106 protein-coding genes, 1 other RNA gene and 2 pseudogenes (2 of these 109 cut by a window edge) are annotated in these 115,343 nt (G+C 32.2%); 48 read left to right on the top strand and 61 right to left on the bottom strand.

Annotation, left to right across the window (positions count from 1 at the left end; translation table 11 throughout):
* On the top strand, positions 1–983 hold the 3' portion of the coding sequence (locus AAFU52_RS21515) for an aldehyde dehydrogenase family protein (protein ID WP_438423498.1). Its footprint begins 541 nt before the window's first position; only the last 983 of its 1,524 coding nucleotides appear in the window; its start codon lies off the left edge, out of view; the stop codon is at positions 981–983.
* A 3-nt stretch (positions 984–986) separates the two neighbouring features.
* Positions 987–1,370 (top strand): DUF779 domain-containing protein, encoded by a 384-nt coding sequence (locus AAFU52_RS21510; protein WP_438423497.1) that lies wholly within the window; start codon positions 987–989, stop codon positions 1,368–1,370.
* A 105-nt stretch (positions 1,371–1,475) separates the two neighbouring features.
* Here AAFU52_RS21510 and AAFU52_RS21505 read toward each other — a convergent pair whose 3' ends face one another.
* From AAFU52_RS21505 to AAFU52_RS21495, 3 genes are all read right to left on the bottom strand, one after another.
* Positions 1,476–2,126 carry a class I SAM-dependent methyltransferase gene (locus tag AAFU52_RS21505; protein ID WP_438423496.1) on the bottom strand — a complete coding sequence of 217 codons (651 nt, stop codon included), beginning with the start codon at positions 2,124–2,126 and terminating at the stop codon, positions 1,476–1,478.
* A 100-nt stretch (positions 2,127–2,226) separates the two neighbouring features.
* Positions 2,227–2,622, bottom strand: a complete 396-nt coding sequence (locus AAFU52_RS21500; protein ID WP_438423495.1) for a cupin domain-containing protein — start codon at positions 2,620–2,622, stop codon at positions 2,227–2,229.
* Between the two features lie 24 nt (positions 2,623–2,646).
* Positions 2,647–3,492, bottom strand: coding sequence for a sterol desaturase family protein (locus tag AAFU52_RS21495; RefSeq protein WP_438423494.1), 846 nt, complete (start codon positions 3,490–3,492; stop codon positions 2,647–2,649).
* 166 nt (positions 3,493–3,658) lie between these two features.
* On the opposite strand from AAFU52_RS21495, the gene AAFU52_RS21490 reads away from it, so the two are divergent.
* Positions 3,659–4,084: an SRPBCC family protein gene (locus AAFU52_RS21490; protein WP_438423493.1), complete on the top strand. Its 426-nt coding sequence runs from the start codon at positions 3,659–3,661 to the stop codon at positions 4,082–4,084.
* Positions 4,074–4,397 carry an ArsR/SmtB family transcription factor gene (locus AAFU52_RS21485; protein ID WP_024770101.1) on the top strand — a complete coding sequence of 108 codons (324 nt, stop codon included), beginning with the start codon at positions 4,074–4,076 and terminating at the stop codon, positions 4,395–4,397. Before AAFU52_RS21490 ends, AAFU52_RS21485 begins: the two co-directional genes overlap by 11 nt.
* A 13-nt stretch (positions 4,398–4,410) precedes the next feature.
* On the opposite strand, the gene AAFU52_RS21480 is transcribed toward AAFU52_RS21485, so the two are convergent.
* Positions 4,411–4,821, bottom strand: coding sequence for a hypothetical protein (locus AAFU52_RS21480; RefSeq protein ID WP_438423492.1), 411 nt, complete (start codon positions 4,819–4,821; stop codon positions 4,411–4,413).
* A 340-nt stretch (positions 4,822–5,161) separates the two neighbouring features.
* Between AAFU52_RS21480 and AAFU52_RS21475 the strand changes: the two genes are divergently transcribed.
* A complete protein-coding gene (locus AAFU52_RS21475; protein ID WP_024770099.1) occupies positions 5,162–5,590 on the top strand; it encodes a hypothetical protein in 429 nt (142 codons plus the stop codon).
* 254 nt (positions 5,591–5,844) lie between these two features.
* The gene (locus tag AAFU52_RS21470) at positions 5,845–7,017 is read left to right on the top strand and encodes a M12 family metallopeptidase (protein ID WP_024770098.1); all 1,173 of its coding nucleotides are present in this window, start codon (positions 5,845–5,847) and stop codon (positions 7,015–7,017) included.
* A gap of 85 nt (positions 7,018–7,102) precedes the next feature.
* Here AAFU52_RS21470 and AAFU52_RS21465 read toward each other — a convergent pair whose 3' ends face one another.
* The 3 genes from AAFU52_RS21465 to AAFU52_RS21455 form a co-directional block, all read right to left on the bottom strand.
* Complete coding sequence (locus tag AAFU52_RS21465; protein ID WP_438423491.1) at positions 7,103–7,720, bottom strand: hypothetical protein; 618 nt, start codon at positions 7,718–7,720, stop codon at positions 7,103–7,105.
* 6 nt (positions 7,721–7,726) lie between these two features.
* A complete protein-coding gene (locus AAFU52_RS21460; RefSeq protein ID WP_024770096.1) occupies positions 7,727–8,215 on the bottom strand; it encodes an RNA polymerase sigma factor in 489 nt (162 codons plus the stop codon).
* A gap of 153 nt (positions 8,216–8,368) precedes the next feature.
* A complete protein-coding gene (locus AAFU52_RS21455) occupies positions 8,369–9,031 on the bottom strand; it encodes a hypothetical protein (RefSeq protein WP_152538525.1) in 663 nt (220 codons plus the stop codon).
* A 362-nt stretch (positions 9,032–9,393) separates the two neighbouring features.
* Between AAFU52_RS21455 and AAFU52_RS21450 the strand changes: the two genes are divergently transcribed.
* Positions 9,394–10,653 (top strand): response regulator, encoded by a 1,260-nt coding sequence (locus AAFU52_RS21450; protein WP_438423490.1) that lies wholly within the window; start codon positions 9,394–9,396, stop codon positions 10,651–10,653.
* Here the strand turns inward: AAFU52_RS21450 and AAFU52_RS21445 are convergent, their stop codons facing one another.
* A complete protein-coding gene (locus tag AAFU52_RS21445; protein WP_084050259.1) occupies positions 10,654–11,610 on the bottom strand; it encodes a M23 family metallopeptidase in 957 nt (318 codons plus the stop codon).
* A gap of 338 nt (positions 11,611–11,948) precedes the next feature.
* On the opposite strand from AAFU52_RS21445, the gene AAFU52_RS21440 reads away from it, so the two are divergent.
* Both AAFU52_RS21440 and AAFU52_RS21435 read left to right on the top strand, forming a co-directional pair.
* Positions 11,949–12,782, top strand: a complete 834-nt coding sequence (locus tag AAFU52_RS21440; protein WP_024770092.1) for an OmpA/MotB family protein — start codon at positions 11,949–11,951, stop codon at positions 12,780–12,782.
* A gap of 151 nt (positions 12,783–12,933) precedes the next feature.
* Entirely contained in the window at positions 12,934–13,344 is a 411-nt protein-coding gene (locus AAFU52_RS21435; protein WP_438423489.1) for a hypothetical protein, read from the top strand.
* Positions 13,345–13,391: 47 nt separating this feature from the next.
* On the opposite strand, the gene AAFU52_RS21430 is transcribed toward AAFU52_RS21435, so the two are convergent.
* On the bottom strand, positions 13,392–14,606 hold the full coding sequence (locus tag AAFU52_RS21430) for a class I SAM-dependent rRNA methyltransferase (protein WP_035091454.1): 1,215 nt from the start codon (positions 14,604–14,606) through the stop codon (positions 13,392–13,394).
* A 158-nt stretch (positions 14,607–14,764) separates the two neighbouring features.
* On the opposite strand from AAFU52_RS21430, the gene AAFU52_RS21425 reads away from it, so the two are divergent.
* Positions 14,765–16,285 carry a M20/M25/M40 family metallo-hydrolase gene (locus tag AAFU52_RS21425; protein ID WP_438426651.1) on the top strand — a complete coding sequence of 507 codons (1,521 nt, stop codon included), beginning with the start codon at positions 14,765–14,767 and terminating at the stop codon, positions 16,283–16,285.
* 96 nt (positions 16,286–16,381) lie between these two features.
* Here the strand turns inward: AAFU52_RS21425 and AAFU52_RS21420 are convergent, their stop codons facing one another.
* The gene (locus AAFU52_RS21420; protein ID WP_024770088.1) at positions 16,382–16,573 is read right to left on the bottom strand and encodes a hypothetical protein; all 192 of its coding nucleotides are present in this window, start codon (positions 16,571–16,573) and stop codon (positions 16,382–16,384) included.
* A gap of 538 nt (positions 16,574–17,111) precedes the next feature.
* Here AAFU52_RS21420 and AAFU52_RS21415 point away from each other — a divergent pair.
* From AAFU52_RS21415 to AAFU52_RS21390, 6 genes are all read left to right on the top strand, one after another.
* Positions 17,112–17,423, top strand: coding sequence for an ArsR/SmtB family transcription factor (locus AAFU52_RS21415; RefSeq protein WP_024770087.1), 312 nt, complete (start codon positions 17,112–17,114; stop codon positions 17,421–17,423).
* Positions 17,424–17,472: 49 nt separating this feature from the next.
* Positions 17,473–17,838, top strand: a complete 366-nt coding sequence (locus AAFU52_RS21410) for a cupin domain-containing protein (RefSeq protein ID WP_035091451.1) — start codon at positions 17,473–17,475, stop codon at positions 17,836–17,838.
* A gap of 11 nt (positions 17,839–17,849) precedes the next feature.
* The gene (locus tag AAFU52_RS21405) at positions 17,850–18,449 is read left to right on the top strand and encodes a short chain dehydrogenase (RefSeq protein ID WP_024770085.1); all 600 of its coding nucleotides are present in this window, start codon (positions 17,850–17,852) and stop codon (positions 18,447–18,449) included.
* A 19-nt stretch (positions 18,450–18,468) separates the two neighbouring features.
* On the top strand, positions 18,469–19,254 hold the full coding sequence (locus tag AAFU52_RS21400) for a PhzF family phenazine biosynthesis protein (RefSeq protein ID WP_024770084.1): 786 nt from the start codon (positions 18,469–18,471) through the stop codon (positions 19,252–19,254).
* A gap of 72 nt (positions 19,255–19,326) precedes the next feature.
* Positions 19,327–20,019: an aspartate/glutamate racemase family protein gene (locus tag AAFU52_RS21395; protein WP_024770083.1), complete on the top strand. Its 693-nt coding sequence runs from the start codon at positions 19,327–19,329 to the stop codon at positions 20,017–20,019.
* Between the two features lie 29 nt (positions 20,020–20,048).
* The gene (locus AAFU52_RS21390) at positions 20,049–21,083 is read left to right on the top strand and encodes an NADP-dependent oxidoreductase (RefSeq protein ID WP_438423488.1); all 1,035 of its coding nucleotides are present in this window, start codon (positions 20,049–20,051) and stop codon (positions 21,081–21,083) included.
* A gap of 6 nt (positions 21,084–21,089) precedes the next feature.
* On the opposite strand, the gene AAFU52_RS21385 is transcribed toward AAFU52_RS21390, so the two are convergent.
* Positions 21,090–22,610, bottom strand: a complete 1,521-nt coding sequence (locus AAFU52_RS21385; RefSeq protein WP_438423487.1) for a DEAD/DEAH box helicase — start codon at positions 22,608–22,610, stop codon at positions 21,090–21,092.
* Positions 22,611–22,866: 256 nt separating this feature from the next.
* Between AAFU52_RS21385 and AAFU52_RS21380 the strand changes: the two genes are divergently transcribed.
* From AAFU52_RS21380 to lpdA, 5 genes are all read left to right on the top strand, one after another.
* Positions 22,867–23,736: an alpha/beta fold hydrolase gene (locus AAFU52_RS21380; protein ID WP_024770080.1), complete on the top strand. Its 870-nt coding sequence runs from the start codon at positions 22,867–22,869 to the stop codon at positions 23,734–23,736.
* A 73-nt stretch (positions 23,737–23,809) separates the two neighbouring features.
* On the top strand, positions 23,810–24,304 hold the full coding sequence (msrB, locus tag AAFU52_RS21375; RefSeq protein ID WP_438423486.1) for a peptide-methionine (R)-S-oxide reductase MsrB: 495 nt from the start codon (positions 23,810–23,812) through the stop codon (positions 24,302–24,304).
* Entirely contained in the window at positions 24,297–24,692 is a 396-nt protein-coding gene (gene msrB, locus AAFU52_RS21370) for a peptide-methionine (R)-S-oxide reductase MsrB (RefSeq protein WP_024770078.1), read from the top strand. The genes msrB (AAFU52_RS21375) and msrB (AAFU52_RS21370) overlap by 8 nt, the downstream gene beginning before the upstream one ends.
* 27 nt (positions 24,693–24,719) lie before the next feature.
* Complete coding sequence (locus tag AAFU52_RS21365) at positions 24,720–25,217, top strand: hypothetical protein (protein WP_024770077.1); 498 nt, start codon at positions 24,720–24,722, stop codon at positions 25,215–25,217.
* A 194-nt stretch (positions 25,218–25,411) separates the two neighbouring features.
* Positions 25,412–26,803, top strand: a complete 1,392-nt coding sequence (gene lpdA, locus AAFU52_RS21360) for a dihydrolipoyl dehydrogenase (protein WP_438423485.1) — start codon at positions 25,412–25,414, stop codon at positions 26,801–26,803.
* 95 nt (positions 26,804–26,898) lie between these two features.
* Here the strand turns inward: lpdA and aroQ are convergent, their stop codons facing one another.
* Both aroQ and AAFU52_RS21350 read right to left on the bottom strand, forming a co-directional pair.
* Positions 26,899–27,318, bottom strand: coding sequence for a type II 3-dehydroquinate dehydratase (aroQ, locus tag AAFU52_RS21355; protein ID WP_024770075.1), 420 nt, complete (start codon positions 27,316–27,318; stop codon positions 26,899–26,901).
* A 57-nt stretch (positions 27,319–27,375) separates the two neighbouring features.
* Entirely contained in the window at positions 27,376–28,008 is a 633-nt protein-coding gene (locus AAFU52_RS21350; RefSeq protein WP_438423484.1) for a porin family protein, read from the bottom strand.
* 260 nt (positions 28,009–28,268) lie between these two features.
* On the opposite strand from AAFU52_RS21350, the gene AAFU52_RS21345 reads away from it, so the two are divergent.
* From AAFU52_RS21345 to AAFU52_RS21330, 4 genes and pseudogenes are all read left to right on the top strand, one after another.
* A complete protein-coding gene (locus AAFU52_RS21345) occupies positions 28,269–28,802 on the top strand; it encodes a hypothetical protein (RefSeq protein ID WP_438423483.1) in 534 nt (177 codons plus the stop codon).
* 76 nt (positions 28,803–28,878) lie between these two features.
* Positions 28,879–29,774: pseudogene (gene xerD, locus AAFU52_RS21340) on the top strand (site-specific tyrosine recombinase XerD).
* 1 nt (position 29,775) lies between these two features.
* Entirely contained in the window at positions 29,776–30,732 is a 957-nt protein-coding gene (locus AAFU52_RS21335) for a hypothetical protein (RefSeq protein ID WP_438423482.1), read from the top strand.
* Positions 30,725–31,672: a leucine-rich repeat domain-containing protein gene (locus AAFU52_RS21330; protein ID WP_438423481.1), complete on the top strand. Its 948-nt coding sequence runs from the start codon at positions 30,725–30,727 to the stop codon at positions 31,670–31,672. Before AAFU52_RS21335 ends, AAFU52_RS21330 begins: the two co-directional genes overlap by 8 nt.
* 57 nt (positions 31,673–31,729) lie before the next feature.
* On the opposite strand, the gene AAFU52_RS21325 is transcribed toward AAFU52_RS21330, so the two are convergent.
* Complete coding sequence (locus AAFU52_RS21325) at positions 31,730–32,611, bottom strand: anti-sigma factor (protein WP_438423480.1); 882 nt, start codon at positions 32,609–32,611, stop codon at positions 31,730–31,732.
* Positions 32,612–32,724: 113 nt separating this feature from the next.
* Complete coding sequence (locus AAFU52_RS21320) at positions 32,725–34,260, bottom strand: NAD(P)H-hydrate dehydratase (RefSeq protein WP_438423479.1); 1,536 nt, start codon at positions 34,258–34,260, stop codon at positions 32,725–32,727.
* 468 nt (positions 34,261–34,728) lie between these two features.
* Between AAFU52_RS21320 and thrA the strand changes: the two genes are divergently transcribed.
* The 3 genes from thrA to thrC are packed head-to-tail and all read left to right on the top strand — an operon-like array spanning position 34,729 to position 39,458.
* Positions 34,729–37,176 carry a bifunctional aspartate kinase/homoserine dehydrogenase I gene (gene thrA / locus AAFU52_RS21315; RefSeq protein WP_438423478.1) on the top strand — a complete coding sequence of 816 codons (2,448 nt, stop codon included), beginning with the start codon at positions 34,729–34,731 and terminating at the stop codon, positions 37,174–37,176.
* A gap of 44 nt (positions 37,177–37,220) precedes the next feature.
* Positions 37,221–38,162 (top strand): homoserine kinase, encoded by a 942-nt coding sequence (locus AAFU52_RS21310; RefSeq protein ID WP_438423477.1) that lies wholly within the window; start codon positions 37,221–37,223, stop codon positions 38,160–38,162.
* 6 nt (positions 38,163–38,168) lie between these two features.
* Complete coding sequence (gene thrC, locus AAFU52_RS21305) at positions 38,169–39,458, top strand: threonine synthase (protein WP_438423476.1); 1,290 nt, start codon at positions 38,169–38,171, stop codon at positions 39,456–39,458.
* A 31-nt stretch (positions 39,459–39,489) separates the two neighbouring features.
* On the opposite strand, the gene AAFU52_RS21300 is transcribed toward thrC, so the two are convergent.
* Complete coding sequence (locus AAFU52_RS21300) at positions 39,490–40,374, bottom strand: M28 family metallopeptidase (RefSeq protein ID WP_024770064.1); 885 nt, start codon at positions 40,372–40,374, stop codon at positions 39,490–39,492.
* A 98-nt stretch (positions 40,375–40,472) separates the two neighbouring features.
* Here AAFU52_RS21300 and AAFU52_RS21295 point away from each other — a divergent pair, with 98 nt between their 5' ends.
* Positions 40,473–41,060 (top strand): hypothetical protein, encoded by a 588-nt coding sequence (locus AAFU52_RS21295; RefSeq protein WP_024770063.1) that lies wholly within the window; start codon positions 40,473–40,475, stop codon positions 41,058–41,060.
* A gap of 92 nt (positions 41,061–41,152) precedes the next feature.
* Here the strand turns inward: AAFU52_RS21295 and AAFU52_RS21290 are convergent, their stop codons facing one another.
* From AAFU52_RS21290 to AAFU52_RS21260, 7 genes are all read right to left on the bottom strand, one after another.
* The gene (locus AAFU52_RS21290; RefSeq protein WP_024770062.1) at positions 41,153–41,722 is read right to left on the bottom strand and encodes an NUDIX domain-containing protein; all 570 of its coding nucleotides are present in this window, start codon (positions 41,720–41,722) and stop codon (positions 41,153–41,155) included.
* A 231-nt stretch (positions 41,723–41,953) separates the two neighbouring features.
* Positions 41,954–42,130 (bottom strand): hypothetical protein, encoded by a 177-nt coding sequence (locus tag AAFU52_RS21285; protein ID WP_438423475.1) that lies wholly within the window; start codon positions 42,128–42,130, stop codon positions 41,954–41,956.
* Between the two features lie 343 nt (positions 42,131–42,473).
* Positions 42,474–43,874, bottom strand: a complete 1,401-nt coding sequence (locus AAFU52_RS21280; protein WP_438423474.1) for a RagB/SusD family nutrient uptake outer membrane protein — start codon at positions 43,872–43,874, stop codon at positions 42,474–42,476.
* Between the two features lie 10 nt (positions 43,875–43,884).
* A complete protein-coding gene (locus tag AAFU52_RS21275; protein ID WP_438423473.1) occupies positions 43,885–47,217 on the bottom strand; it encodes a TonB-dependent receptor in 3,333 nt (1,110 codons plus the stop codon).
* 140 nt (positions 47,218–47,357) lie between these two features.
* Positions 47,358–48,332 carry a FecR family protein gene (locus AAFU52_RS21270; protein ID WP_024770058.1) on the bottom strand — a complete coding sequence of 325 codons (975 nt, stop codon included), beginning with the start codon at positions 48,330–48,332 and terminating at the stop codon, positions 47,358–47,360.
* A gap of 68 nt (positions 48,333–48,400) precedes the next feature.
* Positions 48,401–48,973, bottom strand: coding sequence for an RNA polymerase sigma-70 factor (locus tag AAFU52_RS21265; RefSeq protein ID WP_438423472.1), 573 nt, complete (start codon positions 48,971–48,973; stop codon positions 48,401–48,403).
* A gap of 195 nt (positions 48,974–49,168) precedes the next feature.
* A complete protein-coding gene (locus tag AAFU52_RS21260; protein WP_438423471.1) occupies positions 49,169–49,582 on the bottom strand; it encodes a DUF3052 domain-containing protein in 414 nt (137 codons plus the stop codon).
* A gap of 226 nt (positions 49,583–49,808) precedes the next feature.
* Between AAFU52_RS21260 and gcvT the strand changes: the two genes are divergently transcribed.
* The 3 genes from gcvT to AAFU52_RS21245 all read left to right on the top strand — a co-directional run bounded on the left by gcvT (position 49,809) and on the right by AAFU52_RS21245 (position 52,258).
* A complete protein-coding gene (gene gcvT, locus AAFU52_RS21255) occupies positions 49,809–50,891 on the top strand; it encodes a glycine cleavage system aminomethyltransferase GcvT (protein WP_024770055.1) in 1,083 nt (360 codons plus the stop codon).
* Positions 50,892–50,971: 80 nt separating this feature from the next.
* Positions 50,972–51,787 carry a sugar nucleotide-binding protein gene (locus AAFU52_RS21250; protein ID WP_438423470.1) on the top strand — a complete coding sequence of 272 codons (816 nt, stop codon included), beginning with the start codon at positions 50,972–50,974 and terminating at the stop codon, positions 51,785–51,787.
* A gap of 57 nt (positions 51,788–51,844) precedes the next feature.
* The gene (locus tag AAFU52_RS21245; protein WP_035091447.1) at positions 51,845–52,258 is read left to right on the top strand and encodes a thiol-disulfide oxidoreductase DCC family protein; all 414 of its coding nucleotides are present in this window, start codon (positions 51,845–51,847) and stop codon (positions 52,256–52,258) included.
* 25 nt (positions 52,259–52,283) lie between these two features.
* On the opposite strand, the gene AAFU52_RS21240 is transcribed toward AAFU52_RS21245, so the two are convergent.
* Positions 52,284–52,469 (bottom strand): hypothetical protein, encoded by a 186-nt coding sequence (locus AAFU52_RS21240; RefSeq protein WP_024770052.1) that lies wholly within the window; start codon positions 52,467–52,469, stop codon positions 52,284–52,286.
* Between the two features lie 222 nt (positions 52,470–52,691).
* On the opposite strand from AAFU52_RS21240, the gene AAFU52_RS21235 reads away from it, so the two are divergent.
* The gene (locus tag AAFU52_RS21235) at positions 52,692–54,557 is read left to right on the top strand and encodes a mucoidy inhibitor MuiA family protein (RefSeq protein WP_438423469.1); all 1,866 of its coding nucleotides are present in this window, start codon (positions 52,692–52,694) and stop codon (positions 54,555–54,557) included.
* On the opposite strand, the gene AAFU52_RS21230 is transcribed toward AAFU52_RS21235, so the two are convergent.
* Both AAFU52_RS21230 and AAFU52_RS21225 read right to left on the bottom strand, forming a co-directional pair.
* On the bottom strand, positions 54,554–54,967 hold the full coding sequence (locus tag AAFU52_RS21230) for a hypothetical protein (protein WP_152538524.1): 414 nt from the start codon (positions 54,965–54,967) through the stop codon (positions 54,554–54,556). The genes AAFU52_RS21235 and AAFU52_RS21230 overlap by 4 nt on opposite strands.
* A gap of 116 nt (positions 54,968–55,083) precedes the next feature.
* Complete coding sequence (locus tag AAFU52_RS21225) at positions 55,084–56,526, bottom strand: pyridoxal phosphate-dependent decarboxylase family protein (protein ID WP_438423468.1); 1,443 nt, start codon at positions 56,524–56,526, stop codon at positions 55,084–55,086.
* Between the two features lie 259 nt (positions 56,527–56,785).
* On the opposite strand from AAFU52_RS21225, the gene AAFU52_RS21220 reads away from it, so the two are divergent.
* Entirely contained in the window at positions 56,786–57,667 is an 882-nt protein-coding gene (locus AAFU52_RS21220) for a LysR family transcriptional regulator (RefSeq protein WP_024770048.1), read from the top strand.
* 25 nt (positions 57,668–57,692) lie between these two features.
* Here the strand turns inward: AAFU52_RS21220 and AAFU52_RS21215 are convergent, their stop codons facing one another.
* Positions 57,693–59,015 (bottom strand): dicarboxylate/amino acid:cation symporter, encoded by a 1,323-nt coding sequence (locus AAFU52_RS21215; protein WP_024770047.1) that lies wholly within the window; start codon positions 59,013–59,015, stop codon positions 57,693–57,695.
* A 179-nt stretch (positions 59,016–59,194) separates the two neighbouring features.
* Positions 59,195–60,259 carry a chorismate synthase gene (aroC, locus tag AAFU52_RS21210; RefSeq protein ID WP_438423467.1) on the bottom strand — a complete coding sequence of 355 codons (1,065 nt, stop codon included), beginning with the start codon at positions 60,257–60,259 and terminating at the stop codon, positions 59,195–59,197.
* Between the two features lie 283 nt (positions 60,260–60,542).
* On the opposite strand from aroC, the gene AAFU52_RS21205 reads away from it, so the two are divergent.
* Positions 60,543–61,370: a UDP-2,3-diacylglucosamine diphosphatase gene (locus AAFU52_RS21205; RefSeq protein WP_438423466.1), complete on the top strand. Its 828-nt coding sequence runs from the start codon at positions 60,543–60,545 to the stop codon at positions 61,368–61,370.
* Between the two features lie 174 nt (positions 61,371–61,544).
* Here the strand turns inward: AAFU52_RS21205 and AAFU52_RS21200 are convergent, their stop codons facing one another.
* Together AAFU52_RS21200 and AAFU52_RS21195 are read right to left on the bottom strand one after the other, a co-directional pair.
* On the bottom strand, positions 61,545–62,366 hold the full coding sequence (locus tag AAFU52_RS21200) for a tetratricopeptide repeat protein (protein WP_438423465.1): 822 nt from the start codon (positions 62,364–62,366) through the stop codon (positions 61,545–61,547).
* Between the two features lie 14 nt (positions 62,367–62,380).
* A complete protein-coding gene (locus tag AAFU52_RS21195; protein WP_438423464.1) occupies positions 62,381–62,938 on the bottom strand; it encodes an RNA polymerase sigma factor in 558 nt (185 codons plus the stop codon).
* Positions 62,939–63,160: 222 nt separating this feature from the next.
* On the opposite strand from AAFU52_RS21195, the gene AAFU52_RS21190 reads away from it, so the two are divergent.
* Both AAFU52_RS21190 and AAFU52_RS21185 read left to right on the top strand, forming a co-directional pair.
* Positions 63,161–64,414 (top strand): S8 family peptidase, encoded by a 1,254-nt coding sequence (locus AAFU52_RS21190; RefSeq protein WP_024770042.1) that lies wholly within the window; start codon positions 63,161–63,163, stop codon positions 64,412–64,414.
* 396 nt (positions 64,415–64,810) lie between these two features.
* Positions 64,811–67,408, top strand: a complete 2,598-nt coding sequence (locus tag AAFU52_RS21185; protein ID WP_161635279.1) for a CHAT domain-containing protein — start codon at positions 64,811–64,813, stop codon at positions 67,406–67,408.
* Positions 67,409–67,545: 137 nt separating this feature from the next.
* Here the strand turns inward: AAFU52_RS21185 and AAFU52_RS21180 are convergent, their stop codons facing one another.
* On the bottom strand, positions 67,546–68,460 hold the full coding sequence (locus AAFU52_RS21180) for a hypothetical protein (RefSeq protein ID WP_438423463.1): 915 nt from the start codon (positions 68,458–68,460) through the stop codon (positions 67,546–67,548).
* A 228-nt stretch (positions 68,461–68,688) separates the two neighbouring features.
* On the opposite strand from AAFU52_RS21180, the gene AAFU52_RS21175 reads away from it, so the two are divergent.
* The 3 genes from AAFU52_RS21175 (at position 68,689) to AAFU52_RS21165 (ending at position 72,653) form a co-directional block, all read left to right on the top strand.
* Positions 68,689–69,978, top strand: coding sequence for a hypothetical protein (locus AAFU52_RS21175; protein ID WP_438423462.1), 1,290 nt, complete (start codon positions 68,689–68,691; stop codon positions 69,976–69,978).
* 160 nt (positions 69,979–70,138) lie between these two features.
* Positions 70,139–71,902 carry a T9SS type A sorting domain-containing protein gene (locus AAFU52_RS21170; protein ID WP_438423461.1) on the top strand — a complete coding sequence of 588 codons (1,764 nt, stop codon included), beginning with the start codon at positions 70,139–70,141 and terminating at the stop codon, positions 71,900–71,902.
* Between the two features lie 169 nt (positions 71,903–72,071).
* Positions 72,072–72,653 carry a tRNA-(ms[2]io[6]A)-hydroxylase gene (locus AAFU52_RS21165; protein ID WP_024770037.1) on the top strand — a complete coding sequence of 194 codons (582 nt, stop codon included), beginning with the start codon at positions 72,072–72,074 and terminating at the stop codon, positions 72,651–72,653.
* A 64-nt stretch (positions 72,654–72,717) separates the two neighbouring features.
* Here AAFU52_RS21165 and AAFU52_RS21160 read toward each other — a convergent pair whose 3' ends face one another.
* Positions 72,718–75,639 carry an FAD-binding and (Fe-S)-binding domain-containing protein gene (locus tag AAFU52_RS21160; protein ID WP_438423460.1) on the bottom strand — a complete coding sequence of 974 codons (2,922 nt, stop codon included), beginning with the start codon at positions 75,637–75,639 and terminating at the stop codon, positions 72,718–72,720.
* The gene (locus AAFU52_RS21155; RefSeq protein WP_024770035.1) at positions 75,632–76,114 is read right to left on the bottom strand and encodes an Lrp/AsnC family transcriptional regulator; all 483 of its coding nucleotides are present in this window, start codon (positions 76,112–76,114) and stop codon (positions 75,632–75,634) included. The genes AAFU52_RS21160 and AAFU52_RS21155 overlap by 8 nt, the downstream gene beginning before the upstream one ends.
* Positions 76,115–76,277: 163 nt before the next feature.
* Between AAFU52_RS21155 and AAFU52_RS21150 the strand changes: the two genes are divergently transcribed.
* The 3 genes from AAFU52_RS21150 to AAFU52_RS21140 all read left to right on the top strand — a co-directional run bounded on the left by AAFU52_RS21150 (position 76,278) and on the right by AAFU52_RS21140 (position 78,308).
* A complete protein-coding gene (locus AAFU52_RS21150; protein WP_024770034.1) occupies positions 76,278–77,090 on the top strand; it encodes a DUF1338 domain-containing protein in 813 nt (270 codons plus the stop codon).
* 90 nt (positions 77,091–77,180) lie between these two features.
* Complete coding sequence (locus tag AAFU52_RS21145) at positions 77,181–77,675, top strand: hypothetical protein (RefSeq protein WP_024770033.1); 495 nt, start codon at positions 77,181–77,183, stop codon at positions 77,673–77,675.
* A gap of 93 nt (positions 77,676–77,768) precedes the next feature.
* The gene (locus tag AAFU52_RS21140) at positions 77,769–78,308 is read left to right on the top strand and encodes a hypothetical protein (protein WP_024770032.1); all 540 of its coding nucleotides are present in this window, start codon (positions 77,769–77,771) and stop codon (positions 78,306–78,308) included.
* An 84-nt stretch (positions 78,309–78,392) separates the two neighbouring features.
* Here AAFU52_RS21140 and bshA read toward each other — a convergent pair whose 3' ends face one another.
* Positions 78,393–79,520: an N-acetyl-alpha-D-glucosaminyl L-malate synthase BshA gene (bshA, locus tag AAFU52_RS21135; RefSeq protein ID WP_024770031.1), complete on the bottom strand. Its 1,128-nt coding sequence runs from the start codon at positions 79,518–79,520 to the stop codon at positions 78,393–78,395.
* Between the two features lie 67 nt (positions 79,521–79,587).
* Positions 79,588–79,896: RNase P RNA component class A (gene rnpB / locus AAFU52_RS21130), an RNA gene on the bottom strand.
* A gap of 127 nt (positions 79,897–80,023) precedes the next feature.
* Between rnpB and AAFU52_RS21125 the strand changes: the two genes are divergently transcribed.
* The gene (locus AAFU52_RS21125; RefSeq protein WP_024770030.1) at positions 80,024–81,835 is read left to right on the top strand and encodes a DNA polymerase III subunit gamma/tau; all 1,812 of its coding nucleotides are present in this window, start codon (positions 80,024–80,026) and stop codon (positions 81,833–81,835) included.
* A 33-nt stretch (positions 81,836–81,868) separates the two neighbouring features.
* On the opposite strand, the gene AAFU52_RS21120 is transcribed toward AAFU52_RS21125, so the two are convergent.
* Positions 81,869–82,297, bottom strand: coding sequence for a hypothetical protein (locus tag AAFU52_RS21120; protein ID WP_024770029.1), 429 nt, complete (start codon positions 82,295–82,297; stop codon positions 81,869–81,871).
* Between the two features lie 146 nt (positions 82,298–82,443).
* On the opposite strand from AAFU52_RS21120, the gene AAFU52_RS21115 reads away from it, so the two are divergent.
* On the top strand, positions 82,444–83,025 hold the full coding sequence (locus AAFU52_RS21115; RefSeq protein WP_438423459.1) for a tRNA-(ms[2]io[6]A)-hydroxylase: 582 nt from the start codon (positions 82,444–82,446) through the stop codon (positions 83,023–83,025).
* 137 nt (positions 83,026–83,162) lie between these two features.
* On the opposite strand, the gene AAFU52_RS21110 is transcribed toward AAFU52_RS21115, so the two are convergent.
* Positions 83,163–85,250, bottom strand: a complete 2,088-nt coding sequence (locus AAFU52_RS21110; protein WP_438423458.1) for a M12 family metallo-peptidase — start codon at positions 85,248–85,250, stop codon at positions 83,163–83,165.
* 799 nt (positions 85,251–86,049) lie between these two features.
* On the opposite strand from AAFU52_RS21110, the pseudogene miaE reads away from it, so the two are divergent.
* Positions 86,050–86,309 (top strand): annotated as a pseudogene (gene miaE, locus AAFU52_RS21105) (tRNA isopentenyl-2-thiomethyl-A-37 hydroxylase MiaE); the annotation flags it as partial.
* Positions 86,310–86,455: 146 nt separating this feature from the next.
* On the opposite strand, the gene AAFU52_RS21100 reads toward miaE, so the two are convergent.
* The 3 genes from AAFU52_RS21100 to AAFU52_RS21090 all read right to left on the bottom strand — a co-directional run bounded on the left by AAFU52_RS21100 (position 86,456) and on the right by AAFU52_RS21090 (position 91,162).
* Positions 86,456–87,187, bottom strand: coding sequence for a DUF6733 family protein (locus tag AAFU52_RS21100; protein WP_024769344.1), 732 nt, complete (start codon positions 87,185–87,187; stop codon positions 86,456–86,458).
* 30 nt (positions 87,188–87,217) lie between these two features.
* The gene (locus tag AAFU52_RS21095; protein WP_438423457.1) at positions 87,218–88,009 is read right to left on the bottom strand and encodes an enoyl-CoA hydratase; all 792 of its coding nucleotides are present in this window, start codon (positions 88,007–88,009) and stop codon (positions 87,218–87,220) included.
* 129 nt (positions 88,010–88,138) lie between these two features.
* Entirely contained in the window at positions 88,139–91,162 is a 3,024-nt protein-coding gene (locus AAFU52_RS21090) for an amino acid adenylation domain-containing protein (protein WP_438423456.1), read from the bottom strand.
* A 364-nt stretch (positions 91,163–91,526) separates the two neighbouring features.
* On the opposite strand from AAFU52_RS21090, the gene AAFU52_RS21085 reads away from it, so the two are divergent.
* Positions 91,527–92,180 (top strand): Crp/Fnr family transcriptional regulator, encoded by a 654-nt coding sequence (locus AAFU52_RS21085; protein ID WP_438423455.1) that lies wholly within the window; start codon positions 91,527–91,529, stop codon positions 92,178–92,180.
* Positions 92,181–92,198: 18 nt separating this feature from the next.
* Here the strand turns inward: AAFU52_RS21085 and AAFU52_RS21080 are convergent, their stop codons facing one another.
* From AAFU52_RS21080 to AAFU52_RS21065, 4 genes are all read right to left on the bottom strand, one after another.
* A complete protein-coding gene (locus tag AAFU52_RS21080; RefSeq protein WP_024769340.1) occupies positions 92,199–92,759 on the bottom strand; it encodes a porin family protein in 561 nt (186 codons plus the stop codon).
* Between the two features lie 120 nt (positions 92,760–92,879).
* Entirely contained in the window at positions 92,880–93,779 is a 900-nt protein-coding gene (locus AAFU52_RS21075) for a Ppx/GppA phosphatase family protein (RefSeq protein ID WP_438423454.1), read from the bottom strand.
* Between the two features lie 5 nt (positions 93,780–93,784).
* Entirely contained in the window at positions 93,785–95,890 is a 2,106-nt protein-coding gene (gene ppk1, locus AAFU52_RS21070) for a polyphosphate kinase 1 (protein ID WP_438423453.1), read from the bottom strand.
* Positions 95,890–96,375, bottom strand: coding sequence for a SixA phosphatase family protein (locus AAFU52_RS21065; RefSeq protein ID WP_438423452.1), 486 nt, complete (start codon positions 96,373–96,375; stop codon positions 95,890–95,892). Before AAFU52_RS21065 ends, ppk1 begins: the two co-directional genes overlap by 1 nt.
* A 387-nt stretch (positions 96,376–96,762) precedes the next feature.
* Here AAFU52_RS21065 and AAFU52_RS21060 point away from each other — a divergent pair, with 387 nt between their 5' ends.
* Positions 96,763–98,964: an OmpA family protein gene (locus AAFU52_RS21060; RefSeq protein ID WP_438423451.1), complete on the top strand. Its 2,202-nt coding sequence runs from the start codon at positions 96,763–96,765 to the stop codon at positions 98,962–98,964.
* Between the two features lie 6 nt (positions 98,965–98,970).
* Here AAFU52_RS21060 and pdxH read toward each other — a convergent pair whose 3' ends face one another.
* The 17 genes from pdxH to hisB form a co-directional block, all read right to left on the bottom strand.
* A complete protein-coding gene (pdxH, locus tag AAFU52_RS21055; protein WP_438423450.1) occupies positions 98,971–99,615 on the bottom strand; it encodes a pyridoxamine 5'-phosphate oxidase in 645 nt (214 codons plus the stop codon).
* A gap of 74 nt (positions 99,616–99,689) precedes the next feature.
* The gene (locus AAFU52_RS21050; protein WP_024769334.1) at positions 99,690–100,595 is read right to left on the bottom strand and encodes a ribonuclease Z; all 906 of its coding nucleotides are present in this window, start codon (positions 100,593–100,595) and stop codon (positions 99,690–99,692) included.
* A 62-nt stretch (positions 100,596–100,657) separates the two neighbouring features.
* Positions 100,658–101,116: a thioredoxin family protein gene (locus tag AAFU52_RS21045; protein ID WP_438423449.1), complete on the bottom strand. Its 459-nt coding sequence runs from the start codon at positions 101,114–101,116 to the stop codon at positions 100,658–100,660.
* A gap of 50 nt (positions 101,117–101,166) precedes the next feature.
* Positions 101,167–101,499, bottom strand: a complete 333-nt coding sequence (locus tag AAFU52_RS21040) for a hypothetical protein (protein ID WP_024769332.1) — start codon at positions 101,497–101,499, stop codon at positions 101,167–101,169.
* Positions 101,500–101,502: 3 nt separating this feature from the next.
* Positions 101,503–102,432: an aspartate carbamoyltransferase catalytic subunit gene (locus AAFU52_RS21035; RefSeq protein ID WP_024769331.1), complete on the bottom strand. Its 930-nt coding sequence runs from the start codon at positions 102,430–102,432 to the stop codon at positions 101,503–101,505.
* Positions 102,433–102,478: 46 nt separating this feature from the next.
* Positions 102,479–103,018 carry a bifunctional pyr operon transcriptional regulator/uracil phosphoribosyltransferase PyrR gene (gene pyrR / locus AAFU52_RS21030; protein WP_024769330.1) on the bottom strand — a complete coding sequence of 180 codons (540 nt, stop codon included), beginning with the start codon at positions 103,016–103,018 and terminating at the stop codon, positions 102,479–102,481.
* 223 nt (positions 103,019–103,241) lie between these two features.
* Entirely contained in the window at positions 103,242–103,643 is a 402-nt protein-coding gene (locus tag AAFU52_RS21025) for a hypothetical protein (RefSeq protein WP_024769329.1), read from the bottom strand.
* A 374-nt stretch (positions 103,644–104,017) separates the two neighbouring features.
* A complete protein-coding gene (gene rpsA / locus AAFU52_RS21020; protein WP_024769328.1) occupies positions 104,018–105,838 on the bottom strand; it encodes a 30S ribosomal protein S1 in 1,821 nt (606 codons plus the stop codon).
* Positions 105,839–106,011: 173 nt separating this feature from the next.
* A complete protein-coding gene (locus tag AAFU52_RS21015) occupies positions 106,012–108,090 on the bottom strand; it encodes an OmpA family protein (RefSeq protein WP_438423448.1) in 2,079 nt (692 codons plus the stop codon).
* Positions 108,091–109,008 (bottom strand): PorP/SprF family type IX secretion system membrane protein, encoded by a 918-nt coding sequence (locus tag AAFU52_RS21010; RefSeq protein ID WP_024769326.1) that lies wholly within the window; start codon positions 109,006–109,008, stop codon positions 108,091–108,093.
* A 4-nt stretch (positions 109,009–109,012) separates the two neighbouring features.
* Positions 109,013–111,667: a gliding motility-associated C-terminal domain-containing protein gene (locus AAFU52_RS21005; protein ID WP_438423447.1), complete on the bottom strand. Its 2,655-nt coding sequence runs from the start codon at positions 111,665–111,667 to the stop codon at positions 109,013–109,015.
* 293 nt (positions 111,668–111,960) lie between these two features.
* Positions 111,961–112,557: a bifunctional phosphoribosyl-AMP cyclohydrolase/phosphoribosyl-ATP diphosphatase HisIE gene (gene hisIE, locus AAFU52_RS21000; RefSeq protein ID WP_024769324.1), complete on the bottom strand. Its 597-nt coding sequence runs from the start codon at positions 112,555–112,557 to the stop codon at positions 111,961–111,963.
* An 80-nt stretch (positions 112,558–112,637) separates the two neighbouring features.
* Positions 112,638–113,393 (bottom strand): imidazole glycerol phosphate synthase subunit HisF, encoded by a 756-nt coding sequence (gene hisF, locus AAFU52_RS20995; RefSeq protein ID WP_438423446.1) that lies wholly within the window; start codon positions 113,391–113,393, stop codon positions 112,638–112,640.
* Between the two features lie 122 nt (positions 113,394–113,515).
* A complete protein-coding gene (hisA, locus tag AAFU52_RS20990) occupies positions 113,516–114,244 on the bottom strand; it encodes a 1-(5-phosphoribosyl)-5-[(5-phosphoribosylamino)methylideneamino]imidazole-4-carboxamide isomerase (RefSeq protein WP_438423445.1) in 729 nt (242 codons plus the stop codon).
* A 33-nt stretch (positions 114,245–114,277) separates the two neighbouring features.
* Positions 114,278–114,634: a four helix bundle protein gene (locus AAFU52_RS20985; protein WP_438423444.1), complete on the bottom strand. Its 357-nt coding sequence runs from the start codon at positions 114,632–114,634 to the stop codon at positions 114,278–114,280.
* Positions 114,635–114,656: 22 nt separating this feature from the next.
* Positions 114,657–115,238 carry an imidazole glycerol phosphate synthase subunit HisH gene (hisH, locus tag AAFU52_RS20980; RefSeq protein WP_438423443.1) on the bottom strand — a complete coding sequence of 194 codons (582 nt, stop codon included), beginning with the start codon at positions 115,236–115,238 and terminating at the stop codon, positions 114,657–114,659.
* Positions 115,239–115,311: 73 nt separating this feature from the next.
* On the bottom strand, positions 115,312–115,343 hold the 3' end of the coding sequence (hisB, locus tag AAFU52_RS20975; protein ID WP_438423442.1) for a bifunctional histidinol-phosphatase/imidazoleglycerol-phosphate dehydratase HisB. The gene runs 1,105 nt beyond the window's last position; 32 of the gene's 1,137 nt are visible here — the last part of the coding sequence; the start codon falls outside the window, past its right edge — the gene reads right to left on this strand; its stop codon occupies positions 115,312–115,314.

Here is a 115,343-nt window from a genome sequence, read left to right as displayed (position 1 = left end):
TGGCAGCGGGAAACTGTGTTGTTTTAAAACCAGCAGAACAAACCCCTGTAGGAATTATGATCTTAATGGAACTCATCGAAGGTATACTTCCTGCTGGCGTTCTTAATGTAGTAAATGGTTTTGGAGTTGAAGCGGGTAAACCATTAGCATCAAGCCCACGTATTAATAAAGTAGCCTTTACCGGAGAAACTACTACAGGGCAACTCATCATGCAATACGCATCAAAAAACATAACTCCGGTAACCTTAGAACTTGGAGGAAAATCACCAAATATCTTTTTTGAAAGTATTATGGAAGCTGATGATGAGTTTTTTGATAAATCTTTAGAAGGAGCAGTAATGTTCGCACTCAATCAGGGAGAAGTATGTACTTGCCCATCTAGAATTCTGATTCAGGAAAGTATCTATGACCAATTTATAGAACGTGTTATCGAGCGTACAGAGGCTATTAAATTAGGACATCCTTTAGATCCCGAAACTATGATGGGTGCTCAGGCTTCTAATGATCAGTATGAAAAAATACTAAACTACCTTTCTATTGGTAAAGAAGAAGGATGCGAAGTATTAACAGGAGGAGAATCCGCATATATCGAAGGTCTTGAAAATGGTTATTATATACAACCTACACTTCTAAAAGGAAATAACAAAATGCGTGTATTTCAGGAAGAAATCTTTGGTCCTATAGCATGTGTTACTACTTTTAAAGACCAGGCAGAAGCCATTGAGATAGCAAACGATACCCTTTATGGATTAGGTGCCGGAGTATGGACTCGCGATACTCACCAGGCTTATCAGGTTTCTAGAGCAGTACAGGCAGGACGTGTTTGGGTAAATTGCTATCATACCTACCCGGCTCATGCTCCTTTTGGAGGGTATAAAAAATCTGGTATAGGTAGAGAAACACATAAAATGATGCTTAATCACTATCGCCAGACTAAAAATATGCTCATATCATATGATAAAAAAGCAATGGGTTTCTTCTAAAAAATGAATAAAATGATAGCACGTATTAAGATTACCGATGCAGCAAAAGCTGTAATCGATACCCTTACTGCAAAACACGGGGAGTTGATGTTTCATCAAAGCGGAGGATGCTGCGATGGCTCCTCCCCGATGTGTTTTCCGAAGGGAGAATTAATGATTAATGAAACAGACATCTGGCTGGGCAATATCCATGGGTGTAACTTTTATATGTCTGGGGATCAATTTGAATATTGGAAACATACGCAATTAACCATAGATGTTGTACAAGGCAGAGGGTCTAGTTTTTCTCTTGAAATTCCTATGGGAATTCGTTTTGTAATCAAATCACGAATATATACCGAACAAGAAATGGGAGAATTAAGCTCTATTCATATTGGTGAAGTATGAATTTACAACTGATAGGAAGATTACAAGCGTTATAAAACCATAATGAATGTTTTAGATAAATATAAATGTCTCCTAGTGCAAGGATCAAAAACATAACTGATAAAATTAGTTATTTTTGGTTCCTACCAGAACCCAAATCGTTTTATCAGTTTCATTTTTCCATTTTCCAAAATCTTTAATTTCTTTAGAGATCGAAAATCCTGCTTTTTGTAATTCTTTCTTTACATATTTTAAAGACAATGTATGCGCTTCGGTTTGCTCTGCTCTTGATGTATTAAGCATATGTTTTTTTAATTTCTCTATGATAACAATCCTTCCTCCTGGTTTAAGAGCGTTTTTTATATGATCTAGAATTTTCATGTAATCATTCATTTCATGATATGTATCCATTACTACAACTACATCTAGTGCTTTATTTGGTAATTTAGGATTATCGTAATCTCCAACTATAGTTTTTATATTTTCAAGCTTACGATTTTTAATATATTCATCTAATTTCTCAAGTCTATCTTCTCTTACATCTACAGCATATACTTTTCCTGATTCTCCAACTTTTTGAGCCAGATGCATGGTAAGATACCCCTCATGACAACCAACATCAGCAACCGCATTACCTTCCTCTATTTCTGCAAGTTTAAAGATTTTAGGTACATTCATCCACGTATCTCTTTCCTCCCAATCCGTTTTTTTATATTGGGCATAACCAATCTCTACAATCAAAACTAATAAAACCAAAAACTGACCTCGTTGTCGCATATCAAATATTTTTTACAACTGCTTTAGTTTTCAAAATACTTTTAAATTGAATACAGTAGGCTTATTTTATGAAAATTTTGTGCTTTAACCGCATTTAGCATTACTCTACAAACACTCGGTCTTCTCCTTTAAATTCGGGAGTTTGAACAGAAATTACTTTCAATGGTATTTTTGATAAGACTTTTACTGCATGTATAGTTTGTTCTGGTATAGTAACCCAGTCTCCTTTTTGTACTATAATTTCTTTATCATCTAATCGTACACTGGCTTTACCCTCCAACACTAATACCTGCTCGGTATGTTTTATGTGCTTATGCGGTTTTACATCTTTTTTAATCCATATTACAAAAGTTGAAGTATGTGTATCGCTATACACTTTCTTAACTAATATATTGTCATAGTCCTGATCAGGTTTAAAATCTGAAATAGCACTTTTAGTTTGTGCCCAAAGCCCTGTTGAAACGATAACACAACAAATAAAGGGTATAATTTTCATGAGTATATATTTTAGCAAATTAAACTAAGGTTTTTCGGATTCAAACTTTGCACCTGTAGGTGTACGATATCCTGAAAAAGGAAGTTTTAATAATTTACTCACATTTGCATTTGAATCCACATCTGGATATGTATCTACTCCATATATCAAATCTTCATTTTTTATCTTGGAAAAAGTGCCAAAAATCCTATCCCAGATAGAAAAGATATTACCATAATTTGTATCTGTATATGGCAATACATAATGATGATGTACTTTATGCATATCTGGAGAAACTATAATCCAACTTATCATATCATCTATTCTTTTTGGTAAAGAGATGTTGGCATGATTAAATTGGGATAATATTACAGATAGAGATTGATAGAACATGATGATACCTATAGGTGCTCCTACAATAAATACAGCAAGAGTCGTAAACAAAAATCGGATAATACTCTCACCAGGATGATGTCTATTGGCTGTTGTGGTATCTACATGATTATCGGTATGATGAATGAGATGAAACATCCATAATGGTTTTATGATATGTTGAACATAATGTGCCAACCACGCTCCTATAAGATCCAGTAATGCAATACCAAGTATTATTGTAGCCCATAGAGGTAATGCCAACCATTGCAATACACCAAATTGATTAACAACAGTCCAATCGCTAGTTTTTAGTAATATAAAAGCTAATACAAAATTAATAACTATCGTTGTTAGAGTAAAAAATATGTTGGGCCATGCATGCCTAAACTTTTTATAATCAAATTTAAACAAGGGCATCGCATATTCTATACCCCAGAAAAAAGTAATCCCTCCTACCAAAATTAAACTACGATGAGATGATGGTATCGTTTCAAAATAATTAATTATACTTTCCATACACACAAAATATTCCATTTTTAATAATTAGACAATTGTTTTTCTATAAATGTGAGTGATGTAACAGAGGTTTTCACTTTTAAGCAACTAAAAAGTTGCGTATTAAATATATATACTTATATTTGCAACCATATAGTTGCGTATTAACAATAAAAATATAATAAATATGAAAGATGTAATAATCAAAGAGAAGATACTTAATCACCCAATTGATAAAGTATGGAACGCGATAACTAATGCTAAGGAGATTTCAACCTGGTTTTTGGATGCTGATTTTAAAGCCGAAAAAGGGTATCAATACATATTTAACTCTTCTGGAGAAAACTGCTCTCCTATAAAAGGTGAAGTAAAACAAGCAAATCCCTATACTTTAGTATATTCGTGGATTGTAACAGAAGCTCCAATAGAAACAACTGTTAAATGGGTATTAGAAGAAACCGAAGAAGGAACTAAATTATATCTAGAACATTCTGGTATTTCTAGTTACAAAGGAGAAACTGCTGTTGAAATGTTTACTAGTTTTAATGGCGGATGGGATAATTGTATTTCGGGATTAACCGATTACCTTAAACAAATGGTTCATGCAGGATAGAATCACCACAATATTAAAAGCTGTTGCAGATCCTACAAGGCGTGAAATTTTTCACGCTTTGGTGGTAGCAACTACTGCCCTACCTATAACTCAGATATCAAATCAATTTGATATTAGTCGCCAGGGTATTACTAAACATCTAAAAACTCTAGAAGGAGCTGGTTTGATCCATATAGATACCAAAGGAAGGGAGCGTTTTTGTCATGCCAATGCTAACCCATTAAAAGAAGTAAATCAATGGTTAAAGTTTTACGAACAATTCTGGGATGGAGCTCTAGGTGATTTAAGTGATTATTTAGATAATATGTCTTAATATTTTACTGTAATTAAACACTTGAGTCATTTTTTATTTTTTCTCTCACCCATTTAATTGCTTCTTCAATATTTTCAAAAGATACTATACCTTCTTGGTAAAACATATTTTCTATCCTGATACTTGTCTTCTGAGATTCATTGTATGTAACTGCAGCAAAAGCCTTCATATTAGGAAATACATCTTTTATTTTCATATAATCTGTAGCTTCTAACGAATATGAATTTATTCTATGAGAGACATAACCAAAAGGTTGGTCACCAAAGTGTAAATTTGTTAATAGAGATAATGTCTTTGCTTTTTCGTAATCAAAACAAATACCTTCTGCTACCTCAATTACCAGATAATTTTCATAGAAAAAGATCTTGCCCATCTCAAGATCATATTGTTTAATAAGCTTGTCATTCTTTATAGGTTCTGACATATTTAATATTCAGATTTTAGAGTAAAAACCAGATTGTAAACGCTTCAACTTTTTTAACAAGCGTTAAAAATTACTTAGTTTTCCATTTTCCTCTCTAAAAACCTATCAATTCAATATACTTCAACCTACAAAACCAAGTAAATCTATACTAAAAGTACTAATTATTATCGGTATTTTAATGGTTACAAGAATTATATCATTTTATATTTCCTTAACAATTATGCAAGTATTTAATCCATATATAATATCAGAAAAATAGCGTTCGTAAAACTCCTAGATTTGTATTTTGTTGAGTTTCTAACTACATTGTTACAGCAAAACAACTTAATATCAATAGATTATGGAAACAACAACAAAAACACCCGTATGGTTTTGGATTATTAGCGCCTTAGCACTTTTATGGAATATCATGGGTGTAATGGCTTATATTGGTCAAGCTTTTATGACAGATGAAGTATTGGCAACTTTACCAGAAGGAGAACAAAACTTTTATAATAATACACCGGCTTGGGTGACTGCTGCTTTTGCTATAGCAGTATTTGCAGGAACTATAGGTTGCATAGCATTACTCCTTAGAAAAAAATGGGCTTCTCCTCTCCTGCTCCTTTCACTCATTGCTGTTCTTGCACAAGCTACATATAATTTCTTTTTACAGGACTTTGTAGAATTATCGGGTAACCGAGTTATAATGCCAATCATAGTTATAGTCGTCGCTATCTTTTTAGTTTGGTTTTCAAGAAATTCTAAGGCAAAAGGATTGATTTCATAATAAAAAACCTTCATTTTACGATACTATATTATAACCTGAATCAAGATTATTGATTCGGGTTTTTTTATGGATTTATTTTATATAAAAAGTAAAATCATATCATATCGATTTCACTAAACATTTGAGTGGTATCGCCAATTTTAAGAAAGTTTAACGGTTTTTTTAACTCGATCTTAAAGACTAATTCGATATGTCACCAGTTTAAACAATGTGCACAGATTAAACTAAAATCGTAAACTCAAAAATGAAACTTAATGAAAACGAAAACCGTATTAAACCGATTTAAAATTGGAGCCCTGGCAGTTGCATTATCTTTTGCTTCTTGTCAAAAAAATGAAGATTTTGATCAAAATCCAGATTCTATTGAGGGACAAGATCAATTCATCGAAAAGTATTTCTTAGGAGATCGTGTCCTTGTAAAAAAAGAAGATGATGGAACCTATAGTCTACAAGGAACTGATGCCAGATTATTTGAAGATCAGTTGACTGATACAAAAGTTGCTCTTTCTGATAAACTAGAGCCAGATGCTGGAATAAATGCAAAGTTAGGACTTGGTGGAGGTGTTCGTAAATGGACAAATAACACTATAGTTTATGTAATTAAAGGGCTGAGTCAATCTGTGAGAAGTGAACTTCAAAAATCGATGGATGAATGGACTAGCAAAACTAATGTTCGCTTTAAAGAACGTACCAATGAATCAAATTATGTTACCATTAGTAGTAATGGAGATAACTGTAATTGTGGCGTTGCAACTCTTGGAATGAATGGATCAAGAGGATTTATTCGTTTAGGTACCCGTACAACAGCTGTTGTGATTATTCATGAAATCGGACATACCTTAGGATATATTCATGAACAAAATCGTTCGGATAGAGATAATCATATTATCATCAATTTTGACAATATCCAAAATGGAGCTGCTGATCAGTTTTACAAAAGTAATTCTGCTACTTTGATAACCAGAGATTTTGATATTAAATCTACAATGATGTATGGTAGTTATACATTTAGTAAAAATGGAAAACCAACCATAACAGACCTTAACGGAAATGTTTTACCAAGAAGACAAGCTGCAATTTCTGCTCTTGATATTGAAGGGACTAATAAAGCATATCCAAAAGATGGTGATAATCCTCCAGTAGGAACAAACCCATGTGATGGTATTGCAGAATGGGTAAGTGGTCAAAGCTATTCTGTTGGAGATAAGGTAACATACCGTGGATTCTTATACGAAAGAGATTTTACAAGATGGAACCGAATCGCAGAATGTAAAGACTCAACTCCAAGTGCGGATATTTGCGAAGGAGTTAACGAATATAGTAGAAATAATAGCTATACAGCTGGAGATAAAGTAACCTATAACGGATTTTTATACACGTTAGGTACTAATGGAAGATGGAGTAATGACGGACGTTGTGGTTCGTAAACATTTTTTGCCTTAAATTAAAAGTGAAAAAGGGTTGTCGTTAGACAGCCCTTTTTATATTAATAACACATCTATACAAACTTCTTTATGATACATCAATATCTTCAAGCTCCTTAAATAATGCCTCTGCAGAATTTATGTTGTTATTATAACACCTCCCCACCCATCGTACAAAAACAATAAAAAATATGATTGCAACCGGTATAGCAATTGCAAATGGCCAAAGGGATTTGGTTTCAGAAAATAAATCTTTATTATTAAGGATTTTTGATGTAACAGGCATAATAACAAACATTAAAATAAATCCTAGATAAAATCCCATTTTGGTAACAGTTTGAAAGCGTTTCTTACCTTTACTATATTCAAGTAATGTTTCCTTATAATTATTTACTGCAATATTTACTTTTCTCATTTGATAAATCGATTTTAACGATAATACCGGTAAAACTGATAGTATAATTATTGATATTATTCCTGATAATAAGGTATACCAATTATCAAGTTTATTAAGATTGATTAATATCAATATCACTACACCATAGCATATGATAGCGCCTATCATCTCTGGATATGCTATTTTATTTATTTTTTTTCTATATTGTTCCTGCGTCATCATAATGATCATTTTATCCGTTAGCTTCTTTTGTTTCTCTATTTGGTCACTCATCTGAGACCAAACTGTTTGCATTTCCTCCAATTCCATCTTCTCTTATTTTTTTACAATTTGTGTTTTCAATTTTTGTTTAATTCTAGAAATTCTGGTTCCAACATTACTTGGAGACAGGCCGGTTATCACAGCTATTTCTTCATATTTCTTACCTTCCAAAAGCAGTAAAATCAATCCTTTATCTAATTCATTAAGATCATGTATATGTGCATATAATTTTTTCAATCGCTCTTCAAATTCTGTATCATGTTGTTCGGTTTGACGCATTATCACATCATACATTTCTATCTGATTTCCTCTTCGTTTTTCTTTTTTTAATCTTGTTATAGCAGTATTAAGACCTACACGATACATCCAGGTACTAATTTTAGAATCTCCTTTGAAACTATCATATGATTTCCATAACTGGTAAACAATTTCCTGATAGAGATCTTTTTGATCCTCGTAATTATTGGTATAAATGGTGGTTATTTTAAAAATAACTCCTTCATTCTCTTTAATAATTCGAGTAAACTCGTATTCTTTACTCATATATAGGCCTACTTTTCCTAATTAGTATAGGGTGCATTAAAAAAATCACAAAATATTCTATAAATATTTTATGAAATACTGATTATACTTTTAAAATTTACTAAAAACAAGCTATCATAAATACAATGAGTAGCTCTTAAAAAGGTAAGTACTTTAATCTTTTACTACAATCAATGTAGCTTTAACACCAGTGGTAAGATTCCATTCACTACTTGTAAGTAAGTTGCCCTTATCATCATAAAGATGAAACTCTGCGGTATTAGGGCCTGATTCCCCTTGATTTAGGGCTTGTATATCTATTTTATTAAATCCCTTAGCAAGGTCAACCGAGATTCCTTTAAAATCTCCGGAAAGGAATATTTTTGAGACAATAACGGCATCATTAAGGTAAATTCTTACCACATCGCCATCTACAAACTGATGATCTCTATACATCAATCTTACAAATTCTCCATTACTCTTAAAATCACCTAGATACTGATCACTTTTATATTCTTCTTTGATTTCATTATCTTTTTTGAACCACTTTGGAATAGCATCTGTTTTGGGCTTAAAAAAACCATCATTACCAGTCATATCAAAAGTTGGCTTACTACGAGCATACTCAGTTAATGCATCCGGGGTTTTATATAAAGACGAATTACTATTAAAATTAGGATCTAAACCCTTAGACAGGCTATACTTATTTGTACTAAGATCACTTTTAGCATCAATTCGCAAAGAAGTAGAGTTTTCTATTTGAGCATGCATTACCATTCCCATACATAACAAAAAAACTATAAAAAATTTAGCTTTCATTTCTTTTATGCTGCTCATTAATTTTAAGTAAAGATAAATATTATAGCCCTTTAAGACTGTTAATTCATTATAAAATCTTACTTTTTATCAATCATTAACATTAATAAAGACGTTAAAAATCTGTAATAATTACAAGTGTTTGCTCTATTAGTTCTGTCTGTTAGCGATCAACTGATCTTATTTGAGATGTTTTTGTATCAATTTTGAAGAATAATACACTTTGAAATATTATATAATTTAACTAGTAAATAATTGATTTTAAGCTTATCCCCCCTAATAATTTTACGGTAAACCATAAATTATTGGAAATATGTAAAAAAATACCCCAACAAACTTGTAAGATAAACCTTATATTTATTATTTTGTTGTTAAAAATAGGTATGATCTATTATGTTATCGGAGGAGTGCTTCTGACTATGCTCCTTTTTTTGTATCTACAATACAGAAAAGTTTCTAAAAAACTTGATGAAAAGAATATAGAATTAAAGTCTTTAAACAAGGAAACAGTAAAACAGTTTCAATTGCAACAAAATCTTATTTCTATTCTTAGTCAGGAACTCAGAACACCCTTGTATGGAATAATGGGATTGACTAATCTCTTGGAAGAAGAGCATCCTGATCTTAAAAATGATAAAAACCTGAAATCATTAAAATTTTCTGGGGATTATCTTTTTACCCTAATTAATAATGTATTACATGTTAATTTTTTGGATTCTGAAGAGATAACTGTACAAAATATACTATTTGATATAAAAGAAGTTACTCAAAACCTTATACATTCATTTAGTTATGCTACAGAGAATAGTGATAACGTATTACACTTTGAGTTTGATTCTGAAATAGATCATATGATTTATGGAGATCCTGCCATTCTTTCTCAAATACTTATGAATCTGGTAAGTAATGCATTGCGTTTTACTAAAAACGGTAATGTATATTTCTCTGTAATTTTAATTAAGAAAAAAGAAAATATATCTACTATTTCTTTTAAAATTAATCATGATGGAGATGAGCTTTCAAAAGAAGACAAAAAATCTATCTACCAAGAGTTTATTAATGTAGGAAATGCGAAAAAAACATACTTGGGAACAGGGATTAATTCAAAAATAATAAATAGACTTGCTCAGGCATTAAATGCCGAAATTATTATCCAAAATGATTCTCATCTGGGATCTGAGTACGCATTGGTTATTGACTTTAAATCACAAGTTAGTAAAGAGACCATAAATCATAATAGCACTTCTTTTAATAATTCCATAGCTTCAAAATTTAGAGTATTAATTGTGGATGATAATAAATTAAATCTTCTGGTTGCCGATAAAATATTATCAAAAGAAAACTTTGATTGTACCACTATAGATAATGGTTTTGATGCTATAGAATTGGTTAGAGAAAATGAATATGATGTAATTCTTATGGACATTAATATGCCTAAGTTAAATGGAATTGGCACAACAAAGAGAATACGCGAGTTTGATACAAAAACACCAATTATTGCCCTAACTGCAGTAGATGTTACCCAATTAAACAAACAGATTATACAAGCTGGACTAAACGATTATATATTAAAACCGTATAACAAAAATCATTTATTAGAAATGATTCACAGACATATAGACAACCCAATACATACTCACTAATTAGTTAATAATTATTTGCTGTCCAATTTTTAGCACCGAGTTATATTTTAGCGAATTGGTTTTACATATTTCAGAAACTGCCAATCCATGTTTATTGGCTATTCGATGAAGAGTATCTCCTTTACGTACCGTATAAATCTTTTTTTGCTCTTCTTTAATCCGTGCGATATCCTCCATAGTTTTATGAATAACTATTTTACTCATACGAGTAGATCTGTGATATCTGGGTGTCATCCATTTCTTAGTCACAAAAAGAGTATCTGATCGAATTTTCGTATCACTGGCAAATTCGAATAAATATTCTGGATTAATACTTTTACCGTGATATCGTACTTCTAAATGTAAATGACTACCTCTAGCATTTCCTGTTACACCACCTGTGCCAATTGTTTGCCCTTTTTTCACCTCTTCGTTCTCTTTGATCAGCGATTTTGAAAGATGAGCATACACTGTCTCTAATCCATTATGATGCCTAACCACTACAGTATTCCCGTGTCCACCGTGATATCCAACATATCTAATTTTACCGTCTAATATTGATTTTACACTATCTCCAACCTGAAGATCAATATCTATACCTTGATGTGGTCGCCCTCTTCTCCATCCATAACGAGAGGTAACTACCATTTTGCGGTCAACCGGAGGTGAAAAATCTTCATCCTGAAATGCTAACTGAAAAGGAAATGTAAGATCCTCATTCCAATATGGATTAAACTGTTGATTGTCCCATTTTGTAGTATATGCTTCCAGATTTTCTTGTAAAATATCTTCTTCTGGAAGATAGCTACTATTCTTTTTGGGATAAATTGGTAAGCAGATGATCTCACCTTCTACGACTAACTTTTTATGATCAACTGGAATATTTTCTATTTGCACAAAATTTTCCTGTGCAACTAACATTAGGAATGGCGAAAATATCAGGAAGTAAAATACAAGTCTCTTTTTAATTAAAAACATCAATTATCGTTATACTTTTTTAGTAATTAAAGTAGACCTGGGTGTTAGGGTTTATTTTCTACAATATAACTGTAAAAATAATACGTTATTACAATAAGTTAATAATTTATTTTTTAACAAATACTGTTTTTTTGTCGACAATCACCATAGAATTTTGATAATCAACATGTTATTAAATATAAGTTATACAGGGTTTCCGTACGTATTTTACGGGATACTATTTATTCTGAAAACCATTAACACTTTTTAAGAAATTGATATGAAAACATTAGTAATTATCAAAACAATAAATGGTCGTAGTCGTAGTTAGAATAACACTAATTATTAATTAAATAACCATGAAAAGATCATTCACATTTATTGCTTTGTCAGGGGCATTAATCATGACATCGTGTGTGTCAAAGAAGAAGTATGTTGCATTAGAACAAGAATTACAAGACACTCGTAGTACTTTACAAAAGACTGCAGTTGAAAAAGATGAATTGGAAGGCAAATTTGCTAAAATCGAATCCCGAGTAGCAGATTATAATGCTAAGATCAATTCTCTTAAAGACTCTAATGATGAAAAAATGGTAATGGTAGAAGATGTTGCAGCAATATCTAACAACACCAAAGAGAAGATGAAAGAAACATTAGCCAAAGTTGATCAACAAAAACTTCAGGGAGCTACATCTTTAAAAGATTCGATGAATTTGGCGGTATCACATAACTTAAAAAATTCTTTATCCGATGATTTAAAACAAGATGAAGATATCTCTATCGATATTGATAATACCGTAGTAATGATATCTATTTCTGATAAAATGTTATTCAATAGCGGTAGTTATAGAATAAGTAATAAAGCTGATAATATATTAAAAAAATTAGCCGATGTAATTAATTCTGAGCCAAGCATAGAAGTAATGGTAGAAGGTCATACTGATCCAAGAACTATTAGCAATGCAGTTGTTCAAGACAACTGGGACTTAAGTGTAAAAAGAGCAACATCTATTATTAGAAAACTACAATCTAGCTATAATGTTGATCCGGCAAAATTAATTGCCTCTGGAAGAAGTAGTTACAAGCCTCTTGTAGAGAATGATACCGAAGAAAATATGGCAATCAACAGACGTACAAGAATCGTATTACTACCAAATATGGATAAGTTTTTTGCGATGTTGTCTTCTAACTAATTATAATTTTTAAATAACAGCCATGTTATTTATTAAAAACGAGATGGATCAACGTATTCATCTCGTTTTTTATTTTTATCCTATAAAGAATACAGATTAAACCTTTTCATTGTTAGAATGTCTTAGTAACAAATCAAAACATTTTGAAACTATGAAAAATATAACACTACAAAAAATTCCTGCTTCTTTATTCTTACTAATAACTCTGCTAGGAACTAGTAGTTTCACCTCTAATATAAATACTTGGGAACACCTTGGTTCCAGAACAGTAAATTACAGATTAGATAAAGATGTTATTAAGGTAACTGCAAGAGAAGGAGGATTTAAAAAGCTTAAAATCAAGGTTACAGGAGGCTCTTTAAACATGCACAAAATGGTTGTTCAATATGGTAGTGGGAAAAAAGATGTAATCCAATTAAGGCATAATTTTTCTCGTAAAAGCGAAACCAGAATAATAGATCTTAAAGGTGGAAAACGTATAATTAGAGATATCACCTTTTTTTATGATACTAAAAAATTATCTCGAAAAAAAGCAAAGGTTCACGTCTTTGGAAAGCATTAAAGAAAAATAGTATCAGATTTGTTTTATAAAACAAATCTGATACTATTTTAATCAAGTCTATAATATCCACATTTAAGATATGCTCCTTCAGGAAATGAAATGGGATGATCAATATCATGATCAGTCTTTTCTAATAAGCTAAAGCTTCTTCCTGATTTAAGGATATTCTCTTCAGAAATTTTAAAAAAGTCCTCGGCCAAAACTCTGGAAGAACAGGAAGCCAAAATCAAAATTCCATTAGAAGATACTAAATGTGATCCTAATTCTGCTAATCGAGCATAACTAATCATCGCTTTATGAATTTCACTTGCTCTTTTTGCAAATGATGGAGGATCTATAACTACAATATCAAATACAGTTTTATGATCTATTAATTTCTGTAATCCCTCAAACGCATCCGCTACTATAACACTATGTTTTCCCTGATGCACATTTAAAGCAACATTCTCTTTGGCCATACCTAAAGCTTGTTTACTAATATCTAAACTTATTACTTCCTTTGCGCCACCGTTTAATGCATGAACCGAAAATCCACCAGCATAAGAAAACACATCCAAAACAGTTTTACCATAAGCAAGCTCCCCTACTCTTTTTCTATTATGACGGTGGTCAAGAAAATATCCAGTTTTATGACCTTTAATTACATTTGCAGAAAATAGGACTCCATGCTCTTTAAAAACCACAACTTCATTTTCTAGAGCTCCATAGATTATCTGACCATCCTTAAGATCATACACTTCCCCTTTGGACTGTAATAGTCTGCTTAACCTAAGTACAACACAGTTACATCCTGATATAGCAACCAGATGCTCTACTATCCAGTTTAAATAAGGAAACCAAATATGTGAATATAACTTAATAACCAGAACTTGATCATATACATCTGCAATACACCCAGGAAGATGATCATTCTCTCCAAATAGCAATCTATAACTATTTGTATCAGTTTCTAATAAAGGAGTTCGTTTTTTATAGGCCTCAGAAATTTTTTCGACAAACCACTCTTCATTAATCTGTGCTGTTTTCCTAAATTGAATTAATTTAATACGTATAGGAGAATATGGGTCATATAAACCACAAGCCAAAAAAACATTTTTTTTGGTATCATAAACGATCACCAGATCGCCTGCTTCTCCTTCTGTATTTTGCTTTATAATACTATCTTCAAAAACCCAGGGATGCCCTTGTTTTATTATCTTTTCTGCAGCAGGTCTTACCTTAACAGCAAGTCTTTTTGTTTTTATTTCAGGAACAATATTCATCGTATGCAAGGATAGTGATTATTTTGTTTTCCTAAAATGATTACATTAAATGAATTAAGGTTTTGTTAAATAAAAACCATGAAAATATTGATATGTTTAAATTGTGAGAATAAAAACCAATCAATATGAAACGCATACTCACACTTATCGCAATTACAATGTATCTTTCTTGTTTTGTCGCATCGGCTCAGGATAAAGATCCATTAATCGAAAAAATTATTAAAGAAGCAACAGAAAGTTCTCAATTAAAAGAATTGGCACATGAGCTTATGGATGGTATTGGTCCTAGGTTAGTCGGCACTCCACAAATGCAACAAGCGCATAATTGGGCTGTTGCAAAATATAAAACCTGGGGAATTGATGCCAGAAATGAAAAATGGGGAGAATGGCGTGGATGGGAACGAGGAACCACCCACATTGATATGGTATCTCCTTGGGTAAAATCTCTTGAAGGTACACAATTAGCTTGGAGTCCTGGTACTGGTAGTAATGGTGTTGTTGCCGAGTTAATTGTTATTCCCGAAGTAAAAGATTCGATTACTTTTCAGAAATGGTTACCCAATGTAAAAGGTAAAATTGTAATGACATCTATGAATCAACCCACAGGGAGGCCTGACTATAATTGGGAAGAATTTGCTACAGAAGAGTCGTTCAAAAAAATGAAAGAACAAAGAAATCAGCAAACAAAAGCATGGAGAGAAAACATTAAAAAAACCGGATATAATCGTCGAACTCTCGCCCCTGCTTTAGAAAAAGCTGGTGCTGTAGGAATAGCACAAAGTAATTGGTCCAGAGGGTTTGGAGTTAACAAAATATTTAGTGCCCGAACAAAAAAAATACCCACAGTAGATTTGTCATTGGAAGATTACGGAATGTTATATCGCCTTGTAGAACATGGTTCTAAACCAAAAATAAAGATCACATCAGAATCCAAAGAACTAGGAATGATGCCTACATTCAATACGATTGCAGAAATAAAAGGAACCGAAAAACCTGACGAGTATATTATTCTTTCTGCACATTTCGATTCATGGGATGGAGGTACTGGAGCTACAGATAATGGAACAGGAACCATAACCATGATGGAAGCTGCACGTATCCTCAAAAAAATATATCCAAACCCTAAACGTACCATACTTATAGGACTTTGGGGAAGTGAAGAACAAGGTTTGAACGGGTCACGAGCTTTTGTTGAAGATCATCCAAAAATTGTTTCAGGTGTGCAAGCCTTATTTAATCAGGATAACGGTACAGGGCGTGTAGTTCGCTTATCAGGACAAGGATTCCTGCATTCTTATGATTATTTAGGAAAATGGCTAGAAGCAGTTCCCGAAAACATCACTAAGCATATAGAAACTACTTTCCCAGGAACTCCTGGCGGAGGTGGTTCTGATTATGCTTCTTTCGTATCAGCCGGAGCTCCTGCGTTTTCATTAAGTTCACTTAATTGGTCGTACTGGAATTATACTTGGCATACAAATCGTGATACATACGATAAAATTATATTTGATGATGTACTTAATAATGTAATTCTAACTGCAATTCTGGTATATAAAGCTAGTGAAGACCCTAAAAAAACTTCGAGAGAAAAAAGTATATTACCTATAAATAAACGTACCCAGAAACAACGTATCTGGCCAGAATTAAGAAGTCCAAACAGAAAAGGAGGACAAAACTAATTAGTATCAAATTAAGAATATTCAATTAGAATTGATACAAAAAAACGAGACTGTTTAATTACAGTCTCGTTTTTAAAATTGTTTCTTAAGTAATGATCAATACCAGAGGCAGCCTCCAGATCCGCCAATACCAATACAGATACCAGCTTCACAGAATGGACCCCCAGGAGCATTTTCGCAACACATTCTACCTCTTTGTGTACATGCGTAACGTCTTGCTCCAGAGATTTTGCTTTGCTCCTCTTTACTCAGAGCTTTTACGCCATCCAGATTTAAGATAATTTTCATTTGTGTAAATATTTGTGGTTAATGAGTTTCAATATTAATTGATTAGTTTACAGAATATTAATCTTAGTAAAAGTAACACAATTACGCAATATCCGGATACAGAAAAAACTCAAAAAAAGTACTGTTTAATATCAGAATAGTCATAAAAAAAGCATCCATCCCAAGATGTATCAGGATAAACGCTCTTATTTATATTGTTTGAATCAAGAGTTCTTTTAAATATAAAAACTCAATTCTATGATTGGTTTAAAGCAAATAAAACCTTTTTTAAAAGCACCTATCTCAAGAAATATCAAGATACGCGCTCTATAGGTATCGTTAAAACTAATTTGCTTGTCTTCAAGAAACTATTCATTTCTTTACTGCCTACACTTACTAGACGAACATTGCTTTGTTTTGTTACACAACAAAATTGCATTATTTCACAAAACACTGATTATCAAATACATAAATAACAAAAAAGTAACTATTTATTATAAAACAGTCCATAAAAAATATTTGTAACATATTTATAAAATTAAATATGTATATTTGTTACATGAATAATGAAAGAATACTTCAAATAAATAAAGCCATATCTAATGCCACTCGTTTAGATATACTAAAATGGTTAAAAGACCCAGAAGCCAATTTCCCTCCTCATAAAGATCTTGGACATTTTAATGATGGTGTATGTGGTCAGCATATTAAAGATAAATCAGGTTTATCACAACCTACTATATCTCATTATTTAACCGGTATGTATAAAGCTGGTTTATTAATTACCACAAGACATGGAAAATGGACATATTTTAAAAGGAATGAACTTGTAATCAAAGAATTTTTAGAAGCCATAAATAAAGAGCTATAAAAAATTTAGGTAAACATATTTACAAAATTAAATATATAATAATATAAAAATGAAAATAGAAAAAGTAAACATCGACGACAAATTATCTCTCTTTTCTGATCATTGGAACCCTCGAATTGTTGGAGAACTTAATGGACAACATGTAAAATTAGTGAAGTTTAAAGGTGAGTTTGTATGGCATAAACATGATAACGAAGATGAAATGTTTTATGTTGTAAATGGTGAATTCAAAATGGAATTTCGTGATCGGACGGTACTTTTAAAACCTAATGAATTTTTGATCATCCCAAAAGGAACAGAACATAGACCTGTAGCAGATGAAGAAGTTTCTGTAATGCTCTTCGAACCCAATACTACAATCAATACAGGTAATACTCCTGGAAATTTGACACAAGATAAATTAGAAACTATCTAAAAGGAAAGCTTATGAAAATCTTAGTTATTGGTGCTACCGGAACAATAGGTAGTGCGATTTATAACACTCTCAAAAATGAGTATAGTGATGTATTTGGTGCTCATCGAAATAGCAAGTCCTACCCTATTGACATTACAGATAAAGCATCTATAAAAACGCTATTTGAAAAACTACCAAAAATAGATGCAGTAATTAATGCAGCAGGTACAGCTTCGTGGAAACCATTATCAGAATTAACAGAAGATGATTATTATATCGGGATACACAGTAAATTAATGGGACAAGTTAACCTTGTGCATATAGCAAAAGATTATGTAAATGACAATGCCTCAATAACTTTAACAACTGGTATTCTGGCAGAACATTATGAACCCAATGCCGTAGGATTATCACTAGTAAATGGTGCTTTGCATAGTTTTGTTAATGCCGCATCAAAAGAATTAGATCGTGGAATTAGGTTAAATGTTGTTGCTCCTGGTGCTATAGCAGGAGATTTTCCAGAGGATCAAAAATTTGCAGGATACTATCCGGTTCATATTAAAGATGTAGTGGATAGCTACAAACAAATATTTAATAACAATAACACAGGTACTATTTATAAAAAATATTAAAAATAAAACATTTAGGCTCATGAAAATTTCAATGTACCAAATCGATGCTTTTACCAAAACCTTATTTGGAGGTAATCCTGCTGCAATATGTCATTTACCACATTGGCTAGACGACAAAACTTTACAGAACATTGCAGTAGAAAACAATTTAGCAGAAACAGGATATTTTGTAAAAAAGGACGACATCTATGAAATAAGATGGTTTATGCCTCATGCCGAAATTGACTTGTGCGGTCATGCTACACTTGCATCGGCATATGTAATCTTTAACTATATTGATTCTTCTATCAACGAAATTACATTTTCTTCAAAAAGTGGGATTCTAAAAGCCAAAAAAGAAGACAATGGAGCAATTACACTAGATTTTCCTTCCAGACCACCAGAACCTATTGAAATTCCTTCTGAAATATACCAGGCTCTTAATGCAAAACCTATTGCTACTTTTGCTGCTCGTGATTTGGTAATCACGCTTTCATCTGAAGAAGAAATATTAAATGAGAACCCTAAACTCGATTTACTTAAGGATCTACCCTATTTATGTATCATTATCACTGCTGAAGGAAAACATGCTGATTTTGTTTCTCGTGTATTTGATGCAAATGGTATTATTCAGCCCGAAGATCCTGTTACAGGTTCTGCTCATACTTCTCTGGTACCGTTTTGGGCTAAAAAACTAGGAAAAAACAAACTTAAAGCTCAACAATTATCTGCTCGTAGAGGAGAATTAGATTGCAAACTAGATGGAAACCGTGTTTTCCTTAGCGGGCACTCGGTTCCATACTTGATCGGAGAAATTGAAATATAATCCCAGGAATTGTCATTGAAATAAAATCAGAATACTTAAAAAAATGAGTAGTACTCTTTGAAATTTATGCTTATGAAAACTATAGGATTGATTGGAGGAATGAGCTGGGAATCATCAGCTCTCTATTATGAATTGATTAATAAACGTGCAAAAAAACTTCTCGGAGGTTTTCATTCTGCCAAGTGTATTTTGGCTTCGGTTGATTTTTCCGAAATCGAAAACTTACAACGTAAAGATGATTGGGACGGATTAAACAAATTAATGATAAAATCCACAAAACAATTAGAAAACGCTGGAGCAGATTTGATAATTCTATGTACAAACACAATGCATTTATGTAGTGAAGAAATGATTAAAAATACTTCAGTCCCTTTTCTACATATTGCAAGTGCTACGGGTAAAAACATTAAATCTAAAGGATTAAAAAAGTTGGCTCTCCTAGGTACCAAATTTACGATGGAGAGAGATTTTTACAGAAACATCTTAAAAGAGTTTGATATTGAAATAATACTTCCAAATCAAAATGATCGGGAACTTATTCATGAGGTAATATATAAAGAACTGGTACTCGGAAACATTAAAGATAGTTCTAGAGAAGAATTCAAACGAATTATAAAAGCATTAGAGCATGAAGGTGCAGAAGGTGTAATTTTAGGATGTACAGAAATACCGTTATTGATCAAACAAGATGATGTTGATATTCCAGTATTTGATACCACAAAAATTCATGCAGAAAGTGCCGTTGAAATAGCCTTACAATATTAATATAGCCTATTACATCTGATAATAATTATATGACAACATTAAGAAACCGGCAGTGGATCTATACAAAAAGACCAGAAGAGATAGTAGATAATAGTCATTATACCATGAAAGAGGGAACCATTTCTATGTCTTATCTTAAACCTGGTGAAGTACTAATTAAATCAGAATTTTTTAGTATTGATCCATATATGCGTATTCAACAATCCAATAAAAATACTTGGGAAAGCCCCCACCCTTTAAATATTGTTCAAGGCGGAGCGGTAGTTGGCCAAATAATAGCTATAAATGATTCTAATACCTCTCTTAAAATTGGTGATTGGGTATTATCATACACAGGTTGGCAAGAATATGCTATTGCAGAGGTTAATAGTCTTCGGAAATTAGACCCAAACCAAACCTCTGTAACCACTGCATTAGGAGTCTTAGGAATGCCTGCACGTATTGCATATTTTGGATTAATTGAAGCTGGAAAACCTAAAACAGGAGAAACCATTGTCGTGTCAGGTGCCTCTGGAGCAGTTGGACAAATTGTTGTACAGATAGCAAAATTAAAAGGATGTAAAGTGGTAGGTATAGCAGGATCAGATAAAAAAACCAAATATCTACAAGATGAATTGGGGGTAGATGCTATAATTAACTATAAAAAACACCCCTCGGCTATAGAAATGAAAAATGAACTTTCTAGAATATGCCCAGAAGGAATAGATATATATTATGATAATGTAGGAGGCTTTATCACCGATGCTATATTCGAACTAATAAATATTAATGCAAGGATCATAATTTGCGGTCAAATTTCACAATATTCAAGAGGGCTGGACAATCCAGAATTAGGGCCTCGGTTTTTACATAAACTACTATATAAGAGAGCCACAATACAGGGAGTATTAGCAAGAGATTACAACCATAAAATGGATCAAATGCTTAAAGAAATGACTCCATGGGTAATCAGTAAATCATTAAAATATAAAGAAACAATCATTGAAGGGTTTGAAAACCTGCCCAGTGCTCTTAATATGCTTTTCCATGGTAAAAATATGGGGAAATTAATTGTAAAAGTATAATTACCATTAATCATCCATAAATAGCTGATTAATTTTAGCTCTCAATTTTCGCTTATAGTCTTCCTCTAACCAATCTCTATAGTTTTTAGTACTTTTACTAATACAATAAGAATATCTACGTACACGAAATTCTATATCCTGATCTAAAAGTTTACTTAAAATTCGTGCATCAAAAACATCTTCGCTATTTTGTACACACATTATAGCATGTTGTTCTATAGATTTTTCGAGAACCGTTAAGCTTCTATGTCCGTGGCGTTTTGTTTTTGCATATTCTTCTTCGATATCAAACTCAACATTTTCAGATTTTAGAAATTCTTTTCTTAACTCCTCTGGCAATACATATTTAAAATTGCGTTCTATCTCCTCATCCCCAACCAGATTATCATAATAGAAATCTGGTGACCTAAAAATAGATTGCCAATCAATATCAGAATTCCATAACCCAAATCTTGCAGTATTATTTCCTAAATCGATTATTGAAAATTCTGGTTTAACAGGTAATATACGAGATCCCCTACCGATCATCTGAAAATATAAAGTAAGTGATTTTGTTGCCCTGTTAAGAATAATACTTTCTACCGTAGGTTCATCAAATCCAGTAGTAAGAATACTAACAGAAGTAAGAATAGCATCATTTGTTGTTTTAAACCATGCTAATATATCTTCTCTTTCTTGCTTACTATTTGTATTATCGAGGTGACGAATAGGATATCCTGCCCTTTTAAAAGCCTCATATACATAAATAGAGGTATTAATCCCATTGTTAAAAATCAATGTCTTTTTACCTTTTGATCTTTCTTCATAAGCATGTAATAACTTATCCTGCATTAACATATTGGTATACAGGTCTTCTGAAGATTTTACAGTATAGTCACCATTCATTCCTATTTTTAGAGATCCTAATCCAACATCATAGGTATAAATTACAGGCTTAGCCAGGAATCCACTATTAATTAATGAACTGATTGTATCCCCTACAATTAATTCATTATAATTATCCTTCATCGGGAGTTTCATATTTGAACTAAGCGGTGTAGCCGTTACTCCAAGGATAAAACAATTTTTAAAAAATCTAAAAAGCTTTCTAAATGAATTATAGTGAGCTTCATCAATAATCACCATTCCTATATTGTGCAGTTCTAAATGATCATCATTAAGCCTGTTGTTAAGAGTCTCCACCATCGCAACAAAACACATATATTCATTTTGGTCATCGAGCTCCTTAACAGAGCTGTTTATGATTTTATTCTTTACCCCAAACTCGGTTAACATTTTCGAGGTTTGGCCACAGAGTTCAATTCGATGAGTAAGGACAACCACTTTTTTTCTAGTGGACTTTATATACCGTCTTACAATTTCAGAAAAAATAACCGTCTTTCCTCCTCCGGTAGGAAGTTGATACAACAGATTATATTTTTGGGAAAACTCTTTTAGACGACTAAATATCTTATCTATATCCCGCTTCTGATAATCGTAAAGTACTTTTTGTTCTTTTTTATCTACCCCTTTGGGTTGTAATCCCATGTATCTCCTATTAAAAAAATAAACTACAAAATTAAACACTTTTAAAGGTTATATGAAAGAATTAAGGAGATATATTTAATCTATTTATATTTTATTCTTTACTATCTTATTAGAATTCACATAAGTTCTATACATATATAAAAAGTAAACATTTTTTGTTTCTTTACATTTTTCAAAAAATGTTAATTTATCATAATTATATATTTCAAGAACAGTTGTTATTTTAATTTTACCCTTTCAATTAAATATCTATTTAATGGCTAAAGCAGACAAAGACCTAATTCCTGTACAGGCACTTTTAATCCCTAAATCTATAGTATATACTGCAAAAATATTGAATTGGATATCTCCTTTTCTGGCATCTAGATTTGCAGCCAGAATATTTTTAACACCTTTCGGTTATAAAATGCCCGATAGAGAAAAGGTGATGTATGAGAAGAGTAAAAAAGAAAGAATTCTAATAAAAAAAATTAATAGAGAGGTCATCATTTATAATTATGGAAATTCTAATAAAAAAATTCTTCTGGCTCATGGTTGGTCTGGAAGCGGTACACAGCTTTCAAAAATTGCAGATCAATTATTAGAAAACGGATATAGTACTGTAAGCTTTGATGCTCCGGCACATGGCCATGCTCCTGGAAAAAGAAGTATGTTACCCTTTTTTATCGAAACAATAAACCAATTAGAAAAAACTCATGGTCCGTTTAAAGCTGCAATAGGACATTCATTAGGAGGAATGTCATTATTAAGAACTACCCGATTTGGATTACAAATCAAATCCTTGGTCATCATTGGTACCGCCAATAGCATCACTGCAATCACTAAAAATTTTGCAAAGAATCTACAATTAGATCAAAAGGTGGGGCGTTTATTAAAAACATACTTTGATAAAAAGTATGGAGAAGATCTTGATAATTACTCGGGAGCGACTTCTGCCGCAGGAGTAAAAATACCTACTCTTGTAATACATGATAAAAATGATGTTGATGTACATTACAGTGCAGCACATGAAATCGTTAATAATTTAGAGAATGGACAACTGTTAATTACAGAACAACTAGGCCATCGAAAAATTTTAGGAGACCAAGAAGTAATATCCAAAATCATAGAATATATTTTGGAATAGTTATTGATCAGTTATTGTTAGCCAGTTTATACGACTACTTAGGTATAACTTTAATTAAAAATTAGAAAAAACTATGAAACGTTTTATTTTATTATGTATTAGTGTTCTGGCTATTAGTTGCACAGGTACGGCACAAAAAGAAGGTAAAAAGGATAGTAAAGTCTATGCAGTCTCTAAAACCAATGCAGAATGGAAAAAGGTTCTAACCTCAGAACAATACTATATTCTTAGACAAGCAGGAACAGAAAGACCATTCTCTAGCCCTCTAAACAAATTGTATACTCATGGCACATTTCATTGTGCTGCATGTAATACACCATTATACGAAAGTAAATACAAATTTGATAGCGGAACAGGTTGGCCAAGTTTTGATCGTGCAATAGAAGGAAGTATCGATAACGATATAGATCATAAATTAGGATATGCTAGATCCGAGCTACTATGTGGGACATGTGGAGGACATTTGGGCCATGTATTTAGTGACGGTCCCAGAGAAACAACAGGAATGAGACATTGCATTAATGGTGATGCTCTAGTGTTTAAATCTAATGAATCAAAAAATGAGTAAATATCCAATAGAAAAATCTGAAGCCGAATGGAAAGAGAAGCTTACAGAAGAGCAATATAAAATATTAAGACAAAAAGGAACCGAAAGGCCATTTACCGGGGAATACAACATGCATTTTGAAGATGGAGCATATACCTGCATGGCTTGTGATGTACCTCTATTCAAAAGTGTTTCTAAATTTGATTCGGGATGTGGCTGGCCAAGTTTTGATGAATCAATAGAAGGAAGTGTAGAATATATAAAAGATACATCCCACGGTATGATACGCACAGAAATATTATGTGCTAATTGTGGTAGTCATTTAGGCCATGTATTTAATGATGGTCCAACAACTACAGGTCAACGCTATTGTGTAAACTCTATTAGTATAGACTTTAATAAAAAATAAATCGATAATAAATAAAATTTAGAATTCATGAGAAAAATTTTCGCACTACTATGTCTAGCCACATTTATATTTACATCTTGCTCTAGCGATGATGATACAGATTTTGATACTATTGCAAACACCTTTGAAGTAACAGGAACATTTAATACTGCTAATAATTTTCGGATTGAAGCTGTGGTACCTGATAATGTTAATGTATTAGACTCAGATGTTGCGTTAGTTTATATATTAGATCCTGAAAAATCTACAGCTCAAGTTGATGTATGGGAACCACTACCAAGGACTTTTTTCTTTGCTCCTGGAGAATTTGCTCAATTTCAATTCAATTTTATTTTTAACGAAGCACAAAATATTGCGAGTATTGATATATTTATAGAGAGTGATGATCTAAATGCATTGGCCGCTGATATTACAGATAATCAATCTTTCAGGATTGTAGTTATACCTTCAACTTTTGCAAAAAATTCAAAAATAGATTTTTCTGATTTTAATACTGTAAAAAAAGCACTTAAACTGAAATTTTAAAGAAGTACATAATTCAATTATATTTCATATTAAGTACTGATTATAATAAAAAACATTAAAAATTAACACCACGGTTATATAACGTGGTGTTTTTTTGTCCTTTTTAATGAAAATCTTATTCTTAGGGAATACTTAAATCCTTTTTTGGTTAGCCGAATTATCCTTAAATTCGTGACTTCAAAAAATCGACATTTATGAACACATATGATATCATCGTTTTAGGAAGTGGTCCTGGGGGTTATGTAACTGCAATTAGAGCCTCGCAATTAGGGTTTAAAACCGCAGTAATTGAAAAAGAAAGTTTAGGCGGAGTATGCTTAAACTGGGGGTGTATTCCTACAAAAGCACTATTAAAAAGTGCTCAGGTATTCGAATACTTAAAACATGCTTCTGATTATGGACTTACTGTAGATAAATTTGACAAAGATTTTGATGCAGTTGTAAAACGTAGTCGTGGTGTAGCAGAAGGAATGAGCAAAGGAGTTCAGTTTCTTATGAAGAAAAATAAAATTGATGTTCTTGAAGGTTTTGGAAAATTAAAAGCCAGTAATAAAGTAACAGTAACAGATGCTGATGGAAAAGCTACTGATTATGAGGCAAAACATATCATTGTTGCTACAGGAGCCAGATCTAGAGAATTACCTAATTTACCACAAGATGGTAAAAAAGTAATTGGGTATAGAAAAGCAATGACATTAGAATCTCAACCAAAGAAGATGATTGTGGTTGGATCAGGAGCGATTGGAGTTGAATTTGCTCATTTCTATAATGCAATGGGTACAGAAGTTACTATCGTAGAATTTTTACCTAACCTTGTTCCTCTCGAGGATGTAGAAGTATCAAAGCAGTTTGAACGTAACTTCAAAAAAGCAGGAATTAAAGTAATGACTAATTCTTCTGTTGAAAGTGTAGATACAAGTGGTGATGGAGTAAAAGCAACAGTAAAAACTAAAAAAGGAGAAGAAATTCTCGAAGCAGATATTGTATTATCAGCTGTTGGTATTAAAACCAATATAGAAAATATAGGCTTAGAAGAATTAGGTATAGCTATAGATAGAGATAAAATTGTAGTAAATGATTGGTACCAAACCAATATCCCCGGAATTTATGCAATTGGTGATGTTGTTCCTGGTCCTGCCCTAGCCCATGTTGCTTCTGCAGAAGGAATTACATGTGTAGAAAAAATTGCAGGAATGCATGTAGAACCTATCGATTATGGAAATATCCCAGGATGTACATATGCTTCTCCAGAAATTGCTAGTGTCGGAATGACCGAAAAGCAAGCCAAAGAAGCTGGTTACGAATTAAAAGTTGGGAAATTTCCTTTTTCTGCCTCAGGAAAAGCCAGTGCAGCAGGAACTAAAGATGGTTTTGTAAAAGTGATTTTTGATGCAAAATACGGTGAGTGGTTAGGCTGTCATATGATTGGAGCCGGAGTTACCGATATGATTGCTGAGGCTGTATTAGGTAGAAAATTAGAAACTACTGGTCACGAAGTATTAAAAACGATCCACCCTCACCCAACAATGAGTGAAGCTGTAATGGAAGCTGTAGCAGATGCATATGATGAAGTAATTCATTTATAATACAACAGTACATATATTAAAAACGCCTTACTATTAAGATAGTAAGGCGTTTTTATATCAACAATTTTAACTAAAATTGATATTATATATTTGTCTTATTTTGTAGAAAAACTTTGTATTGCCAATATATAACTTTGTAAACCAAAGCCCAGAATAACACCTTCTGCATTAGGTGATATATAAGATTGATGTCTAAACTCTTCTCTACCAAAAGTATTTGATATATGAACTTCTACAACAGGAATTGATATTGCCTTTATAGCATCTCCAATACCAATAGAAGTGTGAGTATAAGCTCCCGCATTAAGGATAACTCCATCATATTGATCATCTGCTTCCTGTAGTTTAGTAATCAACTCCCCTTCTATATTAGATTGATAATAAGACAACTCTAGTGTAGAAAAATCAGATTGTAATTGAGCAAAGAACTCATCAAAAGTTTGATTTCCATACACCTCTGGTTCTCTTTTTCCAAGGAGGTTTAGATTGGGACCATTTATGATTAGTAATTTCACACGTTTATTTTTTTTAGTAATTAACTGACAATAAATCAATTATATATTATATTCTTATTACTCAATATTAGGTTCCTGTCTTCTGTTATTCTTAGTCTTGAACAAATACCCGACGGATAATTGCGCTACAGAATGCTTAAAATCTATATCCAATGTATCAATATCATTAATATTAGTTAACCCCAGATTATATCGTAATTGAAAAAACAAACCAGTCTCTGTCTTATATCCAGCCCCGAATCCCCAACTAAAATCAAAATTATTAAAAGAATCAAAGAATTCATCAGGAGTATCTTCTGCAGATTCTGTTGCATTTGCTAATATAGCCAGTTGCGGCCCTGTCTCTAAGCTAAATTTATTTGTAAAATAAAACTTAGCAATAATAGGCAGTGTCAAATAATTTAAACTAATCTTATTTTCTTCTCCACCATCATCAACTTTATATCCTTGTGCTGTATACAACACTTCTGCCTGCACAAAAAATCGTTGAGATATAGGGAACTCTACTACAGCACCCAAATGCATTCGTACTCTTGCATCTGTGTTTTTTATATCTCCAGTTATATTCGCATAATTAGCTCCAAATTTAAATCCTGCACGAGTATACAATTCTTCACTCTCTTGTTGAGCATATAAAGATGTGATCATCATCATGAGGGTGGAAACAATAAGAAAAAATTTCTTCATCATATATAAATACTATTACTATTCAAAAGTAGTTTTATTTTTTAAAAAACCTGAATCTGTAAACAAAAAAAGCATTATAACATTTCTAAATACCCCTAAGCAATATTATCAATAAGGCTATAAAACTTATGTTCTATTAAAAATCGATGTGTTTTATTCTCTAATTATAATCAAAAATACGTTCAAAAAATATTAAGAACTAATTAACTTTTTGTTCTGGCAAATTAAATAGTTTAGCGGCAAACTTTAAACCAACAGTAATTATGAAAAAAATTGCATTAACTACTTTAGCAGTAGTAAGTTTTGTCTTTGCAAGTGCTCAAAACAATGATCAAACTACTAAAGGAAAATGGTTAATCGAAGCTAATACTAATTTCGGTGCAGCAAGTGCTTCTAATACGAGTATTCAATTTACAAGTTTTTCTGATGATGGAGGATCAGTAATTAATATTGGTGCAGAAGTAGGCTATTTTATAATGGATGATTTAGCTCTAAAAATTGGTTTGGGATATGGATCAATAGACAAAGGTGGTGATTCAGAATCTTTAGATTCCTTTTCTTATAAAATAGGGGCCAAATATTATATTATTGGGAGGATTCCTGTGCAGATCGATTATAATGGTGCAAGTACAGACCAAAACCAAGATCCATCCTATTTTGGTGCTCAGGGAGGTTATGCTTTTTTTCTAGGAGATAAAGTAAGTATTGAACCTGGATTGCGATACAATTTTAGCTTGGATGATCGGTTTCATGCTGATGCCTTCCAATTAAACATAGGGTTTGTATTACATCTATAAAAACATTGATTTATTATTTCAAAACCATCTCAAAGTAAATTGGGATGGTTTTCTTTTATATCATATCTTAGTATTAATGAAATGGGATCACGCAATAAAAGACTACAACCATTATTTAAAAATCGAAAGAGGATTATCTGAAAACTCAATTGTTAATTATACTCTTGATATTCAGAGGTTATTAAAATTTCTCGAGCATCAAGATATAACAACTACTCCCCTTTCTATTGAAAAAGATATACTTCAGCAATTTATTTTTGAAACAGCAAAACTGGTTAATCCCCGTTCACAATCAAGAATTATTTCTGGATTAAAAAGTTTCTTTAATTATCTTGTATTTGAAGACTATAGAGAAACCAACCCTATGGAACTCATAGAATCACCAAAAATAGGAAGAAAACTACCCGATACGTTATCTGTAGAAGAAATAGATCTCATTATTGCTCAAATCGACCTTGGCAAACCAGAAGGAGAACGTAATCGCGCAATTATAGAAACTCTCTATGGATGCGGTTTAAGGGTAAGTGAGCTAATAACCTTAAAAAATCCAGTCTTTTTTTTGATGAAGGGTATATTAGTGTTACCGGGAAAGGCGATAAACAACGCTTTGTACCTATAGGAGAAACTACTCAAAAATATATTGATATTTATACCACCGAAATTCGTAATCATATTGATATTAAAAAAGGACATGAAGACACCTTGTTTTTAAACAGAAGAGGGAGACAACTCACCCGAGCAATGATTTTTACTATCATAAAGCGATTGGTAGAAAAAGCAGGGATCCACAAACAGGTTAGTCCTCACACTTTCAGGCATTCTTTTGCTACTCATCTTTTAGAGAATGGTGCCGATTTAAGAGCTATTCAATTAATGCTAGGTCATGAAAGTATTACAACTACAGAAATATATATGCATATAGATCGAAGCCACTTAAGCGAGGTTATACATAGTTTTCATCCAAGGAGATAATATGAACATAAACCTGAAAAGAATATCTATATTTCTGATACTATTCTTAAGCAGCGCTATAGTACTCGCACAACGATTACATGCAGATGGTGGTATTCTTCTAAAAGCGGAAATTACTATAGGTAATCAAAATCAATGGCTACAACTTGGAGTATTTGGATTCGGAACAATGAATTATGGTGATATTTCTATAGAAAGCGGTTTATCTATCGCATCTTATACGTTTTTAAAACGGCATACTGTCAAAATGCCTGGCTTAGCATATTCCTATGATTTTTTTGCTCTGGGCGGAATAGGAAAAAATAGTAATTTATTAGGATCATCTGTTTCAACGACCAATACCTCAATAATATTTAATCCAACAGGAAAAGGTGGGTTCAAAGGACTCGGGTTTGGGTTTGGCAAAGATTACCTCCCAAAAGAGTTAAAATCGTATGGGTTAAAAAGAGGCGCATTTTTGATGCGATTTAGCAATGCTGATCATAATATCCACCTTGCTTTTTTAAATGATTTCAAAATCGGTTGGTTTAGTGGTTCGGGAACCGATTATGGCGTTACAGGTTCTTTAAATATTGGGTTTACCAAAATACAGAATCCAACAAGAATATATCGATTGGGTTTTGGAGTTGATCTTTTTACTCCAAGACCGGATTACAGTAAATCTCCCAGAAATAAAATAAACTCTGATGATGGTCGCAAAAATGTATGGTTTACATTACCTCCATATACAGATTTATTTTACAGTAACCTTTATAGTTACGGTACGTTTCAGGATGCCAATTATACTATACACGCCAAATTTGGAATCAATAGTCAAAAAGCAGGCACGTATATACAAAACACATTACATGATGGTATTGGATTAAACCCTCGTTTCCCCTGGAAGGTAGAAACAAAAGATAAGATGTTTATAGAAATTAGTGGGGCTTTACTTCTCAAAGAGACTACAGATGAATAATAAATTAAACATATACTATTACTTAGTCTTATTGGTATTATGTAGTGGCTGTAACACCTATACCACGTTTTATAGCAAAACCTATACGGCTAACTCTATCAATGATACTTCTAAAGTATATCGTCTGGATCTTAGTAATCAAAATCTTGAGATTTTACCAAATTATGTGACCAATTATAAAGATCTAAAAATGATAGATCTTAGTAATAACCCGAACCTAAAACTAGATCAAGTATTTAAAAAATTAAATCTATTAGTCAGGCTTGAAGTTTTAAATCTAGATAACATGAATATTTCTACTTTACCCGAATCTATTAAAATGTTATCTCACTTAAAACAAATTTCTATAGCTCATAATCCTAATTTAAACCTAGAACGCACTTTTGATCTTATCTCTGAACTTCCTATTGAATTTATAAATTTAAAAGGAAATAATATAGAAGAACTTCCTGGTAATATCAGCAAACTACATACATTAAAAGATGTAAACTTATCGTATAATAAATTAAAAGGAAAAGAGAGTTATATTCATTTAGGAGCATTACCTCGGCTATATTCTTTATGGTTAGATCATAATGATCTGGATGAATTACCAGTTACAATAGGTTTATTAGATCAGGTACACTTTCTATATATTGATCATAACAATTTAAAAGTACTGCCAAATGAGATGTCTGAAATGAAAAAAACATGGGTTGTACATGCTGGATATAATAAGTTTCGGGAATTACCCGAAGTATTCACCAAAATGCGATCTCTGTTTATGACACATGTTAATAACAATAATATTCAATCGATTCCCGAAGTTTATAGTACACAAAAATACACCTTATCCGGGCTCATTTTAGACAACAATCCCATTAATAAAACAGAAAAAAGAAAAGCTCAAAAGTTATTTAAAGGGTTCTTTCTACTCTCCTTCGAACAGAAAAAACAATAAAAAACTCTTACTACGAGAGTAAGAGTTTTTTATATTAGGTATATCTATTTTAAAATATTAATTCGGTCTCTTCACAATTCCTGAAGGAACAACAGTATTAGACAACATCGTTACAGGGTTTCCAGATCCAGTTGTAATTCCTGCAGTTGCGCTAAGTGGTGATATAAAAAATGGTTTAGGGTCACCATCTGCTATAGGCTCAACTGTAATAAACACTTTTTTGCTTGTTACCGCAGCAGGAAGTGTAATTCCAGTAATAGGAACTTGGGTAGGTAAAACAAGAAAATCTTCTCCAGGAAATGCAGGAACAGTTCCTCCTGAACCTTTAAAGAAATTTCCATCATCAACACCACTAACATTAGAAAAAGTCCCTGTAGATAAAATTTGAGTACCAAAATCCACCCAACCTTCATACTTCCATCCGCTAGCTAGAGCAGGAAGAGATAAACCAGGAGCAGTATCACCATTCATAAACCAAACACCAAACTCATCATTACCATTATCCACGCCTCCAGCATTGTCTGTAGGAGTTGCTAAGAAAAACTGACCTGATGTATTAGAAAGATCAGCAACTACTGGTAGAAAAGTAAGTTGTGCAGAATTACCATTAAAATTACCGGTCAAAATTTTTGTATCAGAAGGTCCATTATCGACATCTCCCACTGGCTCTATAGTTACTATAAACTGAGTTGCACTTGCAAGATCGGATGCAAATACGTCTAAACGAACCACTCCTTCGGGGTTAGTAAATTTTACAGTACTAACAGGTTGTCCATTAACAATAATCCATCCTTGATAAGCAGTTCCTCCTGTAAGAGGCTTTAATCCGATCGTCTCTAATTCTATTGTGGCAACTGCTGGACCGTCATCATCATTAGAGCACGAATTGAATAGCGCTCCAAAAAATAGAACCGCTATAAATAATTTTGTTTTTGTCATCACTTTGCTTTTTAATTATCTTTCAAATGTAATTAGATTACAATAAAATTAACTCCAAAATACTTACAAAATTGTATATGAAAACATATTCTTCCTATGTTAAAATATATTCATTATTTCCCTTGCTGTCCTTCAACATTGGGTGTTTTAAATAATTCTATAAAAGCTGGACCTATATGAGATATGATTTCACCCGCAATCAACCCTTCAAAACCTGTTTTTTGAACGGCTATATCTCCAGAGCTTCCATGTAAATAGACTCCAAAAACTGCAGCATGCAGAGGATCATAACTTTGAGATAGCAAACCAGTAATCATCCCTGTAAGCACGTCACCGCTTCCTGCTGTAGCCATTCCCGGGTTTCCTGTATTATTTACATATAATTGATCTTCATATACAGTGATGGAGTTTGCTCCTTTAATAATTACAATACAATCATATTGTTTTGAAAATGCTTTTGTTTTTTTAATTTTATCAAAATCACCTTTCCATTTACCGACTAATCGTTCTAACTCCTTTGGGTGAGGTGTTAAAATAGTTTTCTTAGGTAGTTTCTCAAGAAGTTCAGTATTTTTTGCCAAAATATTGATCCCATCAGCGTCTATCACAAGAGGAGATTCATTTTCCTTTAAAAATTCTTCAAAGGCATTAACTGTTTTTTCATCGGTGCCAAGACCTATTCCAATCCCTATAGCTGCAGGCTTAAAATCCAAAGTGATTTCTTCTAATTCATCATCACTATCTGCAATAACCATTGCTTCTGGAACAGCCGTCTGCAGCACTTCATACCCACATTCGGGGATATATGCAGTAACTAAGCCAGCTCCTGTCTTTAAGGCAGCTTTAGTTGCCAAAACCATACTTCCTATCTTACCATAGCTCCCTCCTATCATTACAGAATGTCCATAAGTACCTTTATGACTAAACTTATGTCTTGGTCGATATAATGGCAATACTTCATTTTTATTAATCAAGACTCCGACACCCGGGTTTTGCATTAAAAAACTTCGGTCCAACCCAATATCAATCACTTGCAGGTCTTGTGTATACATACCCGTTTCTGGTAAAAAGAAAACAAGCTTTGGTAATTGAAATGTAACTGTAACGTTTGCAAAAATTACTCCTTCAGGATTGTCTGGTGCTTTATCAGAATATAAACCCGAAGGAATATCTATAGAAAGTGTAAAACATCCCGAAGTATTAAGGTGTTTGATTAAAGAAACCACCCAGGGCACCAAAGGTCTGTTAAGTCCAATACCAAAAATGGCATCAATAACTATATCCTCTCGTTTAAGTTGAGGAAAATCCTCTTCGCATTTAAGCTGGATAGGCCAATCTTTACTAATTTCTTTTAATCGATCATAGTTAGATAGAAACTCCTTCGATCTATTATCGCTAAAATTTACGATGTAAGTTTTTACATTATACCCATGTTCTAACAATAATCTCGAAACTACTAGTCCGTCTCCTCCATTATTCCCAATACCACAAAAAACATGGATCATAATTGGAGATCCTTGTAATCTGCTATGAATCAAATTAAAAATTTGTGTTGCAGCACGCTCCATCAATTCTAATGATGTGATCTTAGCAGCTACCATTGTAGCTTCATCTGCCATACGCATTTGTTGCGCAGAAAATATTTTCATCTATCTATATGTATTAATATTTATTCATGTTTTTATCCTAGAGGTTCCTTTAAGAACCTTCAACAAACTGGTAATCCTTCCTCAAAGACCCTAAATACAATTTTAATCGTGCCTGTTTCATACTTTTTCTAAGAATTACATAATGAAACAAGTTATTAATTATTGAATTAGTAAAAATTTAAGGATGCAGTTAATTTAATTTTCTTTAAAAGTAAAAAATTATACATTTGAACACGCAAAGTAAAGCAAACAAATGTTTAGTACCATTTTCTTATTGGCTTTATTATTTACCTTAGGAACGATTATCGTATCTGAGGCTTCTTCTATTACAACAGGTACTATTACTATTATTACCCTTAGGGGTTAGTTCATTTATATATTACCACCGCACCACATACGTAATTCACAAAAAAAGAATTACCAGCAAAGCTTTTATTAATAATTTCAACTTAAAAAATACAATATATCATGAACGTTCTAAAATTTGGAGGTTCTTCTGTCGCTAATGCATCGACCATAGAAAGTGTAATAGAAATCATAAAACAACAATCTCAAAAGCAATCTTTATATGTAGTAGTTTCTGCAATGGGCGGAATTACCGACTTACTGTTACAAGCAGGAGAAGAAGCTTCTGCTAACAATGAAAACTATAAAAACACACTGGCAGAAATAGAGAAAAGGCATTTTGAAGCTGTAAAAACTCTTATCCCTGTAGTATCCCAAAGTGCAATAATTAGTAAGGTGAAAGCCGAACTTAACACTTTGGAATCATTGTGTGAAGGCGTATACTTATTAAGTGAATTATCTCTTAAGACAGCTGCCGTAATTGCAGGTTTTGGAGAGATGCTCTCTTCTTATATTATCACCGAAGCAGCCAAAATAAAAGGCTTAGATATCGTTTTAAAAGATTCTAGAGAACTAATCGTTAAAACAATTAATTCTAAAGTCGTAATTGATTATAAAGAGACCAATACCAGAATCAAAGAATTTGCAAATAATAGTACGCATAAAGTAAGTCTTTTTCCCGGTTTTGTTGCAAGAACAAAGGATGGCGAACCAACTACACTAGGAAGAGGGGGCTCTGATTTTACAGCAGCTATTCTGGCAGCAGCTATTGATGCATGTGAATTACAAATCTGGACAGATGTAAGTGGTTTATATACCGCCAACCCAAAATTAGTAAAACAAGCTAAACCTGTACATCATATTTCATATCAGGAAGCTATGGAACTTTCTCATTTTGGAGCTAAAGTAATCTACCCTCCTACCATACATCCTGTATTAGAAAAGAATATTCCGATAGTTATTAAAAATACTTTTAAACCCAAAGATCAAGGAACTCTTATTACACGAAAGGTAGATGAAAGAAAAAAACCAGTAACCGGGATTAGTCATATTGATAGTATCGCGATCATTTCTCTGGAAGGTAGCGGCATGGTTGGCATTCCTGGATTTTCTAAACGCCTATTCGAAGCGTTATTTTTAGAAAATATAAATGTTATTCTTATTACACAAGCTTCCTCTGAGCATTCTATATGTCTTGCCGTTGAAGCTTCTGAAGCAGAGAAAGCCAAAACCATTTTGGATACTACATTCGAATTCGAGATTTCTAAGTACAAACTAGACCCTGTAAAAATAGAAAATGATGTAGCTATCGTTGCATTGGTTGGTGATAATATGTATCACCATCAGGGGTTAAGTGGTAAAATGTTTAGTACACTAGGTAAAAACAATGTAAATATTAGAGCTATCGCCCAAGGAGCTTCAGAAAAGAATATTTCTGTAGTCATAGCAAAAAAAGACATTAAAAAAGCTCTTAATATATTACATGAACGATTTTTTGAAGTAAAAACTAAACAATTAAACCTATTTATAACTGGTGTAGGAAACGTAGGTAGTAAACTAATCGAACAACTTCAACAACAAAATAAATACCTAAAAGATAAACTACGCCTTAAAATTCGAGTAGTTGGCATGTCAAATTCCAGAAACATGATCTTTAATGAAGATGGAATTGATCTTGATTCCTGGCAAGAAATACTTCCAAAAGGAGAAAAGGCGAATGCAGAATCATTTTTCGCCAAGGCAAAAGAAATGAATCTACGTAATTCTATCTTTGTAGACAATACTGCAAATCCCAATATTGCTAAGATTTATAAACATTACCTGGCAGAAAGTATGGCTGTAGTAACTTGTAACAAAATTGCATGTGCCGATGAATATTCGAATTATGAAGAATTACAAGATCTCTCCAGAAAATTTAATGCTCCGTTTTTATATGAAACCAATGTTGGAGCAGGTTTACCTATAATCGATACTCTTAATAATTTAATTGCCTCTGGAGATAATATTCACAAAATACAAGCTGTATTATCAGGCAGTCTTAATTTTGTATTTAATAATTATACAGAAGAAGTTACTTTTCATGATATTGTAAAACAGGCTCAGCAAGAAGGATACACAGAACCAGATCCAAAGATTGATTTAAGTGGTGTTGATGTGGCTCGAAAAATCCTGATCCTTGCTCGTGAAAGTGAAAAAATTATGGAGCTTGAAAATATCGAGAATGAAGCATTTCTTCCTCAGGAAAGCTTAGAAACCAAAAGTGTAGATGAATTCTTTAATTCGCTAGCCCAAAATGAGGAACATTTTAAGGAAATTCTGGCAGAGGCTAACAAAAAAGAATGTCGATTAAAATATGTCGCGCAATACGAAGCAGAAAATGCTAAAGTAGGATTGCAGCATATACCAGCCGATCATCCCTTTTATAATCTGGAAGGAAGTGATAATATTGTACTTTTTTATACAGATCGATATCCAAAACAACCTTTGATAGTTAAAGGAGCCGGAGCTGGAGCCGAAGTTACTGCTTCTGGTATCTTTGCAGATATCATAAGAATTGGCAAAAGTAAATAATATGAAATCAGCCTGACAATTAAAACGTACTAAAAAAAGAACAGATGAAAAGTGTTAAAATATTTGCTCCCGCAACGGTTGCTAATCTTTCTTGTGGATTTGATGTATTAGGATGTTGCTTGGATAATGTTGGCGATGAAATGATAATTTCAATCACGGCAGATCCTGGCGTAAAAATCACAAAGATTGAAGGAGCTAACCTTCCAATGGAAACTCACAAAAATGTTGCTGGTGTTGCTGTCGAAGCATTTCTTGAAGCATATGGGGAAAATATAGGAGTAGCCATAGAAATTTATAAAAAGATAAAAGCAGGTAGCGGAATTGGAAGTAGTGCCGCTAGTAGTTCTGGTGCTGTTTGGGCGGTAAATTACTTATTGGGTAACCCATTTACCATGCACGAATTGGTAAAATTTGCAATGGAAGGTGAAAAATTAGCCAGTGGTAATGCACATGCAGATAATGTTGCTCCTGCCCTTCTTGGTGGATTTACTTTGGTACGTAGCTATGCACCATTGGATATCATAAAATTACATTCTCCAAAAGATCTGGTGATGACAGTTATTCATCCACAGATTGAAGTAAAAACATCGGATTCCAGATCTGTAATCAAACATAAGGTAACCTTAAAAAAAGCAATTCATCAATGGGGAAATGTTGGTGGATTTGTTGCCGGATTGTTCACAGAAGACTATGATTTAATTGGTAGAAGTTTAGACGATGTGATTATCGAGCCATTGCGATCCATTTTAATTCCTGAATTTAACAATGTTAAAAGTGCTGCTATTGAAAAAGGTGCTTTGGGTTCGGGAATATCTGGTTCTGGGCCTTCTATTTTTGCATTAAGCAAAGGTATGAAGATTGCAAACGACGTAGCAGATATAATAAAAGATATTTATAACAAAACAGGAATTGATTTTGATATACACATCTCAAAAATTAATAGCGAAGGAATTAAGATAATAGAAGAAACTGAATACAGAAAATAAAAAACAATGCAATACTATAGTTTAAATAATAATGCTCCTAAAGTATCTTTTTCTGAAGCTGTCATAAAAGGTTTAGCTCCAGATCGAGGATTATACTTTCCAGAAAACATAACACCGTTACCTAGTTCGTTTTTTGAAAACATCGAACATCTGGACAACATTGAGATTGCCTATCAGGCTATACACCAATTTGTTGGAGATGAAATACCAGAGCCAGAGCTACGAGACATTCTGGCAGATGTTTTAAGTTTTGATTTTCCTGTAATTGAAGTTGAAAATAATATAGGAACATTAGAACTGTTTCATGGTCCTACTATGGCTTTCAAAGATGTAGGAGCACGTTTTATGGCACGATGCCTAGGATATTTTAATAGAAATAACGAAAACCAGGTTACTGTTTTGGTTGCTACTTCTGGGGATACTGGTGGTGCAGTTGCAAATGGTTTTTTAGGAGTAAAAGGTGTAAATGTGGTTATTCTTTACCCAAGTGGAAAAGTAAGCGAAATCCAAGAAAAACAACTAACCACACTTGGGCAAAATATAACAGCTCTAGAAATCAACGGAGTTTTTGATGATTGTCAGGAAATGGTAAAAACTGCATTTCTGGATGCGAGCATTACTGATCATAAACAATTAACCTCTGCAAATTCTATCAATGTGGCTCGGTGGCTCCCACAATTATTTTATTTCTTATTTGCTTACAAACAGGTTAAACATAAGAAAAAAGATATCGTGTTTTCTGTCCCAAGTGGTAATTTTGGTAATATTTGCGCAGGAATTGTTGCTCATAAATTAGGGCTTCCTGTTAAACAATTTATAGCCTCGACCAATATAAATGATACTGTTGTTAGGTATTTAGAAACTTCAGAATACCAACCAAAACCATCAAAAGCTACTATTTCTAATGCAATGGATGTAGGTAATCCAAGTAATTTCATCAGAATACAACAGCTTTTTAATCATAATTTTGCTGAGCTTAAGAATAAATTCTCTGCTTATAGTTTTGATGATAATCAAACCAGAGAGGCTATGAAGATTATATATAACGAAGCAGGATATATTTCTGATCCCCATGGTGCTGTTGGTTATTTAGGTCTTAAGCAACAGGAGCTTACTAATAATGAATATGGTATATTTCTAGAAACTGCTCACCCTGTGAAATTCCTAAATATAGTTGAGGAAACTTTGGACACAACTATAGAAATCCCGAATCAAATCCAAAAAGTAATGGGTAAGGAAAAACATAGTATAACAGTAAATAGTTATGAAAAACTAAAAGAGTTCTTACTTAGGTAAGAACTCTTTTAAAAATATAGTTTTTATTTTTTTAATCTGTAGCTAAAGATTTCATTACTCCATGAACAATATCAGTAGTAGATGCCAGGTATTTAAAATTTACTGTTGTATACTTATCTTCACTCTTACGTACAAAAGGTGAATTATCTGCATTTTTTAATTCTGCAGTAAGCGTCACAGTTTCAAAACCAAAATTGGCAAAAAATCTACTCTCTGGTGTAGCCACTTCTCTCTTATATATAGGCACGGGAGATTCAAGACGATATAATGACTCTAAGCTAAGGCTAGATGCTAGCATTTCTATAGCTCTATCTTCATCATTATCCCACCCCATATAATCAGATCGATGCATGGAATGAATCTTATATTCTTCGTCTTTTAATTTTTTGGTAAACATTCTTGTACCTACCATATTACTTTTCCAGTGGTCAAAAAATACAACCATGAAATTTATTTTCCGTTCCTCTAATTTTGCTAATTTCATTGCGACATAATATGCAATCGCAACACCTGTAGCATTATGAACCGCACCAGGACTGTCCTTAACAGTGTCATAATGGGCTGCTATCACAACATATACATCACTACCATTGGTAGCCGGAATCTCTGCAAAGATATTTGCGCCATTAAATAAATTTCCTTTCTTATCCTTTACATTGTAAGTATGTTTTTCAGGTTTAAGTCCTATATCTTTTAAAGAACTAAATAAAAAATCGGCAGTAGTTTTCCTCTCGGAAGCACTTGATCTGCTTTTTAATTTTTTTCTTCCTCTAATAGGTTCATGGCCAGTGAGTTTGGCAACAATTCCTTTTTGGACATTAATAATCTCTGCTTCTTTTCGATCTTGTTCAGTCTGAGCTGGGGCCATCTGAATTGCGAAAATAAATAATAGTAAAAATTCTCTATAATAATTCATTTTGTAGGTTTTGTATTCTTTTTCCCTTTAACACAAATTTATGAAAAATCTGTAATTAAACAATTTTGTATTTTTATTGCATAAAATAACACTTTAATATGTCTTTTGCAAAAACCATACCTTTTATTATACTAACGTTATTATTTGTTCAATGTGGCAATGATTCCAATACTAAAAATTTATTAAGTGCTTCTGAAAATTGGAGGGGCGAAGTTATTGAATTTCCTTTAGAATTTGCTACTTCCTTACAATATTCGGGTATTGAACATGTACGTTTTGCCCCAGGATGGGGAAAAGAAGGCACTTCTGACTATTTTTCATATGCTTTTTTATGGGATTTAAATGAGAATCCTCAGTTATCTGCTAAAAAACTTGAATCCGAAATGGAAGCATATTTTGATGGTTTAATGCGTTTGGTATCCAAAATGGATTCAGAACAAAAGAATAAAATACCTAAGTCTAAAGCTTTTTTTGAAAAAGTAAATGATTCTGTATATGTAGGAAAAATAATTGCTTATGATGCTTTTACTACAAAAAAAGAAGTGAATCTAAATATTACAGTAAAGTATAGTAAGTGTAAATTAGAAAATAAGCACCTTGTATTGTTTAATTTATCTCCTCAACCCCTCGAACATCAAATCTGGAAGAAATTAAAAAAAGTGACCGTTACTATGAATTGCAAATAACAAGTTCTTTTTCAATTCATAAAGACTCTTTTTGTTTTACTGCTTATTATTGAGCAGTCATTTCGTATACGATATAAGTATTCTAAAATAGTTTAAAGCCGGGTTGTTTTAAACCACTGGAATGCTATAATGGTTTTTGCATCACATATTCTTCCTGATTCTAGTAGATCATCAATTTCTGAAATATGATGCTTACATAGCTCAATATCTTCATCTTCTTCCTGTAATCCTCCCCCAACATATATTTTATCTTTATCAGAAACTTCTGCATAATATAGATACATACGTTCAGAAGAGCCTCCTGGAGTAGCATAAAATGTAGTTATATGCTCTAAACTATTAACTAGATATCCTGTTTCTTCTTTAACCTCACGAATTGCACATGCAACAGGGTCTTCATTTTCTTCTAAACCTCCGGCAGGAATCTCTAAAAGCCAGCCATTACCATTTTTTGTAGTAGGGTAACGAAATTGGTTAATCAATATCAGGTGATCAGTATTTTTTTCATACAATAAAATTGCAACAGAATCTCCTCGATCTACCATTTCTCGAGAATATGTTATGGGAGTATCTTTATGAAAACGATCGTGAGTAACTACTGCTTTTTTTACTTTCAAAAAACCATCGTAGACCAGGTTCTCATTAAGAATTTTATAATCCATCCATTTATAATTTGGCAAGCAAAATATTGTGTTTTGCTGCTAACAAGATATGGATTTAAATGGAAATATAATATCAGTCACTGGTCATTAACCGAATTTTCACTACCTAACAAAAGTAAATTTATACAATTAATGAATTGAGAATAATTTTCATGAAAAAATCTCATTGAATAAATATTCAATGAGATTTAATATCTTATAGTTTTAATTTAGTAAAAACTTATAATAAGATTAGCACTCGTCATATTCCGTGTCTCCTCCACAAATACATCCACATTCTTCGTTCCAAGTGCATCCTCTATTATAACAGATTTCCTTTTCATTTTCATCTCCATAGTCTCCTCCTTTAATTTCTTTTTGTGCAATTTTACTTAATAATGTTCCTAAATTTAAAATGTTTTCCAGCATGGTTTTAAAAGTTTAGATATTGATTTTATTTAAATTCGTTAAAACATTCAAGGTTATCACCTAACATTTAGGTTTTAAATTAAGTTATTTTGAATGTTTATTTGTAAATAACGGTTTTTTTTTGTTAAAATTGTAAATCCAAGATAAGTTAATCGTTGAAAATTATTTGATCAACTAGTACAAAGTATTTTATTTTTTTATTAAGAAATGATTCTTGTTTTTAAAAATAGAAGTTAATCTCCCTATAAATTTAATCATACGTATATAAATGGGCTCGACTAATTTTAATATCAATCGAACCCATTATCAATAACTAACTCAAATCTCGATCCTTCTTTATGTTTTAATATCCCGGATTTTGTTGGTTTGCAATATTTGGATTTACATTAATCTCATCAATAGGTATAGGCATAATTGTCCTATTCTCTGGAGCGGAAATTATAATTGGATCCCCATCTTGTAGAAATTTATTAAATGTCATTCTATATCTGGTAAGATCATATAACCTAAACCCTTCATAGGCTAATTCCTTTCTCCTTTCCAAAATAACCTTATCTATTAGTACCTGTCCTGTTTCTGTGGATACTGCAGCTGTTGGATCAGCCCTTTGTATAATGGCATCCAGAGCTTGCTGAGCATCAATATTTTCATTCAATTGTGCATGTGCCTCGGCTTTAATTAAATATATCTCAGAAAGTCTTAATATTTGTATGTTATCATCTTGAGCTGCTACTTTGGGAAATTTCTCAACCAAATTCACACCATCATCAACCGAGTATAATTCTTTTCTAACATCTGTATTACTTAAGGTATTTACAAAATCATCAGTAGCAAAAGCATCTTTATAAGTAAGGTAGAAATAACCTATAGAACTTGTACCAGAATTATCGGTTTCATTATTTACCAATGTAAATAATGTTTCACTATTATTATCCAAAGTCCAACTTGCAATATATTCTTGATTCTCTAATAGTTTATTTCCGCTATTTTCGATTACCTCTGTAGCTGTATCACTTGCTTTCCTCCAATCTTCCATATGCAAGTATATTCTTGCTAGTAAAGCTTTTGCTGCATAAACATCCATTCTAGAAGGAGACGATTTTGCTTTCATTAAACCTATCGCCTTTAATAAATCGTTTTCAATTTGAATATAAACCTCGGCCGTAGTGCTTCTTCCTGGTTCTTGAATAGTACCTCCATCTCCTAAAGTTGTAAAATTCGGAATGGGCACTCCTAAATGAGATGCATCTGATGTAAAATTATAAGGTTGTGCAAACAATAATTGAAGATTATGAAATGCCAATGCCCTCAACGCATACATTTCTCCTATATACTGCTCTGCATCTTCTTGTTCTGACTCAGGAAAAGATATCGATTCTGCTTTTCTTATAATTATTGAAGTAGAAGCAATAATACGAGTAAGATCCTCCCAAGCAGGGGTTATAAATCTATTATTAGAATTTACCGTATACAAATCAAAATCAAGATATCTGCCCGTATTATCAAAAGCATCAATAAATGCATTGTCAGACAAAATTTCAGGAAGCAACATCAATGTACGATTATACACATCGGTATCTGCAAACAAGCTATAAGAACCGTTTGCTGCTAAATTTAAAGAATTAAGGTCTACAACAGCATCAGAAACCTCTACATTATCGGAAAATTGCTGTTCTAATGTGTCCTCACAAGCACTAAATATCAAAATTAATGTTAAAAGGATATATATTGTTTTATTTTTCATGATGTTTAAATTAAAATGTTAAGTCTACACCCAAAAACAAGGCTCTTGAAATAGGAATCTCTTGATTTAATCTTCCATCGGATCCTGCTTCAGGGTCTCTTTCTAATCGATCATCTTTGATATAAGTGTATAAGTTATTCCCTTTAATATAAATTCTAGCAGTAGAAAGGCCAATAGTTTCAATACTCTTAGCTGGTAATGAATATGCCAGAGTTATATCTCGTAATCGTATAAAAGACCCATCATATATAAATCTACTAGATGGTTTAGACGATTGACCAGTTTGTCTATTACCGTAAACAAAAGCTGGTACGTCTGTAATATCACCTGGTTGTTGCCACCTTCTTTCGTAAGTCCCCCGACTTACATTACCCGTAGAAGATAATCGTCGAGACCCATCACTATTAGTAAACCTGTTCCATGTATCATATACCAAACCACCCCAGGCACTATACAACTGAAAATCCAATGAGATTCCTTTATATGAAAATGTGTTTCTAAAACCAGCAAAAAAATCTGGGGTAGCATTACCAATAATAACTTGCTCGGCATCCCCATATCTATTAGTAGTAGCGTCTGATTCGCCGTTTACAAACCATAACGCTTCTCCATTCTCAGCATCTACACCTGCATATCGAGGTAAATAAAATGTTTCAAAATCTTCTCCAACAGCAGTGATACGAGTTCTTCCAACAATAGGTTCTCCATCACCAGATAATTTAGTTATTTTATTTTTATTTGTAGTCAAATTAAAGCTAGTCGTCCAACTAAACCCATTATTTCCACTTACAATATTACGTGTAGTGATATCAAATTCGATCCCTGTATTTTCCATTGCTCCTATATTTTGCACAATATCTACGTCTCCGTTTGTAGATGAAATAGGTCGTGCTCTAATAAGATCTGTAGTTTCTCTTTTGTACCAATCGAAACTTCCTTGTATCCTATTATTAAATAAAGAATAATCAAGCCCAATATTTAAGGGCTTATTAACCTCCCATTTCAAATTAGGATTTCCTAAATCTGAAAAGAACAAACCTGGACTTCCATTATAATCGTTAATAGAAAAAAGGTCAAATACTGCATATGGATTATCATCAACACTATTAGAATTCTCATTACCAGCAATAGGGTCATTCCCATTTTCCCCATAACTTCCTCTCAATTTAAAGTCATCTACAAAATTTAATGAACTCATAAACTCTTCATTGGCAATATTCCAGCCAATACCAACAGACCAAAAAACACCATACTGGTTATCATCCTTAAATGTAGAACTACCATCACGCCTAAGAGATCCGCTAATCAAATACTTCTCATTATAAGAATATTCTGCGTTAAGGAATACAGAGTTTAATCCACTCTGTCTTCTATTTGTAGAAGCTTCAGTGGGTAAACTACCTGCATTTAGATCTACAAAACCATCAGGTATGTTTTCTACCTGTATATCTGTAAACTTATTTCTGGTTTTTTGTAACTCATACCCTCCAAAAGCAGATACATTATGATTTCTCCAACTCATATTATATCTTAGCATATTCCTAAACAACCAGGTAAATAAAAAATCAGAGTCCTGGTTTCCTCTTCCCGTAGGTCTACCATCTCCATAACTTGCTGGGAGTCGTATATAGTCATCTCTAAATCCTTGATTCATATTTATTGATGATTCAAACGAAAGTTTATCCATTATTTTATATGATAAATCTCCTCCTGCCAAAATTCTATGTATGATATTTCTTCTTGTTTCATTTTCGGCCTGAGCTACGGGGTTATGTGTACTATTAAATCGAAAATTAAAAGTTCCATCTTCGTTATACGGAGAAATATCAGGCCGTATTCGATAGATTGATCTTACAGGATTTGCAAAAGCTCCGCCATCAGGTCTTACATTAGAAATACTCTTATTATACGAAAGATTTGCTTTAAGTGTGATTCTATCGTTTATCCTTTGATCTATTTTGATTCTTGAGTTCATTCTTTCAAACTGAGAACCGATAATAACCCCCTCTTGATTAAAATACCCTCCTGAAAAATAATATTTGGTATTTTCATTTCCTCCTCTTAATGATAAATCGTGTTGCTGATAGAAACCATCTTGGGTTAATAAATTAAACCAATCGGTATTTACATCAGGATTAAAACCTCGATCTGTTAAGTAGGTTAATGCATCATTGTCATTATCTCTAATTCCTGCATTTTGCACTCCTTCTACTAATAATTCTTGCAATTCTGAAGTATTAAGAGGCTTAAAACGATCCGCAACCGTTGGAGAAGATAATCCAGCTTGCGCACTATATGAAACAATCATTTTACCTTGTTCTCCTGATTTTGTTTGTATCACAATGACTCCATTAGCTCCTCTAGTTCCATAAATGGAAGTAGCAGCGGCATCCTTTAAAACAGAAATTGCTTTAATATCTCCTGGATTAAGAGAAGTGATTATAGAAGCGTCTCTTGTCTGGATTCCATCAATAACATATAGAGGAAATGAAGCAGTAAAGGACCCAACACCTCTAATTCTTACATTTGGTGTAGCTCCTGGCTGCCCACTATCTGCGGTTACAAAAACTCCTGGAACATTACCTTGAATACTTTCCTGTATTGCCGCTCTAGGAGTGGCGTTAACAGCTCCTAACTTCACGTTTGTTGCTGAGCCGGTAAGCCTAGATTTTCGTTGAACGGCATACCCTGTTACAACCACTTCCTCCAGATTACTGATATCTTCTTTTAGGGTTATATCAACAGTATTTTTATTTACTATAACCTCCTGAGTTTCAAAACCTACATAAGAAAACACTAGAGCATCACCTTGATTTGCTTCTAATTTATAATTCCCGTCAAAGTCAGTTAATGTTCCTTTATTTGTGCCTTTAATAACCACATTTACTCCAGGTAAAGGGTAACCTTCTTCGCTTAGCACATTACCGCTTACAAAATTTTGCTGCGTTTTTGTTTTATCGCTAATGGTATTTTTATTGGTTTGCTCTATTGATTTTTCTTCCATGTAATCTAATAGATTCTTAAGCGCCAAATCTGATGTTTTTACATTTCTTGGAAATAAAACTATTTGATTTTTATAAATTTTAAAATTTATATTAGTATCATCAAATAGCCCGTACAGTACTTTTTTTACCCGCTCATTAGTGGCTGTAAGAGATACTTTTCTTGAAATGTCAACCAAATTGTTATTATAAAAGAAGCGGAATTCGCTTTTTTGTTCAATCTCTTCAATGGCCATCTGCAATGTAACTTCCTCCAGAGAGATCGATATATTTTGAGAATACGTATTAAATGAAAATAGCTTTGAAATAGTAATACAAATAAGTAAAGAATAAATTTTCATAATTCTTATAAGATGTTTTCTGGATAAGAAAACTCCGGAAAGTTTTTTTTCATAATTTTGTGTGATTTTAATTATTCTAATTCTGAGTCTAATTAAATGATTAATAGAGGAGGATGTTGCCGCATCCTCTTCTCTATTTATTATTCTGAATTTAGCATGACTTTGTTGTTTACATTTTTATAATTAATAGGTGAAGACATTTTGAGGAGTTCTAAAACCTCTTTTAGGGTAAGGTTATCAAACTCTCCTGTATACTTATACTGTAGGAGTGAATCAGATTTAATTACAAACTCTACATTATATTTTCTGTTTAGATCTAATACAACTTGTTTTAATGGAGTTTTATCAAAAATTAATTTGCCTTCTTGCCAGGCAACTATATTTTTAGAATCTACTCTATCCACCTTAATATTACTTTTTTCTTTATCAAAAACTGCCCTCTGGGACGGTTCTAAAACGATGGGTTTTTCTATTTGTTGTTGAAAAACTTCAACTTTTCCTGTCACCAATGTAGTTTCAATTTTTTCGTCTTTTGGATAGGACTTTACATTAAATGATGTCCCCAAAACTCTAATATTTATATGGTCTGTAGTAACTATAAAAGGTTTGGTAACATCCCTCTTTATATCAAAAAATGCTTCTCCTATTAAAGTAACTTTCCTAATACTATCTGTAAATGTATTAGGGTAAGTAAGACTACTATTTGCATTTAATACAATAGTAGAACCATCAGGTAAGACTACTGTTTTGTACCCGCCATGGCTTGTCGTTACATGCTTGGTGGTAGTACTAAAAATTTCTGTAGTATCAACAATCAAATTGTTATCAGGAAAAGATGTGAACATATACCACGATATAAAAGGGACTATTATCGATGCTGCAATAGCTGCATAGTAGTATCTTCTTTTCTTAGATTTCCTTGAAGAAAAACGTTGGTATTGAACATTGACGTCCATATCACTTAACGAATCCAAGGTAGAAGCAACATATTCTGCTTTTAGTAAATTGAATTGTTTTTGATGTTCGCTATCTTTCTTGATCCATTCAATTACTGATTTCTTTTCATCAGGACTGGTATCTCCCTTTATATACTTTATAAGGTCTTTTTCTTGCATTAATTACAGTCTTATATTTATACAGACGTACAAATATGTATTACCCCCCCAATTATTTTTGGTTTTTTTTAAAAAAAAGATAAAAATTCGCGTAGATGTAGCCTCATATGCTTTATAGCTTTAGACATATGATTCTCTACAGTTTTAATTGAAATATCTAATTCATCAGATATTTCTCTATTCTTTAAACCTTCAATCCGGCTTTTTACAAAAACTTTTTTGCATTTTTTAGGAAGTAATTCAATACCCGTCTGTATTCGTTGTTCTAATTCTTTCTCTAGTATAGAAGAAGCATCTTTATCTGCAAGTGCACTATGGTTTATAAATGCTTCAAGTTGTACTATATTATTCGAGCTATTAAGTTTATATTTTTTGGATCGCAAATAATCCAGGCAGGAATTTTTGGTGCTCTTAAATAGGTACCCATTAATATTAGTGGTAATATTTTTTTTGTTTTTCCAGATTTTCACAAATACGTCCTGTACTATCTCTTCTGCTTCTTCTTTATTAGAAACATAGCTTTGAGCTACATATAATAACTTACTATAATAAAGTTCAAAAAGAATTTTGAAGGCGTCTTCATTTCCTTCATTTATATTCTTAATGAAAAAGCTTTGTGTTATTTGCGATTCCTTTTTCACTAGTACAATAATTCATGATAAAGGTAAATATTTTTTTTTAACGATACTACAACAAACAATTAACATTAAAAATTTCATTTTCACAAAACCAGCATCTTTCCTCTGACATATACATATATATACAGGGTTTTTATTGGTTTTTTGTTTTTTCATAAAGGCATTAAAAAATAAGTATAACAAGAAAGTTTTACTCCATTAATTTCTATCCTTGATTCTATATACAAATTTTAGTCCGCTCCAATCTTCATCTATTGCTGCCACTTTAATATCAACTAATCCTATACTAATTAGGTAATTTCTTATAGGATCTCTTTTAAGGTCTGTAGGAATGGATGAGCTACCTTTAGGCCAACTAACCCATAACACTCCGTTCTTTTTTAAAGCAGCTTTATAAATAACCGCTACTTCCTGTAATTCCATAAAAGTGGTACAAAAAATATGAATAAAATCTACACTTCCATTTTTAGACTGCTTTACCTCTTCGATTCCTTTTGGTAAATCTGAAAAAAGAGTGTAATAATGATTTGGTTTTTTATATAGCATTAATATATTATCCTCTTTAATACCTAGTTTTTTAGCTAGAGGTGTACCCGAATATCCTGTTGACATAATTAAAATGCATTTACAATAAATTAATAACACTCTTTAAAGTTACTAAATGCTATGAATTAGAAGAGCTCTTAGAATTATTTTGTACCTTTTATATATTTCAATTTTTAATCATCAATATGATGTCAAACCGATAACTAATTAGGATTATACCAAAAAAGCATTGGATACCTACACAAAGTTTTTTACATTCGGCGTCAATTTGATAACACTAAATCATCTTATTATGCAAAATACTGCTTTGACAGAAATTCATACTGCTTTGGGAGCTAAAATGGTTCCTTTTGCTGGTTATAATATGCCCGTATCTTACGAAGGTGTAAATATAGAACACGAGACAGTACGTAAAAGTGTTGGGGTTTTTGATGTATCTCATATGGGAGAGTTTCTTATTACCGGTCCTAATGCATTAGATCTTATCCAAAAAGTAACTTCTAATGATGCTTCTAAGTTAGTAGACGGAAAAGCACAGTACAGTTATTTACCAAATGATAAAGGAGGAGTTGTTGATGATTTAATTGTATATAGAATTGCTGATCAAAAGTATCTTATGGTTGTTAATGCATCTAATATCAAAAAAGATTGGGATTGGATAAGCAGCCACAATACAATGAACGCTGATATGCGTGATCTATCTGATGAATACTCTTTATTAGCTATTCAAGGACCAAAAGCTGCAGCTGCTATGCAATCATTAACTTCTGTTGATCTTGAAGCAATGAAGTTTTACACTTTTGAAGTATCTGATTTTGCGGGGATAGAACATGTTATTATCTCTGCTACAGGATATACTGGTAGTGGTGGTTTTGAAATCTATTGCAAAAATTCTGAAGTAGAACAAATCTGGAGTAAGGTATTAGAAGCTGGAGCGGATTATGATATTAAGCCTATTGGTCTTGCTGCCAGAGATACATTGAGATTAGAAATGGGATATTGCCTTTATGGCAATGATATTAATGACACTACCTCTCCTATTGAAGCTGGATTAGGGTGGGTTACTAAATTCTCAAAAGATTTTATTAATGCAGAAGCCTTAGCCAAAGAAAAAGAACATGGTGCAGAGCGTAAATTAATTGGTTTTGAGTTAGACGAACGTGGTATTCCTCGTCATGATTATGATATTGTAGACGGAAATGGAAACACTATCGGGATAGTAACTTCTGGTACTATGTCACCTTCTTTAGGAAAAGGAATCGGTCTTGGGTACGTTCCATCGGTTTTTGCTAAACCGGGAAGCAAAATAAATATTCAGGTACGTAAAAACGCAATTCCTGCAACAGTGGTAAAATTGCCTTTCTATAAAGGATAGTTTTACAATAAAAATAGTATAGTTAAGTTTCAAAGTTACAGTAGTAATATTTGGAACTTAATTTTTTTACACAATTAACATTGAAAAGAATTTTAATCATAGGAGCCAGTGGTTTTATAGGAAATGCGCTATATAAAGAGCTTAATTCTTATTTTGATACCTATGGTACATATCATACGGATAATACCTTTTTTGAAAAAAATCAAAAGTTCTTTCAGTATGATATGGAATTGGAAGATATCTCTATTTTACTGGATAATCTTAAACCTACCATTATTATTACTGCCCTTAGAGGTAACTTTAATTCACAATTGGATGCACACCAGCGTATAATACAATGGATTCAAAAACATAAATGTCGACTTGTTTTTATCTCCAGTGCTAATGTATTTGATTCTTTTAGTAACTATCCATCATACGAATATGACAAGACGCTTAGTGATAGCGTTTTTGGGAGATTTAAAATTAAAATTGAAAATACACTATTACGATTGCCTGCTCATAAATACGTAATAGCCCGTGTACCTATGATTTTTGGTTCTACAACTCCAAGAGTACAAGAGCTTAAAACTCTTCACGACCTTAGAGCACCAATAGAAGTTTTTCCTAATGTAATTATTAATGCAACTTCTATATCAAAATTAACACTACAAATACATTATATCATTAATCGCAATAAGAAAGGAATCTTTCACCTCGGAAGTACTGATCTTATTTATCATCTAGATCTAGTTAAAGAAATTTGTGATGCCTTACAATTAGATGATCCTGTTTTCAAGCAAGTTTATGACTCAAATAATGATCGTTATCTTGCTGTTTTACCAAAAGATAATAAACTTCCTAAAAACCTTCAGATTACTACACAACAAGTTATTAATTCTGTAATTGCAAAATGACTCTTAATATATTGATAATTGATTATTAATAATATATATTCTCATTATCTTTGTATTATGATTGAAGATGGAAAAAAGATTATATTATTTGATGGTGTTTGTAACTTGTGCAACACTGCTGTCTTATTTACTATAAAACGGGATAAAAATGATGTATTTCGTTATGCTCCATTACAAAGTGAAATTGGAAAAAGATTAATTGCAGAGAGAAATATTGATCCTACAAAACTGGATTCTATACTATTAATTGATCCAAATATTGCTTACTATTATAAATCAACAGCTGCTTTACATATTGCAAAACAGCTGTCTGGTATATATCCCTTACTTTCGGTTTTTCTTATTTTACCTAGATTCCTTAGAGATTGGATTTATGATATTATTGCCAAAAACAGATACAAATGGTTTGGCAAAAAAGAAACTTGCATGATTCCAACTCCAGAGCTCAATGCTCTTTTTATAGATCAATAGTAATTGAATCATTATCTACATTCCTTCATTTGGTTTCCGGCATATTAACCGAAGAATCATTTGTTCTATGTTTTACCGTATGCTTTGTTTGATGTTTTTTTCTTAGTTCATTTGATTGAGCATCTAACTTATTAATATTATCAATATGTACAATACTAAGACATATTACAGCAAAAGTAATAAGCACTATGGGTAGTAAAAGCCGTTTCATCTTTATGAGTGTTTATGTGATACTTCAAATGTATAGATAAGAACGATACGGCGTAAGGGGATTTTAACTAAGAATGCTCAGGGGGTTTTTCCCCTGCTAAAAATATAACCGAACAGCTTTAAAAAGAAGCGTTACCTAAATCAAAAGGGCAATTCACTCAATTCTGGTTTTTATAAGAAAAGCAACACTATACATTCGCTTTGTAATTAAAACCATACTACTATGAAAACCTATACATTATTATTTTTGTTTTTTTCATTTATAATAGCATTTGGTGCTGAAAAAAAAACCGAAACTACAATAGAAGAAGTAACCGTGTATCTTGAAGGAGCACAAATAAAACGAACAGCCTCTGTGAATCTAACTTCGGGTACGAATGAGATCACATTATCAGATTTATCTCCTAATATCGATGAAAACAGTATTCAAATATCTGGATTAAAGAATACATCCATTCTTGCCATAAATTTCGCAATTAATTATCTGGAAAAGAAAAAAGATTCTGAAGAGTTAGCATCTTTTAAAAAACAACTAAAGTCAATATTACAGCAAAAAAATAATTTTAATAATAATGTATCGGGTCTTCAACAAGAACAAAAACTTTTAAATAACAATCAACGTATTGGAAGTGATGCTACTCCTATTTCCTTAGAAAAAATAAAAGAAATTTCTGCTTATTATCGAGAAAGATCAACAGCAATAGAAAACGAAATATACACACTCACTCAAAAGGTAAATGATCTAAATAATCAAATTCAAGATCTTAAAAATGAAATCAATAAACTTGAAGACCATACCAAAGAAGAACGAGGTGAGATCAAATTGAAACTAGACTCCCCTATTGCCTCTAATTTAATCCTAGAAATACGATATAACGTTACTAATGCTGGATGGTTCCCTCTATATGACATTAAATCAAACAGCACAGAGTCACCACTTAACATAACTTATAAAGCAAATGTATATCAACAAACGGGTACAGATTGGAAAAATGCAAATATCATTCTATCTACCGGAGACCCTAATACTAACAACCTAAAACCAGATCTAAATCCAAAATATTTAAATTTTACGTATCGAGGATATAGAAAAGGATACACCATAAATAAATATTCTTATAAATACAATCCAACTATAAGAAGAGTATCTGGGATCATTACAGATGAACAAGGGATGCCTCTTCCCGGAGCTAATGTAGTAGAAAAGGGAACAACTAATGGAATACAAACAGGTTTTGATGGTAGATACTCCATTAATATACAGGGTGGCCGAGAACTTTTTTTCTCTTATCTCGGGTTTAATAATAAAACGATTCCTATCCATTCTTCATTCATAGATGTAAAATTAGATGAAAGTTTAGAATCAATGGATGAAGTAGTTGTTACTTCTAAATTACGAGGAAAAATTCGTGGTCTTTCTTCCACCGAAAGAAAAGAAGAAAAAAAAGAGTACAACCAAATCGTCGAAACTAAAGAGTCGGGAATAACCAGTACCCGATTTAAAATCAAAAAGAAATACACCATTAATTCTAATGCCGATATTACCGTAATTGCTATTGACAAATTTGACATGAAAGCTGATTATCAATACTATACCGCACCAGAACTTAATGAAAACGTATTTCTTACTGCAAAATTAGGGAACTGGGAACAATTTAATCTCTTAGCAGGAGAAGCGAATATCTATTTTGAAGGTAGTTTTGCTGGTAAAACAAATATTGATCCCCTGGCCACAACAGATAGTTTAACTATTTCATTGGGTGTTGATCCAAATATTGTCGTAAAAAGAGAACAGCTCGATAATTTTAAAAGTAGATCCTTTACAGGAAGTAATAAAATCATAAATCGTGGATACAAAATAAGCATCAAGAATAATAAACAAAGTAAAATCTTTATTACTCTAGAAGATCGCATGCCAATTTCACAGAATAAAGAGATCAAACTTGATAATATAAATTCTGGTAATGCTAAGTATGATATCAAAACCGGTATTATAACGTGGAAACTAGATATTTCTTCTAACCAGAAGGTTGAAAAACAATTTTCTTACCAGGTTAAATACCCAAAAAGCAAGCAGATTAATCTTTAACGTTGAAATGTATAACGAAAACCATCTTTAAACTGCTCGTCAATGATAAACTCATCAGTCGTAATCTCAAAATTGCCTAAGTTTCTGTCATTGACGATCAGTTCCTTATTACCATCTATAGTAACAATCGAAAAAGCATAGGTTCCCGTTGGAAATAAATCTTCGGTAGAGGAACTAGCAGCATTATTATTTGTTACTTCTACTCTTTTTTTAGTATCATCAAAATCCCAAACAATAATTCCTTTTTCAAAATTCTCATTTACACCTGCAAATCCTCCTGTAATGTTTACCAGGTTCCAAATTCCTGTCAATCCAGATGGATTAGGAGCCGGATCAACCGGGTTACCATCATCATCTCCACTACAACCTATCATTGCAAATAAGAACACTATATAAATAAAATGTTTCATCTCAATTATTTTTGGTTACTATCTATATAACAGTAGATGAATTACATTTAGTATCCGTTGCGTTAACAAATGTTAAATATCAAAATATGAAACCATATCATTTTATCACAATCTAATTAAATCAAAGTTTCTGCAATGTGTTCTATTTCGTCCAAAAGAGCTACCAGGTCATCTTTCTGGGTTAATGGATTCATAATTGTAGTTCTTAAATAACGATGTTCTCCTATTGTTGTTTGAACAATATAAAACTTACCAGATTTCACTAACCATTGACGAATAGCATTGTTAAGAGTATTAAGATCTTTATTATCGGTTTTGATATATCTGAAATTAATAATATTAGCTTCTGGCTCTAGGGCTAACTCGAAAGAAGGTCGCTCATTTACCATTTTTGCAAAGATCGAACCCAGGTCATAAAGCCTATTAATATTCTTCTCGAATATTTCTTCTCCATAAGTTTTAAGGATTGTATACACCTTAATAGACATCATTAATTTTGTACATTCAAAAGTTCGTTTCCCCGAATTGTACCATTCTCTGGTATGCTGAGAATCCCAAAGATATTGAGCTTTTTGAGCAAATGTTTGATATGCATTTTCTCCTTTCTTAAAAATTAACGCTGTGTTTAAAGCTGGAGTCATTAACATTTTATGAAAATCTATAACTACAGAATCGGCACGAGATATTCCATTGGTTAGATATTGATATTTTTTTGAGAATACCACTCCTCCTCCATGTGCTCCATCTATATGAAACCACAAGTTATTTAGTTCGGCAAAATCAGCTAATGCTTCCAAATCATCATATGATCCGGTAGCAGTAGAAGAAGCACAACCAATTAGTGCAATCACATGAAATCCATCACATTTAGCTTTATCCAGATACTTATTTAATACACTTGTATCTATTTTAAAATTTTTATCTACAGGCACTTTGATAATCCCATCACTTCCAAAACCAAGAATCCTAGCTGCTCTATCAATACAATAATGCGCTTCTTCGGAAACCAGAATTGCCAATTTTTCTTGATGTCCTTGTTCCCAAACGGCAGATGGGGCCTTGGCTTTACGCGCAGCCAATAATGCAGTGAGGTTTGCCAAAGTACCTCCCGAAGTAAGGAAACCAGAAGTTTCTGCAGTATATCCAATTTTTTTTGCTACTAAATCAGTAACGATTTTTTCAATCGCATTAGCTGCCATTCCCATTTCATATACACCAGTACCATTACTTAATAAATCAGACATCAGTCCAGCCAAAGTTGAAACCAATGCAGGGACTGCAACTTGATGACCAATATATCTTGGATGATGTACCTGGATAGAGTGATCTAAAATGTTTTTAAATACATCTAGTGTTCCCGAATCTGATGCAAAGTCTTGTTTCCAATAGGCTAATTCCTCATCTGGATTACGAAAAGGCAGTACAGGATGTTCTCTATCAGTTTGAACTTTCTCTAAGTGATCCGCTAATAAATCAATAACTTGATGCCCCATTTTTCTAAAATCGGAAGGATCATAAGCTTTCTCTAATATATCTGTTTTTGGTATTGTATTCTGCATATCGTGTATTAGAATTATATCTTTTAGTATTGCACATATAAAAAAGCATTAATCGAAAAAAAGTCAGCCTGCTAAACAAGCTATTAAAGTATCAACTACATCAAAATAATCAACCAGAATACCAGGCTGACGAATTCTGATCGAGAACTCTCCAATATGCGTAATGGATTAAACAAACATTTAAACATTTCAAAATTAGTTATCTACATTTATAATAAAAAATACTTAATTTTGATAGATTAATAACAAAAAGTTATAAATGACTCTTCAGCAAATAAAAAGTGTAGTCGTATTATCAGAGAAGTTAAATTTCACAAGAGCAGCAGAAGAACTAAACATTGTTCAACCGGCCTTAAGTAGGCAAATTAAGCAACTAGAAGACCAGATTGGTGCTATTTTATTTATAAGAGATAAACGTAACGTAAAACTTACTCCTGCCGGACAACATTTTGTAAAGGAAGCAAAAAAACAACTTGCTCAATTAGAAAGGTTAAAAAAACAAACTATAAATATTCACAATGGGCATGCTGGAGAGATTAACATAGGTTTTACTCATTCTATAATGCAAACGATCTTACCCGAAATTTTAAAAACAATTAATTATCAAATACCGGGTATAAAAGCGGTTTTAAAAGAAATGAATAACCGTGATCAATACCTGGCATTACAACAAAACGAATTAGATATTGGTTTTGCTACAAACCCGATGGTTCCTTTTAACTTAAAAAGTAAAGTACTTCGTATTGATAATTTTTTAATATTACTACCAGAAAACCATCCTATTGATAAACATAATTATACAGATTTTTCTGTCTTTTCTAATGAGGAATTCATATTTCCATCGGTAGCAGATGGTCCTAATTATGTTCATATCCTGGAGTCTATCTGTATTGATGCTGGTTTTGCACCAAAAATTGTTCACGAAACTGATTCTGCAAGCACTAGTTTCAGGCTTGTTGAAGCTGGATTAGGAATCTCTTTCGAACCGGTATCTTCATTACAGGGGCATGAGTTTCCAATAAAAATAATTGAATTAAAAAATATAAAACAAAAGGCACAACTAACTATGATGTGGAATCCCGAAAGAGAAACGGAATATCCATTATTATTTGAATTACTTAAAAACTGGGCCGTTAGCTAAATAGAAATAATTTCTTAATTCAAACCTATCCCTGATAATCATCATCCCATTCTTTTACATGAGGTTCACCTAATTTTCCAACTGATTTTGCAACAATCATAGATACAGTAGCATCTCCTGTAACATTAACTGTTGTTCTCAACATATCTAATGGCCTATCTACTGCAAAGATTAGTGCTAGACCTATTGGTAACTTATCAGAAGGGAAACCAATTGCTTCTAATACAATAACCAGCATTACCATCCCTGCTCCAGGAACAGCCGCTGATCCTATTGAAGCCAATAGAGCGGTTAATACAATAGTAATTTGGTTACTAAACGTTAATCCTTCTGGCCAAAGCACTTGCATAATAAATACAGAAGCTACAGCCTGATACAAACTAGTTCCATCCATATTGATAGTTGCACCAACGGGTAATACAAAACTAGATACTTCTTTATCTACACCGATATGTTCTTCTACTCTTTCCATAGTAACAGGAAGTGTAGCTGCACTAGAACTTGTTGAAAACGCTAATAATTGTGCCGGGCTGATTTCTTTTAAGAACCATAATGGAGATTTCTTAGTAATAACAGCAACCAATATGCAATAGAATACAATCATTAAGGCAAGTCCAAATACCACAACACCTGCATATTTTAATAATGCCAACAATATATCAGGATCATCAGAAGTAACTACTACATTAGCTAATAATGCAAAAACAGCATATGGTGCCGTAAGCATAATTAAATCAACCATTTTTAATACTACATCATTAAGACTATCGAAGAATTTCTTGAGAGGTTCTGATTGCGAAGGTTTTATCAATAACATACTGATACCAAGAAAAATTGCAAAGAATATCACCTGCAACATCATCTTGTTATCACTCATAGCTTTAAAAGCATTTTGAGGAACCATATCAACAATAAATTGCAAAGGTCCACTTTCTTTTTGCCTACTTGCTTCAGCTATACGCTCTGATATTTTAGCGTTACCAGCATATTCTGTAGTTAGTTTTTCTATAGTTTCGGGAGTAATCCCATTTCCAGGTTTAAAAGTATTTACCAATAATAAACCAATGGTAATTGCAATTACTGTAGTTAAGATATAAATAACGATAGTTCTTCCTCCTATCAGTTTAAATTTTGAAATATCCTTTAGATCAGAGATTCCTTTGATTAAAGAAGCCAAAATTAACGGAACCGCAATTAGTTTTAATAGATTTACAAATATGGTCCCTAAAGGTGCAATCCAATCTCCTGTAAATCCCTTTCCCCATGAAAGTGTTGTCATCAAAAACCCGAATAAGATACCAAGTATCATTCCGATCATAATTTTCCAATGCAGTGCGATTTTTTTCATGTGAAGAATTTATTTTTTTAAGCCAAAACAGCGTCCAAGATATAAATTTAAAATAATAAAAAGGGACAGAAATTGCGAAATACGAAATAAAAGGTCTGTTTTTTTAGTATATCAGTGTTTTACAGACCCGTAACTTAAATTTATCATCTTGTATTAAAACCAGATTACCTGGTATTAATTTATTTTTTAATTGTTCTATTCATTAACCAATAATCAACAAGTACCAAAGCAGCCATGGCTTCAACGATAGGCACAGCTCTGGGTACAACACAAGGGTCATGTCGTCCTTTTCCCTGCATAGTAACGATATTACCATCTTTATCAATAGTCTCCTGATCCTGCATAATTGTAGCTACTGGTTTAAAGGCCACATTAAAATAGATATCCATCCCATTAGAAATCCCTCCTTGTATACCACCAGATAGATTAGTTTTTGTAGTTCCGTCGGTATTAAAAAGATCATTATGCTGACTTCCTTTTAGTTCTGACCCAGCAAAACCACTTCCATACTCAAACCCTTTAACTGCATTAATTGATAACATAGCTTTCCCTAATTCGGCATGTAGCTTATCAAAAGCCGGTTCTCCTAATCCCACAGGTGCACCAGAAATAACGCAGCTTACAATTCCGCCAACGGTATCTCCTTCTTTTCTAATTTGTTTGATGTAGTGTTCCATTTCCGAAGCTAACTTAGGATCCGGGCATCTTACAATATTACTTTCTGTTAATGACAAATCAAGTTCGGTATGGCTTTTCTCTAATTTAATAGCACCAACACCACTTACATAAGCATTAAATTTTATATCAGACAATACTTGTTTAGCGATTGCTCCTGCTACTACTCTACTTGCTGTTTCACGAGCTGAAGAACGTCCTCCTCCTCTATAATCTCTAATACCATATTTCTGATCATAGGTATAATCTGCATGAGACGGGCGGTAAGAATCTTTTATATGAGAATAATCTTTAGATTTTTGATTTGCATTTTTAATTGCAAAACCAATTGGAGTTCCTGTCGTAACGCCTTCAAAAATACCAGAATAAAACTCCACACTATCGGGTTCTTTACGTTGTGTAACAATAGCCGACTGGCCAGGTTTACGACGATCAAGTTCTTGTTGGATAGCTTCTAAGTCAAGTGTTACACCAGCGGGGCAACCATCAATGACTCCGCCAATTGCTACTCCGTGTGATTCTCCAAAAGTAGTTACCTTAAATAGGTTACCAAATGTATTTCCTGCCATGCATACAATTTTTAGCAAATGTAATTTTTAATCTTCAAAAATACAGTAGTATTATGATATAAAAAATTGGGTTTCATTTACAAAAATTGAATGTATTTGCTAATTCTAAACTGTATCATCAATAAAATTAATATTCCTTTATTCTCAGTATCAAGCTAAAGGCTTCTTAATCTCTAATTAATATTATGACTTAATTCTTAAAGACCACATAACAATATGCTTATACTTACTTAATCCACAGTCTATAATCCGTCCTTTTCTTTGTGTACCTATTATGTTTTATATGAAAAAACGTATTGTAGAGCTTGTTGTAATTTCGGATATCCATCTTGGTACTTATGGATGTCAAGCAAAAGAGCTTCTCAACTATCTAAATAGTATCAAACCAAAAACTCTTATTCTTAACGGTGATATTATAGATATCTGGCAATTTAGAAAACGATACTTTCCAAAATCTCACCTTAAGGTTATCAAAAAGATCATTTCGTTTGCATCAAAAGGAACAGAGGTTATCTATATCACAGGTAATCACGACGAGATGCTTCGCAAATTTAGCGATGCCCAAATGGGAAATTTTAAATTAGTTGATAAACTCGTTTTGGAATTAGATGGCAAAAAAGCATGGTTCTTTCATGGAGATGTTTTTGATGCCTCAATTCAAAACGCAAAATGGTTAGCTAAATTAGGCAGTTGGGGGTATGATATGTTAATTCTTTTTAATCAAGCTATTAATTGGTTTTTGCTACGTATAGGGAAAGAAAAGTTTTCGCTTTCTAAGAAAATTAAAAATAGTGTAAAAAAAGCTGTAAAATATATTAATGATTTTGAAGATGTTGCTGCAGAATTAGCGGTTAAAAACAAGTACAGTTATGTAGTATGTGGTCATATTCATCAACCTCAAATGCGAAACTATGAGGATAAAAACGGGTCTTGTCTATACTTAAATTCTGGAGACTGGATAGAAAACCTAACCTCATTAGAATACCATGATGCAGCATGGAAATTAGTTCACTATGAAAATGAATCGATGAAAGCTTATGAAGAATCAAATGAAGAGGCAGAAAGCTTAGAAATTGATCCCGAGACCCTGCGCTTCTTTTATGGTAAATGAGGTAATTACATCTCTCGAGAAATCATAATTTGCTATTTTACTATTGGATTCGACCAGAGATAATTATTGTTCACTTTGATGTATTTTTTTAGAATACTAATGGGTGTATGTAACGCTTCTCGTTGTTTCTCTAATATAAGTAAAGATTATACCATTATTAATAGATTAAACTCTTTAGTCTAATTTACCAAAAAGCTCTTTTGCTTTTCGAAAATTAAAATTTTTCTCATTTTTAAGAATTAACAGCAACGTATCCTTCGCTTTTTGTTTGTCTCTCATTTTTAAATATACCAAAGTAATATACCAGTATCCTTTAGAGCTATCCAAAGAATTGCTTTTTAAGAGCTTATTAAATATTTGTAACGATTTTTGATACTCTCCTATTTCAAGATAAGATACTCCCAAATAAGATAAGATATAAGGAGTAGAATCTATATTAGAAACATTGGATGAAGTATTCAAGCTATTAGAGAACACAGAAATTGCTTCTCTATATTTTTTATCAAAAAATAATTGTTCTCCTTCGGCAAGATTATCTTGTATATTACCCTGTATTGTTAAAGAAGGTAATTCACTCCAATCACTATATTCTGCATATAATGAATCTGTTGTTTGAGAAACACTAAAATATTGCACCATCAATATAATACAAATTACAGATGCAATAGCACCTGAAAAATAAATCCATTTTTTGTTTAATGATTTTTTTTCAAAATAAAGGTTTTCTGCTTCTTGTATTTTTTCTATTGTTAAAGAGTACTCTTTACTTTTTCTTAAATTTTTAATTTTATTTACCTCTTTATCATCTCTATTATCCTCTCTTAAAACCCATTGTTTTTCACTTATAGCATATTTTAAAGTTTTCTGAACTTGTACTTCCTCTTGAAGTTCTTTATTAGACAAAATATTTAGCTCAAATGCTTCTCTATCATCAATACTCATATTACCAGATAAATATGCTTCTATTTTTTGGTAAATAATATCATCAAATTTCATTGTTATATTTCATATTAGTAAAACCGACTATCAGATTTTATCATTTTAATTAACTTGTTTTTACACTTAAATATTCGTTGCCTAGCTGTATTAATAGTAGCATAAGATAGCTCCTTGATAATCTCTTCATAAGAAACGTCATTAAAAAAAAGTGACAAAATCTCTTTACAATTATCCGATAGTAGTGCAAATTTTTCTCTATACAGCTCTAATTGTTCTTGCTCTAACACAAATAAAGCAAAATCAGTATCTTTATCTACTAGTGTAGTAATAGCATCTTTTATTACCCGTTTTTTTTGTTTTTCCAACTCTCTTCTCCAAATATTTTTACAAATTGTAAACAAATAAGCTTCAAAACAATCGATATTAAGTTTTCTTTCTCTAACTCCTATAACAATATACAATAGTGATTCTTGAAAAACATCTCTAGCCTGCTCATGAGTACCTTTATTTTGTAAAATAAATCGTAATGCTTTTGGAAAAAATCTTTCATAAATCTCGACAATAACAACACTATTATTTTGCAAGAGTGCAGTGATAAACTTATCTTTTACATTTGTAATATCTTTCATGAAGTTAACCTCTTTCGTTTTCTTTTTTTATTATTGATAAGATTAAATCTAAACACTTATTTCAAAATATATAAATCAATACCCTAGAGACAAACCTTAGGAAACCAACCCCCTTAATGGAAGATTAAGCAATCATTATTTTCAATTTATTTAAAATATATGGGTAATAAATTTATTATTTATGCACCATACGATAAAAGTAACATTTAAAACACAAATAAAATGAAATGCTTAAAACCTTTATTGCCTCTATTAATAATATATTTCTTCATTTTTGGTTGTACAACTCAGGATATAGATAAACCAGTAACAGATCAGAGTTTTAGTAAAAATAATCCTGTTAATCTACCTATTAGATCTGCAAATGAATTAATTATAGCATATAAACAAGGGGTTAATACTTCCATGAAAAATAATTTAAGAAGAAAATATAACGTAAAACGATTTAAAAAATGTGATTGTACTAATGATAGAATCGAGAAATGGGAGTTCGATCCAAGTGTAGATATTGAAGGAAGAAATGATCAAATCACTCAAGAAGGAGGTATAGAAGGAACAGATTATCAATTTTTTTATACCAATGAAAACACATCACCAACAACCTTAACAACAATTACATCTAGTCATAGTAATTCATTAATTACCTCTTTTTTAAAACCTAATTCTACTATAACAATTGCTATTCTTGATACTGGTATAAATTTAAATAAACTACCATATAGAGATCCTTTTTTATATACTTCAACATCTAATGCCAGACTTTGTAAAAAAAATGAAGAAGGAGAAGAAATATCTGGTTGGGACTTTATAAATAGTGATAATGATGTATATGACGATAATGGGCATGGAACCATTGTAAGTAGTATTATTAAATCTAAATTAGATAATGAAAACATTACTGATTATCGAATATTACCAGTTAAGGTATTTGATCATTTAGGAAAAACATCCACTTTTAAACTATTATGTGGTTATTTATATACTGTAAACAAACCATCTGTTTCTATAATTAATATGAGTTTTGGATGGTATAGCGCTCCTAGTTCATTGCTTTATAAGTTTATTTCTGAAAACCCAGATATTCTTCACATATCTTCTTCTGGAAACGATAATCATAATAATGAATCTGTTGCTCATTATCCCTCGTCATACAATAACAACAATGTTCTTGGTATAGGTAGTTTTAGTTTTCAAAACAGAGCAGAAATAGTAAAATCTTCTTTTTCTAATTATGGTATTACAAGTGTAGATTTTTTATCTATAGGGGATCAAGTATCTTTTTACGATAATGATGGAGCACTTTATCTGGTTTCGGGAACTTCGTATGCGGCTCCCTTAGTAGCGGCAAAGTCTGCTATATATTATCTATCTGGATATACAACACCCGTAGAGATCACAAATCAATTACGAATTAACGGAACATTATTGATTTCTGGATCACTGCCTACATATTATGGTGATAGAGTTATTGAATAAAATACCTCTGCTTAGGTGTTAATCCTAAAGCAAATAGCTTTATTTTTTTTAAAACAAAAAAGATTCTTATTTTAGAGGAGGCTGTCTAAAAAGTAATCCTTAGCTGTCAGACTAAGCTTGTCAAAATCATTAACTGATTGATTATAAATTGGTTTTAGACAAATTTAAGGCCGACAATGCATACGGTTTTTGACTTTTTAGACAGCCTCATTCTAACCCTACAATATGCGACTTTATTACTCTTTTGTTATATATTTATTTACTCTGCCCTCCATATATACTCAAAGTACTAAAGAGTTCTCCCTAGAGATTGAATATAAAAAGTTAGAAAATTCAACTTTAGAATACAATTGTAAAATAGAGAAGATTAAGACCCTTTTAGAAAGTAAAAAAGGTATGGATAATCCAATAATTACAAGTTATTTATATAATGAATTTGGGAAATTTAATGTTAGAAATAAAGATTATGAAAATGCTATATGTAACACTAAAAAAGCATTACATATTCAAAAACAATTTATAGACACCATTCCTTATAAGGTTAATAAAAGCTATAACAACCTTGCATATATGTATCTCTATTCTGGAAACAGAACAAAAGCTTTAAAAACTTTTAAAACCCTAATTAAGCAATCTCATAAAGATAGGTATACTATCATGGCATATACCATTGGTATTAACAATCTTTATATAGAACAAGGAGACTATTATAAAGCCATAGATTATCTTAACGAAGCAGAAAATATTATTAAACAAGCTAATGATTCTATATTAAATAAAGAAAAATACCGTGTTTACCTGAGCTTTTCGCGTGTTTATTCTGAAACAATGAAAAAGGATCATTATATAAAAGCCATCGAATATCTAAAAAAAACAGAAGAAAACATCTTACAACTATCCGAGCAACTTAAAACAAAAAATCAGATAATAATCTATGCCAGATATGGCTATATCTATGATAAAATCGAACAACACCAAAAAGCAATTGATTATTATAAAAAGGCATTAACATTAAGTTTAAAAACTAATCAAAAAAACAAACATAATATTGCTACAACATATAATGCTTTAGGATACATTAATGCCAAATTAGGTAAAGATCAATTAGCTTATGAAAATTACCAAAATGCCAAGCAATATGATTCCTTAAAAACCTCAATCTATGATAATCTAGGGGATTATTATTTAAAAAAGCAAAACCATGCAGATGCTTTAACAAATTACCAAAAAGCAATATTCTATGGTATAGATCAATATGATAATTTTGATTTAAAAAAACTCCCATCTATAGAGAAATTGGCGCAATCTTATGATAAGGTTAATTTAGTAAATGATCTTAAAGACAAGGCCAATGCATGGTTAGATTTTTTTTCAAAAACTAAAAATGAAGAATATCTTCAAAATGCATTAGAAACCATTACTCTTGCTGATAAATTAATAGATATTATTAGATTAGAAAGTACCGAACAACAGTCTAAATATTTTTGGAGGAAAAAAGGCATTGATCTATATATGCTGGCCACTTCTATTTGTTATGAATTACAGGATGCAAAAAAGGCTTTTTTCTTTATGGAAAAAAGTAAATCTTTATCCTTACTAGAAAATTTAACTCATGAGGAAGCCAAAAAGAGAGGGGGACTTCCTGAGGTCCTTCAAGAAAGGGAATATAGCTTAAAACATAAAATACATGAAACCATAGAACTACAAAAAATAGATACATTACTCTCTGAACCCGAAAAGCAATCTTTACTATTTAAACATAAAAAAGAATACCAAAACTTTATTAGTTCTTTAGAAAAAGAATATCCGGGCTATTTTCAATACAAAAAAGAAATAGCAATTTCTTCATTTAAAGAAAGTTATTCTAAAATCATATCTTCTTCAACAGATTTAGTACAATATATTATTACAAAAAATGAAGGATATGGTATTTATATAAATAAAGAAGGGGTTAACTTTTTTGAAATACAAGACATAAAACAATTACACAAAGAAATTAAATTTATTAATAAGTTTAGCACTAAACCACTTACCACGCAACAACAATTAGATGCTTTTAGCACGACATCTTTTTCTGTTTATCAAAAATTATTTCCTTTCGATAATGCTAATACTCTATTAAAAAACAAAAAGCTACTAATAATCCCTGATTATATATTGCAAAACTTTCCGTTTGAAACTCTAATTACAGCTCCTCTTCCCCAAAAAAAACGAACACCTTACTTAATATATTCTACAGAGATAAGCTATGCTTATTCTATGTCTTTATTAAAAAAGGTAGAGCAAAAAAAAAGAAACCCTACTTCTAACCTTATTGCATTCGCTCCTATACATTTCCAAAAACACAAGTTAGCTAGCTTGAATAGAAGTGAGTATAAAATGAAAGAAATACAAAAGTTATTTCCTGCTAAAATATTATATCAAGAACAAGCTTTAAAATCAAGTTTTATTAACAACGCTAACACATTTAATATCATACATCTATCCACCCATGCAAGTTCTACTAGTAATCATGATCCTTGGATAGCATTTTATGACGAAAAAATCACTCTAAACGAGTTGTATTTTGTTAAAAATCAAGCAGATTTAATAATCTTAGATGCATGCCAAACTAGCATCGGTGATATACAACCAGGAGAAGGTGTCATGAGTTTGTCGCGTGGTTTTTTTCAATCTGGATCCAAAAATGTAATCTCTTCATTATGGAATACCAATGAAAAATCAAGTTCAGAAATTATTCTTGATTTTTACAACCACCTAAAAAAAGGAAAAACAAAATCAGATGCATTAAGAAAAGCTAAACTTAGATACCTAAAAGAACATCAATTATCAGAAAACTCTCCATATTTTTGGGCACCATTAATTTTAACCGGTAGTATTGAAAACGTTACCTCTACTGTAAACAACAATAGTCACAACTATCTTTTTTTGGCCGTGTTTTTACTTATTATTTTATTAATTGGTAGTAGTATTTGGTATTATTACAAGTCATAATATGCTTTTAGAATTGTAAGCAATTACCATTCTAAGTCCGTTTAAACTACATTTTTATGTTATTTTATCAGACTCAGAATGATAAAAACCACTAATCTAAATAAGGAAATGTATTTTTGATACTTCCAAAATTATGATTAGTCACACCACCAACATCCATTATCAATAAATGCCCAAAAGAAATCAAATGAACTAAACCCTCCAAACTCATTGCCACACCAATGAATTCTTTGTGAACTTATAGGCTTTCCATCATTCAAAACTCCTTCAAATACAGATACTGGTTCGTTATTGTACCTATGCCAAACATAAATCAATTTATCATTAACCAAATGTTCTGTATAGGCTATTCCTGTAAATTTGGCTTCAACAATTTGATATTCCTTTAAATCCTTTTTAGTGATATTTAAATCTTCAAAAAACGATTCTAAAGTTACTTTTCTTCCTACAGGGTAATCTTTAGTTTTTATGATACCATAATCTTCATGATAATCCAAAGTAATTTCTTTTCCTCTAAAAGGAACTTTTACTTCCCCATATTCAAAATTACTTCTATCTACTTTGTATACTCCAGCAGGAATGGTAATTTCTTCCATTCCTAAATGTCTAGCCAGCTTTTTTCGTAGCATTACATCTTCTTTTAGTATAAAATCAGGCTCTTCTAAGCTTCTCGAAAACACCAGATGTAGTTTATCTCCCTCTATACGAAACGCTATTACTCCATTATCTTTATTCTCATTGCCATTCATCAACACCTTAAATGCTTCATGTAGTTGGTTTGCAGAACTTATTTGTCCTCCATTATTAAAAATAGACCCCCAACCAATAACAATATCTCCATCTCCATCTTTAAAACATACACCCGGACCTGTAGCACAGCTTCCAAAACTAAATTGCCAGTCCATAGATAAAGCCCATGGTGCCATGTGTACTCCTGAGTGTTTATACTCTGCGTTTTCTTTTTGAATAGAGATTATTTCTTCCTCTTTGGAACAAGCAAATGCAATAGCTAAAAATAATAAGAGCAATAATCTTGTTAAATGATTTTTCATGATTTTTGGTTTTAATTGTACCCTACTCTTTTTATATAGGTTTTTCGGGATTCACCTTTTTAAAAATAGATCGATCTATAACTAAGTATGAAAAACTAAAATTCATTACCCATTAAAAAAAATATTTTCTTTTATGGGTAATGAATTTCATGAATCTACACTTTACTAAGATCGATCATTAAAAAACTCAGAAAAGTTCTGGGGATATTTACTCTTAAAACATTTAGCATGAAATCAAATCAAAATATTAATTTATGGAAACTAAAAGAACAATTTTTAAAATGCATATCTGCTATTTTATGTATTGTTTTCATTAGCATAATATATAGTTGTGAAAAAGAAGAGATCACGAACAATGATCTAAAAAAAATAAACTTCAAAAAAGTTGGTAATTATACGCTTGATAACATTCCGATTATAAAAAACAATCAAGATATCAATCGACTAATGCAAAATCAAGAAGATAAAGACGAAGAGAAATTAAATAAATATTTATATGAAATAGCTCTAGCCACACGAGATTTAATAAAGGATGATAACTTTAATAAAACCATTATACAGATGGCAAAAGAGTCTAAAACCGAAACGGCATATTTATTAGAATTAGAAAAAGTTGCACCTCAATACTTTGAAATAATAAATAAAAATTTAAAAAACAATGGACTATCCTTACAAAGTATCGCAAATGATATGACCCATACTCCTATTTCTTCAAATCCCGAATATCCAGAAACAGCTGAAATAGAAAAATATTTACCTGCTATTTTTATTCCTAACCTGAATCAAATAGATCCCGACAAACAACCCATAATATCTCCAAACATCGAAACAGATTGTACCAATAATGAGCAAATAGAAGATTTTATTGTATCCTGGTATTTTACTAATAACGGAAAATTAAAAGAGATCATCTTAGGAGAAGAAACTTCTCTTAAAACATCTAACCCATTATTTTTAGTAGACCATGCTTCAGTATATGATAAAAATGAAAATGTTATACAACTAGGAGAAGAAAATTTAATAGAGTTGCCTGCAAGAAAAACCATAATCAGGTATGATTCTCATAACATAAAAATAAAAAATGGCTATCGGTATGAAAACGGTTGGGGAAACAAATCTGAATATGCAATTATTGGATATCATGTAGAAAACTTTCCTACCTATGATCTTATATCCGGGTACTCCAAAGATTTAGCTAAAGTTAAACCTAATCAGATAGGATCTACTTTATACAAACCTTCGTTACATGCATATGTATGGGTACCTCTTGCTACAAACAAATTTTATTGGAATACTTATGAACGAGATTGGAATAGATCACCTAGACCTTTGGGGTATTTTAATAGCCCTATAAACAGTTATGTGTTTAATTCAAAAAGAAGATATTATAATGATTGGTATGCATGGATTCCCAGTACTGTTAATATTCACAATACTCCTTTTGAGTGGTATGGGTGGGAAACTTGTGTCAATTTTACCAGTTGGAAAGCAGAATACCAAGTATGTAAAGTTGAATAGTAAGCCTTAGCCTTAGGATAAATGTATTGGAGAATAAACTCTGAATTAAAAAACTATTCTCCAATACATATTACCTCTGTTCTTAATAAATATCAATCATTTATAGCAAACACATACTTTATAAATCAAATCATTTTAATAAACTATAAAACTATATAACATGAAAAAAACACTAATAATTTTCATTTTTTATATCATCCCTATTTTATCCATAGGTCAAAATCTAGTTCTCAATCCTGATTTTGAAGATGGAAATGTTCCTACAAATCGTGGGCAAATAAACCTTGCTACGGGATGGAATCATCAATGTACAGATCCATTGATTTTTACAGCTGGGGGAAGCGGAGTAGATCTATTAGATAGATTATCAAGTAACTCTAATATACAAGTACCAAATAATATATATACTACGCCTGCCGGTTTAGAAGAAAGGACAGGAGATAATCGCTATGCACATTTGTGGCAAACTCAAAATGGAGGATCCACAGGAAACACATTGATAGGAGAACGTTTAAAAGGTACATTATCAGGCCCGTTAACCGAAGGAACTTATAATTTATGTTTCTGGGGTGCGCGTGCGAGTAGTGGAGTAATTTCAATTAGTGATCCTTATCAAATCATCGAAGTTTATGTAGTTAACGACAATGATTGTGCAGATGATGGGAAATGGATATTAACTACTCCAACTATGACTTTTGATGGTAGTGGCAATTCATTCTGGAGTCAATATTGTGCTAGTTTTTCCATTACTGCAGCAGAAGCAGGTTTGGGATATGATAGGATTTTGTTTAAGATTAAAGATCCTGCAACAGCCCTTATGATACACAGTCAATCTGTTTATATAGATGAAGTAGAATTAAAAAAGGAATGTGAGGATATTACCATAAAAATACCAAAAAAAATCAAAATATGTGATTCTGATTTTCAGGAAATCTGTGCTCCACTAGCTCCATTTGGTAGCACATATACATATGAGTGGTGGGGTCCACATCCGACATTACCTATGAGTACTTTATTGGCAACTACTCCTTGTTTTACTCCTTCCAACTACGGTTCATATCTTTTAGTTATAACCGATGAAAATGGTTGTAAAACTACATATTCATTTACCATTATAGAAGATGAAGGACCTATAGTTTCTATACCAGATATATATTATTGTAATGAATTCCCTTCTCGATTAATTGGATTCGACTCTGACCCTATTGGACCAACGTTATATCGATATTCATATGAATGGACATATAACGGTGTTCCTATAAGTGGACACTCAGGAGATTATCAAATTCCTCCTATGGGAGATGGTGAATATTGTGTTACTATTAATTGGCCTTCTAATACAGGCCGATGTTCTTCAACAACCTGTTTTACGGTTAAAGAATGTTGTAAACCTGATCCTTCCTTTAATACATATTTTAGTGCATCTGCAACATCAAATAACCTGGTGATTAGTAATATTACCTCACATGCAGATGAGTATGACGAAGAAACATTTTACATTTATAAAAAATGTACAGGAGACATTAGCTGGTCTTTACTTAATTCTTTTACCAGAACAGGAGCCGCGATGTATACTTCCCTGTCTTTGACAGTAGATCATACTTGTGAGTATAAGATTCAACATGTGGTCAATCAGATTTGTTTGCAAAAAAGCTTTGTGTCTACAGTATACTTAAATGAAACCCGAAATATTAATATTTCTCCAAATCCTTTTATAGATCATTTTAAAATAACTATAAAAGATTTTGAAAAACTGAAACATATAACCATACGTGTCGCCAATCAAAGCGGGAAAGAATTCTATAATACTACTATAACAGAAGATAATCATCAAGTACAAGCAGCTAGATGGCCTGCTGGATTATATTTCTGTAAACTTACTATTGATGGAAAAACCTATATAAAAAAACTAATAAAAAAGTAGATTTAATAATTTTGAAAACTAAACTGAAATTTTGAAAAATTAAAGAATATGTTTTCTCAAATACAGATGGAGTGTAGCTTTTATAGTTGCATTCCATCTTTTATTTGATATATAACTATTGCGAAATGTGTATATTTGCATTAAATTAATCCTTCTTAAATAAAAAAATATGCTTGGTTTAAAACTGGCAACAGATCCACGTTGGGCAGCTCTCGCCGAAACAAATATCGAAGAAATCTTAACAGACCACGCATGGTGCGAACAAAAAGCAGCCACAAATGCCATTACCATTATTACGTTAAATTCTGAACATACCGATTTGGTTACTGATTTATTAGCTTTGGCACAAGAAGAATTACAGCATTTTGAAATGGTTCATGAAATTATTAAAAAGCGGGGTTATAAATTAGGTCGAGAACGAAAGGATAGTTACGTAAATGAATTGTTTAAGTTTGGTATTAAAGGCGGTAGTCGTAAGCAAAGTCTGGTTAACCGATTATTATTTTCTGCAATGATCGAAGCAAGAAGTTGCGAACGATTTAAGCTTCTTTCAAAAAAAATAAAAGATCCTGAGCTATCAAAATTCTATCACGATTTAATGATTAGTGAAGCTGGTCATTACACGACATTTATTGGTTTTGCACGTAAATACGGAAAAGGTATTGATGTAGATAAACAATGGGATGATTTATTAAAATTTGAAGGAGAAATTATTCAGAACTACGGCACTTCCGAAACTATACACGGATAATGTTTTATACCAGTTAGATTTTGAATCCTACATTTATTTGAAACTTCCAATTTTAAAATCTTATTTATACTAAAGCATTTTTTAGAATACTAATGGGATGTAACGCTTCTCGCTCTGTCCCATCTTTTATTTGATGCCTGCAACTAGTACCTACAGCAACGACAATAGTGTTTTCAGGTGTTTTCCTAACCGACGGAAATAAGGTTTGCTCTCCTATTTGCATACTAATATCATAATGTTCTTTTTCATATCCAAAAGATCCTGCCATACCACAACATCCAGATGGAATGATAGTAACGTTGAAGTTTTTGGGTAAATTTAGAATCGAAAATGTATCGTGTATACCAGATAAAGCTTTTTGGTGGCAGTGCCCATGTATTTTGATTGTTTTGGTATCGGCAGTAAACAAATCAGCAGTTATATTTCCGTTTTCTATCTCTGTATGTAAGAATTCATCAATCAAGAATGTATGTGCTGCAACTGATATTGCTTTTTCTTTATCATCAGCTAATCGTAAATATTCATCTCTAAAGGTAAGTATCGCAGAAGGTTCTAATCCAATCAAAGGAATTTCTTCAGTAATATAATTACTAAACGTTTCAATATTATGATTTGCTAGAATTTGGGCTTGTTTCAACAATCCTTTTGATATAAAAGTCCGTCCGCTTTCTTTATGATCAATTATCTTTACTTCATACTTTAATTTGGTAAGTAATTCGATAGCATCTATCCCAATTTCGGCATCCAGATGATTTGTAAATTCATCTATAAAAAAGTACACCGTTTTCACAGGTCTCTTAGGTTGTATATTTTTTAAATTTTGCTTGCACCAACCTCTTAGAGATTGCTTGCTTAACAAAGGCAAATTTCGTTCTTTGGCAATACCTAAAGAGGATTTTAAAATCCCAGATGTTAACGTATTGGTAAAGAAAAAATTTGTTAAACCAGGAGCGATTCTCCCCATATCATTTAATCTGTTACTATAAGCAAAAAGCTTTGTACGTAACGATACTCCATTTTCTTTTTGATATTGATATTCGAATTCTGCTTTCAGCGCAGCTACATCTACATTAGAGGGACACTCACTAGCACATCCCTTACAACTTAGACAGAGGTCAAAAACTTCTTTTAATTCTTTATTATCAAATTTATTAACCTTTTCACTATGGGTTAAAAACTCTCTTAGTGTATTTGCTCTACCTCTAGTAGTATCTTTTTCATTTCTTGTAGCCCGATAACTGGGGCACATCGTCCCTCCTGCTTCTACAGATTTTCGGCAATCACCGCTACCATTACATTTTTCTGCAGCTCTTAGAATTCCCATCGAGTCGGTAAAGTCAAAAATAGTACCTATCTCTGGTTCTTTTCGATCTATTTCATATCGTAGTTTTTGATCCATGGGATAGGCATCTATAATTTTACCTGGGTTAAAAATAGAATTAGGATCAAAAGTATTTTTAATACGTTCTAATATTTTATAGTTGTCCTCACCAATCATAAAGGGTATATATCCAGCCCTTACAATACCATCACCATGTTCGCCACTCATAGAACCTTGGTATTTCTTTACCAAAGATGCTACATCATCTGTTATTTTTTTAAATAGAACTACATCATTACTCTTTTTTAAGTCCAGAATAGGCCGAAGATGAATTTCTCCCGCTCCTGCATGTGCATAATACACAGCTTCTTGATCATAAGACTTCATTAAATCTGTAAATTCTGATATATACTCTGCTAAATCAGGAATAGCAACCGCCGTATCTTCTATACAAGCAACTGCTTTTTTATCACCAACAATATTACCTAATAACCCTAATCCTGCCTTTCTTAGTTCTAAAGCCTTATCTATTTCTTCCCTACGTAAAATTGGATTGGCATAGCTTAACTTTGAATTATCAAGAGTTTTTAATAGGTCATCTTTTTGCTGTTCTAAATGATCAGCATCATCTGCTCTAAGCTCCAGCATGAGGATTGCTTCTGGATCATCAACAATAAAAAAACGATTCTTTAATTGTTCGATATTATTTTTTGTACAATCCAAAATGGTTTTATCCATCATTTCACAAGTGAATAACGAATGCTGCATTACAGGCACTACTGCTCTCATACAATCATCAATAGTTCTAAAATGCGCTGCAATCATTAATGTTTCTTCTGGAGGAAGTTCATCTAACTGCAATGTAATTTGTGTAGTAAAAGCCAATGTACCCTCACTTCCAGCAAGAAGTTTACACATATTAAAATGTGTATTCGTGGTAGAAAAAATCTCAGAATCAATCAGTTCATCAATAGCATAACCTGTGTTGCGACGATGAATTTCTCGTTTTGGAAAATGAGTAGCAATTTGTTGTTGGATTTCTTCAGAAGAAAGTTCGGTATAAATCTGGTTGTAGATTTCTCCTTCAAGAGTGTCTAAATTTCGTTTTTCTTCAAAATCATTTGATGATAGTTCAGAAAAAATGACTTCACTACCATCGGATAATATCGTTTGTAATTCTAATACTTTATCTCTTGTAACACCATATTGAATAGATGTAGTACCACTACTATTATTGCCTACCATCCCTCCAATCATACAACGATTAGATGTTGATGTATTGGGACCAAAAAATAGTCCATACGGTTTCAAAAAACGATTAAGATCATCCCGTATTACTCCTGGTTGAACGGTTACCGTTTTTCTTATTTTATCTATTGCGATTATTTTGGTAAAATATTTAGAAACATCCACCACAACCCCATCTCCCACACATTGTCCTGCAAGTGATGTTCCTGCTGTTCTGGGAATAATACCAATACCATATTGAGATGCAAAAGCAACTATTTTTTTCACATCTTGTATTGATTTTGGAAATGCTACTGCCAAAGGAATTCTACGATATACTGAAGCATCTGTAGCGTATAAAGAAGTAATCAGAGTATCAAATTGTAATTGACCTTCTAATTGGTCTTGTAAAGATGTCAATATACTTTTATCAATCATATGAAATATTCTTTCCTAAAGAATTTAAAGATACCTGTCTCCTGAAATTAGTATCAAAACAAATAAAACTATCCGTTCCTGCGACTCCATCGATCTGATGTACTTTTTCATACAGAATCTTACGCAAATGATGATTATCAAATGCAAAAATAAGAATGAAAATAGCATAATGTCCTGAAACATAATTACATTCTAATATTTCCGGAATTTCTTTTAAACCATCAACTACTTCTTTTGCATATCTAGCCTCTCTTAAACGAATACCAACATAAGACTTCGTTTTAAAACCAATTTGTTTCTCATCTACTACAAACTCGGCTTTCTTTATTACACCACGTTTCTTAAGTTTTTTAATTCTCTGATGTACCAAAGAATTAGAAATTTTTAAATTCTCTGCTATTTGAGAAAAAGGCTTCCTTGCATCTTCGCGTATCTGTAATAATATCTGCTGATCTATATAATCAAAATGATTCATACCAATAAAAAATTTAAAACATCCACAGTCAAAATTGATAATAAAAACAAAACATTATCTTCAATTTGACACAAAATCTATATAATTGGAACTAAAACCAATATATATACACGCAATAATAGTCAAAAATAATAATTTTGTATCAAATAAAAACATAATTAAAATGAATTTGACTCATTTTTTTGAAGAACTTTGGAAACAATACACTGCAAAAACTCCTTCTGCACAAAAAATTAAATCTTTGTTTGAAGCAGAAGGTAATACTGTTTTTAATGATCATATTGCAATACGTACTTTTAATGATCCCAGAGTAAGTATCGATGTTCTGGCAAAACCCTTTATTGCAATGGGTTATGAACCCAAAGGAGAATATCATTTTAAGGCCAAAAAATTATACGCAAAACATTTTGAGCACAAGAGTAATCTTAACGCTCCAAAAATCTTTATTAGCGAATTACTTCTCGAAGAGTTTTCTGTAGAATTAAATAACATAATCCAAAACACCATAAATCAAACAGATCATAAGATTTTACAACAAGAAGATCTTATTCTAAAAGGCAGGATTTGGGCCAAACCATCCTTTGAGATATACAAAACACTCCTTTCTACATCAGAATATGCAGCCTGGGTATATGTTAATGGCTTTTGCTCTAATCACTTCACAGTAGATGTTAATAAGCTTCAATCGTTTAAAGATTTATCTCAAGTTAATGAATTTTTAAAAGAGAATGGTTTCAAAATGAATACTTCTGGAGGTGAAATAAAAGGCTCTCCATCCCAATTACTAGAGCAATCCAGTATTTTGGCTGATGTGGTCAAGGTAGAATTCGAAGAAAACGTTAAAGAAATCACATCATGCTATTATGAATTTTCATACCGTTACAAAAATAATCAAGATGTTATTTTTAATGGATTTATAGCTGATTCTGCAGATAAGATTTTTGAGAGCACCGACATGCAGTTACAAAGTAGTTAATTTAATCTTAACAAAGATTTAAGATTTATCCTTACAGAATAGAAGATTTATGACGTTATAGTCGGGAATAGGAAATTACTATTTACGATTATGACGAAGTATATATTTTTTATAATTCCCTTTCTATTTCTTTGTATTTATAATATACAGTCTCAGGAAATTTCTAAACATACTATTGGTTTACGTATTAGCGAAGGAGACGGTTTTTGGGCCGAAGCTTCATATCAAAATGCTTTAAGTTCTAAAACACGAATAGAATTAGGACTTGGAGCGCAAGGCAAAAGAAACTACAATGCTCTAAAACTAACAGGGATATACCAATGGGTTTTTAATATTGACGGAGGTCTAAATTGGTATGTTGGGCCAGGAATTGGAGGTGGATTAGTTGATTTTGACTCTAATATTGTACGTGATGATGATTTAACCATCTTTGGTTTTGTAACAGGAGATGTAGGTATTGAATATAATTTTGATTTCCCACTATTAATCTCACTGGACTTCAGACCAGAGATATACTTCGATAGTTATACTAATGATGATATCATCTTTAATTTTGGCTTAAGCGCCAGATACAAATTTGATTAACACTTTTAATACACTAGTTTTACACACAAGACTTTAAAACACGCTAACCATTTCTATTATTATAATCAATTAAAATTTTTAAAAATTAAAATCATGAAAAAACTTTTTTTTGTACTATCAATCATTATTTCGGCTTCACAACTGCAGGCACAAGATATTCCTGAAAATGCTATAGGAATTCGGTTATCAGATGGAGTTGTTGGAGATGAAGGGTTTGGTCCCGAAATTACATATCAACGACAAATAATAAGTGAACACAACAGAATTGACGCTAATTTAGGTTTTAAAACAAATTCTTTCATCTCTACGTATCGTGGTGGAGTATTTTTTCATTGGACATATAATATCTGGGATAAACTAAATTGGTTTGCTGGTCCAGGTGTAGGTGCAGGGTATATAGATTTTAAAACCCGATACCTTGGTGTAATTATTGGTGATGTAGATAGAGATGCTGAATTTTTTCCTTACATAGGAGCAGATTTTGGAGTTGACTATCGTTTTGATTTTCCACTTCAGGTAGCATTTAGTATTCGTCCAACATTTGATATTCATGATATAGATCAATCAAATGGATTTAGAGATGTAGACAATACAGGAGTAAATGTTGGTATTTCTGCCAGATATACATTTTAGACATACCATTATAATAAAGTAATAACTAAAACACCGTTGTCATGTAAATGATAACGGTGTTTTTAATTTTATAAATAAATGATATTATACTGCAGCCAAAGCACTCTCATACATTTTGAGATATAGAGGAATAATACTACTAATATCAAATTTCATTGCTTCTTTATATGCATTTTCTTTAAAGACTTCTAATCTGCTATCATTTTCCAGAATTCTAATTGAATTTTCTGACATACCTTTTACATCTCCTACATCACTCATATATCCAGAAACACCATGAGTATTAACTTCTGGGATTCCTCCTGCATTACTTGATATTACAGGTACCTTATTTACCATCGCTTCTAATGCAGCTAAACCAAAACTTTCTCGTTCTGATGGAAGTAAAAACAGATCAGAAAAACACAATATCTTATCTATTTCATTACTATTACCGAAGAACACCACTTTATCTTTTATACCAAGTTCTTTACATCTTTGCTCAGCTGGTTTACGTTCTGGGCCTTCTCCAACCATCAATAATTTTGCAGGCATCTTTTTCTGAATATTATAAAAAATATCTACAACATCTGTAATACGTTTTACAGCTCTAAAATTACTAATATGAGTAACAATACGCTCTTCTGGAGTTGCCATAAGTTCTCGTTGACAATCTGTAAAACTGGTTTTTCTTTGACTTGCATCAATAAAATTAGGAACGACCTCTATATCGTTTTTGATATCAAATAAACGTAATGTGTCGTCTTTAAGGCTTTGAGACACAGAAGTAACAATATCACTTTTATTGATACTAAATGTTACTGCAGGTTTATAAAAAGGATGGTTTCCTACTAAGGTAATATCTGTCCCATGCAATGTAGTCACCATAGGTACATAAATTCCTTCTTCTTCAAGCATTTTTTTTGCCATATATCCAGCATATGCATGCGGAATAGCATAATGAACATGAAGTACGTCTATTTTATACTTTTTAATCGTATCAACTAATTTACTAGACAATGCCAATTCATATGGTTGATAATGAAAAAGAGGATATGTAGGTACGTTTACTTCATGAAAATGAATATTCGGATTTAACAGATTGAGCCTAACAGGTTGTTTGTAGGTAATAAAATGTACTTCGTGGTTTAGTTTTGCCAAAGCAATTCCTAATTCTGTGGCCACCACCCCACTACCTCCAAAGGTAGGATAACAGACTATAGCAATTTTCATTCAAATAATTTTTCTTGTCGTACAAGGTACAAGAAAATTGATATTGGGTATTGTTAAAAGAGTTGTAAAAAAAAGCAGATCATAAGCCGGATTCTGTTTCCCGATACATCAGGATCCTTATCATTTATCTAGACTGATAATTACTTATCAGTTCAAACCGCCTACCCTCCAACATTGGGCGCACAACCCTCAAAAGCTGGTTTACATGGCGTTGCACCGCATAGAGTTTACCTGGTTTCACTACAGCATTACCTGTACATACTTTCTGCTGCACTTGTCCTCGCCTTACGACGGACGGGCGTTACCCGCTATACTGTGCTATGGTGTCCGGACTTTCCTCTCCCGAATAACCAGGAGCGATAAGGTGATCTGCTTTGTGCAAAAGTATTATAATTCTGAACTTAGAATTCAGAATTCAGAATTATTTTTTGGGTGTTAATAACTAAAGATAAAAACCGATAGCTATAATTTATTTTTTGTAAGCAATTTTTAACTTTGTAACGATGGAGCATTTTATAGTATCAGCACGTAAATACAGACCCCAGACATTTAAGGATGTTGTAGGGCAACAGGCAATTACTAATACGCTGCTTAATGCTATAGAAAACAATCATCTTGCACAAGCATTATTATTTACTGGTCCAAGAGGAGTAGGAAAAACTTCGTGTGCCAGGATTCTGGCAAAAACAATTAATCAGGATGGAAATGAGCATCCAGATGAAGATTTTGCCTTTAATATTTTTGAACTCGATGCTGCTTCAAACAACTCTGTAGATGATATTAGAAGCCTTATCGATCAGGTACGGATTCCACCACAAGTAGGAAAATATAAAGTATATATTATTGATGAGGTTCATATGCTTTCTCAAGCAGCTTTTAATGCCTTTTTGAAGACATTAGAGGAGCCTCCTAAACATGCTATTTTTATTCTGGCAACAACAGAAAAGCATAAAATTATTCCAACAATTTTATCACGTTGTCAAATATTTGATTTTAAACGCATTACAGTAACCGATGCTAAAAATCATTTAATGCAGGTAGCTTTACAGGAAGGAATTACTGCAGATGAAGATGCTTTGCAAATTATCGCTCAAAAGGCAGATGGCGCAATGCGAGATGCTTTATCAATCTTTGATAGAGTTGTTAGTTTCAGTGGGAAAAATTTAACCAGACAGGCGGTAACCGAAAACCTGAATGTATTAGATTATGAAACTTATTTTAAAACTACCGATTTAATACTTGAGAATAATATCCCACAACTCCTTATAGAATATAACGAAATTCTTGCTCAAGGTTTTGATGGGCATCATTTTATATCTGGTCTTGCATCGCACTTTAGAGATTTATTAGTATGTAAAAATCAGGCTACTATCAATCTTCTAGAAGTAGGACAGCAAACAAAAGCTAAATATTTAGAGCAATCACAAAAAGCTCCGCATGGTTTTCTTATTAAAGGTATTGAACTTGCTAATGATTGTGATCTAAAATACAAAACCAGTCGCAATCAAAGACTGCTGGTTGAGTTATGCCTAATGCAACTTGCCTCTATCCTTGTGGATGGAGAAAAAAAAAATGACAAACCCTTCATAATTCCTCCTTCTTATTTTAAGGAAAAGGGAATTAAGCCAGTTAAAATTTCATCTGAAATAAAAGAAAAGGCTTTAGAAAAAACTGAAAAACAAAATAGCACACCTCCTCAAGTAGAAGAAAAACCAGAACCTTCAACTACTCCAGTTTCTGAGGTTACACAAGACAAAGACACAGAATCTCATATTCAAGAAGATGATTCTGAAGATACAATTACCGTTGAAGCTCCTGTTGTAATTGAGAAAAAACCAGTTTTAATAAATAAGGAACGTAAAACTTCTGGATTATCACTAAGTAGTATTAAGAGGAAAAAAGAACATGAAGAAAGTAAAGAAGAACAGGTAGTTGATCCTGAAAATTTACCAAAAGAGGAATTTACAGAATCACAAATGCAGGAAGGCTGGATAGAATATGGTAAAATGCAAGATAAAAAAGGAGAGCGTATTATTGGATCTATGTTTGCCATGAATATCCCTACCCTTGACAAAGGTTCTATCTCATTAGAGTTGCCTAACCAATCGATGAAAATTGATATGGAAGCTGCTCAATCCGGGTTATTACAATTTTTATTCAAAAAATTAAAAAATTACAGTATTGAAATGAAGATTACTGTAAACGAAGAGGCTTCTAAAAAGTATGCCTTCACCCCCCAGGATAAGTATGAAAAATTAAGAGAAAAAAATCCTCTTATTGATAAGCTACGTTCCTCTTTTGATTTAGATATTTAATTTGATCTTGTCATCAAATTATTATAGTTTTCCTTAATACTCATAAAGTATCTGATCGTCTGAGTTCTTTATATTAAGCAATACTCTGTTACCATCTACTTTTAGCCCAAGAATATTAAATGATATTTCTTTAGTAATAAATGCATTACATAATTCTTCATTTTTTAGAGACAATCTTAAATTTCTTTGTGGCGGGTTGGTTTCCAAAATTTCTTCAGAATCAATAAGTTTCAACTCCCAACTATCCCCGCTGCATCCACTGGAACCAAAACTGATTTTCAAACAATTTTCATTTATTTTCAAACTGTTTATCGTCAAATCATGATTTGGTTCATCAATATATTGTTTTGAACTAATTACGGTTAATTGATCGCAACTACTTGGGTTATTATTATCATCATCACTACTACAAGCTAAGAATCCTAATACTACAATTAGACCAACCAGGCTACTTTTATTCATAATATGTATTTTTAATAAGATGAATAAAAATCTTTAAGGTTGCTTCGAACAAGTAAAAATGAAAAAATTAATATTTTCTTTCGAATCTTAGTTCTATAATGAGTTACTTCATAAATTTGTAATTATTATAAAAAACTACCGGAACCATGTTAGGCTTAAAACTTCCCACAGACCCAAGATGGGTAAATATTGTAGAAAAAAATATTGAAGAGATTCTTACAGATCATGCATACTGCGAACAAAAAGCTACTTCTACAGCAATATCACTTATTGTGAGTTTTCCTGAATACACAGAATTAGTGCAAGAGATGATAAAACTGGTAAAAGAAGAAATGAGTCATTTTAAAATGGTTCATGATAAAATTCTTGAACGGGGTTGGATTCTGGGTAGAGATCGAAAAGATGACTACGTGATTCAATTGATAACTTTTTTCCCAAAAGGAGGAAGTAGAACAACCCAGCTTGTACATCGCTTATTATATGCAGCTTTGATTGAAGCTAGAAGTTGTGAGCGTTTTAAATTACTTTCTGAAGAATTAGAAGATCCAGAACTAGCTGAGTTTTATAGAAGCCTAATGGTAAGTGAAGCTAATCATTATACTATGTTTTTAAATTTTGCTCGCCAATATGGAAATCGAAAAGAAGTTGACAAAAAATGGCAAGAGTTACTAATTTTTGAAGCAGAAATAATGAAATCCCTAGGGAATAAAGAGACAATTCACGGGTAATAAGGTTAGCTAATTTAGTTATATCCAAATGATTGATAATCGTAAGGATAAAAACCATACTCAAATAATAAAAAAAGAGACTGCCTTTTTAGACAGTCTCTTTATAAATAGGGTCAAATTTTATTATTATTTAAAAATTATTCTACAAAAACCTTTTGAGTAAGTGTTCTACTACTAGTAGTAACTTGCACAAAATAGATACCAGTAGATAACTTACTAATATCTAATGTTTTTCTCACTACATTTCCTCCCGGAGGTGTTTTAAGATCTATCATCTCTAATGTTCTTCCGTTTATATCCTTGATACTGATTTGAGAAGAAGCGGATTTCACATTATTAATTTCCAGATTTAAAATATTTTTTGCTGGATTAGGGAATGCTTTAAATTGTAATCCTCCTGCTGGTCCATCTCCTTTGAAAGCAGAAAATGCTCCACCACAAGAACCTAAGTTATTCCATCCATTAGGAGTATATTCATACAGAGATCCGTTATAGGTTACACGGTCACCAAAAGAATATTGAACATTAGGAGAATATGGTGCCACTCCCGCACAAGGGTCAGTTGTTGTAGTACAAGGCCCTAAGTTATTCCATCCATTAGGAGTATATTCATACAGAGACCCGTTATAGGTTACACGGTCACCAAAAGAATATTGAACATTAGGAGAATATGGTGCTACACCATCACAGTTACCACCACCACTACTACAATTTCCTGAAGAGTTATAGGTTGTTTGGCCACAAGCAATTGTAAAGTTATCTACTACATCTCCCGAAGCTTTTTTGGCTTGCCATGCACTTCCTATAGTAGTATTTGCATTATACGAGCCTCCTGCATTGGCAGATCCCTGTAAAGAATTGTTCTGGAAATACTCTAAAGTACAATCTGTATTATTGGTAAATGTAACAGATACTGCATCTCCTGTATTACATCCGGTACCACCACAAGTCTGTATACAACTCGATCTCGAAATATGATTACGGATCACATTAGCAGGTTGAGAGCCGAACCCTAGGCTAAAATCCACACCAACACTAGTTTGTGGACAATAGCTCATAATAGTTCCTCCTCCAGCTGGGTTTCCTGGCAGCGAGCAATTTCCTTCTACACGACCAGCACAACCATCTATTGCGGTATTATTACCATTCCATACACATGCATGCGTATGCCGTGATCCTACAAGATGTCCTGTTTCATGAGATACTAAAAATACATCAAAAGAATAAGTAGGCACATTACTAAAACTACCTTTAATACCAGAAACTGCATAGTTCTTAGAACCACACAAATCTGCGATAGACGCAGCTAATCCTCCATTATATGAATAATTAACCAGATGTGCTAAATCTGCTCCATTAAGACCATTATTTCTCCTATATCTACCATAGCTATCAAGATTAGAATTCTGAAATGGTTCATTAGAACTCCAAGCTTTGGTACCAGATAATTTGAGCGTTATCTGATCATTGGCATACAGGGCAGCCACCTGATTAAATAAAGTTTCCATATAATTAGTAGCCTGTTGTTCTCCTCCTTTATCCCTAACAATATCTGCGGCTATATCGAAGAACATTTTTACACACTTTGCTGCTGATTTACTCTGTGGATTATAAGACAATTCTTCAAGAGTGTATCCTTTTTCCATATTGTCCTCTACATGGCAAGAAAAATCATTTATATAACTAAGTTCCTTGTCCTTATAGATAATATGGTTCTTGCTATTACTTAAAGCACCCAATACTATACTCCCTTGACCATTCGGGCTAATAAAACCAGATACATTATCTTTATAAAAACTAAGAGCTACTAGAGAATTAGACTGTCCGTTTACCACACCTCTATAATGTGCTATACCAGAAGAAGGCAATACCTTATTCGAAGTACCTAAAGCTGAAAAATCGTCTGTTTTAATATTCACTTTTACAAGATCAACTGACATTGCTGATTTCTGCCCTGGAATACTTAAATTCATAGTATTTGGGTAACTCCCTTGCAAAGATTTCATCTTGTTTTGATCTAATGAAAACAACACATAATCATGAAGTCCTTTAGGAAGTTTTAGGTTATTTTTTTGTTTATCTATTATTTTGAAAAGTTGAATTTTTTCAAAATCAGAACCAGATTTTTTTTGTTGAGATACTAGATCACTAGCCTTTTGTGGTTGAGTTTGCGCAAAGCTCATTATTGTAAAAAGAGCAATTGCGATTGTTAATATACGTTTCATTTTTTTGATTTTAAGATTTGAATATTTAATTGATAATGGCTGACCCCAAACCATTAACTCTAAAAATTTTATATTAATTAGTTCTAATAAAACTATAAAGTTGACGTACTACATTAATGTGTTAAATTCTAAAATAACACACTAATTATTTAACATAAGTAGAGTTTATCTAAATTAGAAGCTTCATTTTCTATTTACTCATTTTGATAAGAGATCAAAAAAGTAATAACAAATGATGCTACACATTAAAACTTTTAAGAGTTTTAATAGTAATTTGTATTGGTTGAAAAATTTAGTTTAAATGCAAAAGAAGTGATCGTAGAATTATTGAAGAATAATTTACGAAACTATTTATATCTCACTGTTAGAAAAATCATATCCAATAATAGTAATTGAATGAATGAGCTCTCAGATTGAGGTAATTTTGCACTGATTATTGGGAAATAACTAAATAGCAGTTATTCTAACAGTGAATACTGCTAAAAGCCTTGTGGATTGTAATAGTAACATTTTTGTCAAGTTTGTTTAGTTAAAGTTGCTGCTAAATTGATAAAAAAAATAAGTATAATCAATTAACACATGTCCCAAAACATGTAATAAGACATCTTAATTCATGTTTTAAGTCAACACAAATAACTTAAAATCAAATCACTAACTTTTTTTAGCATCATTCAAGCCAAAGACTTCGTAAGACCTGTTTTAGAGCTCTCTTTGGCTTGATTTTTTCTACTAATTTGCTACTTCGCTTACCTTTACTATGTTCAAAATATTTATCTCTAAATTTTAATATTTTGAAACATATCGCTTATTATATGCTGCTTTGATTGAAGCTAGAAGTTGTGAGCGTTTTAAATTACTTTCTGAAGAATTAGAAGATCCAGAATTAGCTGATTTTTATAGAAGCCTGATGGTAAGTGAAGCTAATCATTATACCATGTTTATAAATTTTGCTCGCCAATATGGAAATCGCAAAGAAGTTGACAAAAATGGCAAGAGTTGCTAATTTTTGAAGCAGAAATAATGAAATATCGAGGGAATAAAGAGGCAATTCACGGATAAGAAAAATGGATGAAAATAGAATAAAGCTATCTCTCGATAGCTTTATTCATTACATCACAAGTAAAGATAATATAACAATCTGAACTGTGAAAACGGATTTTTAACCATTATCACATAAATTGATATATGGATTAACACTTATCCTCTTAAAATGGTATAAAAGCAGATACTTTATAAAATTCGTCTGATGCACCTACATCTGTAACCAAGTTAGCACCTGCAGAAAATCTAAATGCCATACCACTATCAAGTTTTAGTTTTACAGAACCTCCTAAATAACGATATACCTGTATATTTTTATTAACATCATCATTTTCCAGATTCATAAAGGCTAATTCTTCAAAAAACCCTCCTAGTACTAAACGATCACTTACATTAATTCCGGGTGCTGCCCAAAAAAGGAGTAAATCCCTTGTAGAAATATCTTCTTTATCTCTTAATGATTTATAATAAGCAAAGTAAGCTTCTATATCAAAAATAGAATCATGGTAAGCCACAAAAGTATTGGGTATTACGGCCTCTCCTATCTTAGTCCCAGCAACATCTGAAAAGAATTTTCCATGACCAAAACCTATACCAGGATTAAGAAATAGATTTCCGTCCATTAGTTTAAATCCTAATCCAATACCTGTTTCTAATAATTGATCACTACCAGATTGCAGGTTTCCAAAGGAAGGGTTTGTCCAGAACATACTATAAAAAGTGATGTCAAAATTTTTATTCGTTTCAAAACCTCCTAAAAATAAGGTCGAAAACCCTGCAACACTATTTTGGATCACTTTTACAGCTAATGTTGCTTTTTTCTTTTTTTCTTCTTGTCCCTGTATTGTTGAATACTGAAAACTTATTGCAATTAATAATATTATGAATTTTTTCATGATTTAGTTTCTTTAATATATGTTTAATGATTAGTGAGCTTGAATGGTCTGTTTTTTATTAGGTATAGAAAAATCAGGTTTTCTTTTTTCTACAAAAGCCTGCATACCTTCTTTTTGATGTTCTGTAGCGAATAGTGCGTGAAAGACTCTTCTTTCGTAGAGTACCCCTTCGCGAAGACTTAACTCCATAGCTCTATCTATAGTTTCTCTGGCAACCATAGCTGTTGTCTTACTATAAGAAGCAATAATTGCTGCTGCTTCTACAGATTCCTCTAGTAAGGTTTCTACTGGTATTATGCGAGACACCAGACCTGATCGTTCTGCTTCTTCTGCATTCATTAAACGTCCGGTAAGAATCAAATCCATAGCTTTTGTTTTTCCTACCATTTTTGTTAAGCGTTGGGTCCCACCAATTCCTGGAATCACTCCCAGTTTTATTTCTGGTTGACCAAATTTTGCTGTATTAGATGCGTAGATGATATCACACATCATAGCTAATTCACATCCCCCACCTAAGGCATACCCAGATACAGCTGCTATTTTAGGGGTTCTAATTGCTGTAAAAGCTTCCCAGGCAGCAAAATAATTTTCATGAAACATATCCATATAGGATTTATTTTCCATTTCTTTTATATCTGCTCCTGCGGCAAACGCTTTTTTAGATCCTGTGATTACAAAACACCCCACACTTGGGTCTTTATCTAATTTCTGCATAACAGAAACCATTTCCAGCATCAATGCACTATTTAGTGCATTTAATGCTTTTGGGCGATTTAAGGTTATAATCACTACCCGTTTTCTTTGTTCGATTTTTATATTCATAGTTTTAATTTTTACATAGCATCTCCTATAGACTGTCTATTTTTTTTTAGACGTCTGTATTAAAATTGTTAGTTTCTGCTATATGTTGTTGTATAAAAAAGTTGAGTTTGTGTTAGTACGTATTTAAGTTTAAGAATCCCAAATTGCGCCATATGCAGGTATTCCTCTACTTTCCATTCCGTAGACTACTTTCCAGGTAAGTTTTTTATTAGAAATACATATTACTGCTTCTGCATCAAAATCTTTATATGCTTTGTATGCGAGTTTCACCATATCGGGTTTTCCATGGGCATCTGTATCCCATATGATAGCTTCTGGTTGTGATTCGAGAATTTCTTCTACCAATTCATCTCCATATGTTTTTCTTGGGTTTCGTGTTGCCCATATTAAACGAGCGGGAGTTTCTTGAGAAAAAAGGTGAGGTAAACAGGGGCCAATACCACTACCTGTGGCTACCCAAATGACTTTTTTAAATAGCTTATCAACATTTCCTACTCCTGCAGTAGTGATTCCTTTAACCCACAAGTGTTTTGGCATATCATCAATGAGATCACCTGTCCAATCCCCTGCTCTGGAGATGGTTAATCGAAATCCTTCTCTACCAGGCTCTGGTACATTTGCAAAAGAATGCCACTCCATTAAAGGATCTCTACTAATTGCTGTAGAGGAACCGGCAAAAGGAGTTTCTCCATAATTGAATCTTGCAAGAATAACATGATTTGATGGTCTTGTAATATCTACTTCTACTTTTTTTAATCTTAGCCATGGTAATACTATACTGGTCGTTATTAATGCTAATACCCAAAAACTAAAAGAATTGAATAAATTACTTAAAAAGGGTTGTTCTGAACCATTATCACTTAATATAAGTATCGTTTGTATCCAAAATAGCACTAGTGCTGTCCATCCACCAAATCGATGAGTTTTTTCGAAACTATTATGAAATTTTGCTCTTAATTTTGGTAGAGCCATAATAATCATAAAAACCAAAATCCCTGTAAGCATAGTGGTTACCCATAACAACATAATATCCTTAGAAGTTTCATTTTGGGGATTAAAGAAATCATAATACAAGGATCCCATAAACACTATAAACCAAAGGGTTCCGCTTATAGTTCCTCCTATGTGGATTCCTCCAAAATGATATATTTTCCCGGCTCTTCTTCTTATTGACAAAGGCCAACTGGTAGGAATACTGGTAGCTACCCAAAACAGGAAATTAATAATATATTGTTGCCTGATAAGGATTCCTATTGTAAAATTAATTAGTGTAATCTTCGATATAATATCTAAGCGCATTTCTTGCTGAGACCACCAATTCCCTTCTGTTATCCCATAAATCATAACTCCAATATTTGCTATTAAAAGCAATGCAAATAAGCGATAATAGTGCATTAGCTTTTCTCCTTTCCATATCCTGCTAAATGATTTTTTCTGAGGAGGTAGTTCTACCATTTCTAAATTAGGAATTTCTTCATTCCTCATAGGTTTTTGATCAATTTTTATGTTTGTTGCTTTTTCTTTTTCTTGTTCTTGTTTTAGAGGGATCAGATTCATTAATTCTTTTTTATCGATTTTACCACGGTCTGTCATTGGAAGTTCTGGCATAGGGACCACTATTGCCGGAACACAGTAATATGGTAGTACTTCTTCTACTTGTTTTTTAACCTTTTCCTGGTCAATATCCTCTGGACTTACAAAGGATATTAATGTTCTATTATCTATTTTTAAGGTTGCTGCTCTTTTACTATCTGGCATTTTTTCTATAATAGAGGATACAGAATCTAATTCTACTCTAAAGCCACATATTTTTACCTGATCATCGGTTCTTCCTAAATGTTCTAATTCACCATCCAAAGTCCATCTTCCTAAGTCTCGTGTTCTAAACATTTTTTTACCTTGACCAAGAAATGGGTCATCCACATATCTTTCATTTGTTAATTCTTGATTATTGATATATCCATGAGTTACACAAAGACCTCCAGCCCACATTTCTCCTGCTTCACCTATACCACAAGGTTTTAAGTTTTCATCTAAAACATATACTGTATTATTAGGCGTAGGTTTTCCTATGGTAAGTAATTCATCTGTTGGAAAAAACCGCTTTACAGTATTGATAATTGTAATTTCGGTGGGTCCACAAGAATTATGAAAGGCACAAAATGAAGACCAGTTTTCTGCCAAAATCCTTGGGCAAGGTTCTCCTGCAACTATGGCCACACGAACATTCTGACAACGTGTAACATCCAAGGAACTAAGAATCGTTGGTGTAGAAATCACCACATCTACCTCACTTACCGTTTCTTGAATATTTTTCCCCCGTATAACCAAAGTAGCTCCATTTGCCAGACTCCCCAAAATTTCCCATACAGACATATCAAAAGCAATACTTAAAATTTGCCCTACTTTTAGCCCGGGTCTCATTCCCAAATTACCAGGTGATGTGAGGAGTATATTACACGTATTTCCATGGCTAACCTGTACTCCGTTGGGTTCTCCGGTTGTTCCTGATGTAAAAATTATATAGCAAATATCATTTTCAGTAACAGGTATATGTGGTAATGTTATTTGCTCACTGCTATTTGCATTAGATTTTAAAAAATCATCTATTACGATAAGCTTACGACCATCTACTACTGGTACTAAATCTTTAAATTCTGATAAAGTGAGTATTAAATTTATACTTGCAGATTTGATAACATACCTTAACTGCTCATCTTTGGCTAATCCAATATGTTGGGGAACATAAGCTCCTCCTGCTTTTAAGATGGCTAATATCCCAACTAACATTGGTATTGATCGTTGAACGAACAACCCAACATTATCGCCTTTTTGAACTCCATTTTTTATAAGTTCTAAAGCCAGTAAATTTGCTTGATAGTCTAATTCTTTATATGTAATTATTTTATCTAAATGACTAGCAGCAATGGCATTAGGACTTACCTTGGCATGGGCTTCAAATGCATGATGTATGCATCTATATGGAATTCTGGTTATTGGTCCCTGACCAAATCTTTGAAAAAGATATTGATCTGGTAATGATAAATTTGCTATTGTAGATTTTATAAAAGTATCGCCTGGTACTATGGGTATATACCCAAAAGTGTCACGTACTTCTGCTTCAGAAGTAGCATGAGAAACTGTAGTTTCCATAACAAAAATACCTTTCTAGTTTAATCTACTAAATGAAATTATCTGATATAGTCTTCTAGGAATACTATTTTTATAGAGATGATGTATACCTCTACACGTTGAGTTTGTGCGCTTCATGAGTTTGTGCAAATTAAGAGTTAATATTTGTTGCACCGAAATTAGAAACGCATCGAAATTATTGATATAAAAATTCTAACATTTAATCATTTTTATTTTAGTTATGATGGATATGATATTACATTTTTAGCGTAAAAAGAATGCGTATAACTCACAATAAAAAACTTAATTATCTGTTAACAATTCAATTTTTTAACATTTACTTAATGAAAGTCAGAAAATAATTCAATTTGTAAAAATAACCCCTATGTGCTTTGAATTATTAAACATTCTAGTAAAAAACGATCAATACAATTGTAACATTTATTATCAAAATGAGGTTATAAAAAGTACAGGGGCATGCTCTAAAAAGATCTATCTTATTAAGAATGGAGTTATGAAAATTGGTTGTTTTACTGACCAAGGAGAAGAGGTAGTTCTTATTATATTGACAAAAAACCAAGTTTTTGGGGCAAGTTCAATTTTTATAGATTTTTGTTCATATTGTATTTATGAATCTCTTAGTGAAGAAACAAAAGTGTATGAATTTGATAAAAACATCATACAAAAGGCTATAAAAAAAAATCCAGATCTTTATAAAGACTTTTTATCAATACTAGGTAAGGAATATCAGGAGTATGAAAATAGAATAAAAACACTTCAAATTCAATCCGCAGAATTACGGTTAATAAAAGTACTTTTTGAATTTAAAGAGAAATTTGGATGTCCTTACAATTCGGAAAAAATTATTATACATTCTCCCCTTAACCAAAATGAGCTATCAAACTATATCAGGGTTTCCAGGGTGACGACCAACAAAATCATTAATAAACTGAATAGTAATCTTTTGCTAGAATATAGCAACAAAAGTATTATTATAAAGAAGTCCTTCTTTGATAATTATAAGCAATACAATACATAGTGTGTTTTATCCTATATATTATATTTTGTAACCAAAAGAAAGTTGAATATTCCTATTACTTCCCTTTGCTCCTCCAGGAATATCTTCATCATCTATAACATTAGACACACCAAAACCATATCGTAAATCAGCAAAGAAATTCTCTGTAATACGTACACCAATACCTGCAACAGCAGATAGATTAAATGTATTAAAATTTGTTTCGACTGTTGAGTTATCTTCCCATTCCCATATCTTAAGTCCTACCTGAGGGCCGATATGAACATTAAACAATTCTGAAAAATTATATTTAAGTAATATTGGTAATTGAAGATAGTCTATTCTTAGGGATTCATCATCATTACCCAAAGAAGAGTACTGAAACTCTGGCTGAATACTCCATTTTTGGTTAATAGGGACTTCTGCTAAGAAACCTGCTATTATACCAAATCTGCTATCTTTAAGATTTTCAGGAATATCATCAGAACTAATAGAACTTAGATTGGCTCCAAGTCTTACTCCATATGTAATCTCCTGAGATTGAGATTTTAAAGCAACAAATATTAATAAAATCACAGTGAATAGTACTGTTTTTTTCATAGTACAAGATATTAGATTACGGTTCAATTTAACGCAAAATAATGGATTTTTATTGACTTTTCGGGGCTCTATGAAGATTATTACTCTTTAAAAATCGATAAAATGTACTACTTATGAATTTCACCGATTATTTAGTTTTTCATTATACAATGATTTTATAATTCCGTCAGATAGACCAATTTTTGGAACAAAGATTTCTCTGGAACTGCTCCATTTCATCGCCGAAAGATATATTCGAGTTGCTGGAGTAATCACATCTGCTCTATCCTGGTTTAAATTAAGTTGCCATATTCTTTCTTCATAAGTTAAAGAATTAAGCAATTTATAATAAGAACTTAGATATAAAAAAGATAGTGGTTTTCCCATTCTTTTGCCACTATTTTTAAAGATATTATTAATATTTCCTCCAGATCCAATTAATGAAACTTTACCATAGCCTCTAGTACTTTCTTTAATCCAATCTTCTACATCTTTCCAAACTTTATCAGAAACCAAATTATTAAGAAGTCTTACAGTTCCTAATTTAAAAGATCGGGATATAATAGTATTTCCATTATGGTATAATGTAAATTCTGTACTACCTCCTCCTACATCTACGTATAAATATGTTGCATCTGTATTTATCAATTCGTGTAGATCTGTCATGGCAATTATAGCAGCTTCATCTTTACCATCTATAATATCTATTTGAATACCTGTTTTCTCTTTTATAAGGCGTGCTACTTCTTCTCCATTCTCAGCTTCGCGCATAGCAGATGTTGCACAGGCTTTATATCTAATCACTTTATGCGTTTTCATCAATAATTGATATGCCTGCATGGCATCTATCATTCTAGTAATATTTTCCAAAGAAACACGTCCGGACTTAAAAACATCTTCTCCTAATCGGATTGGTACCCTAACGAGGCTTGTTTTTTTAAATCTAGTAGTTTTTCCTTTCTCTTCGTGAATACTACTTATTAATAATCGTACCGCATTGGAACCTATATCGATGGCTCCATATTTTTCTATAGTTAACAAAATAATTAATTTCCAAGTTTTTTTAAATAATAGTCGTATGTTGCCTTTTGTGATCTTACTTTCTCATTATCGTTTTTAATGTACACATTATCTTGCTCTTTAGAAAGTCTTCTGGCTTTAACATTATCTTTCCAGCAAATATCAAAAGTATCCATTAATTCTAATTTGATATCTTCATCATAGATAGGGCAAGAAACCTCTACTCTTCTATCTAAATTACGAGTCATCCAATCTGCTGATGATATGTACACTTTGGGATCTCCACCATTTTGAAATATGTACAATCGAGTATGTTCTAAAAATTTATCTATTACACTTATTGCTCTTATATTTTCACTCATTCCCGCGATACCAGGTATCAAACAACAAATACCTCTAATAATTAGATCTATTTTCACTCCTGCTCTACTGGCTTCATATAGCTTATCTATCATATCATAATCACTCAAGCTATTTAATTTCAGTTTAATTCCTGCTGGTTTACCTTCTTTTACATTTCTAATCTCTTTTTCTATTAATTTCACCAGAGATGATCTTGTATAATGCGGAGAAACTAACAAGTGCTTGTAGCGGTTTATTTTATAATTTATTTCAAAGAATTTAAAAACTCTATTCGTTTCTTTTAAAATAGATTCATTGGTGGTAAATAAGGTATAATCGGTATAGATTTTTGCTGTAGATTCATTAAAATTACCTGTACTTATAAAACCATACCTTTTAAGTTTTCCTTTTTCCTCTCGTTCAATTATACATGCTTTACAGTGTACTTTAAGCCCAGTAACTCCAAAAATCAAATGTATTCCTTCTCTTTGCATTTGCTCTGCATAACGAATATTTGCGGCTTCATCAAAACGAGCTTGTAATTCTATTTGTACAGTAACGCTTTTACCATTTTTGGCTGCATTTATGAGAGAGCTGGCAATGTGAGATATATTTGCCAATCTATATATAGTAATTTTAATACTTTTTACTTTTGGATCAATTGCAGATTCTCGTAAAAATTTTACCGTATATGAAAAAGTATGGTAAGGTGTGTATTGCAGGAAATCTTTTTTAGCAATCTTATTTAATAAGCTTCCTTGTAAAACAAGACCTGGTATCGCTAAGGGTTTAATTGGTTGATATACCAAATTGGCATCACCCAAGTCCGGAAAATTCATATAATCTCTACGATTATGGTACCTTCCTCCCGGAATAATACTATCGGTATTATCAACTCCCATTTTTTCCATTAAAAAATCAAGGGTATCTCTTTCTATCGTTTCATCATAGACAAATCGAACTGGTTCTCCGTCACGACGAGACCTCACACTACTTGATATTTTTTGAATAAAACTTTTACTTAGATCATTATCAAAATCCAACTGTGCATCACGTGTAATTTTAATCATATGAGCTGATGCCCGTACATAATCAAAAATACTAAAGTTAATATGCATACAATATCGGATCAAATCATCAAGAATGATAATAAATTGTCTTCCGTCTTTTTCGGGAAGTACAACAAATCGATCTGTATTTTTTGGTATCTCGATCAGTGCATATATTTTTTCTTTGGTCGTTTGTTGTAATATTTTGGAGATTCGTCCTTCTTTAGGAATTTTATCCTTAAGAACGAGTTTTACTGCTAAATAAGCTACACTATCTTTTAAATGTGGAAACTTTTCTAGGTCATTAAGTATATAGGTAACTAAAGCAGGGCTAACTTTACTTACAAAATAATTGCGAATAAAAGCATCTTGATCCGGTGTAACTTGATTTTCATCTATAATAAAAATATTATGATTTTCAAGTTCATATTTAATGTTATCAATAGTTTTAAGGCTTTCTGCCTGTTGCTTGATAACTATATTTGTAATCTTTTCTAATAACTCGTTTGCTGTGGTGCCTTTAAGTACATTCTTTCCATCTTTTCCTGCTTGATCAATTCGTTTAATGGTAGCATATCTTACTTTAAAAAACTCATCCAGATTATTAGAAAATATCCCTATAAAACGTAACCTTTCTAACAATGGAACTGTATCATCTGCTGCTTCTTGTAATACTCTTGCATTAAATTGAAGCCAACTTAATTCCCTATTAACATATTGATTTTTAATGTTTTCTGTCATTATCGCAAAGATTTAGGAAAAATCGTTAATAAGTTTTTTCCTACAGAAATATTTTGCCATGTATCTACTTCAAATTCTATAGCAACTACTCCCGCTGTCGGTAAATTATCTATATGTTGATCTCCATAAAGATTAGCGATTGAAGTAAAAGCATGATTATGCCCAAATATCATTAAAGTATTAATATCGTCCTGGCAATTTTTTATCACATCAATAACTTGACTTCCTTCAAAATCATAAAGATTTGGTTCTAAAGAAAATATGCTTTCAGAAACATCTAAATGGCTTACGATAATTTCTGCAGTACTATACGCTCTTTTGGCTGGGCTACATAAAATTTTATCAATCGGTTTTACCAATGTTTTCAGATGTTCACCTACCAATTCAGCATCTCTTATACCTCTACTATTAAGAGGTCTTTTATCGTCTGACACATCAAACTCCCAAGAAGATTTTGCGTGTCTTATTATATATAAAGTTTTCATGAATCTGATACTATTTTAGCAAAAATGAAGTTATTTAATACAAGTTTAAGGATTCGTTTTTACAAATCTTAATATAAGAATATAAAAAATCAAATTTTATATAATTAGAGGTAAGATCAATTTTCATATTTATGCCACTTATACATATCAAATAATTAATGTAAAAATAATATGTAAAACGGCTAAAATAATGAAAATGAACATAATAAACACCTGATTTTAATCGATAAAAATGGTATTTACATCGAAAACATGTTTTTTTTCGTATAAAATTAAATGTTAAAATATAAATTTACATACGGTTTTCCCTTAAATCAGAATGTTTCCCCCAAACATTATGAGCACAAATTTATCATAATATCAGTAGGGTAATAAAAAACAAGAAAGGTGGAAAAAGTGATTACTATAAAAAGAGATCTTAAATGGTTTCAGAATATGTACCTGCTTATATTCATATGCTGTATTGGTTCTACAATTGCATATGGGCAAGTAGAGGTACCCCTTAAGAAGCGTACAGAATTAACTCTTAAAGGGGATTTCAAGTTTGTATCCAATACTGTTCTGGGGAAAGTTAGTAATGATGACGGGTCTGGTGTATTTGACCCTAATGAGAGCTATAATGATGGTGGATTAAACAATCTATTTAAGATGGGCTTTATCGATATTGATAATGATCCAACTACTTTTAATTCCAGTAGTGCAGATTTGGATATTGATTCTAACTGTAATGCTATTAAACATGTTGGTTTATATTGGACTGCTGCTTATGCAGATGAAAATAGACAACATGATATTACTTCTATAAAAATAAAATACCCTGGCCAAAAGTCGTATTCGACTATTAATGGTGGTCAAATAATCCATGATTATTATAATGATAGTGAATCTTTGTTCAAACAATACTCTTGCTATAAAGATATTACTACAGATATTTTAAAGTTAGAAAACCCCTTAGGGACATATACTGTTGCAAATATTCCTGCTACTACTACTGCGGTAAATGATGATGAAACTTTAGGTAATGGCCTTGCCGGTGGATGGACAATGGTTGTTATTTATGAAGATGACACCAAACCCAGAAAAAGATTTTATGTATACGATGGTTTTGTAAATATTGATTCTAAAGCAAAACCTGTAGCCTTTTCTTTTAACAATTTTCAAACTATTCCTAATGGAGCAGTTCACGGAAAAATAGGTGTAATTGCTTATGAAGGAGACAAAGGAATTATTGGAGATCGTTTTCAGGCAATGTCTAATGAGACTAATAAATATAAAAGTCTTGCAGATGGCATTAACCCTATGAATAACTTCTTCAATGCTAATATTACTGAAAATGGTAAAAATGTAAAATCCAGAGTGCCAGCAAGTCAAAATACATTAGGGTATGATGCTGATTTATTTGATATAAAAAACGTAAGAAATAGAATTATAGGTAATAATCAAACGGAAGCCAAATTTAGATTATCAACTAATAATGATGGATATTCTGTTATGGCAGTTGCGTTTAGTGTAGAAATATATGAACCTGCAATCCACATTGTAAAAAGATCAAAATATACAGCAAACGATCAATATATTCATCCAAATGATGTTTTAGCCCCAAAACAAGAAATAACGTATCATCTTACAGTATATAATGATGGTAATGATGATGCGAAGAATACAATAATTAAAGATGTTCTGCCAAAAAATGTAATATTTTCTGAAAAGACCATGATTTTACCTACCAAAAGAATAAAGGTAAAATACGATAAAGCATCTCGAACATTAAATTTCATTGTACCAAATAAAATGGTAAAAACAGATAGTGAGCCATTTAAAATTAGCTATAATGTGATTGTAGATACCGAATGTGAATCAATTAATACAATTGATGATATTCTTGTAGTGGATCAACCGGTTATGGCCGAGTTTAATGGTACACTAAATGAAACTATAAAATACTCTAAAGGGTACAACCATATTAACTCTTGCGAATTACCAGATTACTACCAATTTAAATTGGCTATAGACATTAGTGAATTAAACTGTCCTAATGCCAGTCGTCTTGTTTCTATTCCTAAAAAGAAAATGAATAGCCAATTTGCAGCGGTAATACCAGGAGAGATGGACGAAGTAACCAAATCTAATAATACAAAAAGCGGAGGTCTTGCCTCGGGAGATATCGTACAATCTAGCGGTGCACCAGAATCACCTTTACAATCAGAGATGAAATTGACCAAAACAATCAATGATCTGATAAATCTAAATGAAATTTATTTTGATTTTGATAAATGGGATATCACCGAAAAAGCAGAAATGGAGCTTGATAAAGTGGTAGAAATTATGAATAATGATTATCCTAATATGGTAATCAAAATAGAAACACATTCTGACAGTCGTGGTGGAGAAAATTACAATCTAACTCTTTCACAAAAAAGAGCAGAATCCATTTATAATTACTTATTAAGTAAAAATATTTCTAAAAACAGAATCCTCTCCTATGTTGGATTTGGAGAAACCAGACCTGTTAATAATTGTAAAGATGGAGAAGACTGTTCTGAAGATCAATACCAAAAGAACAGACGTTCTAGTTTTGTAATTATGTAATCTTTTTTATGGAGATAACCTTTCTATCTCCCAATTCTTTTTTTGATTAGAAAAACGAATGCGGTCATGTAATCGATTAGCTCTACCTTGCCAAAACTCAAACTCGATAGGCATTATACAATACCCTCCCCAAGATTTAGGCATAGGTATTTCTTTATCTTTATATTCTTTTTCTAAAGATTGTAATCGGTTTTCTAATGTTTCTCTTGATTTGATTACTTCGCTTTGATCCGATGCTAAAGCTCCTAATTGACTCCCTCTTGGGCGAGATAAAAAATAACGAGCACTCTCTTCTTCTTCTACCTTTTGCGCAATACCTTTAACAATAACCTGTCGCTCCAAATTAGGCCAAAAGAAAGAAATACACACTTTATTATTAGTAGTTATAGCTTTTCCCTTTTCTGAAGAATAATTAGTGTAAAACACAAAACCATTTTCGTCAAAATGTTTTAACAATACTATTCTTGCTTTTGGAAATCCATCTAACCCTGTAGTCGTAATTGTCATTGCATTAGTCTCATCAACTCCCCCCGATTCTTCTACTTCTGCAAACCAATCAGAAAAAAGTTTAAATGGGGAATCCGGAAGATTCTCTTCTTCTAAAAAACTTTTTTCATATGACTTTCTATATGCTGTAAGATCTCTATTCATTATCTCAAATTATTATGCAATTTACCTATTTTTAAAATACAGAAAACAATAATAAACAGATAATTTTTATCACATCAATACTCAAACACTTTACCATCATCAGCTATTTCTACATCATCAAAAACAGTCTGCGCTTCTTCTCTAAAAAGCTCAATGTTTTCATACCTGGTCGAATAATGACCCAGAATCAAGGATCCAACATTTGCTTTTTTGGCAATAGTAGCCGCTTCAATAGCCGAACTGTGCCCAGTTTTTGCACACAAATGTTTATGACTTTCTAAAAAGGTAGATTCATGGTATAATACAGTAACATCCTTAATTAAAGGAATTTTCTCTTCGTTATACTTGGTATCGCTACAAAATGCATAACTCTTAACAGGTTTAGGAGGATCGGTAAGCTCTTCATTAGAAATCACAGTACCGTTATCCAAAACAACATCTTTACCTTTTTTTATCGCACGATAATACACTTTATCAATATCATAATCAGATACCTTATCAATCAGTAACGTTCGATCTCCAGGTTTTTCCTGAAATAAAAACCCATTACAATATACCCTATGTTGTAAGGGTATTGTACGTACTACTACTTTTTCATCTTCAAAAACAATTTCTGATTCTGTATTGGTAAGTTCATGAAAGTGCAAAGGATAATCTGTCCACGAATTAGAAAGCTTTAATTGTAATGTGATAGCCTCTTTTATTCCCTTTGGACCATGGATGTGTAATGGTATATCCCTGCTAAGTAATCTAAACGTAGATACTAATCCAATCAATCCGAAAAAATGATCTCCATGAAGATGTGAAATAAAAATATGTTTTATTCTTGAAAACTTGATTTTATTTCGTCGTAATTCTACCTGGGTTCCTTCTCCACAATCAATCAAAAAGATATGATTGTTCATTTCTAAGACCTGAGAAGTTGGATTTGTAAATGTTCGGGGAGTTGCAGAATAGCAACCTAAAATCGTAAGTTTCAAAATTATTTTTCCTATTTATTAAACAGGTTGTGAATATAATCTAATCTTATTTATAAATCAATCTAACGACCAAAAGAATCAAACGATGTTAATAATGATATATATCCTTTTGCATCAAGATTTCTTCTATAGCCTGTTACCCCTAATACGTTTCCTTCCTTATCCAGAACTAAAATAACAGGAAAAACCCATTTTCTGTTATATTTTTGGGCAAGCACTTTATTTTTCTTTTGCTGAACCAAAGAAAGTTTATTTTTTTTACGCTTAGGAAAATCAGCTTTTACCCAAACAAATTTTTGATCAGCAAATTCCATAAACTCTTCATTAGAAAAAACTTTTCTTTCTAATCTAATACAAGGAGGACACCAATCTGATCCGGTAAAAAATAATACAATATTTTGGTCTTTTTCTTTTGCTAATGATTTTGCTTCATCAAAATCATATTTCCAGTCCTGACCGATAACGACGTGACTAAAAAACACAAAAAAAAGTATACTTACAAATGGGGCAAATCTGTTCATAAGATTTCAGACGAAAAGCAAAACAAATAATTACAAAAAAGTTGAATTTTTTAAAAACCCAGATCTCTCTCTATTTCTTCCATTTCAACCAAATCATATGCTTCCTGTAATGTAGGAACAATTGTAATTTCGCCTAGGACCTCATCATAGGATATCTTGCTTGTAACAATCACGAATGAATGCTTAGCAGCCTTATGCAAGTTAGAAATCCTTAAAAACTCATTGATATCATCTACTGAGATTTGTTCTAGTGAAAACAAGTTAACAATTATATTATCATTTTCCAGGGAAGTATACTTGTCTTCAAGGCCTTTAACAAATTCTATAATTGTAGTTTTTTCCTGTGTAATTATAGTTGTAGAACCTTCTTTATTAAAAATCATAAATCATCGTTTAATTTTTGAAGCTAAAAGATATATTACAGCCATTCGCACTGCAACCCCATTCTGTACCTGATCCAATATTATGGCTTGGTTAGAATCAGCAACATCACTCGTGATTTCTACTCCACGATTGATTGGTCCTGGGTGCATGATTACAATTTCCTTATTCAGACTATCCAATAACTTTTTATTTACTCCAAATTGTTGAGTATATTCTCGTGTTGATGGAAAATAACTAATCTCCATTCTTTCATTTTGCACACGCAACATATTGGCGACATCGCACCATTCTAGTGCTTTTTTTAGATCTGTTTCGACCTGAACTCCTAATTTCTCAATATATTTAGGAATTAGAGTTTTAGGGCCACAAACTTTTACTTCTGCTCCTTGTAGTTTTAAGGCAAAGATATTAGACAGTGCAACTCTAGAGTGCAAAATATCCCCTACAATCACAACCTTTTTCCCTCCTACTTCTCCTAATCGTTCGCGTATAGAATACGAATCCAATAAAGCTTGTGTAGGATGCTCATGGGCTCCATCTCCTGCATTAACAATACTTGCTTCTACATGTTTAGAAAGAAAAACTCCCGCCCCGGGGTTAGGGTGTCTCATGACTACCATATCTACTTTCATAGAAAGGATATTATTTACGGTATCAATAAGGGTTTCTCCTTTCTTTACAGAAGAAGATGCTGCAGAAAAATTAATTACATCTGCAGAGAGTCGTTTTTCTGCTAATTCAAAAGATAATCTTGTTCTTGTACTATTCTCAAAGAAAAGATTAGCTATCGTTATGTCTCTAAGCGAAGGAACTTTTTTAATTGGTCTATTAATAACTTCTTTAAAGTGATCAGCAGTCTCAAAGATTAAATTAATATCTTCTTTATTTAGATATTTTATTCCCAATAAGTGATGTACACTTAATTCGCTCATTCGTCTTAATTTATAATTTTAAATAAAACAATCTTATTTAGAGATCTTAATTTCCTATCAAATACACGGCATCTTTACCATCATTTTCTTCCCAATCTACTTTCACCTTTTCTTGATTTATGGCATCTACCTGTCGACCTCTATAATTAGGTTGTATCGGTAAATGTCTACTAAAACGTCTGTCAATTAGCGTTAGTAGTTCAATTTCTTGTGGCCTTCCAAAAGATTGTACAGCTGTCAAAGCTGCTCTAATACTTCGCCCTGTATATAATACATCATCAATAAACACAATTCGTTTATCTTCTACAACAAAATCAATATGGGTTTTATTAGCCTCAAGAATTTTTTCTCCTCTCCTAAAATCATCTCGATAGAACGTAATATCAAGGTAACCTAATTTGATATCTGTTACCATATAATGATCTACCAAAATTTTCTTGATACGATCAGCTAAAAAAGCTCCTCTAGGCTGAATCCCAATTAAAACAGTATCTCTAAAATGCGTATGATTTTCAATTAATTGACAAGCCAAACGGTGCAGAATTATATCAATCTCTTTCGCACTAAGTAGTAATTTTTGACTCATAATCTCCAAATGGATATCTGGAATACAAAAGTAGTGAAATTTTGGAACTATACAATTCAATTTCTAAATAACATACTATAGAAAATCTACTTTGCAGAAAACATATTACCGTAAATTAATAGTTCTAAATTTATAGTATATAAAAAAGAGATCCCTTCAACATTATGAGCTACAAAAAAAAGCGTAATTTAATAATTACGCCTTTTTAAAATAATTATCTATACTATATTCCCCCAGCTAATAGTACAAACGAGTTTTTGGACACTGGAGATACTTCATAATTCTTAATATCTTCAATAGTCTTCATATATTTTTCGGCTTCCAGGAATGCCGTTTCCAAAGCACTTAAATTAGAGTTTTCTTTTACAACAATAGTTTTAGACATAATACCGCCATCTGTGTATTCTATCGTTATTTTCCATTTTTTGATAGAATGAAAACTTTTATTCTTAGTTACTTTTTTAGTTTTTTTATTTTTTGGCTCTGTATCTATATTCTTTTTTACAGACGTTATAATTGGCTTATCATTTACTGCAATTGCCAGTCTATTTGTTTCTTTGGCATTTGCCTGAATGATTATTAAAAAATTTAATACAAATATGATTGCCCTGTTTATATTTTTCATTTTAAAAAACGTTTATGATTTTGTACAATGCAAATATCAGGAAGCTTCACTCTCTATACCATACTACTATTAGTGAAAATAACCTCCCATTTTTCAGGGATATAAAATTTTACAATTCAATCAAGTCAACACATTATCAAATAATAATATCATTGTATTATGTTTGCTAATCAAACCATTTTTCACTAGAGTACATGTCAAAAAACCCAGTTATAATCATGGTTATGGTATACACTAATAAAACATAGTTATAATTTTGAGCAGAATAAGCCCAAAGTAGAGGGAAGTATAAACAACACTGGATACAGTGTATTTATAAAAACAAAAGGCCGTTCATAAGAACGGCCTTTGCTATATCAAAAAATGTTGAGAAACTAGTTCCCTCCTTTTTCCATTTTAGCTTTAAGATCTGCTAAAGCATCGATATCACCAAGCGTTGTTTTTTCTGCTGAACCTGTAGCAGCTTTCTTCGCAGCTTGTTTAACGATCTTAGCTTCTTCTTCTTTGAATAAAGCTGTATGAGAAGCAACCACTCTTTTGAATTCCTTATTGAACTCAATAATTTGGAATTCTGCTTCATCACCTTTCTTAAGTTTGCTTCCATCTTCTTTTTCAAGATGACGAGATGGTACAAAAGCTACTACATCTTCATTGAAATCTATTGTAGCACCTTTGTCTACGATTTCACCGATTGTTGCAGTATGCTTAGTTCCTAAAGCAAATTCACCTTCATATTTATCCCAAGGATTATCTTCTGTTTGCTTATGACCTAGACTTAACTTACGTCCTTCTACATCTAGTTCAAGAACAATCACATCAAGCTTATCACTTACATTAGTAAAGTCTGATGGGTGTTTGATTTTCTTAGTCCATGAAAGATCTGAGATATAAATTAAACCATCAATACCTTCTTCTAATTCTACGAATACACCAAAATTAGTGAAGTTACGAACAATACCATTATGTTTAGATCCAACAGGGTATTTAGTTGTAATATCTGTCCATGGATCTGGAGTCAATTGTTTGATACCAAGAGACATCTTACGTTCTTCTCTATCCAAGGTAAGAATTACTGCTTCTACCTGATCACCAACTTTTACGAAATCTTGTGCAGAACGTAAATGTGTAGACCAAGACATTTCAGAAACGTGAATTAATCCTTCTACTCCTTCTTCAACTTCGATAAAAGCACCGTAATCAGCAATTACAACAACTTTACCTTTAACTTTATCACCTACTTTAAGTTCTTTATCAAGAGCTTCCCATGGGTGTGGTTTTAATTGTTTAAGACCCAATTGAATACGAGTCTTAGCCTCATCAAAGTCTAAGATAACTACATTCAACTTCTGATCAAGTTCAACGATCTCATTTGGATGGTTGATTCTAGACCAAGAAAGATCTGTAATATGAACTAATCCATCAACTCCTCCAAGATCAACAAATACACCATAAGAAGTAACATTCTTAACAGTACCTTCTAATACTTGACCTTTTTCTAATTGACCAATAATTTCTTTTTTCTGCTCTTCGATATCTGCTTCGATAAGCGCTTTATGAGATACAACAACGTTTTTGAATTCGTGGTTTATTTTTACCACTTTAAATTCCATTGTTTTTCCTACATACGCATCATAATCACGAATTGGCTTCACATCGATTTGAGAACCTGGTAAGAATGCTTCAATACCAAATACATCTACGATCATACCTCCTTTGGTTCTACATTTTACAAAACCATTTACGATTTCACCTGTATCATGAGCACTATTTACTCTATCCCATGCTTTAATCACACGAGCTTTACGGTGAGATAAGATTAATTGACCTGTTGCGTCTTCACGCACATCAATTAAAACCTCTACCTTGTCTCCTACTTTAAGATCTGGGTTATAACGAAATTCGTTTAGAGAGATAACACCTTCACTTTTAGCATTGATATCAATAATAGCATCACGATCAGTGATGTTAATTACTGTTCCGTCTACTACCTCATCGTTTAGGGTATCCACAAAATTCTCGGCAACTAACTTTTCAAACTCTTCAAGTTTTGAATCAGCGATAGGATCTATCCCTTCTTCATAGTTATGCCAGTTAAAATCTTTTAGGAATTGTTCAGGGTTTGCTTGTTGTGGAGTTTCAGCTACTGCTTTCTTCTCTACTTCCTGAACGTCTGTGTTTTTTGTTTCTTCAGACATTGAAGATAAAATTTGTATCCTGTATATTATTGAGAATCAAGACGAAAATTATACAGAAGTATTAATTAAATTAAACTATGTCCTTTTTAATCCTCTTATTCGTTAAAAAGGAGTGCAAAAGTACAATTTAATTTATTAGAAAACAAAAGATTATAATACGTTTCAGTAAATTATTAATACTTAATAATTTCGAATTCACTCCTCCTATTGGTTTGATGATCTTCTTCTGTACATACTTTACTACCGCAGTTAATTAGAGGTTGTGATTCACCAAATCCAACAAACTGCATTCTCCTTGCATTTACATACCCTACCAAAGCGAGATAATTACGTGTAGATTCAGCTCTTTTTGCCGATAACACCTGATTATATGATTCTGTACCTCTACTATCTGTATGGGAACTTATATTAATATAAACCGTCTTATATCGTTCTAACTTTGCAGCAAGTTTATCAAGCACTTTTTTAGAATCAGCTCGTATATTCCATTTATCATAATCAAAATAAATTGGAGGCATATCAAAATAGAGTTTTCCATTCTTTTCTATAACCGGCGGGCCATCTTTGTCTGCAAGAAGGATTTCTCTTAGTCTGGTTTTGGTTATTTCTTCTTTTTTACGCTTTGTATTAGATTCACTAATTCTAGTACGCTCATTGATATTAGTACTGTCACTGGATTGTATTCTGTTTTCATCATCTGTTACGGCAATATCCTTTTCTCTATCCAAGTAAATAATGTAGGTCTCTTCATCTTTCTCCTTAACCATCAACGGTTTGGTTCTAGTTTTATACTTATCTGCAGAAGCTTTAAAGTTATATCTCCCAGAAAATATCTTTAGATCAAAAGCTGCAATAGAATCTAATTGCCCCTCATACACCTTTACATTATCGTTATTATACAAAACAACATCTGGATTGGCGATATAATTATCGGTTGCAAAATCCCGGACTTCAAAACGTGTTCTATATTCGCGTGGGAAAATAGCTCCAATCTGAGAAAAGGTATAAATATCATCTCCTGATTTTTTTCGGTTTGATGCAAAAAAACCATCTGTTTCGTTATAATAAGTTATAGAGAAATCATCGTAGCTAGAATTAATTGGCGCCCCTAGATTAACGGGTCTGATTAGTTTCTCTCTTCGTAATTCTGAAACAAATATATCCATCATACCCAATCCTAAATGTCCATTTGAAGAAAAAAACAAATGACCCTTTTCTGAAATAAATGGAAACTGCTCTCGGTTTTCGGTGTTAATCGTTGGCCCCAGATTAGTTGGTTTACCATATGTACCATCCTGATTTACGGTAACAAAATAAATATCAAAATCTCCATATCCTCCAGGCATATTCGAACTAAAATATAACATCTCTCCATTTGCACTTAATGAAGGGTGCTCAACAGAGTAATTTACATCATTAAATTCTAATTTCTCAGGTTTGCCCCACTTACCATCAACCTTAATGGCCTTATATAAATGAATAGCATTATTATTAATACTATCAAATTTCTTTTTTCCTTTTTCAGAATTACTTTTAGACAAGTAGATTGTATTTCCGTCGGTAGTAAAACAAAAATTCCCTTCATGAAGTTTTGAATTAATTTCTTTTGAAATAGTTTCAATTTCAGAAACAGGTTTATTGTTCTGGTCCACCTTTACTTTATAAATATCCAAAAACGGGCGATGTGTCCACCTATAGTTTTTATCTAAAGGACTATAAGGACGTCTATCTGTACTAAAATAAAGAATACTATCTCTCTTAATAGCTCCAAACTCAGAAGCTTCTGAGTTAAAAGCAGCACTTGCTATAGTATAATCATCATCTTTTAATTTAAAATCCTCTATTGTAGAAATCGCATCAGAGGCACTAAAATCTCTCACGGTATTGTTTGACTTGTATATAGAAAGGTATTCTACAGATTTTTCATATTCTCCTAATGCAGAAAGCACCTGATACATCACAAAATTATACTGATTATGATATGTTTTATCTTTATCATAAAACTTACCCGAAGTTAATATCTTTAGATATCGATAAGCTTTTCTAAATTGAAAAGTATTATAGTATGAAGTGGTAATATTTTTAAGGATATGTTTTGTATACCCTTCCTTATTTAACTCTTCTTCATATTGCTGTGCAGCATTTATAAAATCTCCTTTTTCAAAAAAACGATCTGCTCTGCTTTTTTGTTGTGAAAAGGCAAACTGAGTAATCAGTACAGTTATTATCAATAATATCTTAGCTTTCATCATCTAGAAAAATCTTGGAGAGGAATATTTATTACTAAACTTAAGAAGATCAAAATTGAATAATATTACAATTTCATGGCTTCCATTATTATAACCACTTAAATCACTAACACTAAAATCATAGGAATATCCAACTTTTAGGTTTTTTGTAATATTAAACCCCGCCAAAGCAATAAATGAGTCCGTATATCGGTAAGATATCCCTAATTCGAATTTATCATAAATCAAAGAATTTAGTGAAAGATCAAAGGTTAAAGGAGAATCTACAACCTGCTTGATAACCATTGAAGGTTTTAATTTTACTTCATCAATAAAATCAAAGACATAACCTGCTATACCATATATATGTGTTTTTGTTTGTGCAACACCTATACCATCAATATCTATATCGCTAGGAAGTAAGTTTGGCGAAGATATACCCGCGTAAAAATTATTAGTAAACAAATACAAGCCTGCTCCAATATTCAATTGTGTAGTAGATGTATTATCTGCAAACGCAGGATCATTAGCTACATCAGAACCAGAAGGATCAATTTTAAAATTATTGATACCTGCTTTTAGTCCGTATGATAATCGAGTCTGATCAGAAATTCTTGTGATATATGCAAAATCAACATTTATATAATCATTATTAACCGGGATAGCATCTCCTATCCTATCGTTTACATAATTTATACTAAGCTCAATTTTTTCACTCATAGGAATATTAGCAAATATATTGGCTGTCTGTGGCGCTCCTTCAATACCTGTCCATTGTCTTCTGTATAACAACCCAGTCGAAATCAATCCATTCTGACCTGTAGCATATGCGGGATTAACCGTACTCATATTATACATATATTGAGAATATTGTGGTTCCTGCTGAGCATAGATCATCGAGCAGAAAATTATTGACATTACAAAAACTAACTTCAATTTCATTGGTTTATCTGCTTAGGTAAAAACTTCCTTGTATAGGTAAATTATTTTCAAAGTTTGGAACAAAAACATAAAAGTATGTTCCCGAAGGAAGGTCATCTCCTAGCTGCACAGACACATTGCTTTCTCCTCTAAACTCTTCTGTATTAAGATTTCCTTCATAAACAAGGCTACCATATCTATTGTATATTTTTAAATCAAAATCAGGGAATGCTTCTGGGATATTATACACCTCTTCTATCAACAAATCAAAAGTATCATTCTGGCTATCACCGTTTGGTGATACTCCGTCCTGAAAATCAAGAGTACATAATTCTCCATTTGCAAATCTCTCCCCGGTATTTAATATATTTATCAAAACTTCAAGACGTTCGGATTCACAATTATTTGCATCAATCGTAGCAATATAATATACCTGGTTATCAAAAAGTAAAGGATTATCAATAATAGGAATTTCACTTTCTAATGTGGCATACCAGTTATAGTTTAGAACATCAACTTCAATATCTTCTAATCTGGAGGCATCAAGAATACAAAATTCCTGAGGAGGTACGTTAGGAATCGGTAAATCTATGATTTGTATCGCTACATTTAAAGAAGATTGATCACAGGGTAACGTATTTGCTATTACATATCTAAAATTATAAATATTGTTAGTTAATGTCTCAAACTCTACTACTCCATCAGCACTTAACGCACCTGTATTATCGGTATCTTCAAAAATCCCAGTACGTGGGGTATCTCTGTCTAAAAGCGAATACAAGCTTACTCTACCATCTATTTTACAGAACGTTTCACTTCGATCATTACCAATTTCTACCGGTTCAACAATGGTAATAGTTACTGTAGATTGATCTTGTGCAGAACACCCTGGATTACCAGGTACTACATATATATAATCTCCTGCTCCCAAAACTGGCAGCAAAACATTATCAGAATCAAAAATACCTAAATGATCTGGTGAAGTATATCCAAAAGGGCCCTTCCAAGTTCCTGTGGTAACTGGGTTTCCTCCTAAAAGATCAAAAAGTGTTATCGTTAAATCGTCTGAGCAGAGTGTTCTACTTGCATTCTCTCCTGCATTAGGTAATGTGTTAACTGTAAATGTTAAATCTGCACTATCAACACATCCATTTATAGTATTTGTTGTGTATGTAAATGCAAATGTTTGTGAGCTATTACTATTTGGAAAAACAAATGTATTATCAATTACATCTCCAGCTGTGTTTGTCCAAACTCCTGTTGTTACTACTGTAGTACCATTAGTTCTTAATAAACTTCTAAGATCTACTTGTCCTTGAGATTCACATAAACTAATATCTTTTGTATCTTCTCCTGCATAGTCAAATCCAAATATTTGAATTTCTACTCTGGCAGTCATAACATCACAAGGATGTTCGCAATAAAATTCTCCTAATGGACTAGTCGCATAGGGATCACAAATAGAATCAGGATCACCATTAATACTGGGGCTCACTGCATATTCAAAAACATACGTTCCCGGTTCTGCTCCAAAAGGGTTTATAGTTCCTTTATATGTATAAGGTTTTAATGGATTGGGAGGTGATAAAACATGTAGCCCTAAATCGGATGAACCTGAAACCAAACGCCAATTTGTTTTTTTATTACTAAAATATTCGAATAGTAAGCCATTTTCTGTAGTGAATTCCAGCAAATTATATAGATCTATTTCTCCCGGGATATTATTACATCTTTGAAAAGGAGGGTTACTTTGATTAAATGGCCTAAGTTGTTCATAAAACACAAAACTAACTTTCGTAGTTTCATCACTACACACTGCAGAACGTTGCTCTACACTATAGGTAAAATCAAATTTTTTCCTTCCAAACCGTAAATTATTACCATTATCAATAAGGTTATCATAAATCGCTCTCAGATTAACCATCGAATCCTGTGAATTATCAATTTGTCCTGTAGGTTCTGGCAGCCATATTCCTTCAATATCTTCTCCTAATAAATATAGGTCATTAGTTAAATCTATATCGGCATCATATACTCCAGCCAAAAGATCGTCTTCACAAATATGAATGGGCTCAGATTCTCCCGAATCTACTTGTCTAACCATTGCTACCCGAACGGTAGTTTGTTGTGGAGGAGAGCATCCCGCAATACCTGAAACAGTATAAGTCAATTCGAAAACTTCCTGATCTACTAAAGGCACTCCAGGCTGGTAAGGTATTTCTACCTTAAGAAAACCATCATTATTAACACTTATAAAGCTACTACTAGAACCATTGTATGTCCATTCCCCATTCAAATGTGGAGATGGTGTATTCTTATCTAATGCAAACGCACTAAATAAATCAAAACCAATAAGGTCACAACCTTGAGCATTTACATTAAGTGGTCCTGATGGTGGAAGTGCTACACCAGAATATGGGCCCAAAACTAATCTTGCTGTCCTAACAGGAACATCTCCACAAGTTGCATTCTTTAATTCGAAAAAATAATCATCTTGTGTAATTATTGTGGTCGACTTTTTTAGTTCCCACATAAATAAATTACCCGTCGCAGCGTCGAATGCTGAAACAAATTTTGGGTCTATAGTCCATGTTCCATCTGCAGGAGTTGTGCCTGTCTCTGTATATATATTGATAATCCCATCGGGTCCATCAACCCCATCGAAGTCTATATTTTCCATATCACACTTTTCAATAGTGATAAGACCTAGATTACATTGCGAATGTATTCTCTGTGTAATTAGGGATATGATAAATAATAGAAATAGTAACTTGCTAGTATATTTCAAAATTGGTTTTTTATTTAATAAATATTCAACATCTAAAATATTTTACAAAAAACATTGATATAAATCTTACAATTACATGCAGATTTTATGCGGGTAGGAAAAATTTAACAGCAAATATATACATAAATTTTATACTCTAAAACCGCAATATTCAAATAGTTTCCACTTTAATTAAGATAAAAAAACTAAGATCTTGATTTTAAAACTCCTACAATATCTTTTAACTCATACCCTTTTGCCTGTAGCAGTATCAAATAGTGAAATAACAGATCTGCACTTTCGTTTAAAAACAATTCTTCATTATCATCCTTTGCTTCTATAACTACTTCAACAGCTTCTTCTCCTACTTTTTGTGCTACTTTATTAATTCCTTTCCTAAATAACGATGCTACATATGATTTCTCATCCTCTTGATTTTCTTTTCGAGTTCTAATTACATCTTCAAGATCAGACAAAAAACCATAGGATTGTTTATTATCTTCGTTCCAACAGGTATCTGATCCTTTATGACAAGTTGGACCTACAGGATTCACTGTAATCAAAAGGGTATCTTTATCGCAATCATTCTTTATGTCTACTACATTCAAAATGTTACCACTTTCTTCTCCTTTTGTCCATAATCTATTTTTGGTGCGACTAAAAAAAGTGGCTTTTTTTGTTTCTACAGTTGTATTGTATGCCTCTTGATTCATATATCCAAGCATTAATACATTCTTAGTCATTGCATCCTGAATGATAGCCGGAATAAGTCCGTCGCTATTTTTATTGAAGTTTATTTCCATAATCTAAAACACTTCGATGAGTTTAACACGGTATTAAAATTTTAATATCGTTAGTTTTCATCTATCGAAGATTCTTTTTTTTATAACCGTACAGGGATATTATTATCCTGTAATTTCTTTTTTAAATTTTTGATTTCTATTTCCTTAAAATGAAAAACACTTGCTGCTAATGCTGCATCTGCTCTACCCTCTATAAATGTGTCCACAAAATGTTGAACGTTTCCTGCACCACCAGAAGCAATTATGGGGATATTTAGCTCCTTTGACAGTATAGACAATGCTTCATTTGCAAACCCATCTTTGGTACCATCATTATCCATAGATGTAAATAATATCTCTCCAGCTCCTCGTTTTTCTACTTCTTTTGCCCAATCAAACAAATCCAATTCTGTAGGTACTTTACCACCTACTAAGTGTACTATCCACTTACCATCGATTTGTTTTGCATCTATAGCAACAGTAATACATTGTGATCCGAATTTTCCCGCCAGATCATTAACCAATTGTGGGTTCTTTACTGCAGATGAATTTATAGATACTTTATCTGCTCCATTTTGCAATAAAACATCCACATCTTCGACAGATGAGATCCCTCCTCCTACGGTAAAAGGAATATTTACTTTTTCTGCTACCTTAAGCACTAATTCTGCTAATGTTTTACGACGTTCTTCTGTTGCAGAGATATCTAAAAACACTAATTCATCTGCACCTGCTTTTGAATATGCATCAGCAAGTTCTACAGGATCACCCGCATCTCGTAGATCCACAAAATTAACTCCTTTTACGGTGCGTCCGTTTTTGATATCTAAACATGGTATAATTCTCTTTGTTAACATGATCATTCTTTTTTACTCAAACATGAGTTCTGTATGCTACTATTCTTTATTTACTATAGACTTAAATTATTCAAAAAGTTGCTTTTCAGTATACTCTTTAGCCATCTCTTCATTCATTTTTTTTATGCTTTTGACAGGATATATTCTTCTAATTGTTTCAGACTAATTCTGTTTTCATAAATCGCTTTTCCTATGATAGTTCCTTCACAACCGAGTTCTGCCAGTCTTGGCAATTCATCGAAAGTAGATATTCCTCCTGACGCTATTAGTTTAAGGTGATCTGTTTGAGATAGAATCCTACGATACAGCTCAAATGACGGCCCTTGCAACATTCCGTCTTTACTAATATCAGTGCAAATCACATAGGTTATTCCTTCTTTTTGATACTCCTGGACAAATGGGATCAACTCTTTATCACTTTCTTCCTGCCATCCGCTCACTGCTATCTTTTCATTATTTGCATCTGCTCCTAGAATAATCTTATCTGTACCGAATTTTTGTAACCACAATGTAAAAATGTCGGGATTTTTTACAGCAATACTTCCTCCTGTAATTTGATTTGCTCCACTTTCAAAAGCAATTCTAAGGTCATCATCAGTCTTAAGACCGCCTCCAAAATCAATTTTTAAGCTTGTTTTTGAAGCGATTTGTTCTAAAACTTTATGATTGACTATATGTTTAGATTTTGCTCCATCAAGGTCTACTAAATGTAGGTATTCGATCCCATGAGCTTCAAATTCCTTAGCTACTTCTAAAGGGTTTTCATTATATATTTTTTTTGTGTTATAATCTCCCTTAGAAAGACGAACGCATTTTCCGTCGATAATATCTATTGCTGGTATTATTCTCATAATTTTATTGTCTTAAGTAGTAAGTATTATGTCCTAAGATTGTTTAACGCTTCGTTGAAGAGAATAATTCATATTTCTAATCTCTCTACAGGAATTGAGTAATACATCTATTTGACCCTTATTTATAAAATCCAGTTTAACAGTTAAAAGCAATTGTGTTTCTAACTCACAAGTTGATCCATTAGCTATACTCAAAAAATGAATAAATTCTTTTGATGAATTTCTTCCAGCACCTTCTGCTATATTTGACGGTATCGAAACTGAACACCTTTTTATTTGTGATATTAAACCATATCTTTCATTATCAGGAAGAAGCTTCATTAGTTTATATACCTCGCAAACTAAATCCATTGACTTCTTCCAAACATTTAAATTCTCAAATTGATTCATACTATAACTTAATACTTTATTTTTACAGCTTCAGAAAATTCTCTAATATCTTCTCTCCTACAACACTACTTTTCTCTGGGTGAAACTGAGTTCCATAAAAATTATCTTTCTGCAGAGCTGTACTATACGTTACCCCATAATGAGTTTGTGCGACTGTATCTTCTGTAACTGGCGCATAATAACTGTGTACTAAATAGATGTATTCTTTTTCTAAGATCCCTTCAAACAAAGGTGAATCGAGAGATTCTATCTGGTTCCAGCCTATCTGAGGTACTTTTACTCCATTGTCGAATCGTACAACATCAACATCAAAAATCTGTAATCCCCTGGTATCTCCTTCTTCGGTATAATTACACATTAATTGCATCCCCAGACAAATTCCTAAGACCGGTTGTTCTAGTTCTGGAATCAAGCCATCTAATCCAGAATCTTTAAGTTTTTGCATTGCACTACTAGCTTCGCCTACTCCAGGAAAGATAATTTTATCTGCTGCTTTGATCTCTTCGGGATCATTACTTAATATCGCTTCATACCCTAATCGTTGTATTGCAAACTTTATAGATTGGATATTCCCTGCTCCGTAATTGATAATTACAATTTTCACTTTATATTTTAGATTTATGATTTCAGATGTACAATTTCAAATTGATAATTCTTCAATCTTAATTCGCAATTAACTATAATACTCCTTTAGTACTGGGTAAGACCA

This window comes from Aquimarina macrocephali, from assembly GCF_051627225.1.
Lineage (GTDB): Bacteria > Bacteroidota > Bacteroidia > Flavobacteriales > Flavobacteriaceae > Aquimarina > Aquimarina macrocephali.
This window is presented reverse-complemented; position numbering and strand designations above follow the sequence as displayed.

Bases quoted from the DNA above. Each gene is read 5' to 3' on its own strand.
- AAFU52_RS21240 (WP_024770052.1), bottom strand. From the start codon at position 52,469: ATGAAACGGCTTTTACTACCCATAGTGCTTATTACTTTTGCTGTAATA.
- AAFU52_RS21405 (WP_024770085.1), top strand. From the start codon at position 17,850: ATGAAAATCTTAGTTATTGGTGCTACCGGAACAATAGGTAGTGCGATT.
- AAFU52_RS21175 (WP_438423462.1), top strand. From the start codon at position 68,689: ATGAAATCAAATCAAAATATTAATTTATGGAAACTAAAAGAACAATTT.
- AAFU52_RS21440 (WP_024770092.1), top strand. From the start codon at position 11,949: ATGAAAAGATCATTCACATTTATTGCTTTGTCAGGGGCATTAATCATG.
- bshA (WP_024770031.1), bottom strand. From the start codon at position 79,520: ATGAAAATTGCTATAGTCTGTTATCCTACCTTTGGAGGTAGTGGGGTG.
- AAFU52_RS21100 (WP_024769344.1), bottom strand. From the start codon at position 87,187: ATGAAAAAATTCATAATATTATTAATTGCAATAAGTTTTCAGTATTCA.
- AAFU52_RS21140 (WP_024770032.1), top strand. From the start codon at position 77,769: ATGAAAAAACTTTTTTTTGTACTATCAATCATTATTTCGGCTTCACAA.
- AAFU52_RS21380 (WP_024770080.1), top strand. From the start codon at position 22,867: ATGGCTAAAGCAGACAAAGACCTAATTCCTGTACAGGCACTTTTAATC.
- AAFU52_RS21505 (WP_438423496.1), bottom strand. From the start codon at position 2,126: ATGCGACAACGAGGTCAGTTTTTGGTTTTATTAGTTTTGATTGTAGAG.
- AAFU52_RS21280 (WP_438423474.1), bottom strand. From the start codon at position 43,874: ATGAAAAATAAAACAATATATATCCTTTTAACATTAATTTTGATATTT.
- AAFU52_RS21110 (WP_438423458.1), bottom strand. From the start codon at position 85,250: ATGAAACGTATATTAACAATCGCAATTGCTCTTTTTACAATAATGAGC.
- AAFU52_RS21165 (WP_024770037.1), top strand. From the start codon at position 72,072: ATGCTTGGTTTAAAACTGGCAACAGATCCACGTTGGGCAGCTCTCGCC.
- AAFU52_RS21295 (WP_024770063.1), top strand. From the start codon at position 40,473: ATGTCTTTTGCAAAAACCATACCTTTTATTATACTAACGTTATTATTT.
- AAFU52_RS21180 (WP_438423463.1), bottom strand. From the start codon at position 68,460: ATGAAAAATCATTTAACAAGATTATTGCTCTTATTATTTTTAGCTATT.
- AAFU52_RS21480 (WP_438423492.1), bottom strand. From the start codon at position 4,821: ATGTCAGAACCTATAAAGAATGACAAGCTTATTAAACAATATGATCTT.
- hisIE (WP_024769324.1), bottom strand. From the start codon at position 112,557: ATGGAAATAAACTTCAATAAAAATAGCGACGGACTTATTCCGGCTATC.
- AAFU52_RS21195 (WP_438423464.1), bottom strand. From the start codon at position 62,938: ATGAAAGATATTACAAATGTAAAAGATAAGTTTATCACTGCACTCTTG.
- AAFU52_RS21510 (WP_438423497.1), top strand. From the start codon at position 987: ATGAATAAAATGATAGCACGTATTAAGATTACCGATGCAGCAAAAGCT.
- AAFU52_RS21150 (WP_024770034.1), top strand. From the start codon at position 76,278: ATGAATTTGACTCATTTTTTTGAAGAACTTTGGAAACAATACACTGCA.
- AAFU52_RS21085 (WP_438423455.1), top strand. From the start codon at position 91,527: ATGTGCTTTGAATTATTAAACATTCTAGTAAAAAACGATCAATACAAT.
- AAFU52_RS21160 (WP_438423460.1), bottom strand. From the start codon at position 75,639: ATGATTGATAAAAGTATATTGACATCTTTACAAGACCAATTAGAAGGT.
- thrC (WP_438423476.1), top strand. From the start codon at position 38,169: ATGCAATACTATAGTTTAAATAATAATGCTCCTAAAGTATCTTTTTCT.
- AAFU52_RS21390 (WP_438423488.1), top strand. From the start codon at position 20,049: ATGACAACATTAAGAAACCGGCAGTGGATCTATACAAAAAGACCAGAA.
- AAFU52_RS21420 (WP_024770088.1), bottom strand. From the start codon at position 16,573: ATGAAAATTATCTTAAATCTGGATGGCGTAAAAGCTCTGAGTAAAGAG.
- AAFU52_RS21080 (WP_024769340.1), bottom strand. From the start codon at position 92,759: ATGAAAAAAACAGTACTATTCACTGTGATTTTATTAATATTTGTTGCT.
- AAFU52_RS21400 (WP_024770084.1), top strand. From the start codon at position 18,469: ATGAAAATTTCAATGTACCAAATCGATGCTTTTACCAAAACCTTATTT.
- AAFU52_RS21190 (WP_024770042.1), top strand. From the start codon at position 63,161: ATGAAATGCTTAAAACCTTTATTGCCTCTATTAATAATATATTTCTTC.
- AAFU52_RS21155 (WP_024770035.1), bottom strand. From the start codon at position 76,114: ATGAATCATTTTGATTATATAGATCAGCAGATATTATTACAGATACGC.
- AAFU52_RS21450 (WP_438423490.1), top strand. From the start codon at position 9,394: ATGATCTATTATGTTATCGGAGGAGTGCTTCTGACTATGCTCCTTTTT.
- AAFU52_RS21300 (WP_024770064.1), bottom strand. From the start codon at position 40,374: ATGAATTATTATAGAGAATTTTTACTATTATTTATTTTCGCAATTCAG.
- AAFU52_RS21095 (WP_438423457.1), bottom strand. From the start codon at position 88,009: ATGAATATAAAAATCGAACAAAGAAAACGGGTAGTGATTATAACCTTA.
- AAFU52_RS21325 (WP_438423480.1), bottom strand. From the start codon at position 32,611: ATGACAAAAACAAAATTATTTATAGCGGTTCTATTTTTTGGAGCGCTA.
- msrB (WP_024770078.1), top strand. From the start codon at position 24,297: ATGAGTAAATATCCAATAGAAAAATCTGAAGCCGAATGGAAAGAGAAG.
- AAFU52_RS21005 (WP_438423447.1), bottom strand. From the start codon at position 111,667: ATGGAAAATATAGACTTCGATGGGGTTGATGGACCCGATGGGATTATC.
- AAFU52_RS21245 (WP_035091447.1), top strand. From the start codon at position 51,845: ATGATTGAAGATGGAAAAAAGATTATATTATTTGATGGTGTTTGTAAC.
- AAFU52_RS21090 (WP_438423456.1), bottom strand. From the start codon at position 91,162: ATGGAAACTACAGTTTCTCATGCTACTTCTGAAGCAGAAGTACGTGAC.
- pdxH (WP_438423450.1), bottom strand. From the start codon at position 99,615: ATGAATAGAGATCTTACAGCATATAGAAAGTCATATGAAAAAAGTTTT.
- AAFU52_RS21220 (WP_024770048.1), top strand. From the start codon at position 56,786: ATGACTCTTCAGCAAATAAAAAGTGTAGTCGTATTATCAGAGAAGTTA.
- AAFU52_RS21395 (WP_024770083.1), top strand. From the start codon at position 19,327: ATGAAAACTATAGGATTGATTGGAGGAATGAGCTGGGAATCATCAGCT.
- AAFU52_RS21445 (WP_084050259.1), bottom strand. From the start codon at position 11,610: ATGTTTTTAATTAAAAAGAGACTTGTATTTTACTTCCTGATATTTTCG.
- AAFU52_RS21040 (WP_024769332.1), bottom strand. From the start codon at position 101,499: ATGATTTTTAATAAAGAAGGTTCTACAACTATAATTACACAGGAAAAA.
- AAFU52_RS21145 (WP_024770033.1), top strand. From the start codon at position 77,181: ATGACGAAGTATATATTTTTTATAATTCCCTTTCTATTTCTTTGTATT.
- AAFU52_RS21025 (WP_024769329.1), bottom strand. From the start codon at position 103,643: ATGAAAAATATAAACAGGGCAATCATATTTGTATTAAATTTTTTAATA.
- pyrR (WP_024769330.1), bottom strand. From the start codon at position 103,018: ATGAGTCAAAAATTACTACTTAGTGCGAAAGAGATTGATATAATTCTG.
- AAFU52_RS21410 (WP_035091451.1), top strand. From the start codon at position 17,473: ATGAAAATAGAAAAAGTAAACATCGACGACAAATTATCTCTCTTTTCT.
- AAFU52_RS21230 (WP_152538524.1), bottom strand. From the start codon at position 54,967: ATGAAACATTTTATTTATATAGTGTTCTTATTTGCAATGATAGGTTGT.
- AAFU52_RS21320 (WP_438423479.1), bottom strand. From the start codon at position 34,260: ATGAAAATATTTTCTGCGCAACAAATGCGTATGGCAGATGAAGCTACA.
- AAFU52_RS21200 (WP_438423465.1), bottom strand. From the start codon at position 62,366: ATGAAATTTGATGATATTATTTACCAAAAAATAGAAGCATATTTATCT.
- AAFU52_RS21430 (WP_035091454.1), bottom strand. From the start codon at position 14,606: ATGAATATTGTTCCTGAAATAAAAACAAAAAGACTTGCTGTTAAGGTA.
- AAFU52_RS21010 (WP_024769326.1), bottom strand. From the start codon at position 109,008: ATGAAATTGAAGTTAGTTTTTGTAATGTCAATAATTTTCTGCTCGATG.
- AAFU52_RS21215 (WP_024770047.1), bottom strand. From the start codon at position 59,015: ATGAAAAAAATCGCACTGCATTGGAAAATTATGATCGGAATGATACTT.
- AAFU52_RS21415 (WP_024770087.1), top strand. From the start codon at position 17,112: ATGAATAATGAAAGAATACTTCAAATAAATAAAGCCATATCTAATGCC.
- AAFU52_RS21065 (WP_438423452.1), bottom strand. From the start codon at position 96,375: ATGAAAACTTTATATATAATAAGACACGCAAAATCTTCTTGGGAGTTT.
- AAFU52_RS21490 (WP_438423493.1), top strand. From the start codon at position 3,659: ATGAAAGATGTAATAATCAAAGAGAAGATACTTAATCACCCAATTGAT.
- AAFU52_RS21350 (WP_438423484.1), bottom strand. From the start codon at position 28,008: ATGATGAAGAAATTTTTTCTTATTGTTTCCACCCTCATGATGATGATC.
- AAFU52_RS21170 (WP_438423461.1), top strand. From the start codon at position 70,139: ATGAAAAAAACACTAATAATTTTCATTTTTTATATCATCCCTATTTTA.
- AAFU52_RS21260 (WP_438423471.1), bottom strand. From the start codon at position 49,582: ATGTCAACAGGATATTCGGGTACACCTCTAGCTAAAAAACTAGGTATT.
- ppk1 (WP_438423453.1), bottom strand. From the start codon at position 95,890: ATGACAGAAAACATTAAAAATCAATATGTTAATAGGGAATTAAGTTGG.
- AAFU52_RS21460 (WP_024770096.1), bottom strand. From the start codon at position 8,215: ATGAGTAAAGAATACGAGTTTACTCGAATTATTAAAGAGAATGAAGGA.
- lpdA (WP_438423485.1), top strand. From the start codon at position 25,412: ATGAACACATATGATATCATCGTTTTAGGAAGTGGTCCTGGGGGTTAT.
- AAFU52_RS21330 (WP_438423481.1), top strand. From the start codon at position 30,725: ATGAATAATAAATTAAACATATACTATTACTTAGTCTTATTGGTATTA.
- AAFU52_RS21015 (WP_438423448.1), bottom strand. From the start codon at position 108,090: ATGATGAAAGCTAAGATATTATTGATAATAACTGTACTGATTACTCAG.
- AAFU52_RS21235 (WP_438423469.1), top strand. From the start codon at position 52,692: ATGAAAACCTATACATTATTATTTTTGTTTTTTTCATTTATAATAGCA.
- AAFU52_RS21310 (WP_438423477.1), top strand. From the start codon at position 37,221: ATGAAAAGTGTTAAAATATTTGCTCCCGCAACGGTTGCTAATCTTTCT.
- AAFU52_RS21290 (WP_024770062.1), bottom strand. From the start codon at position 41,722: ATGGATTATAAAATTCTTAATGAGAACCTGGTCTACGATGGTTTTTTG.
- thrA (WP_438423478.1), top strand. From the start codon at position 34,729: ATGAACGTTCTAAAATTTGGAGGTTCTTCTGTCGCTAATGCATCGACC.
- rpsA (WP_024769328.1), bottom strand. From the start codon at position 105,838: ATGTCTGAAGAAACAAAAAACACAGACGTTCAGGAAGTAGAGAAGAAA.
- AAFU52_RS21485 (WP_024770101.1), top strand. From the start codon at position 4,074: ATGCAGGATAGAATCACCACAATATTAAAAGCTGTTGCAGATCCTACA.
- AAFU52_RS21365 (WP_024770077.1), top strand. From the start codon at position 24,720: ATGAGAAAAATTTTCGCACTACTATGTCTAGCCACATTTATATTTACA.
- AAFU52_RS21470 (WP_024770098.1), top strand. From the start codon at position 5,845: ATGAAAACGAAAACCGTATTAAACCGATTTAAAATTGGAGCCCTGGCA.
- gcvT (WP_024770055.1), top strand. From the start codon at position 49,809: ATGCAAAATACTGCTTTGACAGAAATTCATACTGCTTTGGGAGCTAAA.
- AAFU52_RS21455 (WP_152538525.1), bottom strand. From the start codon at position 9,031: ATGAGCAGCATAAAAGAAATGAAAGCTAAATTTTTTATAGTTTTTTTG.
- AAFU52_RS21275 (WP_438423473.1), bottom strand. From the start codon at position 47,217: ATGAAAATTTATTCTTTACTTATTTGTATTACTATTTCAAAGCTATTT.
- AAFU52_RS21285 (WP_438423475.1), bottom strand. From the start codon at position 42,130: ATGCTGGAAAACATTTTAAATTTAGGAACATTATTAAGTAAAATTGCA.
- hisA (WP_438423445.1), bottom strand. From the start codon at position 114,244: ATGAGAATAATACCAGCAATAGATATTATCGACGGAAAATGCGTTCGT.
- AAFU52_RS21205 (WP_438423466.1), top strand. From the start codon at position 60,543: ATGAAAAAACGTATTGTAGAGCTTGTTGTAATTTCGGATATCCATCTT.
- AAFU52_RS21465 (WP_438423491.1), bottom strand. From the start codon at position 7,720: ATGGAATTGGAGGAAATGCAAACAGTTTGGTCTCAGATGAGTGACCAA.
- AAFU52_RS21125 (WP_024770030.1), top strand. From the start codon at position 80,024: ATGGAGCATTTTATAGTATCAGCACGTAAATACAGACCCCAGACATTT.
- AAFU52_RS20985 (WP_438423444.1), bottom strand. From the start codon at position 114,634: ATGAATCAATTTGAGAATTTAAATGTTTGGAAGAAGTCAATGGATTTA.
- AAFU52_RS21475 (WP_024770099.1), top strand. From the start codon at position 5,162: ATGGAAACAACAACAAAAACACCCGTATGGTTTTGGATTATTAGCGCC.
- AAFU52_RS21435 (WP_438423489.1), top strand. From the start codon at position 12,934: ATGAAAAATATAACACTACAAAAAATTCCTGCTTCTTTATTCTTACTA.
- AAFU52_RS21225 (WP_438423468.1), bottom strand. From the start codon at position 56,526: ATGCAGAATACAATACCAAAAACAGATATATTAGAGAAAGCTTATGAT.
- AAFU52_RS21385 (WP_438423487.1), bottom strand. From the start codon at position 22,610: ATGGGATTACAACCCAAAGGGGTAGATAAAAAAGAACAAAAAGTACTT.
- AAFU52_RS21115 (WP_438423459.1), top strand. From the start codon at position 82,444: ATGTTAGGCTTAAAACTTCCCACAGACCCAAGATGGGTAAATATTGTA.
- AAFU52_RS21270 (WP_024770058.1), bottom strand. From the start codon at position 48,332: ATGCAAGAAAAAGACCTTATAAAGTATATAAAGGGAGATACCAGTCCT.
- AAFU52_RS21335 (WP_438423482.1), top strand. From the start codon at position 29,776: ATGAACATAAACCTGAAAAGAATATCTATATTTCTGATACTATTCTTA.
- aroC (WP_438423467.1), bottom strand. From the start codon at position 60,259: ATGGCAGGAAATACATTTGGTAACCTATTTAAGGTAACTACTTTTGGA.
- AAFU52_RS21185 (WP_161635279.1), top strand. From the start codon at position 64,811: ATGGATAATCCAATAATTACAAGTTATTTATATAATGAATTTGGGAAA.
- AAFU52_RS21345 (WP_438423483.1), top strand. From the start codon at position 28,269: ATGAAAAAAATTGCATTAACTACTTTAGCAGTAGTAAGTTTTGTCTTT.
- msrB (WP_438423486.1), top strand. From the start codon at position 23,810: ATGAAACGTTTTATTTTATTATGTATTAGTGTTCTGGCTATTAGTTGC.
- AAFU52_RS21500 (WP_438423495.1), bottom strand. From the start codon at position 2,622: ATGAAAATTATACCCTTTATTTGTTGTGTTATCGTTTCAACAGGGCTT.
- AAFU52_RS21035 (WP_024769331.1), bottom strand. From the start codon at position 102,432: ATGAGCGAATTAAGTGTACATCACTTATTGGGAATAAAATATCTAAAT.
- AAFU52_RS21045 (WP_438423449.1), bottom strand. From the start codon at position 101,116: ATGAACAGATTTGCCCCATTTGTAAGTATACTTTTTTTTGTGTTTTTT.
- AAFU52_RS21495 (WP_438423494.1), bottom strand. From the start codon at position 3,492: ATGGAAAGTATAATTAATTATTTTGAAACGATACCATCATCTCATCGT.
- AAFU52_RS21425 (WP_438426651.1), top strand. From the start codon at position 14,765: ATGTATCTTTCTTGTTTTGTCGCATCGGCTCAGGATAAAGATCCATTA.
- hisF (WP_438423446.1), bottom strand. From the start codon at position 113,393: ATGTTAACAAAGAGAATTATACCATGTTTAGATATCAAAAACGGACGC.
- AAFU52_RS21120 (WP_024770029.1), bottom strand. From the start codon at position 82,297: ATGAATAAAAGTAGCCTGGTTGGTCTAATTGTAGTATTAGGATTCTTA.